The sequence below is a fragment of the Ignavibacteriales bacterium genome, from assembly GCA_015709675.1.
Classification (GTDB): Bacteria; Bacteroidota; Ignavibacteria; order Ignavibacteriales; family Ignavibacteriaceae; genus H2-BAC3.
Genome location: CP054182.1, coordinates 3,056,584 through 3,171,926 on the forward strand (window position 1 = coordinate 3,056,584; position 115,343 = coordinate 3,171,926).

105 protein-coding genes and 2 tRNA genes (2 of these 107 only partly in view) are annotated in these 115,343 nt (G+C 42.9%); 43 read left to right on the forward strand and 64 right to left on the reverse strand.

Translation table 11 applies throughout. The features are described from left to right. The 3 genes in view from deoC to HRU80_11820 are tightly spaced (at most 26 nt apart) and all read right to left on the reverse strand, a layout consistent with a single transcriptional unit that may run on beyond the window. Positions 1 to 46, reverse strand: partial view of a deoxyribose-phosphate aldolase gene (deoC, locus tag HRU80_11810; protein QOJ29521.1) — the 5' end (the start) only. It extends 824 nt beyond the left edge of the window; 46 of the gene's 870 nt are visible here — the first part of the coding sequence; it begins with the start codon at positions 44 to 46; its stop codon lies off the left edge, out of view. Further along, positions 43 to 924: a bifunctional methylenetetrahydrofolate dehydrogenase/methenyltetrahydrofolate cyclohydrolase FolD gene (gene folD, locus HRU80_11815; protein ID QOJ29522.1), complete on the reverse strand. Its 882-nt coding sequence runs from the start codon at positions 922 to 924 to the stop codon at positions 43 to 45. Before folD ends, deoC begins: the two co-directional genes overlap by 4 nt. A 26-nt stretch (positions 925 to 950) precedes the next feature. Further along, positions 951 to 1,757 (reverse strand): TIGR00282 family metallophosphoesterase, encoded by an 807-nt coding sequence (locus HRU80_11820; protein QOJ29523.1) that lies wholly within the window; start codon positions 1,755 to 1,757, stop codon positions 951 to 953. A 97-nt stretch (positions 1,758 to 1,854) separates the two neighbouring features. Between HRU80_11820 and HRU80_11825 the strand changes: the two genes are divergently transcribed. The 5 genes from HRU80_11825 to HRU80_11845 all read left to right on the forward strand — a co-directional run bounded on the left by HRU80_11825 (position 1,855) and on the right by HRU80_11845 (position 10,425). Beyond that, positions 1,855 to 3,552 (forward strand): GIY-YIG nuclease family protein, encoded by a 1,698-nt coding sequence (locus tag HRU80_11825; GenBank protein QOJ29524.1) that lies wholly within the window; start codon positions 1,855 to 1,857, stop codon positions 3,550 to 3,552. Positions 3,553 to 3,571: 19 nt separating this feature from the next. Further along, positions 3,572 to 6,124: a S9 family peptidase gene (locus HRU80_11830; GenBank protein QOJ29525.1), complete on the forward strand. Its 2,553-nt coding sequence runs from the start codon at positions 3,572 to 3,574 to the stop codon at positions 6,122 to 6,124. A gap of 141 nt (positions 6,125 to 6,265) precedes the next feature. Beyond that, positions 6,266 to 7,501, forward strand: a complete 1,236-nt coding sequence (locus tag HRU80_11835) for a GAF domain-containing protein (GenBank protein QOJ29526.1) — start codon at positions 6,266 to 6,268, stop codon at positions 7,499 to 7,501. Positions 7,502 to 7,626: 125 nt separating this feature from the next. Further along, positions 7,627 to 9,387 (forward strand): M48 family metalloprotease, encoded by a 1,761-nt coding sequence (locus HRU80_11840; protein QOJ29527.1) that lies wholly within the window; start codon positions 7,627 to 7,629, stop codon positions 9,385 to 9,387. A gap of 15 nt (positions 9,388 to 9,402) precedes the next feature. After that, positions 9,403 to 10,425 carry a hypothetical protein gene (locus HRU80_11845; protein QOJ29528.1) on the forward strand — a complete coding sequence of 341 codons (1,023 nt, stop codon included), beginning with the start codon at positions 9,403 to 9,405 and terminating at the stop codon, positions 10,423 to 10,425. Between the two features lie 395 nt (positions 10,426 to 10,820). On the opposite strand, the gene HRU80_11850 is transcribed toward HRU80_11845, so the two are convergent. Both HRU80_11850 and HRU80_11855 read right to left on the reverse strand, forming a co-directional pair. Continuing rightward, on the reverse strand, positions 10,821 to 11,336 hold the full coding sequence (locus HRU80_11850; protein ID QOJ29529.1) for a hypothetical protein: 516 nt from the start codon (positions 11,334 to 11,336) through the stop codon (positions 10,821 to 10,823). 110 nt (positions 11,337 to 11,446) lie between these two features. After that, on the reverse strand, positions 11,447 to 12,733 hold the full coding sequence (locus HRU80_11855; GenBank protein QOJ29530.1) for a hypothetical protein: 1,287 nt from the start codon (positions 12,731 to 12,733) through the stop codon (positions 11,447 to 11,449). A gap of 319 nt (positions 12,734 to 13,052) precedes the next feature. On the opposite strand from HRU80_11855, the gene HRU80_11860 reads away from it, so the two are divergent. The 3 genes from HRU80_11860 to HRU80_11870 are packed head-to-tail and all read left to right on the forward strand — an operon-like array spanning position 13,053 to position 16,473. Then, complete coding sequence (locus HRU80_11860; protein QOJ29531.1) at positions 13,053 to 14,939, forward strand: M1 family metallopeptidase; 1,887 nt, start codon at positions 13,053 to 13,055, stop codon at positions 14,937 to 14,939. Positions 14,940 to 14,960: 21 nt separating this feature from the next. After that, entirely contained in the window at positions 14,961 to 15,311 is a 351-nt protein-coding gene (locus HRU80_11865; protein ID QOJ29532.1) for an MmcQ/YjbR family DNA-binding protein, read from the forward strand. 10 nt (positions 15,312 to 15,321) lie between these two features. Continuing rightward, positions 15,322 to 16,473, forward strand: coding sequence for an aminotransferase class I/II-fold pyridoxal phosphate-dependent enzyme (locus HRU80_11870; protein ID QOJ29533.1), 1,152 nt, complete (start codon positions 15,322 to 15,324; stop codon positions 16,471 to 16,473). A 594-nt stretch (positions 16,474 to 17,067) separates the two neighbouring features. Here the strand turns inward: HRU80_11870 and HRU80_11875 are convergent. The 6 genes from HRU80_11875 to HRU80_11900 are packed head-to-tail and all read right to left on the reverse strand — an operon-like array spanning position 17,068 to position 21,875. Next, on the reverse strand, positions 17,068 to 17,481 hold the full coding sequence (locus HRU80_11875; GenBank protein QOJ29534.1) for a YjbQ family protein: 414 nt from the start codon (positions 17,479 to 17,481) through the stop codon (positions 17,068 to 17,070). Beyond that, a complete protein-coding gene (locus tag HRU80_11880) occupies positions 17,478 to 18,560 on the reverse strand; it encodes a peptide chain release factor 2 (protein ID QOJ30541.1) in 1,083 nt (360 codons plus the stop codon). The genes HRU80_11875 and HRU80_11880 overlap by 4 nt, the downstream gene beginning before the upstream one ends. 55 nt (positions 18,561 to 18,615) lie before the next feature. Next, positions 18,616 to 18,960, reverse strand: coding sequence for a hypothetical protein (locus tag HRU80_11885; protein QOJ29535.1), 345 nt, complete (start codon positions 18,958 to 18,960; stop codon positions 18,616 to 18,618). Further along, complete coding sequence (locus HRU80_11890) at positions 18,957 to 20,327, reverse strand: DUF1446 domain-containing protein (GenBank protein ID QOJ30542.1); 1,371 nt, start codon at positions 20,325 to 20,327, stop codon at positions 18,957 to 18,959. The genes HRU80_11885 and HRU80_11890 overlap by 4 nt, the downstream gene beginning before the upstream one ends. Next, entirely contained in the window at positions 20,317 to 21,252 is a 936-nt protein-coding gene (gene miaA, locus HRU80_11895) for a tRNA (adenosine(37)-N6)-dimethylallyltransferase MiaA (protein QOJ29536.1), read from the reverse strand. The genes HRU80_11890 and miaA overlap by 11 nt, the downstream gene beginning before the upstream one ends. Further along, on the reverse strand, positions 21,240 to 21,875 hold the full coding sequence (locus HRU80_11900; protein ID QOJ29537.1) for a protein-L-isoaspartate(D-aspartate) O-methyltransferase: 636 nt from the start codon (positions 21,873 to 21,875) through the stop codon (positions 21,240 to 21,242). The genes miaA and HRU80_11900 overlap by 13 nt, the downstream gene beginning before the upstream one ends. Before the next feature lie 128 nt (positions 21,876 to 22,003). Between HRU80_11900 and HRU80_11905 the strand changes: the two genes are divergently transcribed. The 4 genes from HRU80_11905 (at position 22,004) to HRU80_11920 (ending at position 25,649) form a co-directional block, all read left to right on the forward strand. After that, the gene (locus HRU80_11905; protein ID QOJ29538.1) at positions 22,004 to 22,528 is read left to right on the forward strand and encodes a DUF2179 domain-containing protein; all 525 of its coding nucleotides are present in this window, start codon (positions 22,004 to 22,006) and stop codon (positions 22,526 to 22,528) included. A gap of 81 nt (positions 22,529 to 22,609) precedes the next feature. After that, positions 22,610 to 25,375, forward strand: a complete 2,766-nt coding sequence (locus HRU80_11910; GenBank protein ID QOJ29539.1) for a cation-translocating P-type ATPase — start codon at positions 22,610 to 22,612, stop codon at positions 25,373 to 25,375. 77 nt (positions 25,376 to 25,452) lie between these two features. Next, positions 25,453 to 25,525, forward strand: a tRNA-Gly gene (locus tag HRU80_11915). 50 nt (positions 25,526 to 25,575) lie between these two features. Beyond that, a tRNA-Cys gene (locus tag HRU80_11920) sits at positions 25,576 to 25,649 on the forward strand. Between the two features lie 273 nt (positions 25,650 to 25,922). Here HRU80_11920 and HRU80_11925 read toward each other — a convergent pair. The 14 genes from HRU80_11925 to HRU80_11990 all read right to left on the reverse strand — a co-directional run bounded on the left by HRU80_11925 (position 25,923) and on the right by HRU80_11990 (position 39,197). Then, positions 25,923 to 26,582, reverse strand: a complete 660-nt coding sequence (locus HRU80_11925) for an energy transducer TonB (GenBank protein ID QOJ29540.1) — start codon at positions 26,580 to 26,582, stop codon at positions 25,923 to 25,925. Between the two features lie 110 nt (positions 26,583 to 26,692). Beyond that, the gene (vanZ, locus tag HRU80_11930) at positions 26,693 to 27,109 is read right to left on the reverse strand and encodes a VanZ family protein (protein QOJ29541.1); all 417 of its coding nucleotides are present in this window, start codon (positions 27,107 to 27,109) and stop codon (positions 26,693 to 26,695) included. Next, a complete protein-coding gene (locus HRU80_11935; GenBank protein ID QOJ29542.1) occupies positions 27,090 to 28,688 on the reverse strand; it encodes an NAD(P)H-hydrate dehydratase in 1,599 nt (532 codons plus the stop codon). The genes vanZ and HRU80_11935 overlap by 20 nt, the downstream gene beginning before the upstream one ends. 16 nt (positions 28,689 to 28,704) lie before the next feature. Continuing rightward, positions 28,705 to 30,135, reverse strand: a complete 1,431-nt coding sequence (locus HRU80_11940; GenBank protein QOJ29543.1) for an NADH-quinone oxidoreductase subunit N — start codon at positions 30,133 to 30,135, stop codon at positions 28,705 to 28,707. 2 nt (positions 30,136 to 30,137) lie between these two features. Further along, on the reverse strand, positions 30,138 to 30,503 hold the full coding sequence (locus tag HRU80_11945; GenBank protein ID QOJ29544.1) for a hypothetical protein: 366 nt from the start codon (positions 30,501 to 30,503) through the stop codon (positions 30,138 to 30,140). Positions 30,504 to 30,509: 6 nt separating this feature from the next. Beyond that, entirely contained in the window at positions 30,510 to 31,898 is a 1,389-nt protein-coding gene (locus tag HRU80_11950; GenBank protein ID QOJ29545.1) for a sodium:proton antiporter, read from the reverse strand. Positions 31,899 to 31,907: 9 nt separating this feature from the next. Beyond that, the gene (locus tag HRU80_11955; protein QOJ29546.1) at positions 31,908 to 33,422 is read right to left on the reverse strand and encodes an NADH-quinone oxidoreductase subunit M; all 1,515 of its coding nucleotides are present in this window, start codon (positions 33,420 to 33,422) and stop codon (positions 31,908 to 31,910) included. Position 33,423: 1 nt separating this feature from the next. Beyond that, entirely contained in the window at positions 33,424 to 35,364 is a 1,941-nt protein-coding gene (nuoL, locus tag HRU80_11960) for an NADH-quinone oxidoreductase subunit L (GenBank protein ID QOJ29547.1), read from the reverse strand. A 16-nt stretch (positions 35,365 to 35,380) separates the two neighbouring features. Next, positions 35,381 to 35,683: an NADH-quinone oxidoreductase subunit NuoK gene (gene nuoK / locus HRU80_11965; protein QOJ29548.1), complete on the reverse strand. Its 303-nt coding sequence runs from the start codon at positions 35,681 to 35,683 to the stop codon at positions 35,381 to 35,383. A gap of 8 nt (positions 35,684 to 35,691) precedes the next feature. After that, positions 35,692 to 36,207, reverse strand: a complete 516-nt coding sequence (locus HRU80_11970) for an NADH-quinone oxidoreductase subunit J (protein QOJ29549.1) — start codon at positions 36,205 to 36,207, stop codon at positions 35,692 to 35,694. A 7-nt stretch (positions 36,208 to 36,214) separates the two neighbouring features. Further along, positions 36,215 to 37,513, reverse strand: a complete 1,299-nt coding sequence (gene asnS, locus HRU80_11975) for an asparagine--tRNA ligase (protein QOJ29550.1) — start codon at positions 37,511 to 37,513, stop codon at positions 36,215 to 36,217. 66 nt (positions 37,514 to 37,579) lie between these two features. Then, entirely contained in the window at positions 37,580 to 38,416 is an 837-nt protein-coding gene (locus HRU80_11980) for a D-alanyl-D-alanine carboxypeptidase family protein (protein ID QOJ29551.1), read from the reverse strand. Next, on the reverse strand, positions 38,416 to 38,760 hold the full coding sequence (locus HRU80_11985) for an STAS domain-containing protein (protein ID QOJ29552.1): 345 nt from the start codon (positions 38,758 to 38,760) through the stop codon (positions 38,416 to 38,418). The genes HRU80_11980 and HRU80_11985 overlap by 1 nt, the downstream gene beginning before the upstream one ends. A gap of 14 nt (positions 38,761 to 38,774) precedes the next feature. Next, complete coding sequence (locus tag HRU80_11990) at positions 38,775 to 39,197, reverse strand: ATP-binding protein (protein QOJ29553.1); 423 nt, start codon at positions 39,195 to 39,197, stop codon at positions 38,775 to 38,777. 153 nt (positions 39,198 to 39,350) lie between these two features. Here HRU80_11990 and HRU80_11995 point away from each other — a divergent pair, with 153 nt between their 5' ends. The 6 genes from HRU80_11995 (at position 39,351) to HRU80_12020 (ending at position 44,287) form a co-directional block, all read left to right on the forward strand. Further along, entirely contained in the window at positions 39,351 to 40,133 is a 783-nt protein-coding gene (locus HRU80_11995) for an inositol monophosphatase (GenBank protein ID QOJ29554.1), read from the forward strand. Then, positions 40,117 to 40,860 (forward strand): tRNA pseudouridine(38-40) synthase TruA, encoded by a 744-nt coding sequence (gene truA, locus HRU80_12000; protein ID QOJ29555.1) that lies wholly within the window; start codon positions 40,117 to 40,119, stop codon positions 40,858 to 40,860. Before HRU80_11995 ends, truA begins: the two co-directional genes overlap by 17 nt. Next, positions 40,850 to 41,587, forward strand: coding sequence for an SDR family oxidoreductase (locus HRU80_12005; protein ID QOJ29556.1), 738 nt, complete (start codon positions 40,850 to 40,852; stop codon positions 41,585 to 41,587). The genes truA and HRU80_12005 overlap by 11 nt, the downstream gene beginning before the upstream one ends. Positions 41,588 to 41,611: 24 nt before the next feature. Continuing rightward, positions 41,612 to 42,139 carry a hypothetical protein gene (locus HRU80_12010; protein QOJ29557.1) on the forward strand — a complete coding sequence of 176 codons (528 nt, stop codon included), beginning with the start codon at positions 41,612 to 41,614 and terminating at the stop codon, positions 42,137 to 42,139. Next, positions 42,126 to 42,902, forward strand: a complete 777-nt coding sequence (locus HRU80_12015; protein QOJ29558.1) for a hypothetical protein — start codon at positions 42,126 to 42,128, stop codon at positions 42,900 to 42,902. Before HRU80_12010 ends, HRU80_12015 begins: the two co-directional genes overlap by 14 nt. Before the next feature lie 80 nt (positions 42,903 to 42,982). Further along, complete coding sequence (locus tag HRU80_12020; GenBank protein ID QOJ29559.1) at positions 42,983 to 44,287, forward strand: M20/M25/M40 family metallo-hydrolase; 1,305 nt, start codon at positions 42,983 to 42,985, stop codon at positions 44,285 to 44,287. Positions 44,288 to 44,335: 48 nt separating this feature from the next. Here HRU80_12020 and HRU80_12025 read toward each other — a convergent pair whose 3' ends face one another. Continuing rightward, positions 44,336 to 44,611 carry a hypothetical protein gene (locus HRU80_12025; GenBank protein ID QOJ29560.1) on the reverse strand — a complete coding sequence of 92 codons (276 nt, stop codon included), beginning with the start codon at positions 44,609 to 44,611 and terminating at the stop codon, positions 44,336 to 44,338. Between the two features lie 250 nt (positions 44,612 to 44,861). Here HRU80_12025 and HRU80_12030 point away from each other — a divergent pair, with 250 nt between their 5' ends. Beyond that, positions 44,862 to 45,272, forward strand: coding sequence for a hypothetical protein (locus tag HRU80_12030; protein ID QOJ29561.1), 411 nt, complete (start codon positions 44,862 to 44,864; stop codon positions 45,270 to 45,272). Positions 45,273 to 45,280: 8 nt separating this feature from the next. Here HRU80_12030 and HRU80_12035 read toward each other — a convergent pair whose 3' ends face one another. Next, positions 45,281 to 46,267, reverse strand: a complete 987-nt coding sequence (locus HRU80_12035) for an NAD-dependent epimerase/dehydratase family protein (GenBank protein ID QOJ29562.1) — start codon at positions 46,265 to 46,267, stop codon at positions 45,281 to 45,283. A gap of 105 nt (positions 46,268 to 46,372) precedes the next feature. Here HRU80_12035 and HRU80_12040 point away from each other — a divergent pair, with 105 nt between their 5' ends. From HRU80_12040 to HRU80_12050, 3 genes are all read left to right on the forward strand, one after another. After that, positions 46,373 to 47,566: an aminotransferase class I/II-fold pyridoxal phosphate-dependent enzyme gene (locus HRU80_12040; GenBank protein ID QOJ29563.1), complete on the forward strand. Its 1,194-nt coding sequence runs from the start codon at positions 46,373 to 46,375 to the stop codon at positions 47,564 to 47,566. Next, entirely contained in the window at positions 47,563 to 48,684 is a 1,122-nt protein-coding gene (locus HRU80_12045) for a hypothetical protein (GenBank protein ID QOJ29564.1), read from the forward strand. The genes HRU80_12040 and HRU80_12045 overlap by 4 nt, the downstream gene beginning before the upstream one ends. Before the next feature lie 1,529 nt (positions 48,685 to 50,213). Then, positions 50,214 to 50,651, forward strand: a complete 438-nt coding sequence (locus HRU80_12050) for a peptidylprolyl isomerase (GenBank protein ID QOJ30543.1) — start codon at positions 50,214 to 50,216, stop codon at positions 50,649 to 50,651. 2 nt (positions 50,652 to 50,653) lie between these two features. Here the strand turns inward: HRU80_12050 and HRU80_12055 are convergent, their stop codons facing one another. Next, positions 50,654 to 51,532, reverse strand: a complete 879-nt coding sequence (locus tag HRU80_12055) for a DUF4835 family protein (GenBank protein QOJ29565.1) — start codon at positions 51,530 to 51,532, stop codon at positions 50,654 to 50,656. 72 nt (positions 51,533 to 51,604) lie between these two features. On the opposite strand from HRU80_12055, the gene HRU80_12060 reads away from it, so the two are divergent. Together HRU80_12060 and HRU80_12065 are read left to right on the forward strand one after the other, a co-directional pair. Next, the gene (locus tag HRU80_12060; protein ID QOJ29566.1) at positions 51,605 to 52,435 is read left to right on the forward strand and encodes a hypothetical protein; all 831 of its coding nucleotides are present in this window, start codon (positions 51,605 to 51,607) and stop codon (positions 52,433 to 52,435) included. Next, positions 52,432 to 54,297, forward strand: a complete 1,866-nt coding sequence (locus HRU80_12065) for a helix-hairpin-helix domain-containing protein (GenBank protein QOJ29567.1) — start codon at positions 52,432 to 52,434, stop codon at positions 54,295 to 54,297. The genes HRU80_12060 and HRU80_12065 overlap by 4 nt, the downstream gene beginning before the upstream one ends. A 5-nt stretch (positions 54,298 to 54,302) precedes the next feature. Here HRU80_12065 and HRU80_12070 read toward each other — a convergent pair whose 3' ends face one another. Further along, entirely contained in the window at positions 54,303 to 55,544 is a 1,242-nt protein-coding gene (locus HRU80_12070) for an NAD(P)/FAD-dependent oxidoreductase (protein ID QOJ29568.1), read from the reverse strand. 279 nt (positions 55,545 to 55,823) lie between these two features. Here HRU80_12070 and HRU80_12075 point away from each other — a divergent pair, with 279 nt between their 5' ends. Genes HRU80_12075 through HRU80_12100 form a run of 6 tightly spaced genes read left to right on the forward strand, consistent with a single transcriptional unit; the run spans position 55,824 to position 62,135 of the window. Beyond that, on the forward strand, positions 55,824 to 56,279 hold the full coding sequence (locus tag HRU80_12075) for a transcriptional repressor (protein QOJ30544.1): 456 nt from the start codon (positions 55,824 to 55,826) through the stop codon (positions 56,277 to 56,279). After that, on the forward strand, positions 56,269 to 56,496 hold the full coding sequence (locus tag HRU80_12080) for a ferrous iron transport protein A (GenBank protein QOJ29569.1): 228 nt from the start codon (positions 56,269 to 56,271) through the stop codon (positions 56,494 to 56,496). The genes HRU80_12075 and HRU80_12080 overlap by 11 nt, the downstream gene beginning before the upstream one ends. 9 nt (positions 56,497 to 56,505) lie before the next feature. After that, positions 56,506 to 58,539 carry a ferrous iron transporter B gene (locus tag HRU80_12085; GenBank protein ID QOJ29570.1) on the forward strand — a complete coding sequence of 678 codons (2,034 nt, stop codon included), beginning with the start codon at positions 56,506 to 56,508 and terminating at the stop codon, positions 58,537 to 58,539. A gap of 9 nt (positions 58,540 to 58,548) precedes the next feature. Next, on the forward strand, positions 58,549 to 59,283 hold the full coding sequence (locus HRU80_12090) for a ribonuclease Z (protein ID QOJ29571.1): 735 nt from the start codon (positions 58,549 to 58,551) through the stop codon (positions 59,281 to 59,283). A gap of 34 nt (positions 59,284 to 59,317) precedes the next feature. Further along, positions 59,318 to 60,352: a PD40 domain-containing protein gene (locus HRU80_12095; protein ID QOJ29572.1), complete on the forward strand. Its 1,035-nt coding sequence runs from the start codon at positions 59,318 to 59,320 to the stop codon at positions 60,350 to 60,352. Further along, complete coding sequence (locus HRU80_12100) at positions 60,345 to 62,135, forward strand: M28 family peptidase (protein ID QOJ29573.1); 1,791 nt, start codon at positions 60,345 to 60,347, stop codon at positions 62,133 to 62,135. The genes HRU80_12095 and HRU80_12100 overlap by 8 nt, the downstream gene beginning before the upstream one ends. 67 nt (positions 62,136 to 62,202) lie before the next feature. Here the strand turns inward: HRU80_12100 and HRU80_12105 are convergent, their stop codons facing one another. From HRU80_12105 to HRU80_12150, 10 genes are all read right to left on the reverse strand, one after another. After that, positions 62,203 to 63,930 (reverse strand): T9SS type A sorting domain-containing protein, encoded by a 1,728-nt coding sequence (locus tag HRU80_12105; protein QOJ29574.1) that lies wholly within the window; start codon positions 63,928 to 63,930, stop codon positions 62,203 to 62,205. A gap of 77 nt (positions 63,931 to 64,007) precedes the next feature. Further along, complete coding sequence (locus tag HRU80_12110; GenBank protein ID QOJ29575.1) at positions 64,008 to 65,705, reverse strand: T9SS type A sorting domain-containing protein; 1,698 nt, start codon at positions 65,703 to 65,705, stop codon at positions 64,008 to 64,010. A 381-nt stretch (positions 65,706 to 66,086) separates the two neighbouring features. Beyond that, a complete protein-coding gene (locus HRU80_12115) occupies positions 66,087 to 66,884 on the reverse strand; it encodes an anti-sigma factor (GenBank protein ID QOJ29576.1) in 798 nt (265 codons plus the stop codon). Next, a complete protein-coding gene (locus tag HRU80_12120; protein QOJ29577.1) occupies positions 66,877 to 67,452 on the reverse strand; it encodes a sigma-70 family RNA polymerase sigma factor in 576 nt (191 codons plus the stop codon). Before HRU80_12120 ends, HRU80_12115 begins: the two co-directional genes overlap by 8 nt. Before the next feature lie 148 nt (positions 67,453 to 67,600). Continuing rightward, a complete protein-coding gene (gene nuoF / locus HRU80_12125; GenBank protein QOJ29578.1) occupies positions 67,601 to 68,923 on the reverse strand; it encodes an NADH-quinone oxidoreductase subunit NuoF in 1,323 nt (440 codons plus the stop codon). Between the two features lie 6 nt (positions 68,924 to 68,929). Further along, a complete protein-coding gene (gene nuoE / locus HRU80_12130) occupies positions 68,930 to 69,403 on the reverse strand; it encodes an NADH-quinone oxidoreductase subunit NuoE (GenBank protein QOJ29579.1) in 474 nt (157 codons plus the stop codon). Between the two features lie 15 nt (positions 69,404 to 69,418). Then, on the reverse strand, positions 69,419 to 70,672 hold the full coding sequence (gene nuoD, locus HRU80_12135; GenBank protein QOJ29580.1) for an NADH dehydrogenase (quinone) subunit D: 1,254 nt from the start codon (positions 70,670 to 70,672) through the stop codon (positions 69,419 to 69,421). Between the two features lie 9 nt (positions 70,673 to 70,681). Then, entirely contained in the window at positions 70,682 to 71,164 is a 483-nt protein-coding gene (locus HRU80_12140; protein ID QOJ29581.1) for an NADH-quinone oxidoreductase subunit C, read from the reverse strand. Positions 71,165 to 71,168: 4 nt separating this feature from the next. After that, the gene (gene nuoB, locus HRU80_12145; GenBank protein ID QOJ29582.1) at positions 71,169 to 71,681 is read right to left on the reverse strand and encodes an NADH-quinone oxidoreductase subunit NuoB; all 513 of its coding nucleotides are present in this window, start codon (positions 71,679 to 71,681) and stop codon (positions 71,169 to 71,171) included. Next, entirely contained in the window at positions 71,672 to 72,046 is a 375-nt protein-coding gene (locus HRU80_12150; protein ID QOJ29583.1) for an NADH-quinone oxidoreductase subunit A, read from the reverse strand. The genes nuoB and HRU80_12150 overlap by 10 nt, the downstream gene beginning before the upstream one ends. Before the next feature lie 251 nt (positions 72,047 to 72,297). Between HRU80_12150 and HRU80_12155 the strand changes: the two genes are divergently transcribed. The 5 genes from HRU80_12155 (at position 72,298) to mdh (ending at position 78,138) form a co-directional block, all read left to right on the forward strand. Beyond that, a complete protein-coding gene (locus tag HRU80_12155; protein QOJ29584.1) occupies positions 72,298 to 73,698 on the forward strand; it encodes an MBL fold metallo-hydrolase in 1,401 nt (466 codons plus the stop codon). Between the two features lie 6 nt (positions 73,699 to 73,704). Next, entirely contained in the window at positions 73,705 to 74,688 is a 984-nt protein-coding gene (locus HRU80_12160) for a hypothetical protein (protein ID QOJ29585.1), read from the forward strand. Further along, positions 74,688 to 76,589, forward strand: a complete 1,902-nt coding sequence (locus HRU80_12165) for a hypothetical protein (GenBank protein QOJ29586.1) — start codon at positions 74,688 to 74,690, stop codon at positions 76,587 to 76,589. Before HRU80_12160 ends, HRU80_12165 begins: the two co-directional genes overlap by 1 nt. 49 nt (positions 76,590 to 76,638) lie before the next feature. Next, positions 76,639 to 77,046, forward strand: coding sequence for an ATP-binding protein (locus HRU80_12170; GenBank protein ID QOJ29587.1), 408 nt, complete (start codon positions 76,639 to 76,641; stop codon positions 77,044 to 77,046). Positions 77,047 to 77,172: 126 nt separating this feature from the next. Then, positions 77,173 to 78,138, forward strand: coding sequence for a malate dehydrogenase (gene mdh / locus HRU80_12175; GenBank protein QOJ29588.1), 966 nt, complete (start codon positions 77,173 to 77,175; stop codon positions 78,136 to 78,138). A 74-nt stretch (positions 78,139 to 78,212) separates the two neighbouring features. Here mdh and rpmA read toward each other — a convergent pair whose 3' ends face one another. The 11 genes from rpmA to HRU80_12230 all read right to left on the reverse strand — a co-directional run bounded on the left by rpmA (position 78,213) and on the right by HRU80_12230 (position 89,205). Further along, positions 78,213 to 78,470, reverse strand: coding sequence for a 50S ribosomal protein L27 (gene rpmA / locus HRU80_12180; GenBank protein ID QOJ29589.1), 258 nt, complete (start codon positions 78,468 to 78,470; stop codon positions 78,213 to 78,215). Positions 78,471 to 78,480: 10 nt separating this feature from the next. Beyond that, positions 78,481 to 78,789, reverse strand: coding sequence for a 50S ribosomal protein L21 (gene rplU, locus HRU80_12185; protein QOJ29590.1), 309 nt, complete (start codon positions 78,787 to 78,789; stop codon positions 78,481 to 78,483). A 66-nt stretch (positions 78,790 to 78,855) separates the two neighbouring features. Next, positions 78,856 to 79,872: an ATP-binding protein gene (locus HRU80_12190; GenBank protein ID QOJ30545.1), complete on the reverse strand. Its 1,017-nt coding sequence runs from the start codon at positions 79,870 to 79,872 to the stop codon at positions 78,856 to 78,858. A gap of 1 nt (position 79,873) precedes the next feature. Then, positions 79,874 to 80,560: a response regulator transcription factor gene (locus tag HRU80_12195; GenBank protein ID QOJ29591.1), complete on the reverse strand. Its 687-nt coding sequence runs from the start codon at positions 80,558 to 80,560 to the stop codon at positions 79,874 to 79,876. Further along, positions 80,557 to 81,564: a Gfo/Idh/MocA family oxidoreductase gene (locus tag HRU80_12200; GenBank protein ID QOJ29592.1), complete on the reverse strand. Its 1,008-nt coding sequence runs from the start codon at positions 81,562 to 81,564 to the stop codon at positions 80,557 to 80,559. The genes HRU80_12195 and HRU80_12200 overlap by 4 nt, the downstream gene beginning before the upstream one ends. A 1-nt stretch (position 81,565) precedes the next feature. Continuing rightward, positions 81,566 to 83,473, reverse strand: a complete 1,908-nt coding sequence (locus HRU80_12205) for a 1-deoxy-D-xylulose-5-phosphate synthase (protein ID QOJ29593.1) — start codon at positions 83,471 to 83,473, stop codon at positions 81,566 to 81,568. A 14-nt stretch (positions 83,474 to 83,487) separates the two neighbouring features. Further along, on the reverse strand, positions 83,488 to 83,733 hold the full coding sequence (gene xseB, locus HRU80_12210; GenBank protein ID QOJ29594.1) for an exodeoxyribonuclease VII small subunit: 246 nt from the start codon (positions 83,731 to 83,733) through the stop codon (positions 83,488 to 83,490). Then, positions 83,726 to 84,916: an exodeoxyribonuclease VII large subunit gene (gene xseA / locus HRU80_12215; GenBank protein QOJ29595.1), complete on the reverse strand. Its 1,191-nt coding sequence runs from the start codon at positions 84,914 to 84,916 to the stop codon at positions 83,726 to 83,728. The genes xseB and xseA overlap by 8 nt, the downstream gene beginning before the upstream one ends. Next, entirely contained in the window at positions 84,916 to 87,486 is a 2,571-nt protein-coding gene (locus HRU80_12220) for a TonB-dependent receptor (GenBank protein QOJ29596.1), read from the reverse strand. The genes xseA and HRU80_12220 overlap by 1 nt, the downstream gene beginning before the upstream one ends. Next, positions 87,467 to 88,378, reverse strand: coding sequence for a GNAT family N-acetyltransferase (locus HRU80_12225; protein ID QOJ29597.1), 912 nt, complete (start codon positions 88,376 to 88,378; stop codon positions 87,467 to 87,469). Before HRU80_12225 ends, HRU80_12220 begins: the two co-directional genes overlap by 20 nt. Next, positions 88,375 to 89,205 (reverse strand): hypothetical protein, encoded by an 831-nt coding sequence (locus HRU80_12230; protein ID QOJ29598.1) that lies wholly within the window; start codon positions 89,203 to 89,205, stop codon positions 88,375 to 88,377. The genes HRU80_12225 and HRU80_12230 overlap by 4 nt, the downstream gene beginning before the upstream one ends. Before the next feature lie 166 nt (positions 89,206 to 89,371). On the opposite strand from HRU80_12230, the gene HRU80_12235 reads away from it, so the two are divergent. Then, the gene (locus HRU80_12235; GenBank protein ID QOJ29599.1) at positions 89,372 to 90,319 is read left to right on the forward strand and encodes an MBL fold metallo-hydrolase; all 948 of its coding nucleotides are present in this window, start codon (positions 89,372 to 89,374) and stop codon (positions 90,317 to 90,319) included. A gap of 14 nt (positions 90,320 to 90,333) precedes the next feature. On the opposite strand, the gene HRU80_12240 is transcribed toward HRU80_12235, so the two are convergent. The 11 genes from HRU80_12240 to HRU80_12290 form a co-directional block, all read right to left on the reverse strand. Next, positions 90,334 to 91,722, reverse strand: a complete 1,389-nt coding sequence (locus HRU80_12240) for a hypothetical protein (GenBank protein ID QOJ29600.1) — start codon at positions 91,720 to 91,722, stop codon at positions 90,334 to 90,336. Positions 91,723 to 91,724: 2 nt separating this feature from the next. Further along, positions 91,725 to 93,233 carry a hypothetical protein gene (locus HRU80_12245; GenBank protein QOJ29601.1) on the reverse strand — a complete coding sequence of 503 codons (1,509 nt, stop codon included), beginning with the start codon at positions 93,231 to 93,233 and terminating at the stop codon, positions 91,725 to 91,727. A 40-nt stretch (positions 93,234 to 93,273) separates the two neighbouring features. Then, positions 93,274 to 94,656 carry a hypothetical protein gene (locus tag HRU80_12250; protein ID QOJ29602.1) on the reverse strand — a complete coding sequence of 461 codons (1,383 nt, stop codon included), beginning with the start codon at positions 94,654 to 94,656 and terminating at the stop codon, positions 93,274 to 93,276. A 20-nt stretch (positions 94,657 to 94,676) separates the two neighbouring features. Beyond that, positions 94,677 to 96,194, reverse strand: coding sequence for a hypothetical protein (locus HRU80_12255; GenBank protein QOJ29603.1), 1,518 nt, complete (start codon positions 96,192 to 96,194; stop codon positions 94,677 to 94,679). Positions 96,195 to 96,233: 39 nt separating this feature from the next. After that, the gene (locus HRU80_12260) at positions 96,234 to 97,307 is read right to left on the reverse strand and encodes a hypothetical protein (GenBank protein QOJ29604.1); all 1,074 of its coding nucleotides are present in this window, start codon (positions 97,305 to 97,307) and stop codon (positions 96,234 to 96,236) included. An 85-nt stretch (positions 97,308 to 97,392) separates the two neighbouring features. Next, positions 97,393 to 98,010: a hypothetical protein gene (locus tag HRU80_12265; protein ID QOJ29605.1), complete on the reverse strand. Its 618-nt coding sequence runs from the start codon at positions 98,008 to 98,010 to the stop codon at positions 97,393 to 97,395. A gap of 35 nt (positions 98,011 to 98,045) precedes the next feature. Then, positions 98,046 to 98,483 carry a hypothetical protein gene (locus HRU80_12270; GenBank protein QOJ29606.1) on the reverse strand — a complete coding sequence of 146 codons (438 nt, stop codon included), beginning with the start codon at positions 98,481 to 98,483 and terminating at the stop codon, positions 98,046 to 98,048. 362 nt (positions 98,484 to 98,845) lie between these two features. After that, on the reverse strand, positions 98,846 to 100,447 hold the full coding sequence (locus HRU80_12275) for a DUF2254 domain-containing protein (protein QOJ29607.1): 1,602 nt from the start codon (positions 100,445 to 100,447) through the stop codon (positions 98,846 to 98,848). Positions 100,448 to 100,639: 192 nt separating this feature from the next. Next, positions 100,640 to 104,038 carry a S8 family serine peptidase gene (locus HRU80_12280; protein ID QOJ29608.1) on the reverse strand — a complete coding sequence of 1,133 codons (3,399 nt, stop codon included), beginning with the start codon at positions 104,036 to 104,038 and terminating at the stop codon, positions 100,640 to 100,642. Between the two features lie 271 nt (positions 104,039 to 104,309). Next, positions 104,310 to 105,026, reverse strand: coding sequence for an SH3-like domain-containing protein (locus tag HRU80_12285; protein QOJ29609.1), 717 nt, complete (start codon positions 105,024 to 105,026; stop codon positions 104,310 to 104,312). Between the two features lie 59 nt (positions 105,027 to 105,085). Next, on the reverse strand, positions 105,086 to 106,552 hold the full coding sequence (locus HRU80_12290; protein QOJ29610.1) for an ATP-dependent DNA helicase RecQ: 1,467 nt from the start codon (positions 106,550 to 106,552) through the stop codon (positions 105,086 to 105,088). Positions 106,553 to 106,662: 110 nt separating this feature from the next. On the opposite strand from HRU80_12290, the gene HRU80_12295 reads away from it, so the two are divergent. Next, complete coding sequence (locus HRU80_12295; protein QOJ29611.1) at positions 106,663 to 106,905, forward strand: hypothetical protein; 243 nt, start codon at positions 106,663 to 106,665, stop codon at positions 106,903 to 106,905. 374 nt (positions 106,906 to 107,279) lie between these two features. On the opposite strand, the gene HRU80_12300 is transcribed toward HRU80_12295, so the two are convergent. The 3 genes from HRU80_12300 to HRU80_12310 all read right to left on the reverse strand — a co-directional run bounded on the left by HRU80_12300 (position 107,280) and on the right by HRU80_12310 (position 108,372). Beyond that, positions 107,280 to 107,777: a type II toxin-antitoxin system VapC family toxin gene (locus HRU80_12300; GenBank protein QOJ29612.1), complete on the reverse strand. Its 498-nt coding sequence runs from the start codon at positions 107,775 to 107,777 to the stop codon at positions 107,280 to 107,282. Beyond that, positions 107,774 to 108,043, reverse strand: a complete 270-nt coding sequence (locus HRU80_12305) for a hypothetical protein (GenBank protein QOJ29613.1) — start codon at positions 108,041 to 108,043, stop codon at positions 107,774 to 107,776. The genes HRU80_12300 and HRU80_12305 overlap by 4 nt, the downstream gene beginning before the upstream one ends. 71 nt (positions 108,044 to 108,114) lie before the next feature. Further along, complete coding sequence (locus tag HRU80_12310; protein ID QOJ29614.1) at positions 108,115 to 108,372, reverse strand: hypothetical protein; 258 nt, start codon at positions 108,370 to 108,372, stop codon at positions 108,115 to 108,117. A gap of 296 nt (positions 108,373 to 108,668) precedes the next feature. Between HRU80_12310 and pyrR the strand changes: the two genes are divergently transcribed. From pyrR to HRU80_12340, 6 genes are all read left to right on the forward strand, one after another. Next, positions 108,669 to 109,226 carry a bifunctional pyr operon transcriptional regulator/uracil phosphoribosyltransferase PyrR gene (pyrR, locus tag HRU80_12315; GenBank protein QOJ29615.1) on the forward strand — a complete coding sequence of 186 codons (558 nt, stop codon included), beginning with the start codon at positions 108,669 to 108,671 and terminating at the stop codon, positions 109,224 to 109,226. 3 nt (positions 109,227 to 109,229) lie between these two features. Continuing rightward, positions 109,230 to 110,150: an aspartate carbamoyltransferase catalytic subunit gene (locus HRU80_12320; protein QOJ29616.1), complete on the forward strand. Its 921-nt coding sequence runs from the start codon at positions 109,230 to 109,232 to the stop codon at positions 110,148 to 110,150. 18 nt (positions 110,151 to 110,168) lie between these two features. Continuing rightward, positions 110,169 to 111,443, forward strand: a complete 1,275-nt coding sequence (locus tag HRU80_12325; protein ID QOJ29617.1) for a dihydroorotase — start codon at positions 110,169 to 110,171, stop codon at positions 111,441 to 111,443. 159 nt (positions 111,444 to 111,602) lie between these two features. Beyond that, the gene (locus HRU80_12330) at positions 111,603 to 112,403 is read left to right on the forward strand and encodes a hypothetical protein (GenBank protein ID QOJ29618.1); all 801 of its coding nucleotides are present in this window, start codon (positions 111,603 to 111,605) and stop codon (positions 112,401 to 112,403) included. Between the two features lie 10 nt (positions 112,404 to 112,413). After that, on the forward strand, positions 112,414 to 112,908 hold the full coding sequence (locus HRU80_12335; GenBank protein ID QOJ29619.1) for a DUF4783 domain-containing protein: 495 nt from the start codon (positions 112,414 to 112,416) through the stop codon (positions 112,906 to 112,908). Beyond that, positions 112,908 to 115,343: the 5' portion of a HAMP domain-containing protein gene (locus HRU80_12340; GenBank protein ID QOJ29620.1), read on the forward strand. 1,440 nt of this gene lie beyond the right edge of the window; only the first 2,436 of its 3,876 coding nucleotides appear in the window; the start codon lies at positions 112,908 to 112,910; the stop codon falls past the right edge of the window. Before HRU80_12335 ends, HRU80_12340 begins: the two co-directional genes overlap by 1 nt.

Below are 115,343 nucleotides of genomic sequence, written 5' to 3' on the forward strand. Positions count from 1 at the left end.
CAAGAAAAACCTGATTTATTACTCTTGATATATCTGATTCATTCATGATACTATCTCTTTCGAAAATGCTTTCCAGGTATTGCTTAGTAACATTGCTATCGTCATAGGACCAACTCCGCCGGGGACGGGGGTGATATACGAGGCCTTAGCTGAAACCTCATCATACTTTACATCACCGGTAACTTTATATCCTTTCGGCAGCGATGCATCCTCAACTCTGTTTATACCGACATCAATAACGCATGCGCCTTCTTTTACCATATCTCCTGTTATAAAATCCGCCTTCCCGATTGCCGCAATAAGGATATCGGCACTGCGGGTATAATCCGCTATATTTTTAACGGCAGAGTGAACAACCGTAACAGCACAGTTGGCTCCTTCTTTTTTCTGCATCAGGATGTTAGCAATCGGCTTGCCTACGATATTGCTTCTGCCAACCACTACCGCATGCTTGCCGGAGGTTGGTATCTTATATCTGAGCAGCAGTTCATGAATTCCCGCCGGTGTGCAGGGAACCAGTGTATCCTCACCATTTACCAGTTTGCCTGTATTTACGGGATGAAATCCGTCCACATCCTTATCCGGCGAAATGGCGCTGATAACATCCTGCTCATTCAGCCCCTTGGGCAATGGGAGCTGAACCAGAATGCCGTGTATGGTTTCATCATGATTATATTTTTCTATAAGAGCAAGCAATTCAGACTGTGAAAGGGATGCATCCCTTTTCTCAACCACGGATTTCATCCCGATCTCAAGGCATGCTTTTGCTTTGCTGTTAACGTAAATTTCGCTCGCCGCATCACTCCCCACAAGGATCACTGCAATACCGGGTACTTTTCCGCTCTGCTGTTTTTCCGCAGCGATTTTTCCGGCAAGTTCTTTACGAATCTGTTTTGCTGTTTCTTTTCCGTCTAATATTATCATTCTGGTATAGTCTTATGTATTCACTCTCAGAGCCGTGATTTTTCAAACTCCGGCAGAAGAATTCTCTCAATGAAAACCGACTTTCCGGTATCGGTATCCACTTTGCTGTATATACCGCAAAGATGCACATCATTCTGCGCTGTTTCATATTTCTGCGGTGTCTGATAAAGAAACCTGTTCACCGCCGCGACCGTTTTCATTCCGATTACCGATTCATAAGGGCCGGTCATGCCCACATCAGTTATAAACGCTGTCCCGTTTGGCAGGATTCTCTCGTCCCCGGTCTGCACATGGGTATGTGTTCCTACCACTACGGAAACCTTGCCGTCAAGAAAATGAGCGAGTGCTGTTTTTTCCGCTGTTGCCTCTGCATGGAAATCAACAAAGATGATATTGGTTTCCTGCTTCACTTTTGAGATAACCCATTCAGCTGCTCTGAACGGACAGTCGATAGCTGCCATAAAAGTTCTTCCCTGCAGATTCATAACGGCAACTTTTTTGCCGCTTTTAGTTTCAACTATACAGTGTCCCGTGCCGTGTGTGCCGCGGGGATAATTCTGCGGGCGGAGTACATTTGCTTTTGATTTAAGGTAATCCTGTGACTGAGGCCGGTCCCATGTATGATTTCCGCCGGTAATAACATGTGCCCCAAGTCCGAAAATTACTTCTCCTTCTTTATCCGTGCACCCTTTGCCGTCCGCGGCGTTTTCACCGTTAACAATTACCAGATCGGGTTTGTATTTATTGAGCAGAGGGGGCATCCAGGTTCTCAGCATATCGAGACCCGGTTTTCCGATGATATCCCCTATAAACAGGATTCCTAATGTGTTCATATCTTAAAAAATGTTAAAAATTAATATATTTATTTTAGGGGTAACTAAAAAGAATGAGGATTATCCATTTTTTCATATTTTCCGCCCCATGTTCAATTTGCATATAAAAGACGTGACTTTCTCGGTTGTGGACGTTGAGACCACCGGTTTACGCCCAACTTATGAAAGAATTATTGAAATAGGTATAGTACGTTACCGGAACGGGGAGATTATTGATTCATTTCAGTCATTTGTCAATCCCGGGCGTTCAATTTCCACCTTTATAACCAACTATACCGGCATCTCTGATGATATGGTCGAAGATGCTCCCTACTTTGAAGAGATACTGCCAAAACTTCAGGACTATTTTGATGGAACCGTTCTGGCAGGACATAATCTTCAGTTTGATATGGGTTTTATCCGGGCGGAGTTCCAAAGGGCCGGCAATCCCGGCTTCAGGCCCATTAAGGTCTGCACCCTTAAACTTGCCAGACGCATGTACCCATTCCTCAAAAGCAAAAGTCTGAGCAATGTGGCAGCGCACCTGAAAGTCCGATCAGCCGGCGCGCATAGGGCGATTTACGATGCGGAGACCACTGCCCGGGTGCTTGACCGGATGCTTAAAGCGAAAATTTCAGAAAACCCGGATTTCCGGCTGAATGATCTGATCGCGTTTGAGACAAGCGCAAAACCGACCCCGGCCCGCCTGCAGGTAAACCAGAATCTTGTGGAAACTATCAGCAGTGTTCCCGATGCTCCCGGAGTTTATTACTTTCTTGACCGCACAAATAAGCCGGTCTATATCGGTAAGGCAAAATCTCTGCGTGACAGGCTGAAATCCTATTTCTCCGGTACCGCTCCTTCGAAAAGTAAAAAACTCTTAAGAACAGCTAAAAAACTTAAAATAGAGCCGTGCAATACCGAGCTCACAGCATTTCTGACAGAAGCGGAAATGATAAAAGCACTTAAGCCGAAACATAACGTAATGCTTAGAGAATACGGCAATAAGTATTATCTTCGCATGAGAAGGGATATCCCCTTCCCCCGGCCGGAAATAGCAAGTTCCTTTGACTTTGACGGTAATGATTATTTCGGGCTGTTCGTCTCCCGTAAGAAGGCACAGCAGGTTCTCGAAATTATTGATAAAGCTTTTCAGCTGAGAGAGTGCAAAGAAAGTGAGCTAAAAAAAGGAAGAAGGTGTTATCTTGCGGAAATAGAACGGTGCACCGCCCCCTGTGAAAATAAGAATCAGGATCTCTACTCTGAAGAGATCCGGGCTGTTTATGATTTTCTTGAGGGTAAAAACAATGACCGTCTGTCACTTCTGATCAGCAAAATGAAGCGCCTTTCAGACGCTCTTCTGTTTGAGCAGGCTGGTGAACTGAAAGCCGTAATTGAACTGATGCTGGCTCAGATTCATAAATCATCACTGCTTTCAGAACCGGTGAACGCGGCAAATGTGCTGGTGCTGGTTGACGGGCAGACCGCGCAGGATTTTATACTTTTCCTCGAGGGGAAAGTATATATCAAGGACTATCTGCTGAGTGACAGCAGGGAGTTTTTTAACGCACTCGATGATTATTTTGCCGGGGTCATTCAGACATACAGCGTACCGGATGATGAAGACCTGGAAAAACTTAAAATCTGCATGAATTGGATGATAAAAAACAAAAACCAGATAAAAACCTATTATCTGAAAAATTACCGCTCAAAGGAAGAACTGTTCTCCTTAGTCAGCAAAATGAAAAAAACCGCCTCTCCCGAAGGTGAATATATATTTGATATTAAAGATGTAATAAATGAATTTGAACAGTAAACAGGAAAAAAGAAATCCCATGAAACCCGGCTTCATTTACTTTATTCTATGTATTTTATTTTTAAGCACAGCTGTCATCCCGCAGAATACCGGAGAACCGGAAAAAATTCTTCAGTCTGAGTATTTCGCGGTTCCTCAGCCGGTTGTTAAAAAACAGAACGGACTGAGCGAACAGATTGCCCTGCTGCTTAAGCAGACAGAAATTGATCTGGAGGCAATTGATCCGGTTACCGGCAGCCAGTCCAACCGGATATATACATCATGGAAAGAAACATCAGCATCAAGAAACGGAACATTTTCCCTGAAAAATACCACGGGCGCTCTGGCAGAGGTATGGCTGTGTCTCTTTATAGTTTCGGATGCATTTATGCCCGTTACGGTTGAAGCAGAATCAGATGCCAGTTTCACCCTGTTTCTGAATGAAAAAGCGCTCATCACATCCAAATCCGGCTTGCCTGATTCGCTTGTCAGAAATTCGGAGAAAACCCAGCTGACCAATGGCACCCACAGGGCAGTAATCCGCTGTATCCTACCCGCTGATAATAAAGAACGAAGCATATCACTCGCGGTGAATACGGAAGAGGCATTCGCAGAGGATTTCACTTTTGCTCTGAAACCGGTTAAACGTCTTACCACGCTGCAGCTCCTTGATGATGATAAAGTCTCCTCTGCAAGTATATCCAGAAGCGGTAAATATGCTGTTGTTTCAGTCAGCCGCTATAATACCGTGAACAAAAAGACCGATTATTCACTCCGCCTTTATGATGCGCAGAGCCAGAAACTGACGGCTGTTTTTCCTCAGTCATCAGTCATGAGCCGCCTCCGCTGGATGGCTTCACAGCCGGAAAGCTTTATATATACCGAATCAAACAGCTCAGAAACCAATATCCGCCAGTATTTTCCGGCAACGGGGAATAATCTGGTACTTTACAGAGGAATTTCAGATTTGGAATCCTATCAGATATCTGAAGACGGTAAACTGCTCTATATCCTAAAATCAGTCAGGACTAAGGAAGAAAGCAAATCATACAAGCGCTATCAAAATCCGAATGACCGCTGGCCCTGGGCTAACAGCAAAAACAAGCTTATTCTGCTTGATCTGAATTCAGGACAGGAGCACCTGCTTGCTGATTTTGATAATTCACTTCGCCTGCATGATATATCCCCTGACGGGAAAAGACTTCTCATCAGTTTCAGTGAAGATCATTTTGATAACAGGCCGTTTTCACGAACCTATTCAGCCGAACTGAATCCTGCCACCGGAGAAATAGATACCATCAGGGTATTTGACTGGTACCGCTCCGCGCAATATCTCTCTGATGACGAAATCATTTATTCGGGCGGACCTTCCATGTTCGGCAAAGAGGGGGTAAATGTGCCCGACTCTCTTATTCCAAACGAATATGATACTCAGATATATCTTTATAGCATTAAAAAAGGCAGTGTCAGTCCCATTACAAAGAATTTTAATCCGGCAATAAACAGCATCTATGCAAACCAGAAAAAGAGAATACTGCATCTAACGGTCACGGAAGGGAGTATGCAGTTTTATTACGAGTATGATATAAAAAGCGGCAGTTTTAAGAGAGTACCTCTTGCGATTGAAGTGGTGAATGATATTTCCGTTTCTGATGCAGGACAGGTTGTATATACCGGTTCCGGTGCTACCGTGCACGAAAAAGCCTATTATTATCATAACGGAGTCTCTAAAATACTTCATGATCCCGCGCCTCATCAGACTCAGTTTGGCAAAGGGAAAACCAAAGTGTTCAATTATACCACCCCTGCGGGTAAAAGCATTGACGGTCTTCTCTACTATCCTGTTGATTTTGATCCGGAGAAAAAATACCCCTGTATCGTAAATTATTATGGCGGCACTTCACCAGTCTCCCAGGATTTTGAAGGCCGTTACCCAAAAAATCTCTGGACCAGCAACGGTTATTTTGTTTATGTAGTTCAGCCCTCCGGCGCAACCGGGTACGGGCAGGAGTTCTCGGCAATTCACGTGAATGACTGGGGTAAAACCACATCCGATGAAATCATAGGCGCGGTGAATAATCTGACTGCCAGCCATGAATATATCGCAAAGGATAAAATCGGCTGTATCGGCGCCTCCTATGGAGGGTTTATGACCATGACCCTTCTCACCAGAACAGATATATTCGCGGCAGGTATCTCTCACGCAGGCATCAGTCTCCTCCCCTCCTATTGGGGTGAAGGCTACTGGGGATATCTCTATTCCGCGATTGCCACTGCTGAGAGTTACCCCTGGAACCGGAAGGATATTTATGTTGATCAGAGTCCCATTTTTCATGCTGATAAAGTAAATACACCGCTTCTGCTTCTGCATGGCAATTCAGATACAAACGTTCCTCCGGGTGAAAGTATGCAGTTTTACACGGCACTGAAAATACTGGGGAAAGAAGTTGAACTGGTTGAAATTGACAAACAGGATCACCATATTCTGGAGCATGACAAGCGCGATTTCTGGACCCGGCTGATTATTGCATGGTTTGACAAACAACTCAAACGGCAGCCTGGTTATTGGGAGCACTTATTTAAGCAAAAATAAGACTTCTCAGACGTTAGAATCGGTAAAAGCTATTGGTATAGTACAAGTGATTGCCGTAATTTAGTTGTTTGGGAATGTAATATTTTTTTCCGGGGGAGCAGTGTGTCAGTATTGTATGTTTAATTAATCAGAATTATCGTCATGGCAAATTTGAGTCTGATCGCAGTTTTCTCTGATAACCGGGAAACAGAGAGCATCTACCTTGGAGTAGCGAACTCAACCGGCGCGAAGGTTTTATTTAAAGAAAAAAACCGGACGGCGCTTGAGTCCATGCTCGGCCTCCATTTTGATGCCGTAATCGTTGAAATCACCCAGCCAGTGATGTCGGAGATTGATTTTGTTGATCAGCTCAGCGGCCTTTTGCCCGATACACCCCTTATTGTGATATCACAGTTTTTTTATGATACCAGGGATATTGTATTCGGTGAAAAGATATCTGACTTCATCCTTAAGCCCCTTACACTGGACAAGATGGAGGAATCCATCGGCAAAATTGCTCCCGGATTTATGCCTGCTGAAAAGGTTGCAGAAATTGTATCTGCACCTGCTGCTCCTGAACCCAGGGTTTCAAATGTCGCATATGAAGGTAAAAAGCTCTCGGTTCTGCTTGAAATGTCCCGTGACCTTAATTCAGTCAAGGATTTTGACGATCTCCTTCACCGGATAATTGTGCTGGCAACAGACGCCCTGAATGCTGAACGGGCTACACTTTTCATTGTAGATAAGAAAAAGAAAGAACTCTGGTCAAGAACCGGCATTGGTATTGAAAAACAGGAAATTCGCTTCCCGATGGACAGAGGCATTGCCGGAGAAGTTGCCCTTTCAGGTGAAGCACAGATTATAGATGACCCTTATTCCCATCCAAAGTTTAATAAAGAAATTGATATAAAAACCGGTTTCGTTACCCGGAATATCCTTACCCTCGCGATGAAGAATATCTCCGGAGATGTGATAGGAGTTTTCCAGATTCTGAACAAGAAAGATGGAAGCTTTACAAAGGAGGATCAGAGCTTTCTTTCAGCCATGGCAGTAAACACCGGAATCGCTCTGGAAAATGCCCTGCTCAGGGAAGAACTGAAAAAGCAGCTCGATGATGTAAAACGTGCTTATGACGAGCTTTACATTGCTCAGAATGCAATACTGAAGGAGACCAAAATTGTCACCTATTCAGAAATTGAATCCATCATCCGGGGTCTTTCACCGGGTGAGAGCAGCAGCGAGGGTGACACAGCTAAAATCACCAAAGAAATCCGCAGGATTTATCCCTTTGACCCTCAGCTTAAAAAATACCTTGACCAGATTGACTCTGCTAAAGGCGGAAACTCTCAGCTGATCATTGATATCCTTGAGGAAAAGAGAAAATCACTCCTGCAGTGATTTTATTCACATGGAAAGAAAATCTGAGGATTTTTTAAATAAATCCGCCGGATTTCTGGAACTAAACCTGCCCGGGTACGCTATAATCATCATAGAATTTATAAATAATCATTATGGAGAATAACATGCTGTTTTCATTCAGAGCAAAAGCACTTCTGCTTTTACTGATGCTCATTACCATTTCTGTTTACCCGCAGAAAAAAGATGAGTTTAACTGGAATGACCTGGATAAATATGTGGAACAGGAATTCGGCAAAATCATTAAAGGTACCGCCGAAGATAAAATGATTCAGGATATCGCTAAAAATATCAGTAAATATATTTATACGAACGAACACACCCTTACCATTAAGCTGATTGACAATGACGAACCCAATGCATTCGCGTTCGGCAACGGAAGTATGTATGTGCTCAAGGGTTTGTTCAAGACTACCGAGTCCGTTAATGAACTTGCGTTCGTTATCGCTCATGAGTTTTCACACGTGCTTCTTAAGCACTCAGACGAAGCTGAAGAATTTAAATCCAGATTTAATATATCCAGCCATGATGACCATAAAATGAAGGCTTTCACCCGTGAGCAGGAGTATGAAGCTGACAAATACGGCATTCTTTACGCACTCCGCGCCGGTTACTCCCCTCTCGGAAGCGTGAACTGGTTCAATAAAATGACCAACCTCGGCTACGAATATCCCCCGCTTTATGTTGATTACTCTGATCATCCTAACTTCACCCAGCGTGTGGTTCAGGCGTTTATCAATATCGGCGCTTATTATGAATACGCAAAGCATTTTGATTACGGACTTCTCTATATCTCCATGGGCAACTATCCGGAGGCTGCTGAGGCATTTGGCAAGTTCCTGGAAAAATATCCGAATTACAAAGAAGCGTACAATAACATTGCGGTTGCCCAGATGATAAATGTGGTGGCGGAAAAAGATGTGACGCTTGACCTCTGGATTTCGGCCTCGCTAAGTAAAGTCTCTCTTTTCGCCGATAATTTTGATAAACCGGTCAGAGGAAATTATACATTCCAAACAAGGGATTTTGCCGAGGCGATAGAGAATATCCAGGCCGCTACAAAACTTGACCCTAAGTATGCACAGCCCTATGTAAATCTTGCGCTAATTAATATATTCACCAAGGATTATGCAAAAGCGAAGTCAAACCTCGATTTAGCAATTAAATATAATGCTGATCTTTTTGAAGCACATATTGCAAAAGGATTTCTTCAGGTAGAGCAAAACAACTTGAAAGATGCAATCAAATCTTTTGATAACGCTATCCAGATTGATAATCAGAATCCGCAGGGCTATTACAACCTCGCGTGGGCTTATCAGTGGAACAAGCAGAATGACCTGGCTATTCAGGCATGGCAGCGGTTCCTCGTTCTGATGCCCGAAGGCAGTTATGCAGATATCGCCCGCCAGAATCTTGAAGCCCTCAAGACCGGCAATGCGCCAACCATAACCAAGAATGACAATAATCCGAAAGACAAAACTGTATATTCAACCAATAACCTTGGCCTGGCAGGTGTTGAACTTAACGATGACCAGACTGAGGTGAAGAATACGTTGCAGTCCCCTGACAATAAAACCGCTGACAAAAGCGGCGATGTCTGGGAATATCTGACTCCGAACATCACCGTTGGTTTTGATAAAGCCGGAAAAGTTGAATATGTGCTGGTTTTTGACAGAATTGAAAAAGGTCTTGAGTCTGTCGGGAACATAAATGTTGGTTCATCAGTAGAAGAAGTAATAAACAAATTCGGCAGACCGATACAGGTCCTCACCGAAGGCGGATACCTGGTTTACAATTATCAGAATCTCGGAATCGCATTCTGGATTCTTGACGGCAGAGTAAAAGGTATCGGAATTTACAGAATCTAAATAAAAGTCAGCAAAATGAAGAAGTTCAGATTTTATCTAATCGCAGGGGCAGCAGCGCTGCTCCTGAATTTTATGATGGTGCTTCAATCATCAACGGTGGCGCTTATAACCGGTGTTGAAGGAGATGTGACACTTTTCCGCTCCGGAAGCGAAACCAAAGAAACCGTAACACTGGGAACTGAGCTTGGCAAAGATGATCTGCTGATGGCAGGTAAAAACGGTAAAGCCACTATCTATTTTATGGATGGAGTTGTTGTCGTACTTAATGCTTCCGAGCAGATAACCATAGGCAGCAGTTCATCAGACAGCAAAAAGAATGACGGCTCAACAACCCGCTCCGTGACCGATACCGATGTTTCTCTTAAAACCAAAAACGGTTTTAATAACCTCAGAAAAAATGAAATCGCTTCACTCACTCCGGCTAACTTCAGAGGTGAAGGTGTGAATGCAGTATTCCCAATGGGTTTCATTAGCACAACCAATCCTTATTTCGGATGGGTTGACTCCTCAAACGCCGGTGCCGCACCTGAGGAAAGGGACTACGTGCTTATTATCCTCAATGCTGATGAAGAAGTTGTTCTTAGAAAAGAGCTGAAAGGAAGAAGTCTTATTCTGAATATGGTTCAGATACCTGAGCTTGCTCTCACTCTGAGTGACGAAATGCAGGAGTTCAACTGGGATATATATCCAAAAGAGAAAGCTCCGGCAAAACCGGATATCAGCCGTGTGAACAATCAGTTCACCTTGTTTGATGCGGGAAGAAGTGAAAAAATAAACACAACACTTGCTGAGTATGAGAACAGTCTTAAATCAGGCAAGATTGACAAAAGCACGTATCTGATCGTTACAGGTTACTACCTGAAAGACCAGAAGCTATTTTCTCAGGCAATTGCAGCATTTGAAGAATTAGCTTTGATGAAACAGGGAGTCAGCTTCACTTTTCAGGAACTTGCTCTTCTTTACAGCGCTCAGGGTAACCGTACCGGATTTATGGTTAACTATTATCTGAATAAAATAAAATCTCTTTCTGCCAAATAATTCTCCATAATTGCCGGTAAAATTCCGGCAGTACAAATTCTATACAAAACCCCGGCTAAGACCGGGGTTTTTATTTTTATTCCTGACTTCTCAGGTTGGCACAAGGGCATAAAATTGGTTAGTTTAAAAACTCTGCCTAACTAAGCTTACTTTGCGTTTAGTTTGCTGTGTAAGCCGCCTTCAAACTCACCCCCAAACCCCCTCTCTTTCCGTCAAACAATATTCTGGTATTACTACGGCTTTTTTGAATTATGATAGATTTTCTGTAATAGGAATTGGTTCGGAAAAAGAGGGGGCTTAAAAAGAATTGATTTAAACTCTGCGTAACTTCGCGCTAAACTTTGCTTACTTTGCGTTTAAAGGTCGCCCCCTGTGAACTCGCCACACACTCTTTCTCACTTCGCATTTGATATGGTAAACAATATCTCCCCGCCGTAAAAGCTCCTTATGCTATTCAGGTTACCATAAATGCTTATTCCGAAACCAAATTCATCTGCGAATCTGAATAACCCATAAACTTGCGTCTGAATACCAATAGTTCTGAAGGGTTCCGGCTCTTCCCCTCTTTTTATCTTCCCATTTATATAAGATATCCCTGCAAAATAACCTGACATAAACCATTCAGACATTTCTCTCCTGCCGATGGATATATCATACTCTTCAAATCTGAGTCCGTCCTTACCAACACCTTTGCCAAGCAGACCTCCCCGCCCTAATGCACCCACTTTATAAAAATAATCACCTATCGAAAAGTTATAACTAAATGAACTGCTGGCAAACGCTTTCGGATGCAAAAAAATACCTGACGCGAGCCAGTACTTGTAGTCATCAGTCAAACCTGAATCCGCACTCTCAGAATTTGTATTATTGTAACCTGAGTTCTGATGTGATAGAAAATAGGAATTTTGCATCTTTTCCGGTAACGATTGTGTTCTGCCGAGATAACAAGTAATGCAGAGAATCACAACGATGAAATTGAGTAGGTTAAAATCCCAGAATAAATATTTTCTTTTCATTTGTATTAATACATTTTTCCTAGTGCGATAAAACCGAGTGAATTCTTATAACCAGCAATAACAACCATTTTCTCAGTTACGTGTAATCCATAGAAAGCAGTACCACTTCCGAATATCCTGTAGTTTTTCCAACTGACCCCATTAAAATGTGCGACCAGTCCCAGATGACCAACAGCGAATATGTTGTTATGTCCCGTCCCTCTTATTCGTTCACTATATAAATAATCAATTTCAGGCAGTAATTTCCATCCATTTTTATAAACATGAACTCCCGACCCGGCTGCATACAAACGCATTTCTGAAGGACCCCATACCGATGTTACATCCAAACTTTCCGGCCATTCAAAATAATTTAATTGATTATCCGCCATAAGGCGAAATATCTTCTTCTCTCCGGTAGTTGAAAGACTATTAGTAGCTGCACCGTAAATAATATATCTATTATTTTTATCCCATATCCCGTAAATATCTTGTAAATCAGAATTTACACCACTATTTAGTTTTATCCATGTTCCGTTACGATATTGTGCAAGGTTACCATAGTCTCCGGCTATGTAAAAATTATCAGGAGATGTTCCCCATATTTTATTAATATGAGCTGGGAAATCAATGTTTAACGGAGGAATTGATTCAAAACGTTTTCCGTTCCATCTGGTTCCATTAGAGAAAAAAATATTATCATGAGTACTGGGATGTAATGATCGGATTTGAGCAAACGAGAATCCTTGCTGAGTTTGATATAATATTCTTTTTTCCTCCCACTTAACGCCGTTCCACTGTAATGCATTATGGGAATCGCCATTATAATAGTAATGTCCTGTTACCCAAATATTGTTTTCATCAAAGATAAATCCATCATAGAGTATTGCAGTCGGACCACCTGCACCAAATGTCCACGTCTGCCAGGTAAAATTGTGGGAGGTGGTATCCATAGTTCTCACCTGCACAGTATTGCTTATTTTATCATCCTTACCCTCATAGCGGATTATTGCGCGGAATGAGTAATTGGCGGAGGGTTCTAGGTCTTCAATAACTAAGAAGGTGTCACGGTTGAGTGAGAGCAGCCGGAGGTGATCTTTGCCATCCATCTGAATTGCCACATTTGCCGGCTGGGTAAGATTGCTGAACTTAAGCTCAAGCCATACCTCGGTACAGGAGGCATCAAGTGCGGTCAGGGTAATATCAGTCTGCCCATACGGGCTGGCTGGTTCTGAGCAGGAGTAAGCGGAGAGGGCAATAAGCGAGAGTGCTGCCCAAAGGTGCAGTTGAAGCATAAATTTTTTTTGAACCATGGCTCCTCCTTCCAATAGTCTTGGCAAATTATCCGGTCTTGATTGAAAAGTGTTCCCCTCTTTGGCTTTTAAGTTCGTTACCCGGGGGAGTTAACTCCGTTTCACTGACCAGTGGAAAAAACATTTCCGCGATGGGCAATATAAACAAACCTAACGATCCGATCTCAAACTGAATATTTAAGCGCAGATTGTTTGTCATGCCTCCTGTGCAGTCTCACCGGACAAGGAAATTGACCGGTGACTCAATAAAATTCCGGCCGGTTTATGATTCTCTCTCATTTTTCTTATTTTTAACTTTTACTTACAACTCATTATTGTTATGATGAAAAATATCGCAGCTTTTTTACTTCTTTTCACACTATGCTCTTCCGCACAGACACTTTATACACCATACGATGTGCAAAAGGCCTATAAAAATGGCACCCGCACTCCTGAGGGTAACCCCGGTTCCAAATACTGGCAGAATCATGCATCCTATACCATGTATGTATCACTTACACCACCGGACGCGCAGCTTCAGGGTCAGAGCCAGATAACTTATTTTAATAACAGCCCGGATACACTCAAGGAAATCGTGTTCCGGTTATATCCCAATTTGTATAAACTGGGTGCTGAGCGTGATTTCTCACTTTCGGCTGAGGATCTGCATCCGGGAGTTGATTTTACTTCATTTAAAGTCAGAGGTAAAGAGCAGCTAACTGATGAAAATACATCCTTCCGGCAGAGTGAAACTGTTCTTACCATTAAACTTGAGGAACATCTTCCCCCTGCTTCCTCTGTGAATTTTGAAATTGCATGGAATTATCCTCTCCCCTCAAAATCAAATGTGCGCATGGGCAGGTATGATTCAACATCATGGTTTGTGGCTTACTGGTATCCGCAGATTGCTGTGTATGATGATGTATTTGGCTGGGATAAAATTCCTTATACAGGTCAGAAGGAGTATTATAATAATTTCAATGATTATACTGTAACCATAGATCTGCCGGAATCATTCTGCGCCTGGGCTACCGGAGAGTTGCAAAATGCCGCCGATATTATGCCAGATGCACTATTGGAAAAGTTCACTGCAGCTCATACTTCAGAAAAGGTTATTAACCTTATCACAAAAGAAGAAGCGGAGAAAGGGTACAAAATGAAGGGACGCGAGGGGCGTGTGCAGTGGAATTTTACCGCGATGAATGTCCCCGACTTCGCCTTTGCCTTAAGCGATCATTATCTGTGGGATGCAGTAAGCGTTGTGGTTGACAGCACTACCATGAGAAGAGCTCTGGTTAATGCTGCTTATAAAAAAACTTCAAAAGACTATTACGAAGTTGCAGATTTCAGCCGGACTATAATGGCATACTTTTCACATGTTCTGCCCGGTGTTCCATACCCATATCCTGTGATGACGGTATATAACGGACAAGGGGGGATGGAATTCCCCATGATGTGCAACAATGGGTCTACAAGCAGAGGAGGAGCATTCAGTCTGGCTGCGCATGAAATAGCACACACATACTTCCCGTTTTATATGGGCATTAATGAAAAGCGCTACGCATGGATGGATGAGGGTTGGGCTGTGATGCTCCCGATGGATTTAGTCCTTGAGCATTTTCCCGATATAGACCTAAGAAACAGAAATGCTAAAGCATTTAATACCGTTGCAGGAACGGAATTCGAAATTCCCCTCTATATCCCCTCTCAGCAGACAAGCGGTTCTGCATACCGGATCCATGCTTATACCCGCCCGGGAATGGCCTACTATATACTCCGTGATGCACTCGGCAAGGATAATTTTGACAAGGCGCTTCGTGAATACATGAAACGCTGGAGAGGAAAACATCCCCTCCCGAACGACTTTTTCTATTCATTCAATAATTATCTGAAGGATGATATCTCCTGGTTCTGGAAACCGTGGTTCTTTGAATCAGGATATGCAGAGCTGTTTATTAAATCAGCAGTGCAGAAGAAAAATGACCTCACCATAATCGTAGAACGGGAAGGAAATCTCCCGGTTCCGGTTAAGCTGCTCATTACACTTGAAGACGGCACAACCATCAGCAAGTATGAAACAGCCGCGGTATGGAAAACAGGTCTGAAAGAGAAAAAATATACCTTTAAAGTATCCGGAAAAGTGGAATCGGTATTACTAGGAGATTTGATAATTCCGGATAAGGTCGCAGAAAATAATTTCGTAAAATTAAGCAGCACAAAAAAGTAATAACCTGCAAAAGAGATCATCGTGTTCCCTGACGAAATAAGGATATACTGCCTTAAAAAACCGGGCACCTCAGAGAGTTTTCCCTTTGATGAGGTTTCACCGGTATATAAGGTTGTAGATAAAATTTTCTGTATTGTATCCTTAGAACCGCCTCTCTCTGTCAATTTAAAATGTGACCCTGAGAGGGCTGTTGATCTGAGGGAACACTACTCTGCCATCACACCCGGCTGGCATATGAATAAAACCCACTGGAATACAGTATATCTTCAGCAGGGTATGCCTGATTCACTTGTCAGGGAACTCATTGACCACTCATACGATCTGATCGTTTCTAAACTGAAGAAATCAGACCGGGAGCGTCTTAAAAAATAAAAGAAAAAATATGAACAATAGACCGACAGACAAACTGCCCGCCTCAGGAGAAAGTATTTTTGCTACCATGTCCCGCATGGCTCTTGAGCATAATGCGATTAATCTCTCTCAGGGTTTCCCTGATTTTGAATGTCCTGAAAAACTGAAAGAACTGGTTGACTATTATATAAAAAAAGGATTTAACCAGTACGCTCCTATGCCGGGTGTCCCCCGTCTCCGTGAGGAAATCCGGGAAAAAACCCTGCGTATGTATGGCAGTCACTACAATGCAGATACGGAAATTACCGTCACGGCGGGAGCAACTCAGGCATTATATACAGCTATAACAGCTATCACCTCTCCGGGTGATGAGTGCATCGTATTTGAACCCGCGTATGACAGCTATATGCCTGCGATACAGCTTTCAGGGGGCAATATTAAACCGCTTAAACTGAAAAGCGGTGATTTTTCCCTGCCATGGGATGAAATCAGAAACACCGTCACGGAGAAAACCAGATTTCTGCTGCTGAACACTCCTCAGAATCCGGGGGGAAGCGTTATTACAGCGGACGACAGAAAACAGTTTGAAGAACTCGCGGTAAAATATCCCGGTCTCATATTTATCTGCGATGATGTTTATGAAAATATTCTGTTTGACGGCAGAGTACATTATTCTTTTACCCAATCTAACGTGCTTAAGCCAAGATCAATTGTTATTTCTTCATTCGGTAAATCCTATCACACTACCGGATGGAAGATGGGATACATATTGGCACCTGAATATTATACAAAGTTGATCAGGAAGATTCATCAGTTCCTTGTCTTTTCTGTAAATACTCCCATGCAGCATGCATTTGCAGACTTCCTGAAAGATGATGATCACACCCGCGAACTTTCACCATTTTATCAGAGAAAAAGAGATTTATTCAACTCACTGGTCAGCGGGTCGAAATTCAAACTGCGTCCGGCAGAAGGCACCTATTTCCAGTTATTAGATTACTCTGCCATATCCGGTGAAAATGACAGAAAATTTGCTGAACGGCTGACGAAGGAATACGGAGTGGCAGTTATTCCCCTCTCTCCATTTTACGGAGATGATCACCAGACAGGAATGATCAGGGTATGTTTTGCCAAAAGAGATGAAGTTTTAACCGCAGCAGCGGAAAAATTATGTAAGATCTGATTCTCGTTAACTTAAGACTTGTATAGACACGCCGCGGCGTGTCTCTACGAATGTATTGTTCTGAATCCGGAGGATTCACAGATTGGTAGAAACATATGTACCAACAAATCCAAAAATGAACCGCGCTAGCGGTGACCGACTAATAGAAAACAAATTTACCAACCCCACCCTTGAATCGCGTTAGCGGTGACCCATTAATAATATCTCTCAAAATAAAATCAATAAACCCGCAGCGCGGGTGACCCATTTCTCAATCCATTATTTGGATTTTACCTAACATTTACATTTGATGAGACACGCCGCGGCGTGTCTTTACGAACGCATTGGTAATGAATCCGACGGATTCACAGATTGGTAAAAAATATGTACCAACAAATCCAAAAATGAACCGCGCTAGCGGTGACCTATTAATAGAAAACAAATTTACCAATCCCACCCTTGAACCGCGTTAGCGGTGACCCATTAATAATATCTCTCAAAATAAAATCAATAAACTCGCAGTGCGGGTGACCCATTTTTCACTATATATTTGAGTATTACCTAATTTATAAATTTGTACAGACACGCCGCGGCGTGTCTCTACGAATGATTATCCTACTCCCCCATCACCTTCAGTAATACCCGCTTCTTTCTCATTCCGTCAAACTCAGCGTAATATATCTGCTGCCACGGACCAAGATCAAGCCGCCCGTCGGTAACAGGCACTATCACTTCATGATGAACCAGCAGACTCTTCAGATGCGCATCACCGTTATCCTCACCGGTGTGATGATGCCGGTAATCAGCCCTGAAAGGTGCCAGTTTTTCCGGCCATTCATCTATATCCTGAATCAGGCCATGTTCGGCATCATTCACATATACACCAGCTGTTATATGCATCGCTGAAACCAGAATCATCCCCTCCCGGATTCCGCTTTTCTTAAGTATGCTTTCCACCTCACTGGTGATGTTTATATATTCACGCCGTTTCTTAGTGTAAAACCAGAGATACTCCGTTAAGAACTTCATTTGTTCTCCCTGTGAAGATTTCCGGACATATACAGCAGAAATGCTTTTACGAACCGGTCAATTTCTCCATCCATCACTGCCTGTGTGTCAGATGTTTCTTCATCAGTGCGATGGTCTTTAACCAGGTTATACGGATGAAAAACATACGAGCGGATCTGTGAACCCCACTCGATTTTCATCTTACCTTTTTCCACTTCATCACGCTCCGCTTCAAGCTTTTCCATTTCAATTGCATAGAGCTTGGATTTGAGCATTTTCATGGCAGTTTCCTTGTTCTGCCCCTGTGAACGCTGGCTCTGGCAGGCAGCCACTACTCCGGTAGGAATATGAGTAATACGCACCGCGGTCTCAACTTTATTTACGTTCTGACCTCCTTTACCCCCTGAGCGATAGGTATCAATACGCAAATCAGCCGGATTGATTTCGATTTCAATCTCATCATCAATCTCCGGTATTGCAAAGACGGATGCAAATGATGTATGCCTCCGCTTGTTTGAATCAAACGGGGAGATTCTCACAAGGCGGTGCACGCCATTCTCTGCCTTCAGATAGCCATAAGCAAATTCGCCGCTGACAGAAAGAGTTGCATTCTTGATTCCTGCTCCGTCACCATCAAGGATTTCCTGAATTTCCACCTTAAATCCTTTTTTCTCACAGTAGCGCAAATACATTCTAAGAAGCATTTCAGACCAGTCCTGTGCTTCTGTGCCCCCCGCACCTGAGTTGATGGTCAGAATACAATTCTTAGTGTCATTTTTACCGCTGAGCATATTCCTGAACTCTAGAGACTCAACTCCCTCTTTCAGATTCGCAAGTTCACTTCGTATATCCTCTTTAAATGATTCATCTTTTTCTTCCTCAGCAAGATTTATAATCTCACTGATATTATTAGAAGAATCATAGATAGCACGCCAGGAGTCAACCCACTCCTGCATCTGCTTTATAGACTGAAGTATTCCCTGTGCTTTTTTCTGATCATTCCAGAAAGAGTCCTCACCTGATTTTGCCTGTAGTTCCTGTATCCTGTTTTCCTTGACATCCAAGTCAAAGAAAACCTCGTAGATTGGTGATACGGATATTCAGTTCTTTCAACTGACGCAATTCATCTTCGTACATATGGTACTCCTTTATTCTTTATTTTTTAAAAAATTCTTTGTACTGTTCACCGGTTATTTCAACCTCAAGCCGGAGCAGTGCTGCTGCAAGAGTTTTCCCCTGCGCATCAAGTTTCAGCGAAACGGTTCCGCCGCCGCCTAAAGTGTTGTTAAGCAGAAAGTTCAGAGCATAGATATTCGGCAGTTCATACCGTTTCACATCACCAAAGCATACTCCAGCAAAATAATCTTTCACAAACTTTTCAGTAAGCAGTCCGGATATATAATCATAACCAGCCTGATTATAGGCAATGATACCAACATTTGCCGCATCACCTTTATCACCGCTTCGGCCGTGGCAGAATTCAATTAGCTTAGTTTTCATGGCTTAACCTCCATTACAGTTACCTGAGGCGTAACCTGATCTTTTTCTATAAGTGCAGGCCAGTAAGCAACCACATCCTGCGGTTTAGGGCGTCCCCCTGCAAATCCGGTTACAGCAGGCGGACCGGTTAAAATTAACGGGGCAATTTCCATTCCGAAACGCTCTATTGCCTTTTTGTCTTTACCTCTCACGCCGATGCGCATGGTTATTTCATTAATTGAATCTTCATCAAGTTCTTTTGCAATTGGACCGTGACATGCATTATATCCGGCAAATTCCGTTCTCATTTCATCAAATTTCAGTCCCAGATTTTTTAATCTTCTTCTCAGGATTTCATCCGCTTTTTTGGCTTTGGTTAATGCCAGCGGCCATGAGTAGGTTAATTGACCGAATGCCGAGTATCCGTCAGCATACGCACAGGAGACTTTATAAAAAGGTGTGGCTGCTGAACCGGTTATTGAATGTACCTTTACGCGGTCTTTTCCTTCCTGCTCAAGTTTTATTGAGGTGAAATCTGCAACGCAGTCAGGGGTTATATACTGTTTCGGGTCGCCTATTTCATAAAGAAGCTGCTCTGATACCGTCGCAACACTGACTTTGCCTCCCAGACTTTCATGCTTGGTTATATAAAACGTACCATCCGGATATGCTTCGCAAATCGGGAATCCCGGCTTTTCAAAATTCTCAACAGACTGCCAGTCACCAAGGAAATTTCCACCTGTTGCCTGCATTCCGCATTCGAGGATATGCCCCGCAATTGTTCCGGCTGAAAGTTTATTATAATCATCCTTAGCCCAGCCAAATTCATATATCATAGGAGCCAGAGTAAGACCGGTATCGGTTGTTCTTCCTGTAATGACGATATCAGCACCTTTTTCAAGTCCTTCAACTATCGGAAATGCTCCAAAATAGGTATTGGCGGAAAGAATCTTATCTTTTACCACGGTTATCGGCTCACCGGTTTCCATATTCCTGAGTTCAGAACCAGAAGCAACCAGTTCATCAAGACTGCCGAGTATATCATCACCGGTAACCACGGCTATCTTAACAGTTATTCCGAGTTCTTTTGCAACTTCAAGAACTGCTTCGGCGCATCCAAGCGGATTTACACCTCCGCCATTGGTTATAATTTTAATATTCCGCTTTTTGCATTCAGGGAGAATTTTTTTCATCAGTCCCGGTATATCCTTAGCATAGCCCAGCTTCGGATCACGAAGCTGCTGCTTCTTAAGGATGGACATGGTCACCTCAGCAAGGTAGTCCATCACCAGATAATCTATCGGTCCGCTGAATACCTGGTAAACAGGCGCATCAATCAGGTCACCCCAGAAGCCCTGCCCTGACGCAATTCGGATGTTAGGTTTCATTCTGTTGTCTTTCATTAAAATCATCTGCAATATATTGTGCAATCAGTTCACTGTCATAACAGGCGCTCGTTTGTATATAGTGAACTTCCTCCATACTCCGGAACCAGGTATACTGCCTCTTTGCAAAATGCCTGGTATTTCTCTGAATCAGCCGGATCATCTCATCTTTGCTAATCTCACTCTTAAGATACGAGATGGTTTCTTTATATCCCACCGTATTCAGGGAGTTCACCCCTTCGGGATAAAGTGCGAGCAGTTTTTCAGTCTCGGCAATCAGACCCCTTTCAACCATTTCTGCCGCCCGCTTGTTGATTCTGCCGTATAAATATTCCCGCTCCGGCATCAGGCAATAAATAACAAAATTTAAATCATCATGCTTTTTTTGATTTTCCATCTGCCTCAAAATGGATTCACCGGTCACATGCATCACCTCAAGAGCGCGGGCTACTCTTTTATAGGTAGCTGACGGAATTCTTTCCGCGGCATCAGGATCGTTTTTTTTCAACTCATTGTGAAGTCCCTCTGCTCCGGATTTTTCGAAAATTTCCTTCAGATACTTCCGGTACTCCTGATCAGCCTCAACAGGAATTATTCCTTCCCGGAGGGCCTGTATATATAACCCCGTTCCGCCGCACACAATCGGCAATTTCCCCTCATTGAGCAGATCACGGCAGACTCTCCTCCCCTCCTGCTCAAACCTGCCGGCACTGAAAACCTCATCCGGCTCAAGATAATCAACGAAGTGATGTTTAACCTCCTGAAGAATGGGTTTTTCCGGTTTGGCCGTTCCTATATCCAGATACTTATAAACCTGCCGGCTGTCTGCAGAAATAATTTCCGTGCCCCATGCTCTGGCAAGAAGGACCGCTGCATCAGATTTACCTGAGGCAGTGGGTCCTGTAATTACAGGTATTAGTTGTCCCAACCTTCTTTCCCGATCAGAGGTACAAATTTGAATCCCGGAATTACGGTCTCTTTGAATTCCGTTTCATCAACTCTTTCAACAACAAAGAGTTTCTGGGAACTTCTGTCCCCGACAGGAACAACCAGTTTCCCACCCGGTTTTAATTGTTTTTTTAATGTGCCAGGCAACGAGGGTGCACCTGCAGTAACAATAATTCCGTCATAAGGCGCAAATTCATTCCAGCCAATGGTTCCGTCTCCGTATCTGGTAGCAACCGCATATCCGAGATGCTGAAGCAGCCGGTTCGTTTCCTTATAAAGGTCAAATTCCCGCTCAACGCTGTAAACCTTAATCCCCATCACACAGAGAATTGCCGCCTGATATCCGGAGCCTGTTCCGATTTCCAAAACTTTGCCCCCCTTTTTGACTCCAAGTTTTTCGGTCATAAAAGCCACAGTATAGGGCTGGCTGATGGTCTGCTGTGAACCAATAGGGAGCGGATTATCAGCATAGGCCAGATGCCAGAGAGTTTTGTTAATAAATTCGTGCCTGGGAACTGTGTTAATTGCCTGCAGCACCGCCTCGTCTCTGATCCCCTTACGTCTGAGTGATCCGGTTAATTCTGCCCTCTCTTTCTCAAACATTATTTATTATATCCGTTAAACAGGCTTAAAATGTTAAAAATTGAAGCAATTTTTCTTAAATTTAGAACTCAAAATAAGCACTTTTGACCATTCTGTTCACTAAATTCAAGGTAGTTTTCTGAAACCCTATGATATTTGATTCTCCTTATTTCGGTCCGGTGCTTATAGCCCTGATGCGTGTCTGTGACGTGAGTATTGGAACTGTCAGAACCATTCTTGTTGTTCAAGGTCGCAGATACTATGCTACATTTGCCGGTTTCTTTGAGGTGCTCATTTGGGTCTTTGCCATACGCTTCATTTTTCAGCACCTTGATAATACCGCTAATTTGTTCGGTTACGCAATAGGATTTGCCCTTGGCAATTTTTTCGGAATTACTATTGAACGGTGGATTGGTCTCGGACATGCAAATATCAACGTAATTTCCAAGTTCAATACTGATAAAATTGCAAGCGCACTCAGAATGGCCGGATATGGAGTGACCATAATTCCCGGCGAAGGAGGCAGTGGTGGTGTTTCAATAATTAACTGTATTCTTCCAAGAAAAAAGCTGCAAAACTTTATTAAGCTTGTCGAGTCTATTGATAAGGAAGCTTTTATTCATTTGCAGTCATCAATTCCCTACCGGGGTTTTATGCATGGCTCAAGGAAGTAGCAACAGCATTAGCGCACAGTGTGATCAAATTTAATAGGTTATTTTATAATTTTGTTTTTAAACGATTGAGAGCGGATCTATATGTCAGAATATAAACCTGGAGCTTTGACGAAGGAATTATCACAATGGTACCATTCCCAGGTTAAAGATGTATTTGTTGAACTACAAACCGGTAATAATGGCCTGACTTCAGAAGAAGCAGCTCAGCGCCTTGAGAATTACGGCCCCAATGCTCTGGATGCGGAAAAGAAGGATCCGGCCTGGCTTTTACTGGTTCGTCAGTTCACAAGCCTGCTTATTGTGATTCTGTTTGCGGCGGCAGTCATCGCGGCTTTTATGGGAGACGTAGTTGAAGCCGTAGCCATCATCGTAATTGTAGTTCTGGCTGGTGTGACTGGTTTTATTCAGGAATTTCAGGCAGGCAAGGCGATTGAATCCCTTAAAAAGATGGCGGCACCGCAAGCTCATGTAATAAGGGACGGCGTCGAAAAAGTTGTAAACTCAGAAGATCTGGTTCCTGGTGATGTTGTTGTCCTGAAAACCGGTGATAAAATTCCTGCAGATGCGCGCCTCATAGAAGCACAAAACCTGAGAGTCGAGGAAGCTTCTCTCACGGGAGAATCTCTGGCAGTTGAAAAACATACACATGAAATTTTAGAGCTTGATGTACCCCTCGGAGACCGTAAAAATATGGTTTATATGGGGACATCCATTTCCTACGGCCGCGGCAAGGCAATCGTAACTGATACCGGAATGAAAACTGAGTTTGGTAAGATTGCTTCCCTTCTGCAGAATACTGAAAACCGTAAAACCCCGCTCCAGCAGAATCTTGATGAACTCGGAAAGAAAATCGGTATTTTTTCAATTATCCTGGCGGGTGCAATGTCCGTTCTTGGAGTATTCCAGGGACATACGATTGTTGAAATGTTCGTCTGGGGTGTTGCTGTTGCAGTAGCTGTTATTCCAGAAGCATTGCCGGCAGTTGTGACCATTTCTCTGGCCCTTGGTGTCAGAAGAATGGTTAAAAGAAGAGCACTTATCCGCAAACTTCCCGCTGTTGAAACCCTTGGGGCAATTAATATCATCTGCTCAGATAAAACCGGTACGCTTACTCAGGATGAAATGACCATCCGTAAAATTTACAGCGGCGGAGAGGTTTTTGATCTGACCGGAGTTGGCTATAATCCTGCCGGTGAATTTCACATTAATGGTACAAAAACAGACGTAAGCGGTAAAACCGATCTGATGGCACTGCTGACCTATGGCTCTCTCTGTAACGATACAAAAATCGTGAAAGATGACGAGGGATGGGATGTGCTTGGCGATCCGACAGAAGGCGGAATCGTTGTTGCTGCAGAAAAAGCCGGTATCAAAGTTGAGGACATTCGCGGCAAACATGAACGAATTCATGAGATCCCATTCTCCTCAGAAACAAAGCGTATGTCAACCGTTCATAACGTTAACGGCACCAGAATGGTTTCAAGCAAGGGAGCAGTCGAGGTTATCCTTGATTCCTGCACCTACTACGCTGAGGGCGGTAAATCCGTTCCGCTGACTCCTGAAAAACGTTCACAGATCCTTGATGTCGCAACCGGGTTTGGCGAAAATGCACTCAGAGTGCTGGGAATATCCTATAAAGAAATGCCGAACACTGCGGATGATTACAGCGGCGGTGAAAATGCTGAGGCATTCAAAGATATTGAAAAGGATATGACCTTTGCCGGTTTAGTCGGCATGATTGATCCTCCAAGAATGGAAGTTAAAGATTCCATTAAAACCTGTTTCTCAGCCGGTATTAAACCAATCATGATTACCGGTGATCATAAAATCACCGCTGTGGCTGTAGCAAAAGAGCTTGGCATTCTCCGTAACGGACGTGCAATTTCAGGTACAGAACTTGAAAAAATGAGCGACAAAGAATTCGAAATGAGCGTTGATAACACAGAAGTGTATGCACGTATTTCTCCCGCTCACAAGCTGAAGATCGTTGAATCACTTATGAAAAAGGGCAATATCGTTGCGATGACCGGTGACGGAGTTAACGATGCCCCTTCTCTCAAAAAAGCTGATATCGGTGTCGCGATGGGCATCACCGGTACGGACGTGAGCAAGGAAGCAGCAGATATGATTCTGACTGATGATAACTTTGCTTCGATTGTTAATGCAGTAGAAGAAGGCAGAAGCATCTTTGAAAATATCCGCAAATATCTGGTATATCTTCTCAGCGGAAATATGGGTACTGTATTCGCGATGATCATTACTCTGCTTGCTACCCTTCCTCTGCCGCTTCATGCAGTGCAGATCTTATTCATCAACTTTATTATGGACGGGCTTATCGCCATCGCCCTGGGAGTAGAGCCGCCAGAACCCGGTATCATGACCAAGAGACCACGTAAAGTGAATGAAGGAATTCTTAATACAAAAGCTCTCTGGTTTATCGGTGCTGTCGGTTTATGGATATCCTTAGTAACCACGGCGGTATTTGTCTGGGGCCTTAATGATATGAGTTTATATCCTGAAGGTACTGACGCCAAGACTATTGAAACAACAGCAGTTACCATGTTCTTCATGACGCTGATTTTCGCAAGATTATTCAATGGTTATAACTGCCGCTCGCTCTATCAGTCATCTTTTGCCATGAAAGTTTTTTCCAACAAATCTCTTTTCCTGGCAACGGGAGTTGCACTATTGATGTCCCTTTCATCTGTCGGATTTGAGATTTTACATCCGATATTTAAGGTTACCTATCTGACTGGATTTGAGTGGGTAGTAATCATTGGTGCCGGAGCAAGCACATTAGTATTCGGAGAAATCTGGAAACTGATAACAAAGAATAAATTTAACTAAGTCTGTTTGACAAAAACCTAAAAATCATTATATTTGTATTCTGTTTCGGGCAATTTCCGGAACAGAATAACAGATAAGCGGGAATAGCTCAGTTGGTAGAGCGCAACCTTGCCAAGGTTGAAGTCGCGGGTTCAAGTCCCGTTTCCCGCTCAAAAGCAAAATCCACGCTTTGGTGTGGATTTTGTTTTTTATAGCGATATGGCGCTGTACCCAAGTGGCTTAAGGGGAAGGTCTGCAAAACCTTTATTCGTCGGTTCGAATCCGACCGGCGCCTCAGAGATTAAAAACCCGGAAATTTACTTCCGGGTTTTTTTATTCAGTGATTTTCCTGCCTCCCAGACCAGTCATCCTTGTAACCATTTCCCCTGCTGCCGGTAAGAACTATCAGTACTCTTTTTATCACTGCGTCCAGCAATCCAAGTCATTTCTTTTTTGTCTTTGTATATGACAAATGCTTATTGCTTCTGCGCGCTGATTGCATCACTTTTTTTTAAGCTGGTTTAAAAATAAAAAGCCCCTCAGGTGAGGGGCTTTTTTTCAAAGAAAATTATTGTAGTCTGAATACGACCGGAATAGCAACCTGAACTTTCACAGGCTTACCGCGCTGTTTACCAGGCTTAAATTTGGTCTGTTTTACGGCTTCCATTGCAGCTTCGTCGCATCCGGCGCCGATACCTTTAACAACTTCAACCTTGGTTACCTCGCCCCCTTCGTTAACGAATGCCTTGATAAATACCTTACCTTCAACACCGGCTCTCTTTGCAATTTCAGGATAAACAATCTTACTCTGAATTGCACCGATGCCTCCGATTGGTTCAGGCATTTCTTCAACCGCAACGAAATACTGAGGCTCTTCTTCAACAATGGTACGGGTCTCTTCTTTTGGAGGAGGAGGTGCTTCTACCACTGCCTGCTCGTCTATTTCTGTGTCGGCTATTTCGATATCGTCAAGAACATTATCAGATGGTGCTTCAATCGGGATAGGCGGTTTAGGCGGTGGAGGAGGGCGGTTCTCCTGCTTTGTCTGCTGGATATCCTCTACGCTAAACAGCTCCTGCGGAGCATCAAAATCAACTTCCTGCGCTTTCATATCAGGCCAGAACTTGAAGGCAACAATCATAAAAGCCAGTGCAATAATGACCGCAAGTTCAAAGGTCCTTTTGTATTTGCTGCGCATGTCAGCTATTGGGTTTTTCATTCGAAGCATTTTAGCCTCCTGTAATCCTGTTTATAAAACTCTTTTCAAACTTTATACTACCGAAAAATAGAAAAGTTCCAGCTATTTTTTTAGTGTTTTTTGAGGGAAAATTAAGGTTTTCAGGAAAAACTTTTATTTTCACCCGTTTTAACCGGCAGTCTCAAAAAACCGAGACAAAGATATGCACCCAGAATACTGCCCGCAAAATCAGCCAGCCAGTCCAGAAATTCGGCATTACGCCCCGGAATAAAACTCTGATGAAACTCATCCAGTGCACCGTAAAGAGTCGCCACAGTTATGGCTGCCAGAACTGCATAACCTCTGAGTTCCGGGTACTTTTTCTGAACCATAAATGCGAGCGTCAGCAGAAAACTAAGTCCGCCGTACGCAAGAAAGTGCATCGTCTTGTCACTGTATGAAATTTCAGGAAGACTTTTCGACGGAATTGATGTAGCAATAAGCAGTGTCAGCCAATAAACCACAAGCGGAAAATAGACAGCATACTTTTTATTTTTTTCAAGAAATTGTAGTATCAACGGACTCCCTCAAAAGTTTAATTGCATCAGGAATAATATCAATAATGTCAGACGCAGAATAACCATAAAATGTTTTATTCGCCGACAGAATATCAGCCGCAAGACCATGCAGATATACTCCTGATATAACCGCTTTTTCCCTGTCCTTATACTGTGCGTAGAATCCGGATATCATTCCGGCAAGCACATCCCCTGACCCGATTTTAGCAAGCCCCTGATTTCCAGTTGTGTTAATGAATGACTCACCGGAATCACCGAAAATTATGGTCCTGAAATCCTTATAGACCAGAATCACATTATTCTCCTCCGCGAATGACTTCCCTGCCGATAGCAGGTCTTTGCGCATCACATCAATGTTTTTTCCTGTAAGCCGCGAAAACTCGCCCGGATGTGGGGTGAGAATTACCTGATTCAAAGGAAATTCAGAAATACCAGAAGAGATGGCATTAAGACCGTCAGCGTCCAGAACTGCAGCAACTTCCCACTTCAGCAATTCCCTCAGTGCTGAAACTGTTTCTTCTGATCTGCCTAATCCGGGACCTATCAGAAGGGTATCACTTTCTTCTGTTTGTTTTTTAAGTTCAGGAAGCGCTTCGGGTATCAGATATCCTTTGCCGGCATCATCATACTGGACAATGATTAATTCAGGCTGATTAAGCTGGGAAACGATAGCTGTATATACTGATGAGGGTACGGCAAGTTTAACTGAGCCGCATCCTGTCTTGAGAGCCGCTTTTGCCGAGAGAACCGCTGCTCCGGGATAAGTCCTGCTCCCTGCAATAATCAGAAGTCTGCCCCCTGAGTATTTATGTATACCCCGCTCTTTGACGGGAAGAGAGTAAAAACAATCTTCAGGTTCCACCAAATAATCCTCAGCAGGCAGCAATTCAGGATCAAACCTGAATCCTATATCCGCAGGTATAACTTTTCCTGAATGGAGATAACCATCCCCGAAAAACAATCCCCGCTTGTACGCAGCAAGGGATATAGTATAATCAGCTTTGAACACCATTTCTTTTCCGTCATCTGAATAATCCCCTGTCAGACTGCCGGTATCAGCATCAATTCCTGCAGGTATATCAAGTGCAATCTTCCTTGCAGAAAGTAAATTCATCTTCTTAATGACCGGATGAAGTGATTCCTGCAGCGGGCCTTTTACTCCGCTGCCAAGAATTGCTTCAAAAAGCACTGTTACGTTAAGAAGTGGCGCTAAATCAATAAGTGATTTATAATTAACAAGTTCAAGCTGTGGATAGGTATTGCGGCTGTTAAGGAGGATCCTGTAGTTGGCTGCCGCATCAGGCGAGAGTTCTGATATATCAAAAAGCGAAACCAGAAGAACCTGGTAGCCGCCATTCAGGAAGTGGCGCGCAAGTGAGTAACCATCTCCTCCGTTATTCCCTTTCCCGCAGACGATTCCGATGACATCATTATCCGGATCTAATTTTAGTTCCGTTGTTGATATCTGATAGATATTTTTTGCGGCATTTTCCATCAAAACAATTGACGGAACCTGCGATCGTTCAATCACATCCCGGTCAAATTGCCTGACCTGTCCGGATGTGTAAAGAGGTATCACGTTATAGTACTGTTACTCAGAAAGAGTTAATTAGCCGGACGATTGAGCCCGGTGCGAGACCCATCATGATAACAAGGATCGCTGAGATTACGATACCAAGTAATGCTGTATGAGACTCTGTAATAATTTCATTTGCTTCAGGTTCACTCTTACGGAAATACATCACAACGATAATGCGCAGATAGAAATATGCGCTAATAGCTGAGCTTAATGCACCAAGTATTGCCAGCCATACATTGCCGGCTTCAAGCGAGGCAATAAACACATAGTATTTGCCAAAGAAACCCGCGAACGGAGGCAGTCCGGAAAGAGTAAACATGAAAAGCGCAAGCAGTCCTGCAAGCAGAGGGTTTCTGTCTGAAAGTCCGGCATAACTGTCAATTGAATCTTCAGTATCACCTTTTCTTTCAATAAGTGACACAATACCGAAGGCACCAAGATTCATGAAAGCGTATGCTGCCAGATAAAACATAATGCCCGATGTTCCGGTATCATTACCCGCCGCTAAGCCGATCAGCATATAACCGGCATGAGCAATGGAGGAATATGCCAGCATTCTCTTTATATCCGTCTGCGCGAGAGCAACAATGCTTCCAAAAATCATTGATGCGGCAGAAAGAACAGTAAAGAGAGGAGAAAATACCTGAGGATTTTTTGAACCGATAAACGGAATCATAATTAGCAGCAGCGCGCTGAATGCAGCAGCTTTGCCTATGGTTGACATCATTGCCGTAACTGAAGTGGGAGCCCCCTGATATACATCCGGTACCCACATATGGAATGGGAATGCTGCAATCTTAAAAGAAAAACCGATTACAAAGAGGAGAATACCAACATAAAAAAGAACCGGGGTTGTATCACCGCTCAGCATTGAGTAGAGTGACTGAATATTGAGTGATCCGGCTGAACCATAAATGAGAGCCATTCCATAGACGATAAATCCTGTGGCAAAGGACCCAAGAAGGAAGTATTTAAGCGATGCTTCGTTTGAACGGAGATTTTTTCTCTGGAATCCGGCAAGAACATAAAAGCAGATGGACATCAGCTCAAGTCCGATGAAAATCATTACCAGGTCGGTAGCTGATGCCATAAGCATCATGCCAAGTACGGAAGATTGCATTAAAATATAGTATTCACCAAAGTAAATATCCGCTTTCTTTAAATAATCCATCGAAAGCAGCGCGACGATTGCAGCGCCGAAATTAAAGATAAAGTAAAAGATATTTACTGTCCCGCCTGTGGCCATCATACCGCCAAAGACTGAAGAGACATTATTCACGGTATAGAGTGAATAATATGCAACAGCCAGATGCAGCAGAAAACTGAACCAGGCAAGGAAACCCTCACTCTTTTTACTGTACATTTCAACAGTAAGAGAAATCAGAATTCCCGCCCCAATCAGAAGGAGTGGAAGTATATTTAAATAGTCAGTACTTGTTAGATTCATAGTTACTCAAAAAATAAAATGTCTTTACCGGCTGATTCAATCAGCGTTTTATTCTTTTCTTTCAGATAAACAACAAATTTCAGGTGCTTCTTTTCGTCAAAGATATCCTCACCCTTTTCAACTGCAATAAACTTAATCGTTTCATACCTGGATACTTCCTCACTCAGGTTTTTGTAACCGAGAAAGTATATATCCATAAATCCTTCACCATATCCGAGGTCAATATCCTCTGAACTCTGTGAAAAATCAGTAATGATCTCATCTTCGATAATTATCTTGAGCAGCTCACAATGGAAAGGAAATATCAGTCTGTTTCCAAAGTGCATTCCAGTTGTTCCGGTGGCGATCGATTCTGTTATTGAAACCATAGCAGCTTACCTGAAGAAAAGCAGATAAATTATAAAAAATACCGGCAGCAGCACAGGGATAGAATATTTTACCATGTAGGTAAAAAAGCTTGGCATTTCTATACCAGCACGCTCACTGATTGACTTCACCATAAAATTCGGTCCATTACCGATATAGGTCATTGCACCAAAGAACACCGCTGCAACTGAGATTGCTCTCAGATAGACGTCATCATGGACAACAAACTCCATCACCTCGGATTTCACATTCACATCCAGCCCGTATTTACCCATTGCAGCACTTAAAAAGTTCAAATAGGTAGGAGCATTATCCAGGAATGAGGAGAGCGAACCGGTTGCCCAGTAAAAAGTACCCTGATTCAGGATATTACTGTATACTCTTGCCTCGTAAGCGATAAGCTGAAGCGCGGGAATCATTGTAATAAATATCCCGACAAAGAGATATGCTACCTCCTTAATAGGTTCAAAATCAAATTCATTCGCTTTAAGAACCTCCTGGTCCGCAGTACGGTAGGCTAGAACTACTACTGACATCATAATGATTTCCCGGATGCCAAACGGAAGCGGAGCCAGTGAAGGGACCCATGAAATCACTGCCGGATCAATAAAGACGCTAACAATGATTATAAACAGATAACCAATATTTTTCAGTCCTTTAAATTCTATTTTGCCACTAAAGGAAGCATCTGATTGAGCGGCCTCCCCTTTATTCATGCTGTCAATCACATAAAAGATTGCAAGAACAAAAAGAAGAGCAGGTACCCAGATATACCAGACATTCTGTATCACCCAGAAAAACGGAACACCGCGCAGAAATCCAAGAAATAATGGAGGATCACCTATGGGTGTCAGTGCACCGCCGATATTACTAACGGAAAATATAAAGAATATGATATGATATGGCTTAATCCTGTCCTTATTCATCCTGATAAAAGGACGGATGAGCAGCATTGATGCACCGGTAGTCCCGATGACATTTGCCAAAACAGAACCGGTCAGAAGGAACGCAACATTGAACAGAGGTGTTGATTTTCTGTCCACTTTGATAAGAATGCCGCCTGAAGCAACAAAGAGAGAAGCAAGAAGAGCAATAAATGAGATATACTCAGTTGCTGTGTGCAGAAGACTGGTAGTATCTCCCAGCACTCCGGCATAATAGACAGCAGTTATTATTCCGAGCAGAATGGAAATCTTCGGATAATGGTGCTCCCAGAAATGCTTGTAAAAGATTGGTCCGGTAGCTATCATCAAAAGTAACAGCACAAATGGTAAAACCATCCATGGACTTGGAAGAGCGTGCCCGGCCACATCATGCGGAGTTTCAACCAGTACATCAGCAGCATTCACTGCTGATGTAAACAAAAACGAGAAGAGAGTGAGAAGTAATTTTTTCATTGAATTAGTTTAATACTTAAATATCTCAGCAAGAAGACTCGCAGAGAATCCTTCAGTCATAATTAAAAACGTGGAGGGGTATACACCGATCCAGACAACAAAAATGAGAATAGGAATCATGATGGCTATCTCTCGGCCGGTCATATCAGTTAATTCCCTGACATGATTATTCTTTACCTCGCCAAAAACAACTCTCTGATACATCCAAAGCAAATAAACCGCAGCGAAAATAACTCCGGACGCTGCAAATACTGTGTACCACCAGCTGTTCAGAACCGGTGATTTGAAGGTTCCGATAAGGATTAGAAACTCACCGATAAATCCGTTTAATCCGGGCAGGCCGATAGATGAAAGCGAAGTAATCAGAAGCATTGTTGAATAAACGGGTAAAATCTTCGCGATTCCGCCATAATCAGCAATTTCTCTTGTATGCATTCTGTCATAAATAAAGCCCACCAAAAGGAAGAGTGCGCCTGTTGAAAGTCCGTGGTTGATCATCTGAATGATTGCCCCCTGCATTGCTTCCTGAGTGAAAGCGAAAATACCAAGAACTACAAAACCCAGATGCGCAACAGATGAATATGCAACCAGTTTCTTCATATCTTTCTGTACCATCGCCACAAAGGCACCGTAAAGAATACCTATGACCGAAAGTACGGCGAAGAGTGGTGCAAAATACACTGCTGACTGTGGGAACAAGGGAAGACAGAAGCGGATGAGTCCGTAGGTACCCATTTTCAGAAGCACTCCGGCAAGAATCACTGAGCCGGCTGTGGGCGCCTGAACGTGTGCATCCGGCAGCCAGGTGTGCAATGGAAAGAGGGGTACTTTAATAGCAAAACTCAGCGCGAATGCCAGGAACAGAATCTTCTGAATGTCAAAACCGACCTGCGGTCCGACTGAATAAAGCGCAATCAGATCCGTGGTAAATGTACCAAGCACATTAGAACCTTCGACCGCGAGCCAGATAATGGCAACAAGCATGAGCAGACTGCCTGCCATGGTGTAGATAAAGAACTTCACGGAAGCATAGATTCTTTGTTCCCCGCCCCATATACCGATGATAAAATACATCGGGATGAGCATTGCTTCCCAGAATATATAAAATAAGAAAAGATCAAGTGAGAGGAACACACCAAGCATACCCACTTCAAGCATTAGCATGAAAAAGGTAAACTCTTTAACCTTTACCTTTATATTATCCCAGGTTGCGAGCAGGGTAAGCGGGGTTAAAAAGGTTGTGAGCAGCACCAGAATAAGGGATAGACCGTCAATGCCAACCTTGTAGGAAATATTAAAATCAGAAATCCAGGGGAAGGTATGTACCATCTGGAATTCCTTAAATCCGTTTTTACCGTAATCAAAAAGATCAAGGATATATAACGAAACAATAAATGCCGCGATGGAGACTACAAGACCTGCTGTTCTGACGATACTATCCTTCCCTTTTGGGATAAACAGGATGGCCAGGGACCCCACCAGAGGAATCAGTATGAGAAGTGTTAAAATTGATTCGCTATTCATATTACAAACTTGTTATAATCCAAAATAGTGCGGTTAAAATTCCAAGCATCATCACGAGTGCATAAAACTGCGTGACGCCGGTCTGCATTCTTCTGATGACATCTGCTGATCTCAGGAAAAACGATGCTGTACCGTTCACAAGACCGTCAATCAGTTTTACATCTGCTACTTTCCAGAGCACTTTGTCCGAAAACTTTACCAAAGGATTGACTACGGTCGCGTCATACACTTCATCCACAAAATATTTGTTCAGGAGCAGGTTATACACTCCCTTAAAACGCGAGGCTGTCTGAGCCGCAATTTCCTGTCTTTTTGTATATATCGTGAGCGCCAGATAGATGGCTGAGCCTGCCAGAGCGACTGAAACTGCCATAAGGATCAGTTCCGTTGTATGAGAGTGGGTTCCGTGAGCTGAAAGCTTGGAAGCTGCCTGAGCAAAGACCGGTTCAAGCCAGCCATGAAACAAATTGCCATGAGCACCGGAAAAGACTTCCGGAATACCAATGAATCCGCCAATGATGCTCAGTACTGCAAGAATCATCAGAGGCACGGTCATAACAGCCGGTGATTCATGAGGATGAACATGATGATGATCAAAACGCTCTTTCCCGAAGAAAGTAAGGGATACCAGGCGGAACATATAGAAAGCGGTCATCAGAGCAGTAATAGCTCCGACCAGCCAGAATCCGAAACCGCCGTTGGCAAAAGAATACCAGAGAATCTCATCTTTTGAAAAGAAACCTGAAAAAGGAGGAATTCCCGCGATGGCAATCGCCGCAATCAGGAATGTGAGATATGTGCGGGGCATATATTTCTTCAGCCCTCCGTATTTCATAATATTCTGCTCTTCATGCATTCCATGGATCACAGAGCCGGCGCCAAGGAATAAAAGCGCCTTGAAGAACGCGTGGGTCATTACGTGAAAGATTCCAGCACTGAATGCACCGACACCAAGTGCAAGGAACATATATCCAAGCTGGCTCACTGTTGAATACGCCAGTACCTTTTTAATATCAGTCTGAACCAGGCCTATGGTGGCCGCAAAGAATGCAGTCAGAATTCCAATTACCGCAACTACATCCATCATTACGGCAGAAGAAGCAAAAATTACAGAAGTTCTTGCCACCATATATACACCGGCAGTCACCATCGTTGCAGCATGGATGAGTGCTGAAACCGGGGTTGGGCCGGCCATTGCATCAGGAAGCCAGACGTAAAGCGGAATCTGTGCTGATTTACCGGTTGCTCCTATAAAAAGGAAGAGCGCGATCATGGTGAACACAAACTCTGAAGTTCCACCCGCGGCTGCGGCCGGAAGCACTTCTGAAAATGTAAGGCTTCCGAACTCCATAAAGATCAAAAACATTCCGAGAAGGAATCCAAAGTCACCAATTCTGTTTACAACAAATGCTTTCTTGGCTGCATCCGCAACGGTACTTTTTTCAAATTTACGGTCATACCAGAATCCGATGAGGAGATACGAGCAGAGGCCCACACCTTCCCAGCCAAGGAAAAGAAGAAGGAAATTATCAGCGAGAATCAGATTCATCATCGCAAAGATGAAAAGGTTCAGATATGCAAAAAATCTCCAGAATCCTTTATCTCCGTGCATGTATCCGATGGAATAAATATGAATCAGGAAACCAACGCCCGTTACCACAAGAGCCATCACAATAGAAAGCTGATCTACCTGATATGCAGCAGAAATATCAAGTCCGCCGGTCTTTAGCCAGGTGAAAAGCGTGACTATGACGGTTCTCTGTTCAGCGGGAAGTGCAAGCAGTTCGAAAAACGCGCCTGCAGCAATAACGAACGGGATTCCGACCGCACTGCTTCCGATTATGCCTATTACTTTTTCATTTTTAATTTTTGATCCGAACAGTCCGTTTATCAGAAATCCGACGAACGGCAGGAGTACGGTTAAATATATTAATTGTATCATCTGTCAGATTTCCGGATTACCACTTTAGGATATTTATTTCATCAATATTGAGGGTAGCCTTGTTCCTGTATATAGCGATAAGGATAGCCAGACCTACTGCCGCTTCAGCTGCCGCGACAGCCATTACAAAAAAGACGAACAACTGACCTATTACATTACCCAGATAGGAAGAATAAGCCACAAAAGTCAGATTTGCGGAATTGAGCATCAGCTCAATGGACATGAAAACTACTATAGCGTTTCTTCTGGTAAGCACCCCAACAACACCCGTTACAAACATGAATCCGCTGAGAATAAGATAATGTTCTAATGTAATCATAGTACCTGTTATTCAAATTTCTTTTTGGATATTACCAGTGCCCCGATCGTTGCAGCCAGAAGCAGAAAAGCTATGGCTTCAAAAGGGAGCAGGTAGTTGGTTATCAGTTCCCTGCCGATAAACTCAACCTCACCGGTTCTGATTCTCTGTTCAGCAGCCACGCTCTTCCCTGATGATACCGTCCCTGCTATAATGATATATATCAGCTGAGCGAAAACCAGCACACCCACGCCAATGGAGAGTTTCTGCAGTGTCGGGTTGCCTGAGAAAATTGACTTCTCTTTTTCAGGACGGAGCAGCATAATCACGAATAAAAACAGCACCATGATGGCGCCGGCATACACAATTACCTGCACAACCGCAATAAACTGGGCGAAAAGCGTAACATAAATGCCCGCCAGAGCAGCAAAATTAAGCACTAAAAACAATGCTGATATGACAGGCTCACGCCTTGAAACAACCAGCACGGCTGTAACGGCGCATATCGTTGCGAAAAAGTAAAATAAAATAGTTTCCAAGCTCATCAGTTACCTAAGGAGTATTTCTGTAAATCATTCTTGCAAATGGAATTGTTTCCCTCACATGCTCCAGACCACAAATCCAGGCCACAGTCCGTTCAAGACCAAGGCCGAAACCTGAATGAGGGACTGAGCCGAATCTCCGCAGATCAAGGTACCACTCAAAAGCCTCCATCGGAAGATCATGTTCCTTAATTCTTTCCTGCAGCACATCCAGACTCTCTTCCCTCTGGCTTCCGCCAATGATCTCACCATAACCTTCAGGCGCAAGAACATCCACGGCAAGAGCTAAATTCGGATTTTCCGGGTCTCTTTTCATATAAAAAGCTTTAACCGCCGAAGGATAGCGGTGAACCATGACCGGCTTGTCAAATTTCGAGGAAATTACGGTCTCATCTGTCGCGCCAAGATCGTTTCCGTACTCAAACGGCAATCCTTCTTTATGCAAAATCTCAACTGCTTCATCGTATGAAATTCTTGGAAGAGGGCGGACAACACTCTGAAGTTTTGTAATGTCACGTTCAAGTATTTTCAGTTCTTCAGCCCTGTCATTAAGAACAGACTGAACAATATACTCCAGGAATTCTTCAGCCAGATCCATGTTGTCATTCAGATCATTAAATGCGACTTCAGGTTCAACCATCCAGAATTCAGTCAAATGTCTTCTGGTTTTGGATTTTTCTGCACGGAATGTGGGGCCGAAAGTGTAAACCTTACCAAGCGCTAACGCACCTGCTTCAGCGTACAACTGACCAGACTGGGTCAGATACGCTTTTCCTAGGTCAAAATACTCAGTTTCAAATAGTGTGGAGGTTCCTTCGCAGGCTGCGGGGGTAATTATCGGGGCGTCCATCAGGGTGAATCCCCTCTCGTCAAAAAAGTCCCTGATCGCCTTCACGATGCGGTGCCTGATCTTCATGATTGCCACCTGCCTGCTTGAACGCAGCCAGAGGTGCCTTTTATCCATGAGAAACTCAACCCCATGTTCTTTAGGGGTTATCGGGTAATCATGGGTTTCATGAAGAACGGTGACATCGGTAGCGTCCAGTTCATAACCGCCTGGTGAGCGGGGTTCTTCTTTAACTTTACCGGTGACGGTTATTGAGGATTCCTGACCGATTTTGTCTGTCAGTTCAAAAACTTCGGGGGTAACATTCCCCTTGAAATATACGCATTGAAGGTATCCGCTTCCGTCGCGTAAAATGAGAAAGCGTAGTTTACCTGATGACCTTTTATTGTATAGCCAACCGGAAACCTGGATTTCCTGACCGACATAGTTTTTAAGGTCTTTTATAGATATTTTTTTAGACATTAACTGAAATAAAAAAATTAAGCAGTCTGCAAATATATAAAATGTTTCCCTTTGCCCAACCCGGAATCAGGGATTTGGCTTAATTTGAGGGATATTTGAATTGGAGAAGATGCTCGTGTCCCCCTCCCAATGCCAGTGCCAGGGCTCGAAAGCAACACCAAGAGCGTTACCTCTTGGATAGGAAAGATAAAAATTGAACCTGGAAGCATTCTGCTGCAGCCAAGCATATTCTTCCAGTTTTTCGAAATCCTCTGCTCTCTGGGTACCGGAAAACCCGTTTATTCCATCTTCTGAAATAAAATCAATCGCGGTGAAAAGCGGGCTTCCATGTTCACTGAAGCCGGGCATGGCGATCCACCGGGCGTTTTCCTTGAGAGAAAAATTGCTGGTATTGACCAAATAATAAAAAAAGAGGTAAGACTGACGTCCCGGCGAGCGATAGCCGGAATCAATATAAAGCCGTCTGCCAAGATCTGCCTTCATGCTGTCCATCATCTCCTTATAGTCTCTGAAGGCATGCCTGGGGTAATACTGCACACCTGTTTCTGCGCTGTCAGGGCTATTTTGCAGAACAACATTGGGAATCTGAACCAGATCAGCGGGTTTATCCAATGAATAAAACTTCCCCTTAAACCCAAGCTCAGAGGGTGGTATCCTGAATATCCTTTTCACGAAAGCTGCTTCGTAAAAAGAAAGCATTCCCATAAGTGTATCAATGTCCAGAGTGGCTCTGAGTTCACGAGGAACATTTTTATCATGTTCCATCCACTTTTCCACAACAGAATTCGATACGTAACGATGAACCGGATTAAGACTATCGTAATCGGGCTGAATCAGGTACATGGTCACAGGCACCAGTGCCAGTGAGAGGAGTACCCCTGTTATAAGGAAGACTTTCTTCATCAGCTAAGGTAAAACAGAGACAGACCTTCTTCCCGGGTATCGGCAATTGTGAATAGTTTTTCATAACCGGTAATCTGAAACACCTTACGGTTGCTTTCGTTCATTCCGGTCAGAACCAGTTTACCAAGCTTGGCTTTCATTTTTTTCAGGGCAATCATAAAAACTCTCAGGCCCGCACTGCTAATGAATGTCAGATTTTCGCAGTCAATCAGCATTTTACTTTCATTCAGACCGTCAATGTACTCATTTATAGTGTTTTCGAAGCCCTCTGCATGCATAATATCCAGACGGCCTGAAAGCGCTATAATTCTTACCGAATTTTCCTGTTCTACATGAATTTCCATTTTTACTCCTGACATTAATTTATTTTTTTCTGAACTGTAAAAATATTGAATTCCCCTTCTCTTTTATAATCTAAATGTTCTGAAAAATCCCTGACCATATTGATGCCCCATCCGCCAATGTGCATTTCGAGGTTAAATTCATCACGCTCTGCTTCTGTTCTCAGTTTGGAAAGGGGGTTAAACGGGCGGCCATTATCACGGAAGATCATAGTCAGAAGATCTTCTTCAACCCTGAATATAAGCGTGATATCTTCTTTGGTATTTCCCTGATCTGTAAATCCATAGTTGATAATATTCAGAAGAATTTCTTCAAGTATGGTATAGAGCTCATCAAGGGTTTCCTGATCGCATTTTTTTGCAAAGGGGAGTTTTAGCATTTCCTGCTCTGCACGCTGCAGTTCCCTGGTGTCCTTTTCTATTTTGAGAACGGTATCCATCCAACCTGCTGATTATTGAAATTTCATCTGTTACATAATATCAGAATTTTCTGGCATTTGGAAATGATTTCTTTAAGCCGGCAAAAGTATTTACCGCATATTTTGGCTAAACCTGACCAAAATATTATCAATTATAATTTAATTTTAAGAATGATGTTTGAAAAATTACTTGAAATTACTGCCCAGGCCTCCTCATTTGTTAGAGAGAAGGCACTCACCCCCTTTACTGTTGAATTCAAAACCGGGGAAATGAACCTGGTGACCGATGCTGATAAAGGATCAGAAAAACTGATTATTGACTTCATCCATAAAAATTTTCCCGGGCACGGGATTCTGGCTGAGGAATCCGGAGGAGAGGATCAAAATGCTGAATATCTTTGGGTAATTGACCCCTTGGACGGAACCACAAACTTTGCCCACGGACTCCCTCTTTACGCGGTATCTATCGGTGTTATGAAAAACGGTGAGACAATCATGGGAGCGGTTGCAGATGTTTCGCGCGGAATTATTTATTCAGCTGAAAAAGGGGGAGGCGCTTACGCAAACAATAAAAGAATTACCGTCAGTTCAAGGAGCCGTCTTGAGGAATCCCTCTTGGTAACCGGCTTCCCTTATGATGTCCGTGAACATGCTGACCCGATTCTTAATGTTCTGGGTGGTTTTCTCAAAACTGCCCGTGGTATAAGACGGCTTGGCTCAGCCGCACTGGATTTTTGCTTTATCGCACAGGGAGTATTCGACGGATACTGGGAAATGCACCTGCAGTCCTGGGATATTTGCGCAGGGCAAATAATTGTTGAGGAAGCTGGCGGCAGAGTGACCGATTTTGCAGGTAATAGATTGAGCATCTTCTCAAAAGAAATCCTCTGTTCTAACGGACTGATTCACCCGCTCATGCACAAGATCATCGCAGAGTCACTTGGACGCAATTCGTAATTACGCAGTTACTATTGCCTATGACGGCACGAACTACAGCGGATGGCAGATTCAGGCAAATGCCGATTCGGTTCAGCAGAGAATTAAGGATGCTCTGCAGAAAATCTTGCGGCATGAGGTAACTCTCACCGGTGCCGGAAGGACGGACACCGGAGTTCATGCCCTGGGGCAGACTGCAAATTTCAAGACTGAAAAGGAACTTGATGCTTTTCAGTTCCTATATTCACTGAACTCAATGCTTCCGTATGATATTGCCGTACGGGATTTACGGGAGGTTCCCCTCTCCTTCGATGCACGGCACAGCGCCGTAAGGAGATCGTATATATATGTCATCAGCCGTTTGAAAGACCCCTTCCGGTATAAATACAGCCATTATCTGTATAATCCTCCGTCAGCATCAGAACTAAACGCATTAACGGACGTTCTGATCAGGAATAATGATTTTGCTTCGTTCACAAAAAATGCTGAAAAACAGCAGCATACGCTTTGCAACTTATACTCCGCCTCATGGCGCAGTCACAGAGACTTCCTTGTTTTTACTATTACCGGCAACAGGTTTCTTCATGGTATGGTGAGAACCATCGTCGGTACACTTCTCCGTACCGCGGAGGAAGGGGGAAATGAAAATGATATTCAAAACATCCTGGACAAACGGGACAGGACAGCAGCGGGTGAGGCAGTCCCCGCAAAAGGTCTTTTTTTAAGAAAGGTTCATTATGGAAAGTGATTTTAAGGATAAAGTTATTCTTATCACCGGCGGCTCAAGAGGAATTGGCGCGGCTTGTGTTAAAGCATTCATCAAATACGGGGCAAAAGTGTACTTTACGTACCTCAATAAAAAAAAGGACCACACCTGGCTTGAACCGGCAAAAGGATTCCGGGTAAATATGAATGATGAAGATGAAATTATTTCCTGCGTAAAAAAAATTATTAAAAAAGAAAAACGGATTGATGTGCTTGTTAACAACGCAGGCATCTGGACTGACGGGAATGCAGATGAAATGTCAACCAAAGTCTGGGAAGAGACCCAGCGCGTAAACATGACCTCTTCATTTATCTTTACAAGAGAAGTACTCCCCGTTATGAAGGAACAGCGGGAAGGTAAAATTATTTTTGTCTCATCCACAGCCGGTCAGCGCGGTGAGGCATTTCATTCACATTATGCCGCTTCAAAGGGGGCAATGATTTCTTTCACTAAGTCAGTCGCCGCAGAAGCCGGACCGTTTAATATTAATGTTAACTGCGTCGCTCCGGGCTGGGTATATACTGACATGAGCATGGATGCATATACCAATGAGGAATCACTCCGGAAAATTCTTGACGGTATTCCGCTCGGACGAATTGCCACGGCTGATGATATTGCCGGTCCCATTCTCTTTCTTGCAAGCAGCCTAAGCCGCCACGTACAGGGAGAAATCCTTAACGTCAATGGCGGAAGCGTGCTTTGCGGATAATTTAAAGAGAAGCTTTACAGATATATGACGGAGTTTCTTTCTTCACTGCATCCTAAAATGGTGCACTTTCCGGTTGCACTGCTCTTTACGGCAGGTCTGCTGGAACTATTGTTTTTAATCATAAGGAAGAGGTTTATTTCTGATGCCGCGCTTTTACTGTTATGCATCGGAGTGTTTACTTCAGTAGCTGCCCTGGTTACAGGCGAACAGGCAGCGCTACAGGCCAGAGAACTGATGCAAAGTACTTCACCCGGGTATCAGCACTATCTGCTCGAGATAGAAAGGCACGAGGACTCCGCAACGATTGTTGTCTGGGTCTTCACCCTGCTGCTTATTTTGCGCGGCTGGCTCTTTATTAAAATCCGGGTTCGAAAGCAAACGATTAGTTCTTTATCCTACCTGAAGGTTATCATTGTTCTTCTTACAATCGCGGGTATGTATTTCCTTTATCAGGCAGGCGACCTGGGCGGAAGGCTGGTATATAAATATGGCATCGGGACAGAGCTCTTTAAAAAAGGCGTGAATCCGCAGGATACTCTTGGAACCGAATAAAATTTCGCTACTGAACCGCCTTACGGTTTATCTGACAGTTGTGATCATAGCATGGGGATTTTATTTTGCGGAAATCTCTCCCCTGTTTTCCTTCATCGGGTTCAGGATATATATCCCTCTGCTCCCTCTTACTTATATTATTTATCTTCGCTTCCGTAACGGTGAACCATTCCTTTTCAGGCCGTTCCCCTGGAAAACCAGCTTAGCCATTATCGCGGGAAATCTGCTTATTGCTGCAGGAGGATGGTATTTTGCACTGCTCAAATTCCGTCTTCCTGAATTTCATTTCGAACTTGCGGCTTCATCACTGGCAGACTTTCCTGTTTATTTTATCTGGAATGTTCCGCTGTTCTTTCACATCTGGTCAGGATTACGTGGCGAAAAAGAATCAGCAGGCAGTATCCTCCTGGCTTCTCTGTTTCTTCTTCTCTTCTTTTCTCCGCAAATTTATCATGAGATTCTTTCCCTCAATAAACCGGAGGAGGCTGTTCCTCTTGCCGGTTTTATCGCAGCAGTCACAGTACTGTGGATATTCTCCAAATCGCCCCTTCATTTTGCACTGAATGTTTTTAGCACTGCCTGGATTATCCTTCTGATCTACGGTACTGACCACCGGCTGCTGCTGAACACATTCCTTGCTTTCCGTTATGATGTCTGGGAGGGATTCTTTAAGGCAAAAAGCGAAATTCTCAACTATTTCAGAGCAGGCGGTGTAATGTTTTCTATACTTGTGGCTCTGTTTGCTTATAAAAGAACCACTTAGTGCAGATTCTGGCTGCACCATAGCAATACATCGAAAAATTGTTTATTTTTAATTTTTCCATTTTAAACTGCTCACTCTCAATGAAAAGACCGGCGTTTGTATTCTTTTTGCTTCTGCTGAATTCCATGCTTCTGCCGCAGCAGCATCTTTTTGATACAATTCTCAGGATGAAAGACTCCGTCAATCTGGATAATATCGTTAATCATATCCGCAATCTCCAGTATGCAGGAGGATTTTACAGCAGAGTAAATTTTACCCCCGGTAATGATTCTGCCTTCGTTTATCTGCGTGAGCAGTTTCAGCAGCTTACCAAAAACGGCACCGTCACTGTTGATACCTTCTATATATCAAGCGCAACTCCGCCGCTGAATACTCAGCCGCTGTTTAATATCACCGCTACGATTAAAGGAACTGAAGACTCACTTAAATATTATCTAATAGGCGCTCATTATGATGCTTCTGCCAGCAGAATGGGCTCAACCATATGGAATCAGCAGTGGCGGACCATTAAAGCGCCGGGAGCTGATGATAATGCCTCAGGAGTAGCGGCATTACTGGAAATGATCAGGATTCTAAGCGATACAGCTAATGGTTACAAACCGGCATATACATTAAAACTCACAGCATTTGGTGCGGAAGAAACCGGACCGGCTTATTCGAGCAATCATCATGGAAGCAAGTATATGGCCGCGCGGGCAGCGGAAAACGGACAGCGTTTGCAGGGGATGATTTCGTTTGATATGGTCGGATATAATCCCGATTATCTGTTTACATCAATAGTCTCTAATAACAATTCGAGTTTTCTGGCAAATAATCTGAGAGAAGCAAATACCCTGTTTGATGTCGGACTTCTGATGGGCAGTCTTGTTTCATCAACGGCAACATACAGTGATCATCAGTCATTCTGGGATGCTGGTTATCAGGCTTTGCTTGTGATTGAAAATGCGCCCCCATGGAATAATGGTCCGTTCTATACAGCAAATCCATATTATCATACTTCCTCAGATACACTGGAAACTCTTAATCTGAATCTGATTAAATCAGTCACCCAGTTAAATCTTACCGCTTTTGCTGCCTTTGGTTCACATCTTTCAACGGATGTACATGATAAGGAGATGACACCTGAGAATTACAAAATTCTTGAGGTTTACCCCAACCCCTTTAACGGACAGGCAAAATTGAGGTTTAATTTAAAGCAGAGCGGAATACTGCGGCTGAGTGTTTATTCGGTTACCGGTCAGGAGCAGTTTTCTGAAATGATTGAGTGCGCGGGCGGGCTGAATGAGGTACCGCTGAACGGAAATAATCTGACAAGCGGAGTTTATTTTGTGAGTCTGACGGGTAGAGACGTAGGGCTTAACGGAAAGTTTATTTTGATAAAGTAAAAGGATTCCGCTCCGCCAACCCCTGGCGGAGCAGAACTTTTACCCTCATCAACGATATCTTAAATCAATAACTCTTGCTGGTCCGGGTACAACCTGATAACCTGCAGGTGCCTGGCTTCCAATGGTCATGCTGTAAACTTTTTCAGGTGATCTGAATTCTGCCGGCTGATAATAGTTCTTCTGAACTTTAATTCCGGGAACTGCGGTAACGGATGTTCTTTTAACACTTTTCATTTTGTACACCATATAAGCTGTTACTACTGAGAAGATACCTCCGCCAACTACCAGGAGGGCAACATCTGCGAATAATTCTGATAATTCCATTGGTAAACTTCTTCTTTTTATTAATTATACTGATCTATGTATTCCAAATAGCGTGCCAATCTTAACTTTACGCATTTATTGCGGTAAATGCTCATTTCGGACGGGGAAACTGTCTTGGAACGATATTTTGTATTAAAATGATACAAGAAAATCTTACTTGCGCAGCCAGGTTCTGCTCTGCTTGTGGGTTGAATACCAGGGGAAGAGAAAAATCATTGAAGAATTGGCAGAAAGAAAGTAACTTTACTTAATGAAAAAAATACTCCACACAGGACTTCTCGCAGTACTTTTTTCCGGGATTCTATTTTATTCCGGATGTGATGATACAACAAACACGGCAGAATTAGATAATATCGTTATTCCTGCTTCAAATGTCAGTTACAGGAGACACATCCAGCCGGTATTCGATCTTAAATGCAATAATGCGGGCTGCCACAATGACGCTGACCGGGCGGGGGGTCTGGCACTGACTTCCCATCAAAACACTACATCCAACTTCGATATCGTCTTCCCCGGAGAGCCAAATAACAGTCTCCTGATTCAATCTATCAGAGGGCTCTCGCTATACCCAATGCCCCCGCTTAATTATTATCCCCTGACCAAAAACCAGATCGAAGGGATTACTACCTGGGTGCGCGAGGGTGCTAAAGATAATCCCTGAGAAATATTTTATATCCATCCTTCTTTTTTATACCATGCACAGGTTTGGGCAATTCCCTGCTCTATTGAGATTTCCTGCCTGAACCCAAAATCCCTTTTTGCTTTTGCGCTGTCACAAATCCAATAACTCTGAGTTAGGTCTCTGGCCTTTTCAATATTAAGTGTTGCAGCCTTACTGCTGAACAGTGAGAAGAACTGGGCAACCGCGGCAATCACAAAAACCACTCCATGAGGAACCGGAATAGTCAGCGCTTTCTTTTTAAGTATATCAGCTGTAACTGCTCCAATCTCTTTCCATGTATAATATTTTTCAGAGGTGATAAAGTATATCTCCCCCTTCGATTTATCAGCTTCAGCGGCCATTACCATACCCCTGACCAGATCCTTCACATGAATGAGACTTACCTTCTTCTGGTCAAATCCAACTGAAGTTGTAATTCCCTTTGAGAATGTATTAAAATATATAAATATCTCTGTATCACGCTCGCCATAAACCGCAGGGGCACGGCAAATCGTGATGGGGAGCTTATCCATATATCTCATCGCCGTTTTTTCCTGTTCACGCTTGCTTCTGCCGTATGTGGTTATTGGCCGGCATTCCATATCTTCAGTTACCGCCTTTCCATCGGATGATGGTCCCGCAGCTGTCTGAGAACTGACTATGAGCACCCTCCTTAACGTAGGAGCAGCACGCAATGCGGCCTTGAGAAGGGTTTCAGTTGCTTCAACATTTCCATCATAGTACCCTTCCGGCTTCTTGGATTTAACCACCCCGGCCACGTGATATAAATAGTCAGCTCCTTCCAGAACTTTCTCAAGAGCCTCCTGACTCTCAAGCCCTACAGGCAGTATCTCAACCGGCTTACCGTTCAGCCATTTAAGATCACTTGACTTGCGGACAATACACCTGACCTGCAGCCCCTTCTCGAGCAAAAGATCTACCAAATGACTTCCGACGAACCCGTTTCCCCCCGTTACGACTGCTATTTTATTCATTTTCCTTTGAATTGGGTCTATATTGTTCAAAATTTTAAAATTGATTTACCAAAATAATCTTTATATTTGAAAGTTTTTCTATACGATATTACTTCGGAGGAGTATTTGGATCTCTTTAAAAAATGTTATGAATTTACGAGGGCCGATGAAATAAAGGCCATGGACTTATATCCCTATTTCCGTCCTATTCAGGAAAATGAAGGGCCTGTTGTTCAGATTGAAGGACGGAAGGTTGTGATGGCCGGCTCAAATAACTATCTGGGTCTGACCTCGCATCCTAAAGTAAAAGAAGCTGCCATTAAAGCAATTGAAAAATATGGAACCGGCTGTTCCGGCTCCCGCTACCTTACCGGTACGATTGATCTTCATAATGAGCTTGAATACCGTCTTGCAAAATTCTTTAATAAGCCCGCTGTTCTCTTATATTCTACCGGATACCAGACGGCTCAGGGTATTATCCCGACTCTGGTAAATCGCGGCGAATACGTGGTTTCCGACAAAGATAATCATGCCTGCATAGTTGCAGGGAACCTGATGGCAAGAGGTGCAACGGCTGAGATTGTCCGCTACAAGCACAATGACATGAATGACCTTGAAAGGGTCATGAAGAAACTACCTATTGATGCCGGTAAACTTTTAGTAAGTGACGGTGTCTTTTCAACGGGCGGAGAGATTGTTGACCTGAAAACACTTAATCAGATTGCCAAAAAATATAATGCCAAAATTCTGATTGATGATGCGCATGCAACAGGAGTAATCGGCAAGGGAGGAAGAGGAACAGCCAGCGAGTTTGATCTTGAAGATGAGATTGACCTTACCATGGGTACTTTTAGCAAGACTTTCGCATCACTCGGCGGATTTGTCGCCGGTGAAGAACGTGTTATCAATTTCCTGAAGCATGCATCCCCTGCACTTATCTTCAGTGCATCCCCTACTCCGGCTTCTGTTGCTGCAGCACTGGCAGCATTAGATATTCTGGAAGCTGAACCGGAACGGGTAACCAGACTTATCCGGAACGCAACCAAAGTAAGAACGGAATTAAAAGAAGCCGGCTTCAATGTTGTTGACGGAAGAACTGCAATTGTGCCGGTTATTGTGGGCAGTGACGAACTTGCATTCCAGATGTGGCGTCTGCTTTATGAAGCAGGTGTTTTTGTGAATGTATTTATTTCGCCGGGAGTACCGGCGGGCCGTCAGATGATGAGAACAAGCTATATGTCAACCCATGAGGATGAACATCTTGATTACATCATTGATACTTTTAAGAAAACCGGCAGACAGTTAGGTCTTATAGAATGAGTAAAGTGGAAATCGTCCCCGTTAAAGATAAAAGTCAGCTGATGACTTTTATCAAATTCCCATGGGAAATATATAAGGACGATCCGAATTGGGTTCCCCATCTCATAATGGACAGAAAAAAAGTCCTTAGCAAAGAAAAGAATCCGTTTTTTGAACATGGAGATGCTGATTATTTCCTTGCCTATAAAAATGGCAAACTAAGCGGAAGAATAGCAGCCATAAAAAATGATCTGCATAATCAGCACCATCATGATAAAACAGGATTTTTCGGATTCTTTGAATGTTATAATGATCAGGAAGTGGCAAATGCTTTGTTTGATTCAGCAAAAGACTGGCTGAAACAGCGCGGCTTTGATAATATGCGCGGGCCGGCTAATCCATCAAGCAATGATGAATACGGTATGCTCTTTGAAGGGTATGATGACCCTCCGCGTCTGCTTATGTCTTATAATCCCCCGTATTACAATGATCTCTGCGCTAACTACGGCTTTGCAAAAGCAAAAGATCTTTTCGCCTATTCCATCGAGAACAAAGATATGGTGCAGGAGAAAAAGATTGAACGTATTGCAGAACTGGCCAAACAGCGTGCCGGAATAACTATCCGTGAAATCAACATGAAAGATTTCAAGGCGGAACTCGAGAAAGTAAAATTCGTATATAATAAAGCATGGGCTCCTAACTGGGGCTTTGTGCCGATGACGGATAAAGAAATTGATGCTGTAGCAGCGGACCTTAAACCGATTGTTGAACCTTCCATTGTACTCTTTGGAGAAATTGATGGTCATGTAGCCGGTTTTGCGCTTTGTATGCTCGATTACAATGCAGTCTTCAAAAAAATGAATGGCAGGCTTTTCCCCTTTGGCTGGTATCACCTCCTTACCGGCAAGAAGTATATAACCTGGGCGCGAATTCTTATTCTTGGTGTGGTACCAGAATATCAGAAAAAAGGACTGGATGCCGTATTTTACTGGGAAGTCCTTAAACGTGCCGAGAAGATAGGTATCCTGCGCGGTGAAGCGTCATGGATTCTTGAAGACAATACCATGATGAACCGCGGTGCAGAAGCAATGCACGGTAAAGTATATAAAAAATACCGTATTTACGATAAACCAATCTGATGCGTAAATTGCTCCTCCTGCTGTTCCTGACGGCAGAATTGGTCTTTCCGCAGTTTTCATTACGTGACTCCTCCCTGCTGAGGAGTCTTTTTTTTCGTACTCCGGCTCAGGGTCTGGTAATTCAATATCTTCATGCTGATGATTCAGATTCTATAAAAGCAGGTCTGCTTGCCGCAGGAAATATGCCTGACTCCCTTTATATCAATGAAATTCTTAAACTTCCCTTTTCGTTGTACCCAAATGAGATTTCATTCGCACTGAGCAAACAAACTGCCGGACAGCAAATCAGTGATTATCTCTGGGCAGGGTTTGAAAAGCACAAACAGAAGGATTTGCGGAAAGTTATTGCAGAAACTCTTGGATTAACCGGTTCAAGTGAGGATTTCAAAAAGCTTTCGACCTTCTGGTTAAAAAAGAATAATCTTCCGGGAATCTCCGAAGCTATCTTTCATTTCAGGAACAGGCAGATAAAGCAGGATTCCCTGCAGAGGCTTATCCTGCTCACCGAGCTCAGTTCATCTGAAAAAGCAAGACAAATATCAGCACTCTTTTCACTAAACAGATTTGGGAAAGACGCCGAAATAAAAAAGGCAGCTGAAAAATATTTATTCCTGTTGGGAGGTGGCAGAAACCCTGATATATTTGCCGGGCTTTTACAGCTCCTCCGGCGCAACAGCGATACACTCTCCTCTTTTTCCATGGTGCGTCCTTACCTGAGGCATAAAAAGTTTATCGTCAAAACCGAAGCAATATCGGCACTAAAAAACTACAGATTTACAAAAACCAGAGAGTATAAGCTGCTCGGAGAACTGCTGCTTTCTGACAATCACGGCATTGCGTATCAGACTTCTCAGCAAATACGCCAGAATATGTTTTCTGATAAGGCAGCAGATTATTTGTCAAAAACCATCAGAAACTATTTAAACACAGCAGCCGCAGTAACACCGGTCAGTCAGGAGTATATTCTTACTTTGCTTTATCTCAATCCTGATCAGAGAAAAAGTATTTTCTCCGGATATGAGGGCAGGCTTAACCGCAGTTACTGGTATATAGCTCAGGAAATTATTGGCACTCCGGCCCCCGAACTTCTGGAATATGCCGTGAGTGAGTTTCCTGGACTTGACCAGCCCGCGCGTCTGCAGTCATTCACACAACTCTATAAACCGGATGTGCAGTCTCTTTTAGCGGCTAATCCCCTTTACAAACAGTATATATGGATGATATTGAAGTCCGGAGAATCCCCTCTCATTTCAACTTTTGCTGATCAGGCAACTGAGGCGGTAGTTCAGACCGGGAGTGATAATTATCAGAAACAACTTCTGAGTCTTTTCAAGGAAAGAATTGACGATGCTGACTTCAACGAAGCGCTTATTTCAATTTATAACTTTATAAAAAAATTTTTCCCTGAGTCTCTGCAGTATCTTAACGAATTAGCTTCCCGCTCAAAACTGAAATCAATCAATGGATTAAGCGGAAAACCTTCAATCGCGGGTGAAAACAGCATGAGGGAAAAACTGTTTTCTGAGCTGATGCAGAATGCATTTTCAACCAGCACAGCTGAAATTGAAACAAGCGAAGGGAAAATTACCGTAAAATTAAATTCCGGAATTGCTCCCTTTTCGGCAGGAAATTTTATCAAACTGGCAAAAGACGGATTTTTTAAGGGGGTAAACTTTCACAGAGTGGTTCCCGGCTTTGTCATCCAGGCAGGTGACCGCACGGGAACAGGATGGGGCGGCCCCGGTTATGAAATCATTTCTGAATACTCATGGGCTCCGTATATACCAGGCACCATGGGCATGGCAAGCGCGGGCAAGGATACAGAGGGTTCACAATGGTTTATTACGCAATGGTATTACCCTCACCTTCAAGGCAGATATACGGTCTTTGGCAGCGTTATTGAAGGATTTGACACTGTTACCCGCATACCGCAGGGTACGTATATCAGAACGATTACCGTCCGCTAAATCTACCTCAGCATCTCATCATATTTTGAAGCATGCGGAGGGTCTAACCTCTTCAGTTTCCTGAAAACTTCCTTATCAGCATAATCAGAGAGCAGATCAACTATCTCACCGTGCTTTGCATCAAAAAACGTTTTTGGATAGACACTTTTAAGATCTATCTGTGACTGAATTGATTCAAGAGCGTCCACAATCTTCACTACTCTTTCCTGAGCAGACTTTCTGTTCCTGACCGAAAGATCAACACCGAGATGATAATCAGCAAATGCTTCTCTGAACAGACGGTATTTTTCATTCAGCATATTTTCAACAAGGTCTTTTCTGTTGTATGATCCTGTTGCAGATTCCCAGCCCTTCGAATAACGTGAGGATGCGGCCAAATTAACGATGTCAGCAGCTCTCTTAAAATTTTCAGTCCCGGCCAGTTTCTCCCATGAATCTTCATCAAGTCCGATTATGACATACGCATAATAATCCAGCAGGCTGGTAACTGAATTGAACATCATAGGGTTAAAATAAAACTGCTGGTTTCTTTCATACATCAGATTCCAGTTTGAATCAAATACGCGAAGCATTGGGGAAAATTTATCAGATTTGTATATCTGCCTTTGGCTAACAACAACTAACTGCGCCTGATAATTTAGCTCATCTGTTGCTGAGATAAAAGAAATCTGAAACGAGCAGCGGATTTTCGCGTAGGGCCACTCACTTCCCGTAAACCTGGTATTATTTATGTAGTTTTCAAGATCGGCTGCAAAATTGACAAGAATCTCTTTATTCACGACAGGCAGATTCTGAAAATTTGCCGTCACCGTGGCAAGAAGTTCCTGGCCTGAGGCGGGACGGAACATCAGGATTATAAAGAAAACCAGATATTTTCTCATTTTGCTTTCCGTGATTTGTTTTTGCAATTTTGAACACAGCAATTTAGGAAAAAAATAACTGCTTTGAAATCCATGAATAATTTCGGGAGTTTCGGAATTCATTACCTGTCCTGGGCAGCCGCTTTACTGCTTTCAGCCCTGCAGTTTTCATACGGACAGTTCTATAACGGGGTCAGACAGACCGCGCTTAGTTTCTCCTCTGTCTCCTATTACCAGGATGTTTTCTCTGCTGTTCAGAATCCGGCGCTCTTCTCCCCTGGTGAACAGGTTGAGATAAAGTCCTTTTATTCCCCTTCACCTTTCGGACTAAACGAACTGGCACTTCTGGGTGCGGGAGCTTCATTTTCTTTGAGCGGAACAAGAGTAACAACATCAATAGCTTCTTACGGATACAGTCTCTACCGGGAAAATACGCTCATGATATCCGCGGCGGCCAATATGTTTGGATTCAACGCCGGATTATCCCTTCAGGCAGCGCATGTGAATATTAAAGGTTACGGCACATCTCTGGTTCCGGTCTTTTCGGCAGGAATCCGTTATCCGCTCTTTCCGTTTCTTTCAGTTGGTTCATCCTTCAGTAATCTTGCAAATGCAAGCTGGAGCAATACTAACGATCAGATAGGCCAGACCTCACTCTTTGGTATCAGATACGAAGAAGAGGATTTTCTCGCTCTTTCTTTTACCCTGAAAAATGAATCAGGGTATAAGGCCGAACAGCTCGCAGGTCTTGAAGTGAAACCTTCAGAATATCTGCTTTTAATGGCAGGAATGCAGTTTACCACGCGCCAGTATTCCACAGGCATTTCATTTATTTATATGGGAATCGTTGCAGACTACGCCACAGTTATTCACCCGATACTCGGACTTTCTCATCAGTTTGCATTGGGATATACCATTCGATGAGAGTGCCGGGGGTTATAGCATTCTTTCTGATTTTCAGCTTTGGGCTGCTCGCCCAGACTGACTCACTGGAAGGTGTTTCAGAACCGTTTAATTTTGTGAGCGAAGAGGAGTCAGGTTCTTTTTTTGAATATATAACCGATTTATTCACTACAGGAATTCATCTCAACCGCGCCAGTAAAGCGGATTTCCTGGAACTTGATGGCTTTGACGAAGAGACCGCTGAAAAAATCATTCATTACCGGCGTGAAAACGGTAAGTTTTATTCCACGGGAGAACTATATATTATTCCCGGAATTAATCAGGATATCATAAGAAAATACTTCTCTTTTTTCAGAGTTGACGAAGCATGGGCATCCGGCAGAATCATAAACGGTAATCTACTGTACAGGCAGGAAAAACAATTTAACAATGATCTGCCAGCATCATATCCCGGGAGCGAATTCAGGCAGATGTTAAAAGCAGATATCCGTTTTCCAAATGATATTCAGGCGAGATTTATAACCGAAAAAGATCCTGGTGAACTCAGTTTTGCCGATCATTACACCGGATTCATAAACTGGAAAAGCGCAACTATGATCCGGTCGCTTACCACCGGTTCCTTTATTCTCCGCTCACCCGCCGGATTGCTTTCCGGAGCAGCTTACTATATACCATTCGGCAGCCGTATATCCCGGTTCAGTCCGGATATTCAGGTAAGAGGTTTTAGCAGCAGTGAGGAAAACCGTTTCTTGCTTGGCGGTGCGGCTGAACTTGAACTTTCCGGTGTTACGCTCACTCCTTTTTACTCAAGTAACAGCTATGATGGCAGTTTCAGCAGTTATAATGAGTATTATTCCCTCATTGATGGCGGCTATCACAGGAGTATTACTGAACGCAGGTTAAGGGACGGGCTGAAGATTACGAGTTCTGGGATATCTGCTAATGTTACACATTCCTCAGGGGCCGGAGGAAGTTTTACATTTTATCATCAGGATATAAAAAGTGCGTTAAACCGGGGTGTGAATAATTTCGCGTCCGCTTCCCTGTCAGCAAGTTTTTACGAATTTTCCGCAATGAGTGAGTTGGTTTACAGCAGCAGCGGATTAAATGTTGTTATCCATGCAGGCAGAAAATCAACGGGAAAAACCCCTGCAGGAGTATATTTTAGACGGCTTAGGGAAAACAGTCTTCCTGTATACGCAAATCCATACCGTGAAAGCAGTTATCTTTATTCCGAGACCGGAGGCGGCTTATACTTTCGAATAAATCCATTTTCACTTCCGTTAGATATCGTCACAGATGTTTTTAGTTACCATAGGAAAACAGAACCGGTCACTTTGACAGGATTCAGATGCATGATAAAGAGTGAAAAACGATTGAATTCCTCAACAGTCATTAAGGCCGTTTATTCGGTCCGGTCAAAAGATAAAATAATCTCCGAACTCCTTTCACAAAAAAACAGCATGGGAGCCCGGCATTCGGTATCAATTATTGTGCAGAATTATTTTTCCGCGGAAGCCTCCGTCCGGAACCGGCTGATATATAATGTCTATGATAATACAGTAACAGTAAGCGAAGACGGATTTGCTTATATAACCGAATTCCGGTACCAAAAGGAGAAGTATGGTATTATCCTGGGCTACTCCGGATTTAGCGGAGAGATGATTGAGACTGCATCCTATTTCAGCGAACGGACTTTCCTCGATTACGGTCTCTTTAAATCACTCATCGGTACAGGAAACTACCTTTACACTTCCCTGTTTGCAAATCTTCCGTTTGGTTTCAGACTCTCTTTGAGAGCCGGACTGGAAAACAAAACCAGTTATGACGGCTTAGCTGTAAACAGTAGTAACGGCAGTGTTATCCTCCAGTACACGTGGTAAAAGGTTTATCCGTTTCGAGTGATAAGCCGTACCGAGTGCCTGAAACTGAGATAGTACCACACCCATTCAGCCATTACCTTAAAGCGGTTTCTGAACCCGATCAGATAAAGGACGTGAATAAATGACCAGAGCAGCCAGGCAATCACCCCAGAGAATTTAAGATTTCCGACTACGGCAATCGCTTTTGCCCTGCCAATCGTTGCCATACTTCCTTTGTTTCGATAAACAAAAGGTTTTCGATTCTGTTTTTTGTTATTGTCAATCAGTGAAACAACATGTCTCGCCTGCTGGATTGCAACCGTTGCAATTCCCGGAAGCACTCCTTCCTTCTCATCCTTAAAAAAAGCTGAGTCTCCGATTACGAAAATATCCGGTGAACCTGGAATAGAAAGATCCGGTTCGACGAATACTCTGCCAGCCCTGTCAAGAGGTACATCCAAAGATTGCAATAAGGGGGATGCCTGATTTCCCGCTGCCCAAATGATGGTTCCTGCATGTATTTTTTCATTATCCAGCATGACTGCCCCGTCATTCAAAGAAGTGACCTTTCTGCCGGATAAAACGGTTACCCCCATTTCGCTGAGGTCTTCCTTTGCTCTGAATGAAAGGTCATCGGGATAGGAACTCAGAATTCCCGGTGCTGCTTCAATAAGGAATATTCTGGTATCTGAAGTATTTATTCTTCTGAAATCATCCTTGAGGTCTTTTCTTGCCATCTCCGCAATAGCGCCTGCCATCTCCACCCCTGTAGGCCCGCCTCCGATAACCACAAATGTCATAAGAGTTTTTCTTTCCTCCGGGTCAGTGGTCAGTTCGGCACGTTCAAAAGCAAGGAGTATTTTCTCACGAATCTGAAGAGCATCCTCAACGGTTTTTAATCCCGGAGCGTTTTTTTCCCATTCAGGATTTCCAAAATATGAATGCCTGGCTCCCGGTGCTAAGATGAGATAGTCAAAATCCACTGAAGAACTGCTTAATTTAAGTTTTTTAGCTGTTTTATCTACTGACTTCACTTCATCCATCAAAACGGTGACGTTCTCCTGATCCTTAAAAACTGCCCTGATCGGGACGGCAATATCTGCAGGTGAAAGTGCTGCAGTTGCAACCTGATACAGAAGCGGCTGGAAGAGATGATGATTTGTGCGATCAATAACGAGGACATCAAAATCGGTGTTTTTAAATCTTTTAGCAGCCGTCAGTCCTCCAAAACCGCCGCCAACTATTACTACTTTCTCTTTTTTAGACATGGAACTCTCAGTTTACTTTACCTGGTTTAACTCAAAAAGATGCCAAATGTTCCGGCAAAATAGGAATTTCGTTACATCTTATCCCCCTTGTTTCGATGAACACATTAGATTAATGAGGACTGGTTTTTAAGGATGATGAAAACGCTGAAGAATGGCCTTAAAGAATCAGAAACAGCGCATAAATCTTCGAAAAATCGGGAAATATTCACCTTTTTAATTGTTTTTTCCGATAGAAAGTGCTATTTTTATGTAGATTAAATCTTAATAATAAGCAAAATGATCAAAAATAAGCAGGCAGCCGAAATCTTCAGAGAGTTTCTGAAAAACGGCAAAAACAGGATAACCCCTGAGAGATTTGAGGTCATGGATGCTGCGCTTGAAATAGACGGTCATTTTTCCGCGGATGAATTGTATATCATTATGAAAAACAACAAATCCCGTGTATCCCGCGCTACCGTCTATAAAACTCTTGAATTGCTCACCCAGTGCGACCTGCTGTCGCTTCGTAATTTTGGCGATAACATGAAGCGTTATGAGAGCAATTATAAGCGGCAGAATCATGATCATCTTATCTGCCTCGATTGCGGACGGATTGTTGAGTTTACCAACAACAAAATAAAAAAGATTCAGGAAGAGATTTGTGACGCGCTCGGTTATGAACCCTCTACCTATTCATTTAATCTTTTTGTACGCTGTAAAAATAAAAAGGAATGTCCCTACTATCATGGAAACTAGAACTTTAGATCAGGTAAAAAAAGGTAATTTTATCACTATAATGCATCTTCCTTCCGGAACCATAAAAGTGCAGTTAATCCGGATTGGTATTTCCGAAGGAGACAAAGTGCTCTGCCTCGAAAGGCTTCCCGGCGGAACCATTGTAATCCAGAAGAACCGTCAGGAAATCGCAATCGGGTATGATCTTGCCCGTCAGATAAAATTCACTGCACATTAACCGGTATATATGAAATCAGAGGGCATTACGGCAGCACCGTCACCAGGGAGTGTTATATCCCCGTCATCACCGGCGGGAGGTTCAGGTAAAAAATCAGTTGTTTTAGTAGGCAACCCAAATGTAGGGAAATCCCTTTTCTTTAACCACCTGAGCGGAATGTATGTTGACGTTTCGAACTTCCCGGGTACCACAGTTTCAATTTCAAAAGGTCATTACAAAAATTACGAAATTCTTGATACCCCTGGTGTTTACGGAGTTTCATCGTTCAATGATGAAGAAAAAGTAGCACGAGATGTAATTGTTGATTCTGATATTGTATTAAACGTCGTAAACTCGCTGCACCTGGAACGTGATATCTTCCTTACCATGCAGCTGATTGATATGGGGAAGAAAATTTCAGTGCTTCTTAATTTCTCTGATGAAGTCAGAAAACAAAAAATCAAAATTGATGCCTCAAAACTTTCCAATCTTCTTGGCGTTCCTGTATTCGAGACATCTGCCGTTGATAAGAAGGGCTTTGAATTTCTGGATGAAGCAATACAAAATGCACGCCAGGGACACACAACAAAAGAAATTGATAAACTCCTTTCCAGAGAACCATATACCTCGCTCCCCCGTGCTGATGCACTCCTGATACTTGAAGGAGATGAGCATTACGCAAAAAAACATGGTGCTGAAAACGGAACCGCGGACGACCGTGAGATGATTTATGTGGAGAGGAGGAACCGTGTAAATCAGATCTGCGCGGACGTTGAGTTTGAAGACAGTTCAAGAGGCAAGTTTTTTAATCTGCTTGGCCGGCTGAGTATTAATCCTCTTACCGGAATTCCTGTTCTGCTTGTGATGCTTTACCTTATGTACCTCTTTATCGGTGATGTGGTTTCGCAGCGCGTTGTCGGTTTCACTGAAGATTATATCGGTAAAACGATATTTGAGTACAATCTTAAGAAATATGTGGCGGAATTTACCCCCTCAGACATTACCGTACAGATTCTGAATGAGGATGAGGAAGTTCTTAACGAGAAGGAATTTTCTTTCTCGACTGATTTGAATGAAGATGCTCAGAAGAAAAATGAATTTCTGGAATTTTCTCAGCAGCCCGGAGCAGTCTCGGAATTTAATTTCCCCAATGCAATTCCTCGTTTATTCTTCGGAGAGTTTGGTGTGGTTTCGATGACGGTGACCTATCTCCTCTTCCTGCTGCTGCCTCTGGTAATTGGTTTCTACCTGGCAATGGCAGTGCTTGAAGACAGCGGTTATCTCCCCCGGCTTGCAACCATGATGGACCGGTCTCTCACCCGCATAGGTCTTAACGGCAGAGCTGTAATTCCTATTCTTCTTGGCTTTGGATGCGTGACGATGGCCACGATAACCACAAGAATTCTTGGTACGGACAGGGAAAAGACCATTGCGACCGCAATTCTGCAGTTTGTAATACCCTGCAGCGCACAGCTTGCCGTTATCGCCGTTCTTATTAGCGGTGCCGGATTAAGCTCTTTGCTGATCTATGTATTTGTAATTTTCACTGTTTTAATCCTGATATCAACTACCCTGAATAAATTTCTTCCAGGACAGTCCTCCCCTCTCTTAATTGATCTTCCGATCATGAGAATTCCAAGAGGCGGAAATGTTCTGAAGAAAACTTACTTCAGAACTCTTGGGTTTATGAAGGAGGCTTCAGTATGGTTTTTTGTAGGAGCGCTGTTTGTAGGATTACTGGAGGTAACCGGATGGTTATATGATTTCCAGGACCTGCTCGCTCCTATTACCACCAGCTGGCTGAAACTTCCGAAAGAGGCTGCTACTGCTTTTGTGATGGGTGTGGTGCGCAGAGATTTCGGCGCTGCAGGACTGTTTAGTCTTGAACTGACCGCCATGCAGGTTACCGTGGCAATTATAACCATAACACTCTTTGTCCCGTGTATTGCATCATTCATGGTAATGCTTAATGAAAGGGGATTAAAAGAGGGACTGATTATCTGGGCATCAACATGGATATTTGCTTTCCTGATCGGGGGAATTGTAGCGCAGATTATCGTCTAAGGAAATGTAATGACAAAAAAACAGCCAAAACAGGTTATCTCTAAATATCCCATTCGCTGGGCCAAAAAGAACTTCTCTATAAAGATATTCTGTTCAATTCCGAATATCGCCACGGGAATACTGCTGCAGGCTGGTAAAAATCATTTCCTTATTGATCCGGGTGACGGCATACTTCGCGATATTAATAAGGAGCTCAGCGCTGAAAAAGTCGCGGCAATTTCAGATATATTTATCACCCACGGCCACCATGACCACGTGGGAGGTGTCTGGTCATTCCTCACCTATTTACGTGTTGTGAGAAAGAGCGACCGCCTCAACATCTATTACCCGGACGGCTGTGTTGAGATAGAAAGCATTTATAGTGCTTTCAGCAAAGTTTATGCAAAAAGCACAACTTATCAAATAGCTCTTAAAAAGATTTCCAAACATTCCACTTTCAGGACAAAGGAAGTTGCTGTTAAGCCTTTCCCCGTAATCCACAAAGAAATTTCAATCGAAACCGGTAAAAGCCGTATCGTTCCAGCTTTAGGCTATAATTTCACCTACGGCGATACCCGCATCTGCTATGGCGGTGACACAGCATATTGCGAAGCGTTAGTACGCAATGCAAAGGATGCTGATTTAGCAATCCTTGAAGCCGGACATGATGATGAAACTCCTGATGATATGCATATGACCATGCGCGAAGCTGTTTCAATCGGAAAGAGCGCAAAGGAGTATTTCTTAGTACACGTTCCGGAATAATTAACCACTCTTTTCATTAACCTTACAACCTGCTATGAAACAACTTTACATTTTTCTGTTTATTCTCACTTCCCTCACCCTGGCACAATCAGACACCATGAGATTCGAGGGTGAAAAGCGTCTAAAAAATATCAAAATGCTCACCTTCCAGGGAGAAAATGCGGAAGCGTACCTTTCATTCTCGGGTGATAAATTAATTTTTCAGAAAACGGACGGTGATCTGGAATGTGACCAGATTTTCACCATGGGCACTGACGGCTCAAACCAAAAAATGGTTTCGAACGGAAAAGGAAGAACCACCTGTGCTTACTACCTTCCGGGGGACAAACAGATTATATACGCATCCACACATCATTTTGATGAAAAATGCCCACCTCCGCCTGACAGATCAAAAGGTTACGTCTGGAAGTTATATGAATCTTTTGATTTGTTTATCGCAGATGCCGACGGCAGCAATATCCGCCAGATAACCGATGCACCAGGTTATGATGCAGAAGCAACAGTTTCTCCTAAAGGTGATAAAATTATCTTCACCTCTCTCCGTGATGGTGACCCGGAATTATACGTTTGCGATATAGACGGTTCCAATCAGAAACGCCTCACTTTTGAAAAAGGTTATGATGGCGGTGCATTCTTCTCGCATGACGGAAGTAAAATCGTTTTCCGCGCAAGCAGACCAAAGACTGAAAAAGAACTTGAAGATTATAATGAACTGGTAACCAGCGGTTACGTACGTCCTACGGCTTTAGAAATTTTTGTGATGGCTGCAGACGGCAGCAATATGAAACAGATCACAAACTTTGGGAAAGCAAGTTTCGCTCCATATTTCCATCCAAACGGCAAGAAAATCATCTTCTCTTCCAATATAAACAGCAAGAGCGGAAGAAACTTTGATCTTTATACCATAAATCTTGACGGTACCGGTCTTGAACAGATTACTTATAATGAGTCTTTTGACGGCTTCCCTTTCTTTACTCCTGACGGTAAGAAGCTGATTTTTGCTTCCAACCGATATAACAAAAATCCCAATGATACCAATATTTTTATTGCGGAGTGGGTAAATGAATAACAGGTTTTATCAGTCTGCTTTGGCTGCATTGTTTACCTTAGGAATATTTTCTTCTGCTTATGCCCAGACTTCTCCTGAAATCAAAGAAAAAGATTTTAGGAAACATATATCTCATCTGGCTTCTGACGAACTCAAAGGCAGAATGACCGGCACTGAACAAGAAAAGGCAGCAGCCGAATATATCAGCAAGGAGTTTAAGCGCTTCGGGCTAAAGCCATACTTTAATGGAAGCTGGTTTCAGAATTTTCCTTTCATCTCAGGTGTTGAGTTAAAAGGAAATAACAGCTTTACTTTCTCATCAACCGACAAAAAATATGTAGTTGAAAAAGACTTCATCCCGCTTGGCTTCAGTTCTTCCCTGAGCGTTTCAGGTGAAGTTGTATTTGCCGGCTATGGGATATCTTCCAAAGACAACGGCTATGATGACTATGAAGGTCTGAACCTTGAAGGCAAGATTGTATTAGTTCTCCGTTACAATCCGGAGTATGATAATCCCCATTCAAAGCTTGAAGAGTTCGCATCATTCCGTTACAAAGCAAACATTGCAAAAGAAAAAGGCGCAAAAGCCATTCTCTTTGTGAACGGTCCGGCTCCTGTTGAAGAAGATAAACTGCAGAAACTCACTTATGACCGTGCCTCCTCTGTACCGGGAATTGCAGCCGTTCATATCTCCCGCTCTGCTGCAGATGCAATGCTTTCCAAAAGCGGATTTACCGTTAAATCACTTCAGGAGAAAATAAAAGCTGATGGTGAACCGCATTCCTTTTCAGTAGCTGGAGTAACCGTTCAACTGGAAACCGGTGTTGCCGAAGTTAAAAAAGAAGGAATTAATGTAGCTGGTATCATCCCCGGTTCTGATAAAAACCTGAAAGATGAATATATTGTCATCGGTGCACATTACGATCATCTTGGTATGGGAGGAGCTAACTCACTTTATCGCGGTGATGAACCGCAGATTCACAACGGAGCAGATGATAATGCTTCAGGCACAAGCGGTATTCTCGAGCTGGCAGAATATCTCAGTAAAAACAAAAAACAGTTAAAACGCAGTATTATCCTGGCAGGTTTCTCTGGTGAGGAACTTGGACTTCTTGGTTCCTCCCACATGGTGAATAATCCTGTTGTTGCTAATGAGAAGATTACAGCAATGATCAATCTTGATATGATTGGCCGGCTTACTGACAGTGCGCTCATTGTTTACGGTACAGGCACTTCTTCCGGCTGGAAAGAGATGCTCAATAAAAACAAGCCCGCGGATCTTAATCTTACCTTTAATGATGAAGGTTATGGTCCAAGTGACCACTCCTCATTCTATGGAAAAAATATCCCTGTGTTGTTTTTCTTTACTGGCACCCATTCTGATTACCATAGACCCGGTGACGATGCGGAAAAGATAAACTATACCGGGCTTGAAGCTGTGGTGAAGTATGTGGCTGCAATGGTCATGGATATATCTCAAATGAGCTCCAGACCAGAATATGTAAATGTACCAAGAAAAGACAATCAGAGAATGGGCGGCTGGAAAGTTTATGTAGGCACTATCCCCGATTATGCTTATTCAGGTCAGGGGCTTAAAATTACGGGTGTTAATGAAGGCAGCCCGGCTAAAAAAGCAGGTTTGCACGGAGGTGATATAATTACCAAATTTGGTGCAAAACAGATTAATAACATATACGATTATGTTTATGCTCTGCAGGAATTAGTCCCCGGTGATATTGTTGACCTTGATGTAACCCGTGGTGAAGAAAAAATTCAGCTTAAACTTGAGCTTGGGGCAAAATAGCTCAGTTAGTTCAATTAAAAAAGCTCCATCAGCCAAAAACTGTTGGAGCTATTTTTTGAAATATATCTTACTTCAACAAAACCGATTTTATCTGTTTTGTACCAATCTTAGTTTGCAGTCGCACAATATAAATACCGGATGATAGGTTCGTACCAGATTCATCCTTTCCGTTCCAGTTAAATCTTTCCCGATTTCCGGTACTGATTCCTTCTGCTAAAGTAATAATCTGCCTGCCCATTATGTCATAAATAACCACTTCAAACCCTTCATGATGTGGTACCGTTACCTCGTAGGTTTGAGTTGCATTGAATGGGTTAGGGTAAGCTGTAATTGAAAAATCATCAGGAGAGATTATTTCATCTTCTAAACTTGTACCAATTGTTGGTTTATAAATTTTCGAAAACTCTCTCACCTGGAATGAATTAAAATTATGTGTAATATAGTCCTGAGATATAATCACTTCCATATTTCCGTCACCGTCAATATCATACATGGTTCCGCCAAAGTATTCACTGCTGACGCCAGAGGGTACTTTATCTCTAAATTTAACATAATAGAGAGCATAATTGTGTTCATTTGGAAATCCGCGGAAGGTTAATATAAAAAACACATTGTCCAGACAGACAATAAGTTCTTCTACACCGTCACCGTTAATATCCTTTGCAAGCATATTATAGGCAGCAAACGAGAAGATCCCTGGTATTTCAATTCTTGCAACCTGCTGATACTGATTGTCTCCTGTTGCTTCAAATGCAGTGAAGCGCGTAATACCAACTCCGTTCCGGAAGGCATCTCCGCCGACCCAAAACTCCTTCCTTCCATTACCGTCTATATCATTACTTGCGGCATGCATATAGGGATTTGAATGTCCAACAGTACCCGTCCATGAATTCGTGTAGGTACCGAGTACTGGTGAATATTCAAGTATCTGGATTTTACCCTTCACATTACCCAATACTATATCAGCATATCCGTCACCATCAATGTCTTCTGCTGAAAATCCTGCGGAATATACATCCTCCTGTCTGAATTCATAAACACTGTCAAAACCATTTTGCTGAGAATTAACAGTCTTAATAAAGTTTCTACCGGGTGATGCAAGTGAATAATAAACCAAATCAGTATTATCATCAAGATTGAAATCCCCAAAAGTCGGATCATTCATTTGATACCCCATATCGTTTAGCATCATTTCATTAACGGGGAAGGATGTATCACTTGGCGCATTCATAACAAAACCATATTTACTGCCTGGAAAAGTCTGAATATATACCTCTAGGTCACCATCATTATCTATATCATACAATGCTTTGGCTCTCAGTAGTGTATCCTTATATATATGTCTGATGATATAATTGTCGAGTTGAGAATCATATTCAAATATTTTCACCGGAAAAGGACCATTGGGGGCATCTAAAAAATATAAATCGCTTCCATAAAATTCCGTTATCCCATTCTTGTTAACATCACCAATCAATACTGGGGCTACAAAACCGCCAGTAGCATTAACCTCCTTCCAAAATGTGTAGCGATCGTGGTATAAAAGTGTATCTACATTTAGAACATCTATTACAACTGTGTCTATTCCATCAACAGGAAGATTGCCTTGTTCAGGATAAATACCTTTTACAATGGATTTACCCCCAGGATATTTTATCAATAGCAAACTGTCCGAATTATTGTATAACTCACTTTCAATGTTTTGCTTTAACAACTCCTGCTTTATTTGCTTCAAATTCTGACCATGCAGAAATATAATCTGCAAAAACAAAAGGCATAATACAATGTTCTTCATAAGATTCTCCATTTATACAGAATGAAAGCTGGTCATCATCTGGTTTAGATGATGACCAGCAGGAACACTTTTACAGATTATTTTAATAAAGCTAATTTAATACTTCGAACAGTTTTGGCCGTTATCAACCGGCAAACATACATCCCGCTTGGTAAGTTTTGTCCATCAAGCACTTTTGTATGCATTCCTTTTGTAAGCGGCTGATTAATCAATATTGCCACCTCGCTACCATTCATGTCAAATATCCTCAAATCTACAAATTGTTCACTTTCTAAAGCAAAAGAAATCTTTGTGGTCGGGTTAAATGGATTTGGATAATTTGCAAATACTGAATAATCTAATTCTTCCATCTCTTCGTTGCCAGAGAATTCCTTACTAAGCTCACCCCCAACAACATAACAACTTGCCGTGCCTGAAAATTCAGATTCATTGTCGTTCAAATCTATTGCCTTTAATTTGTATTGAATCTGTGTACCAGCAGGATCCCCGGCTTGTCTCAAATTCAGCGTATTATCTACATAGTATAGATTTGTAGTAGTTGCTAAGTAAGCCCATGAAGCAGTACCATATTTTCTATATACTTTATAGCCGTTTATATCAGCTTCATTATTCCTGCTCCATTCCAGCCGCGGATGTCCTGTTTGGTTCACCTGTGCAAGGTTCTGTGGTGCTAAAGGAGCAGCATCATTTTGCTTAAATTTAAGGTAATTATCAATCCCATATTTCCATACACAATAAATGTCATTCGAGACAGATGTCATATCTGAAATACTTATCGAACTGCCTTGCTCGATCTCAGTTACACTGCTCCAGGAAATATTGTTATGTGTTCTAAATTCAAGATGATTGCCTACATACAGGATATGTGAGTACCCATTCGATGTTGTGACAAACGAAACTGGAGCCATTACATTGGTTGCTTGGAAAAGTTGTTCGGCTGATGACCAGGTTGTGCTGCCAACTGCCCGCATTTTTACATTGAGATTATTATAAAACAATCCCATCCCACCAACAAACTCATAGTAAAAATTAAATAAGTTTCCATTACCTACCCCAATTCTTTCTAACGAAGATGCAGGTGATGGTCCAAAAACTACCTGAGAATTTCCCCAGGTTGACTGATACTTATCTCTTACTCTTGCAGTTCCCTGATTACCAGGATTTTGATTATAACCGGTATTAAAAGAAACATGGACTCTGTCCTGAGAAACTGTTACGCTGGCATACCCGCCCACAACGCTATATTCATCTGTAACTTCTTTATAATCCAACCACTCATTACTTGGCGCTAGTCTGTAATAATAAGATTCATAGTTATATCCATTATTTTGAAGTGAATAGACAAGGTGAACTGAATTATTATCATAGACAGCATCCAAGCTATTGCAGGTATTTGTTGAAATGTCAATTTCACTAATGTTCGTCCAATTACTCCCTGCATTTGTTGAATATTTTCCCTTTATATAGCCACCATCACGATATATGATGTAAACCTTATCGTTTGAACCTGTTATTGAAGGGAAATTACCCGAAGAAGAAATTGTGGCTGATGAAACAACTGACCCGGAAGTATTAAGCCGGTAATACTTAATTGAGCCGTTTTGCCCCTCTCTAAGTGCTAAGTGAATCCCATCCCTATTGGCAAATTGGTCTAATTTGTCAAGGTAGGGCTCATTAATGGAAGTCGTAACTACAGACTGCCACTGTTGTGCCCAAACGAGGGGGGGGGGGGCGATTAAAAAGAAAGCGAGAAATAGGAAAAATTTGGTTTTCATACTAGGACCCTTAAATTGTTTTGAATACGCCACAAACCTAAAAACTCTTTTTTAAAAAGTCAAGTGAAAAATTCGGTAAAAATAAAATCAGTTTATTGAGAGCTCAATTCTTCCCAAGTGCAGTGCGCTGAATCTCTGAAAAGCCGTTGTATGATGAATCTTAGATAAGAAAAACCATAAAAAAATTTCATCAATTCATTAATGCCGGCAAAACTCAACATTTACTGAAATGTAATATAGATATGCAAATAACCCAGATTTAATACTGAATTATTTGCCGGATTGTTTTCCGGCAGTGCAAAACAAAATCACCAACCCGTTTAAGCAGCAAGGTTAAATCTTGCTTACCAGGTATAATTGCAGGCGGTAAAAATACCTACCTCAATACTCCTTCGGTGCCTGCACTCCTATTATTATCTGATCACCTGAGGGAGCATCTACCCCGCCTTTGGGCTCAACGGTGATAACAAGACCTTCAATTTGTTCAAGGTCAGCAATAGGCAGATTCATCAAAGGATGATATAATACTGAATCTTCATCTAAGATCTGGAGTACTCCCCCGTTAATCATCTTACTGTCTTTTACTAACCACAATTGATAATCTTTTTTCTTATTAGCAGGAAGTTTTGTTTCTGACTGAAACAACCCTGTAGAGTTATCCTTTGTGAGAAAAACTCTGGCTTTGGCGGGCAATCCGTCCGGCGAAGTATGAAGATTAAATAACATATATTTATCCGGATAGATAGTCTGAGCAAGTTCAGCATAAACCCGGTTTCTCTGCATGAGCGAGACAAGCTCCGCCTGCTTTTCGGTTACCTGATTAAATTGAATATATATAACCGATGCTGCCACAATAACAGCCGCTCCAAGAGCATAGGCAGCCGGGTGCCCCACAACAAAATTTATGATGGTAGAAAAAATCGAATCCTTCTCCTGAGCAAATAACTTTTTTCTTTTCGAAATTCTGCTTAAAATCACTCTTTTAATCCGGTTGGATGGCTCAGGGCTTTGTGCTGAAAGCGCCAGACTGTTATAGGCATCAGTGCTATGTTTTTCAAGAGCGTCCGCTAATTCCGGGTCCTGTTCCCGTAGCTCAAGTATTTCAATTCGTTCCTCATTGGTGAGAAGGTCAAACTTCTCAAGAAAAAGCAATTCTTTAAATCGTTTCGTTTTATTCATGTCCTTCATTGTACTGTTCCAGTAATCTGTGAAGTTTAATAAGCCCTTGCCGCATCCTTGTTTTAATCGTTCCAAGTGGCAGTTCAAGAGTGTCTGAAATTTCGGTATGGGTCATTCCTTCAAAAAATGACATTTCAATAACAAGTTTCTGTTCTGGCGGTATCTGCTTCAATGCTTTAATGATTCGCTCAGCGGTTTCATCTATAAGCATGGACTGAAGACCATTCCGGGTTACTGAGTTTTCATGTTCGGAAAAATCATCCGGAGTTTCGCTGAATTGCTGAGCTTCCTTAAATTCCTTCGACCTGATTTTATCAATAGCCAGGTTTCTGGTCATCGCGGTAATCCATGAGTAAACGCTCCCCTTTTGTTCAGAAAAAGACTCTGCATTTTCCCATATTTTTATGAATACATTCTGCAGCAATTCTTCTGAAAGCATTCTGTCCCGGGTAATCCGGTAAATGATTCTGTAACAGAGACTACCATAAAGGTCATACAACTCACCAAGCGCCCGCTCCTGTTTATGGACGATTTCTTTGATGATATTTACTTCTGCTGAACCGGACAAACCGGCAAATCCAGCCACATGACCTCACATTAATTATACGAATTTGCACATGAAACAGATGTAATAATAATCTGAATTCCGGACTTTAAAATAAAAAAGGCGGCGCAATCCCGATTTACGGGGTACACCGCCTTAAAATGTTTAGGAATCAGACTGTTATATCACTCAGCGGATTAACGGTCTGCCTCATGGAGTGTACCTTTTCTTTAACTTTAAGCTGATAATTCTCAGAAACCCGAGCTTCAAATTCATCTCTGAACCGGGTCACCATGAATTTAACCGGCCAGGCAGCAGCCTCGCCGAGCGCACAGATGGTATTACCCTCGATATTATTCGCGACAGTTACCAGCAAATCAACATCATGGGTTGAACCCTCGCCTCTGAGGATTCTTTTGAGAAGCTTTTCAAGCCAGCCCGTACCTTCGCGGCACGGGGTGCACTGTCCGCAGCTTTCATGATGGTAAAATTTCGCTATTCTGGCAAGAACTTTCACCAGATCGGTATCTTCATCCATAACCATGATACCGCCGGTACCAATTGCCGAGCCCGCTGCCCTGAGAGATTCTGCATCCATTTTGACCCCCTCCAGACTATCGCCTCTGAGCGGAGGCATCGAAGATCCGCCGGGAATAACGCATTTGATTTTTTTATCCCCCGGAACACCGCCGGCATATTTATAAATAATATCAGTAAGCAGTGTGCCTGACGGGAGTTCATATACCCCTGGCTTATTCACATGGCCGCTGACACCAAATAATATGGTTCCAGGGTGTTTTGGCTCCCCGATGGCTGAAAACCACTCCCAGCCCTTGGTTATAATCGGAGGAACATTGGTAATGGTCTCTACATTATTAATTGTGGTGGGGCAGCCCCAGAGACCGTTCTGTGCCGGGAATGGCGGCTTAACTCTCGGATATCCGCGCTTCCCTTCAATGGAGTTCATCAATGATGATTCTTCTCCGCAGATATATGCTCCGGCTCCCTTGTGAATATAAATATTGCAATGGAACTGCGTGCCGAATGTTTCTTTCATCTTCTCGCCAACCAGACCTGCTTCATAGGCATCGTCAAGGGCTTTCTGCATCAGCTTAATCCACTTATGATACTCGCCTCTTATATAAATGTAGCAGTTATTCGCCTGAATTGCATAACAGGTAATAAGGATGCCTTCTATCAGCTGATGAGGGTTATACTCAAAAATCTGTCTGTCCTTAAATGAGCCCGGTTCGCTCTCATCGCCGTTCACGCAAAGGTATTTCGGCTTGGAGGTTGTTTTGGGCATAAAGCTCCATTTCAGACCGGCGGAGAATGCTGCTCCCCCTCTGCCGCGGAGACCTGATTTCTTCACCTGATCTATAATATCATCGGGTGACTGGCCGTAGGCCTTTTTTACTGCCTGGTAGCCGCCGTTTGCTTTATATACATCAAGCTGATGGAGATTTGGTATATCGGGTAAAACTATTTTTTCCATACAATCTTATTTAAGTGAGTCCAGAATCTGAAGAGTTTTTTCGGTATCAATGTTCTCATGATAATCTTCATTGACCGCTATCATCGGGGCAGTGCCGCAGGAGCCCATGCATTCAACTTCTTCAAGGGAGAAGAGCATATCTTCAGATACGCCTCCGTTTTCCAGTTTCAGTTTATCGCGGACGGCATTGTAGATATCATATCCTCCGCGGAGCATGCAGGAAACATTTGTGCAAACCTGGATGTGGTATTTGCCAGCCGGTTTTTTGTGGTACATCGTATAAAATGTTACCACGCCAAGAACTTCTTCCTGAGTCATCTCAAGAATGCGGGCTACTTCGGTCATTGCTTCGCCGGAGATCCAGCCGTGCTGCTCCTGAACGATATATAACACCGGCATTACTGCCGCTTTTTTCTGCGGATATTTTGCAATTGCCGCTTCAACTTTCCGGAGATTTTCTTCTGTGAACTGAAATTTCATGTACCTTAAATCCTGTTATTTATCTGCTTCGCCCATCACCGGATCAATACTTCCGATAATCGCAATAACATCTGAAATCATGTGCCCTTTTACCAGATGAGGCAGGGACTGTAAATTAACAAAGGAGGGGGAACGGATTTTCAATTTCCATGGATGTCCTTCACCTTCACTCACGATATAAAATCCGAGTTCTCCTTTAGGATTCTCAACCGCATGATATATCTGACCCTTTGGCGGATTAGTGCCAAAGTTCACCAGCATGAAGTCGTGAATCAGCTCTTCCATTCTGGAGTATATCTCTGTTTTTTTCGGGAGCACCTTTTTGGGAGCATTGAGCATAATTTCACCTGCAGGCATTTTGTCAATCACCTGTCTGATAATCTTTACGCTCTCACGGATTTCATCTGCCCTTACAAAATAACGGGCAAGACTGTCCCCTTCATTGAAGGTGACAACCTTAAAATCCATCTCATTATAGAAAAGATATGGCGCTGCCCTTCTCAGGTCGTATGCCACTCCGCTTCCTCTGAGTGAAGGTCCGGTTAAGCCAAGACTTAATGCATCTTCACCTGAGATAACGCCAATACCTTCAAGACGCTCAAGGAAAATTCTGTTTCCGTTGAGCAGGCGTTCCATCTCATCAAGTTTTTCTTCGAGCTGCTCTATGAAATCCTTTACACCCCGCAGCGTGCCTGCGTCAATATCCTGCGCAACACCGCCGATACGGGTATAGCTTGTGGTGAATCGTGCTCCGCAGATTACATCATACAGATCAAGTATTTTTTCCCGCTCACGCAGACCCCACAGGAATACCGTAAGTGCTCCTACATCCATTGCCAGCGCGCCGATTGCCACCAGATGTGAAGCGATCCGTGAAAGCTCGCTCATCATCATTCGTATATACTGAGCGCGTTTAGGGGCTTCTATATCAAGCAGTTTCTCTACCGCAAGCGCGTAAGCAACATTGTTGGCCGGAGGAGAAAGATAGTCAAGACGGTCGGTGTGCGGTATATATTCAAGATAGCCCATGTTTTCAGCCATCTTTTCATAACCGCGGTGCAGGTACCCTAACTCGGGAACGCAGGCAACAACTGTTTCGCCGTCAAGACGGAGCAGCAGCCGGAGCACGCCGTGTGTAGCAGGGTGCTGCGGTCCCATGTTAAGTACCATTTCATTTTCTAACGCATCCTCAACGGTGATATCTGAGTCCATGGCAAGGAGTGCCTGAACTATTTTCGGATGCACATCATCTTTGGTTAATTTCTGCATAGAGTACTTCTACTTTTTCGGAAGGGGAAGTGATCCGGGAATTCCCATAAGCGGGAAATCTTTCCGGAGAGGATGATATTCAAATTCTTCGGGCATATACATTCTTCTCAGATCCGGATGGTTTTTGAAGTGTATGCCGTACATATCGTATGTTTCGCGCTCAGCCCAGTCTGCGGATTTCCAGATGGAATAGACAGAATCAATTTCGCATTCGCTCTCATCCACCGAAGTTAACAGACGGAGCCGGAATTTATTATTTATAGAAAACATCTGATAAACCACCTGAAAACGGTTGGTTCTTTTTGCCCAGTCAATCGCTGTAACGTCTTCAAGCTGAACAAAATCAAGCTGGGGCTCATTTTTCAGGAAATCGCACAGTTCTATAACGATATCCTTCGGAAAACTAATAGTCAGTTCTCCTCTGAATTCAGAAAAGTCAAACTGCACCCCTGGAAATTGCTCCGTCAGGAGCTTTTCTAATGTTTCGCGCATATGTTTAATTCTGGTTTATAAGAGATTTTGGAAGATCCTGGAAATCCCGCGCTCTTGTATTGCCGATTTTTTCCTGAATGTGCATCAGAGCGTTAAGAAGATTATCAGGTCTTGGCGGGCATCCTGCCACGTAGATATCAACCGGTAAAAACTGGTCAATTCCCTGCACCACTGAATATGAGCGGTACATTCCTCCGGTAGAGGTGCATGCTCCCATGGCAATTACCCATTTCGGGTCAGGCATCTGATCGTAGATTTTTTTCACCACTTTTGACATCTTGTAGGTAACCGTACCGGCTACCAGCATAACATCTGACTGGCGGGGTGTAAAACGCATAACCTCTGAGCCAAAACGAGCAATGTCATATTTCGGGTCTGCTGAGGCCATCATTTCGATAGCGCAGCATGAAATACCCATTGGCATTGGCCATACGGCACTTTTTCTTGCCCAGCCGGTAATTGCGTCAATGGTGGTGGTTACAAAACCTTCCTGCTGAATGATTGCTTCTAATCCCACTTAAAGCCTCCTTTTTTATATACGTAAAGAAAACCAATTTCAAACACTATCAAAAACAATAACATCGAATAAAAAGCCGTAGTTCCTACTGCCGGATCATTATACAGAGACTTAAACTGGACTGCCCACGGATAGACAAAAATTACCTCAAGATCAAAAATGATGAATAACATCGCGACCAGGTAATATTTTACGGATACCCTCTCAAAAGCGGTGCCGACGGGTTTCATCCCGCTTTCGTACGTGGAGAGTTTTTCCTCGTTCGGACGCTGGGGACCGAAGAGACCGGAGGACATAACCGTCCCAACGGCAAAAACTATTGCAAATCCGAAGACAAGGAATAATGGTATATAGGTTTCAATCATAAGGAAAATTAATTATTTTGAACTCCAATTTATTATAATTGGCTTTTATAATCAATTTACAATAAATTCTTTCTGATATTTAACGATTTTATGCACGGAAGCAGCCTTATTCTCACAAAAATCAGCTCCTGCGAACAGAGTTTTGGGGAGTTTTCTCCACTTTTGACTGCCCCTCTGAATTCAGCCGGGACTCCCCTTGGCTTCCTGCTTAATGTCCTCAAATTCCAACCTAAACCTTCTGAAGGAATCACATGAAAATCAAATTTATTGGCGCTGCACGCACCGTTACCGGATCACAACATCTCCTCGAAGTTAACGGAACGAAAATACTGCTTGATTCAGGCCTTTTTCAGGGAAAAAGAAAAGAATCCTTTGAATTAAACCGGAATTTCGACCAGTTTGACCCTGCTGAAATTGATTGTATCGTCCTCTCCCACGCACACGTGGATCATTGCGGAAATATCCCCTCCCTGGTCAGAAGGGGCTTCAAAGGGCCTATTTACTCGACTTTCGCAACCAGAGACCTTACCTCCCTCCTCCTAAAAGATAGCTGCCATATTCAGGAAAAAGACCTGGAATTCGTCAACAAAAAAAGGAAAAAGAACGGACAGCATCTTTTTGAGCCGCTGTATGAGATTGAGGATGTGGAAGAAACCATGAATCTTTTCATGTGCATCAATTACCACCGGACCCTGCAGATCGCCCCGGGCGTTAAAATCACCTTTTATGATGCCGGCCATATCCTCGGGAGTGCTGTTACTCACTTTGAACTGGAAGAACATGGCAAGAAAATAGACTTCGGATTCTCGGGTGATATTGGAAGGGTAAATATGCCCATACTCCGGGATCCGGAAATTTTACCCGATGTGGATTATTTTATTTGTGAATCCACCTATGGCGGCAGATTCCATGATGACTATGCGGAAACTGAGTCAAAACTTGCTGAACTGCTCAATAAAGCGCATCATCAAAAATCGAAGATTATTGTTCCGGCATTCAGCGTAGGCAGAACCCAGGAAATTCTTTATTCCCTCCACCTGGTTTTTGAGAACAAACTGGCTCCGAGAATTCCGATATATGTAGACAGTCCCCTCTCAGTAAATGCTACCGATGTTTACGGGCTGCACAGCGAATGCTTTGATGATGAGATGAAAAAGATTGTGCGGGAGAATCAGGATCCCTTCGGATTTGCAAAACTCTCATATATAACAGCCGTTGAGGACTCAAAAGAACTGAATGAAAAATCAGGGCCTATGATGATTATTTCTGCCTCGGGAATGGCGGAGGCCGGCCGTGTTCTTCACCACCTGGCGAATAACATTCAGAATCCGAATAACATCGTTCTGATGGTCGGATACTGCGCGGAAAATACTCTGGGCAGAAAAATCGTTGAGCGCGAACCGGAAGTCAATATCTTCGGAGAAATGTTCAGTCTTAAATCGGAAGTGGCAGTATTCAACTCACTTTCAGCACACGCTGATGCTGATGAGCTTCTGGAATATTGTAACGGACTGGATAAAAATAAGCTGAAAAAAGTATTCCTTGTTCATGGCGATTATGACCAGCAGGTAAAAATGTCCGAACGGCTTATTAAAAACGGTTTTCAGTCTGTTGAAATACCCGAAAGGGGCCAGGAATTTCTTCTCACCTGAGAACTGATGAAAACAGCTCTGTTTTATGTGAGTACCGCAATAATCCTCCTGCTTCAGGGGTGTGAACGGCTTCCGGTTACTTCACCAGGATCAGATACATTTCCGCCTGCAGTGCCATCCGGCCTGCAGGTTTCCTATGAAGCTGACGGTGAGGTTGAGCTGATCTGGGAAAGAAATTATGAACCGGATATCGAATCTTATACCATTTACCGGCGGCCGGACAGTTCCGGAAGTATATATACCATGGCGGGAAGGACCTTTGACAGCTATTTTTTTGATACAGAACTTGAGTACAACGTCCGGTATATCTACCGAATAACGGCTGAGGATAATGCAGGTAATATCAGCGCGTTTTCTGATTCAGTAATTGCAGCACCGGTAAATCTCTATGCTCCCCGGAGACCACGGAATCTTCTTGTCTATGGCCAGAATTTGCAGGGGAAACTCTCAGTTGAACTGAGCTGGGCAAAACCATTTGATACTGATATAGCGTATTTCCAGATACACAGAGGTACCGATGAAGCATTTGTGCCGGATGCTTTAAATCAGGCAGGCAACTCTCAAACAACCCGGTTCACTGATTCATCAGGACTGCAGACCGGCATACAATACTTTTATAAACTGATTGCTGTTGATAAAGGCGGTCTGAAAAGTATTGCAAGCAGTGTGAATTCAGATATTATTCTCCCCCTGCCTGAAATCATCTATCCACGGAACGGTGATATCATCCCCCGTTTTTATCATGTAAGGGTAAGCGGCATTCCATTCAGTGCATCCTACAGGCTTATTCTGCAAAGCAATGAAGTATCAGGAATGCTCTGGTCAACAGAACTGTGGCATAACGGCGGATCAGACGAAGTGAGCATACCCATTCAAACCTACTATCTGTCTGCAAACCGTGATTATTATATCAGGATTGAAACCTACCGTAAATCAGAGGTGTTCCCGAATGGAATTACTGCCGCTGTAAAATTTGCGATTACGAACTGATGAAATCAGCTGCCCTCTCAGTTTATATACTCCTTTTATTTCTGCAGGGTCCGGGGTTTTCAGCAGAGCCCGATTCTATTCCGGATCCTGACACAGCGCTGAAACCCTTTTATTATACACAATATGACAAACAACTGGTAACTCATCTTTTTACAAATAAGCTGTTGTATAAGGGAAGTTACAGCGGAGCAGAGTTCTTCGCAAAGAATATTTTCACGTCAACCATAACGGAAGTTTCATCAAAATTCATCAAAGATGAGGAGGAGACGGAAATAACCGGTGAATATTTTCTGAACCGTTCAGTCAGCACCGGTATATCAGCATCAAGAATTGCACAGAATGATAACCGCTCCGTTGAACTCAACTCCTCGGCACTTAACCGATACACCCTGCATCTGGGCATAAAACCGGCTGGAGAATTATATATACAATCCTTTGCCGGATACTCAGGGCATAAGCAGCTGAATGAAAACAACAGCGGGGTTTACTATGGTGCTTCAGCAATACTCCCGGAAACATTTTTTGAGAATACCAGGACTGAGGGATCTGTTCTTCTGAGTAATGAAGATATTATGCCCCGCAGAAACCTGAACAGGACAGTGCGCCTTAGTGTGGTTAATCTGTTTCCGGAGGCAGTCCTGATGGGTATCAGTGCTGATTACACAAACCAGAGAAGGGACTTCTATCTCAACGCAGACCCTGCGCTGCAGTCACTCCACAGTATAACAAGAAATATTCAAACCCGCAGCGAAATAAAATCAGAACTCAGCGGCTTTGTCCAGTCGGGTAATTTGTTTCCTCTCATCAGAGCCGAAGGAGAATTCCGGCTGCAATACCGAACGGTTGACAGAGATTACCGTTACAAACCCATCACTTTCACCAATGCAACCGGACTTGGCTCTGAATTAAGTGCTTTTCGTTTTGAGGGAAGCGGCAGTGCGGCTATCAACTTTTATCCGGTACTGATCCGGCTCAGGGGCACCATTATCCAGCAGGAAGAGAAAAACAGTCTTCGCAGTGAACCCTCCGTAGATGCTTTTCTTCTTCAGCAGTTTAATCAAAAAGAGCAGGAAAAGAACTTCCTGACAACCCGGATAAGTTTAGGCACATCAATCTCATGGTATCTTTCGGAAGATGAGTTTTTTGCACTCGATGCAACGCAGCAAAAACTCACGTATGATACGCCTGCCCTTCTGAATTATGATGACCGGGATGAACTGATGAGTGTTCTGAGAATTTCGTATGAAAATCGCACAAAACGTGAGTTTCAGTGGTCAGCTGGTCTGGAAGGTTATATTTCGCGGAACGCATACCTTTTTGCCCAAAGAAGCGCCAACAACTCCCATAACCGTTTTCTGAAGTATTTTGCCTCATCCCTGCTCCGGTTCCCAGGACTTACCTCACGGAACTATGCAGAGGTTTCCGCGCTTTATACTGTATACGATTTTGAGGATCTTCTCCCTAATTATAGGAGTCTCTCTTTCAGGCAGTTTTTTCTCTCCGACTCAACATCCGTTCCGCTTAGCGGAGGTTTGTCTTTTCAGGCGGATATCAGTCTGAAACTGGCGGAACAGGGTTTTCTCTACTGGGAAGAGTTCAGCACTTTGCCTGAAAGATATGTTAAAGAATTTCTGATTTCTCCTAAACTTGAATACCGTTTTTTTGATCTGGTCATATTTGCCGGTTACCGATTTCTGAACATATCCCTTTTCCGTTATGAAAAGACCGTAAAATCTCTCAGTGAGAATTATAGCTCCAGCGGGCCGGTGTTTTCATTGTATTATAGCCGGGGTGAAAAGTATTCTGCCTCTCTGAGTATTTATCAGGAGTATCAGAAAAGCAATACCACGTCCGGCAGGCAGAATTCAAATATAAACACCTCTGTGCAGTGGTTTTTTTAGTGATGAAATCTCACAGAATTCTTAACTTTCTCAATCAAATTTTGGATGCATGAGTAACTATTTTCTCGAAATACCAAGTGATGCCTCTCAGCTGATAACTGTTGAGGAGTTCGTAAACTATGCTGCAGCAGAACTGCAGCTGGGCGAGGATATGATTGCTGAAATGCTCCTGATAGTTACCGAGGCCACAACCAACGCAATAAGACACGCTAATAAAAACAATCCTGAAAAAACCGTGAGCATCCAGATTTACCGAAACGGAGAGTTCATTACAATCAGTATTAAAGATCAGGGGGCTGGTTTTGATCCTGACAATATTCCTGATCCAACCACTCCGGAAAATATCCTTAAAGACCATGGGCGCGGTCTGTTTCTTATGAGAACCTATGCGGAGGATGTACGCTTCAATATCACCCCTGAGGGCACTGAAACAATTCTCATGTTAAAAATAAAATAAGCTGTTATTTTTAACTCTTCCCCTCCCCTTAATTACTGCTCTCTTTGATCTGCGGTTTGTTTTATTCTCGGATAATTCTTAGGATATTTGAGAGTAAAATTTTCAATTATTTCCAAAGGATAGAAAATGAGCAGAAAAAAAATAGCTTTAATTGGAGGAGGCCAGATTGGCGGAGTCCTCGCTCAGCTTGCGGCAATGCGTCAGCTTGGCGATGTAATTCTTTTTGATATCGTAGAAGATCTTCCGCAGGGTAAAACTCTTGATATTGCTGAGGCCTCTGCAATTGATAAGTTTGATGTATCAGTAAAAGGCACAAACGATTACAAAGATATCGCCGGCTCTGATCTGGTAATTATTACCGCAGGACTGCCCCGCAAGCCTGGGATGAGCAGAGATGATTTGCTTTCTGTAAATGCAAAGATCATGAAAACAGTTGCTGAAGGTGTCCGTGAATATGCACCAAACTCAATTGTAATCATCATCTCAAATCCATTAGACGCAATGGTTACCCTTTTCAAGAAGGTATCAGGATTCCCTGCCAACAGGGTTATGGGACAGGCAGGAGTCCTCGACTCATCCAGATTTGCCTCATTTATCGCCTGGGAGCTTGGTGTATCGGTTAAGGATGTAAGCGCACCGGTTCTGGGCGGTCATGGTGACACAATGGTCCCTCTGGTGCGTTATGCCAGTGTGAACGGACTCCCGGTTATGGAATTACTGGAAAGAAAATATAATGATTCGGCAAAAGCTAAAGAAGTAATGACTGCCATGGTGGAAAGAACCAAACAGGCCGGCGGAGAGGTCGTAAAACTGCTTAAAACCGGTTCTGCCTTCTATTCTCCTGCATCAGCAGCTATTCAGATGGCTGAAGCCATTCTGAGGGACGAAAAACGCGTCCTGATGGTCTGTGCGCTTCTTGAGGGAGAATTTGGTGTTAACGGCTACTACGTTGGCGTACCGGCCATCCTGGGTGCTAATGGTGTTGAGAAAGTTGTTGAAGTATCACTCAACGCAGAAGAAAAGGCACTGATGGATAATTCAGTTAATGCTGTTACAACCTTAGTGGAGGATATGGAACGGCTCGGGTTTTAATCCCCTGATCGAAATAAGCATAAAAAAAACCCGCTCAATTTGAGCGGGTTTTTTATTAAACGGGGTTTAGATTCTTAGTTCGCGTTGTAAACAGAAACGAACTGTCTGTCGCCTCTGCCACGCTCAAACTTAACCTGACCGGTAATAAGGGCAAAAAGAGTGTCATCTCCGCCGATACCGACATTATTGCCAGGATGAAATTTGGTACCACGCTGGCGCACAAGAATTTCACCAGCATTGACAACCTGACCACCAAATCTCTTTACGCCGAGCCGCTGGGCATTACTGTCTCTTCCGTTTTTGGTAGAACCCTGACCTTTTTTATGAGCCATTGTGTTATCCTTATCCTATTTTTGTAATTTCTACACGGGTTAAATCGGTTCTGTGGCCGTAGCTCTTTTTGTAACCGGTTCTTCTTTTCTTTTTAAATACTAATATTTTATCGTCCTGAACATGCTCAAGCACTTTACCGGATACTTTTAATCCGTTTACATAGGGTGCACCCACTTTTGTACCTGAATCATCAGAAAGAAGCAGAACTTTATCAAAAGTTACTTCAGACTCAACTTCTGCATGCAGAAGGGGTACATAGTGTTTTTCTTTTTCAGAAACAATAAATTGTTTACCTGCAATCTCAACAACTGCGAACATTCAGACTCCGTTTAAAGATAGACCCCAAAAATAAGAAATATCAATAAAAAAATCAAAAATAAAATTCTACTTTTTCAACATGAAATAGAATTCAGAGCCCTGCCCGGGCACACTGTCCACCTGAATTACCGACCCATGGGCCTCTATAATATGCTTCACAATAGCCAGACCTAACCCCGTGCCTTCAATTTCCTTGGATCTGGCTTTATCTACCCTGTAAAAGCGCTCAAAAACGCGTGACAGATCCTCTTCGGCGATGCCGATACCTGTATCCCGGACTGAAATACGGGCTTTTTTCTGTTCACTGCTCACTTCCACCGTTATTTCCCCGGTTTCTGTGTATTTGATCGCATTCTGGATCAGATTATGCATCACCTGCTTAAGCCGGTTTTTGTCCCCGTAAACATCAAAATCCTTTTCCGGCAGGATAAACCTGAAACCAATCCCCTTCCGGGCTGCCTCATCAGCATAATCGGAAAAATTGGTTTTCAAATAATCACACACAGCAAAATAGCGGAAACTCATTTTCATCTCACCTGCTTCGATAAGGGAGATTTCCACCAGATCATTCAGCAGTGAGGCGAGGTTATTGCTGTGGAACATCGCCTTTTCAAGAAAATGGATATTCACTTTAGGGTCATGAATTGCTCCGTTCAGCAAAGTTTCAAGAAAACCCTGTATGGCAAAAAGCGGAGTCTTTAATTCATGAGAAACATTACTCAGAAACTCAGTCCTCACCCTCTCAAGCCGGCGGAGTGAGTTAATATCACGCTGAATCTGTCTGTAGGCCAGCTGAATTTCCGATTCGAGGTCTTGTAATCCGGAGTTGAGGGTTATACTCTCATGTGAGGGGAGTTCATTTTGCCTGATCTTTCTGATTACCGCGATCAGTTCTTTAATGTCTGCTCTTTTTCTTCGGTGGAAGAGAAAAGCAAACGATACTGTAAGTACTGAAAATAAAAGAAGGTATAAAATGGTTAATTCTTCGGGTACCGCTAAGAAAGAAATAAGAACTGAAACAGAGATATAAAAGATTATATATTCTTTATAGTAAAGAATCCTGCTTCTGAACTGAATCAAAATATCAGTAAAGGACTTTAATCCTGTAGCCAACGCCTTTTATTGTCTCAATAGCATCAGAATAGCGGCCAAGTTTTTCACGTATCTTTCTTACATGAACATCAATCGTTCTGTCCCCCACATAAACATCGGAGCCCCAGACTTCTTTCAGAAGCAATTCGCGGTTAAGAACTTTGCCGGGGAAACTCATAAGAAAAAAAAGAAGTTCAAATTCCTTTTTGGGGAAGATGACTTCTTCAGAATTTATATATACGAGATACTTTTCCCGGTTTATGGTTATAGGACCATTTTCAATCTGCACAACCGAATGCTCCTGTCCGGATGACTCCATATTTCTGAAAATGGTTTGTACCCGGGCAATCAGTTTTTGGGGTGAAATTGGCTTAACGATATAGTCATTAGCCCCCATGTTTAAGCCGTTAATTTCATCTGCTTCCGCTGCCTTAGCTGTGAGAAAAATTACCGGAAGTTTCTCCGTTTTTTTATCATCTCTAAGGCGTTTGCAGACTTCAAACCCGTTAAGTTTAGGCATCATTACATCAAGTATCACAAGATCAGGATTTTCCTGAACTTTACTTAATGCCTCCTCCCCGTCATAGGCAGTTATTACAAAATAATTCTCCTTCTCCAGGTTATACCTGACCATCTCAACAATATCTTTCTCATCGTCAACAAGGAGAATTTTTCTCATAACTTGAGTGCTATTTCCTTTTTATCAGAGTTTGACTGATACATCGCCTCAATAATCCGCATGCGTGAAAGTGATTCATTTCCGGGAGAAAGATTAGGATTCAGCCCTTTACATGCACCGATAAAGTGTTTAATTTCATTCTGGTAAGACTTCTTGAAGAGAGTAATCTCCGATTCAGACTTGAACGGAGTCATATCAACCATAGTGCCTCCGCTTCTTTTGTAAACCCGGAACGGATTAATACTGGCATTCCCCTTTGAACCATATACATCAAAATATAAATTATCCCTGTCTGAGCCGATTGACCAGCTTGATTCAAGGAAAATGAGGGAGTTGTTCGCACAACGAATTTTACTGATTGAAGAATCTTCTACGCTGCTGGTAAAATGTGAAAAATTATGTGTTGAAACTGACTTAATTGCCGGATAATTTAGCAGCCAGAGACTCAGATCAAGCAGCACGATTCCAAGATCAAAAATAACCCCGCCGCCACTTTTTTCCTTATCGGTAAACCATTTGCTGTCACTGCTCTGCTTTTTAAGCCAGCCGGCTTTAACATAGAAAAGTTCACCAATTTCACCGGAATTCGCAATACTCTTCAGCAGCATAATATCAGGCCGGTAACGCATATTCATTCCAACCATCATGGTTACTTTTGTCTTCTGAGCCAGTTCGACAATGTCCTTTGCCTCCTGATAGGTTCTGGCAATTGGTTTTTCGATAAGAAGATTAATCTTTCGGCTGATAATCTCCTTTGCGATTTCTGTATGGGTTGAGGTAGGTGTTGCCACTAAAACAGCATCAACCTGAACCTCATCAAGCATCTGGCGGTAATCAGTATATGCACCTGATATATTATACTTTTCAGAAACTGTTTTCAGCCGGTTTTTATTTAGTTCGGCCGCGGCTGGTACGGTAACGCCCGCCATTTTCTTAAGGATTGGTAAATGAACCAGCTGCGCTACACTCCCCAATCCTATTACTGCAATCCTGAAGTTTTCCATATCAGATCTCTATTTTATGATTTTCCATAAATTCGGCCACTCTTTCGGTTATGCCTCTTGGATCAATCTTAAGCAGCGCGTGAAGTTCTGCCTGAGTTCCATGGTCCACAAAATAATCAGGAAGCCCTATACGCAGAAGATCATTCTTCAGGCCTTTGTCAATCATATATTCTGCTACAGCACTGCCGAAGCCGCCGACAATACTATTTTCTTCCAAAGTGACTATCTTTGAGTAATTCGCTGCTGCTTCATCAATAATATCGGTATCAAGCGGTTTAACATATCTCATGTTATAAAGGCCAGCGTTGATTCCCTGTTCCTTCAGAAGAGGCAGAGCCTTTTCAGCATAATCAACCATTGAACCGACTGCAAGAATTGCCACATCCTCCCCTTTATTGAGCAGTTCACCCTTGCCTATCGGATACATCTCAAACTCTTCTTTCATCTCAACTCCGAGAGCTGATCCTCTTGGGTAGCGGACTGCTACAGGTCCTTTTTTGTAATAAACCGCCGTATATACCATATTGCGGAGTTCAGCCTCATCCTTAGGGGCCATTATAACCATTCCGGGAATCATTCTTAGATAACTGAGATCAAAGGTACCATGATGTGTTGGACCATCCGCACCGACAAGTCCCGCACGATCAAGAATAAATACTGCATGTAATTTCTGCAGTGCAACATCATGAATAATCTGATCAAAAGCTCTCTGCATGAATGTAGAGTATATAGCAACCACTGGAGTGATTCCCTGAGTAGCAAGCCCCGCAGCAAAAGTCACAGCGTGTTCTTCTGCTATACCAACATCAATATAATTTGCGGGATGACGCTCCTGAAGGATATTAAGTCCGGTTCCGTCCGGCATTGCAGCAGTGATTCCGACAACTTTCTTATCCTTTTCTACAATATCGCTCAGTGCATTACCGAAGATGGTTGTATATGCCGGAGGAGCGCCTGATTTTTTGAAGGCCTTTCCGGTAAGTTTGTCAAACGGTGTTGAGGCATGCAAACGCTGCTCATGAGATTCAGCGGGTGCATAACCCTTTCCTTTCTGTGTAATGGTATGAATAAGGATGGGACCGTTTAACTCTCTGACCTGTTCAAATAATTTGATCAGCTGATGTAAATTGTGTCCGTTTACCGGCCCAAAATAACGGAATCCCAAAGCTTCAAAAAGCATACCCGGAGTAACAACGGATTTAATTCCGCTCTCCAGGCGTCCTGCAATTTTTCTGAGGCGGTCGCCAAAAGTATCAAGTTTGCCGGTCATATCCCATACATATCCCTTAAACTTATTGTAATCCGGGTGAGCAATCATCTGAGTAAAATAATTTGATAACTGCCACACATTCGGTGCTATTGACATATTATTGTCGTTGAGCACCACAACCAGATCTGAGCGCAGTACACCGGAGTTATTCATCGCTTCATATGCCATGCCGCCGGTCATTGCGCCATCACCAATAACTGCAACTACTTTATTGCGGGTATTGTTATACTTCTGAGCAACAGCCATTCCAAGTGCTGCAGAGATGGACGTTGATGCGTGTCCGGCTCCGAAAGTATCGTATTCGCTCTCTGTGCGTTTTAAAAATCCGGAAATACCATTCAGCTGCCTGATAGTGGGGAGAAGTTCTTTTCTGCCGGTGATAATTTTATGCGGGTATGCCTGATGCCCTGTATCCCACACAATAAGATCATCCGGGGTCTTAAATGCCGTGTGAAGCGCAACGGTAAGTTCCACAGTACCGAGTCCGCCTCCAAAGTGACCACCAATCTCCGAAATCACATCAACCATGTAATTCCGGATATCCTGGCATAGCTCCCGCAGGGTTTTGATATCCATATCCCTCATGCGGGATGGATTATCAATCTGTTTAAGGACTTTATAATTGTTCATGTCAACCATGGAAAGACTCTCCGTTATATTTCTTCTTCTTTTTCATCGTTCCCAGTATCAAGCTGGGAAATTTTTGATTTTAGTGTAGTTATTTTTAATTCAGCTTCGTTAAGCACCTTGAGGCATTCACCAACCAGAATAATACCTTCCTCGTATAATGCGATGCTTTCATTGATATCAATTTCTTCACTCTCAAGAGCTTCTGATATATATTCAAGCCGTTTCAGTTTGCTGCTGAAAGAGGCACTGTCCTGTTGTTTTTTACTCATTTGGTATTTTTACTTCACCATCATGGAATTTAAGCAGAAAAGGCTCACCCGTTAATAAACGATTTGCGCTCGTTACAAATTTATTGCCCTGCGAAACCAAAACAAAACCTTTTTTTTGGATTTTTGCAGCGTCAAAAGCACCTATCCGGGCTTCCAATTGCTTCACCCTGTGTTTAATCCGGTCAAATTTCCTGTCCGCCGCAAAAAATACCTTTTGAGCAGCAGAATCCACTTTCTGATTCAAAAAGCGCAACCTTCCCTCAATAGATCTGAAACCGTGTGAATGGACAAAATGGTGAAGTTTCTGGCGGTTATTGTAAATAATATCCTCAAGATAGCCGTCAAACATCGTCCCCACAGACAGCAGGTTCTTTATAATTTTTGTCCTGTCCGGTGTAACGAGTTCCATTGCTGCTGAGGGAGTGGGAGCCCGCAAATCCGCGGCATAATCGGCAATGGTATAGTCCACTTCATGCCCCACCGCTGAGACAACGGGAAACGGCATGGAAGCAATCTGGCGGGCAACAATTTCTTCATTAAATGCCCACAGGTCTTCAATTGAACCGCCTCCCCGCCCTATAATGGCTACATCAATACTTTTTTCCATAGCCAGAAGTTTCATGGCCATTACTATACTTTGTGCAGCGCCTTCACCCTGAACTTTGCATGGAGATAGTAAAAGTTCTGCAAGAGGGAATCTCCGCCTGGCTATGGTGACCATATCACTTATTGCAGCTCCGTCAGGAGCCGTTACAATGCCAATTCTGAGGGGGAGTTCCGGCAAGGGCCTTTTTTTATCCGCATCAAAAAGTCCCTCATCCTCAAGTTTCTGTTTAAGACGGTCAAATGCCAGCTGAAGCTCACCAACACCTGCCGGCAGCATTTTTCTAACATCTATTGCGTAAGTGCCGCGCGGAGCATACACAGAAATTCTGCCCTGAACCACAACCTTCATCCCGTCAACGGGGCGAAAAAAAACGCCTGCATTCAGACTCTTCCACATTGTGCCGTTAATCTGAGCGGATGAATCCTTCAGAGTAAAATACCAATGACCCGATACGTGATCTTTGAAATTTGATATTTCCCCTTCCAGTAAAACATCCTGGAATCCTTCTTCAAGAAATCGCTTGATTGAATAGGTTAATTCGGAAACGGTCAGTTTACGGTCAGCGAAAATTCCCATCAGAACCTGAAATTGAATCCAAAGGTTGGCAGAATCGGAAACATATTATTCGCCTCTTTACCTAGGGTAAGATCTTCCTCAACAAAATAATCGTAACCGACCACATTCTTCCGGTTGTAGGCATTAACCACATCTATATAAAACTGCCATTTAAGATTCCACAAAACTGTAGAATAGGTCGCCCTGATATCAAGACGGTGATAATCCGGTTTCCGGCTGTTAAAACGCTCACGGTTGCCGTAGTCAATATCATAAACCACCTCGGTTACCTCAGGATTTGAGAAGGAAGTTCTTGTGGCAATCTTCGGAGTTTCGGCTTTACCGTCCCCGTCTGCATCCACTAAGAGAACTCTTGGTTTAATGCCTGAAGGTTCAGTAAACGGAAAACCAGAGCCAAACTGCCAGCGGACACCAAGATCCCAGGCTTCTCCGAGTTTATAGTTAAGAACAATATTCACCGTATGACGCTGATCAAAACGGAATGGAATCTTTATTCCTTTTTCAAAACGGTCAGCATAAGCAAGCGAATAACTAATCCAGCCGTTCAGGCGGGCAGCGGCATCTATATTCTTTTTGCTAAGCAGTACTTCAAAACCATAGGATTCTCCCTGGCTGTTATTCACAGGAATCTGGGTTAAGGAATCCGTAAACTGCGGTACCGGTCTTGTCCATGCGTCTGGATAGCGTATATCCCTGCCTGGTATTGGTTCAGTAACAAAACGATACCCTGAGAATTGCTGCTGTACAATCAGGTCTACAAAATTCTTATAATACATTTCCGTACGCAGATTCCATTCAGGAGTAAGCCAGCGCTCAACACCCAGAACGTAATGAATTGCTTTTTCAGCATTGAGCCGCTGTGTATATACAGGGCTTAAATCAAACAGTGCCTGGCGGTCAACAGCTTTCTCGTAACCTGGAGACTGATAATAGATACCCCATCCGGCTCTGAGGGTAGTCAGGTTATCAGGTGAATATGAAAGTCCGAGCCGGGGAGCAAAGAATCCCTTCTTCAGAATTTCATAATTATCGTATCTCACACCCGCCTGAAAATAGAATCTTTCGGAAAGCTGAAAGTTATTCTGTATATATCCGCGAAATCTGTTGTAGGTCTGGATTTCCTGTAAATCATCAAGAACCGCGCGAAAATTGGGATTAGAACCAAAGAATGCTCTGAGCCCCGGGTCAATCTCAAAATCAAAATCTATAATAGAGCGGATAAAATCATACCCGGCTCCGGCTTCAAGGATATTTGAGCCCCACTGATACGTGAGTTTGTCTTCTATCGTAGCTTTTTCAGCAAGAAAACTTGATGTCGCTTTGAATCCGAGCAGATAGGGACTAACTGTGTCAGGAAGAATTTCTTCAAAGTTCTGGCGGTTCAATGAAGGATCAAGAATTTTGGAATCAAAATCGGCATCTCCTCCGTTTGTGTAATAGGAGAAAATCAGCTTGTTAATAAATTTCTTTCTGTCAGCATATTGCCAGGAAAGACTTGCTACATTATTTGTTATATCATTGCTGACTGAAATGCTGTCAGGCTGTCTGCGGTTTTTTCCTGAAACAACATTAACGCCATCCTGCGAAAATATTCCAAGCATATTTATCTTATGACCTTTAAGAGGTCTGAAAGAGAGTTTTGCCTGTATATCATAAAAATTCGGGAAACTTACATTTTCTTCAACAAGCCCGGCATTCTTTACGAAAGGCTCAACCACAAGATCATAATATGTCCTTCTTGAACTTAATAGCCAGCTTCCATCAAGCCAGCGGGGGAATTTACCTTCGAATACCAGGTTTGCATCAACAATGGAGGCGTTTACACTGCCGTTGAGATGTGAAGTATAATTTCCTTCCTTATTGGTCACATCAAGTACCGCAGAAAGCCGGTCACCATACATTGCGGGGAATGCACCGGTTACCAGGTTTACATCTGAAACTGTCTGCGGATTAAACATACTGATTGCACCATAGAGGCGGTAGGGATTAAATATTTCAACATCATCAATAACGATCAGATTCTGATCAGGACCGCTGCCTCTTACAACAAGCTGTGATGAAAAGTCATTCGGGGCCAGAACTCCCGGCATGGCCTGAAGAGTACGAAGAACATCCTCAGCTGCACCTGCAAGTACTTTTGCTTCTTTAGGGCTTAAATCAATAAACGAAGGACGGGTATCGCTTTTATCCTGAATCCTGCCCCCTATTACTCTGACTTCACCTACTGAAATTATCTGTGCTGAAAGGGTAACATTCAGTTCAAGAACTCTTCCCGGTATTATTTCAACTTCGTAAAACTCTGTTTCATAACCCACAGAACTGAATCTGATTTCATACTCACCTGCAGGTATATTCTTAATTTCATAGTTTCCATTGATATCCGTAACCCCGCCGATATTGGTATCGGTAAGCAGAATATTCACCCCCGGCATAACTTCAAGACTATCTGTTACCTTACCCTTCACACTGCCTGACTGAGCGAACAGAGTGATCCCAGGAAGCAGAACAAAAAGAATCAGAAATTGGATTATATTCAGACCGAAAATCGGGTTAATTAAGTATTTTTTCATATCTCCAGAAATGTTTATCAATCCGGGCACCTGCAGACTGTTCGTAGAATTTGACAGGACCAACCCAGGGTATTACTGCCTTGGTAAATCCGTCTTTCTGCAAACTATTCAGACAAAGTCTGAGCAGGACTCTCCCAATTGATAACCCCCTGAAGGCTATATCAGTTCCCATTGGACCAAACCATCCGGTGCCCCTGTTATTTGCCTCATAGCCGGCAAAACCAATTACTGTATCATTATGCAGTGCAATAAACAGCGTTATAGGATCGTTTCGGAATGCCTCAGCTACTTCCCCTTTCCATTCAGGAAAATTTACGGCAAGCCAGTACATGATTTTACTCCTGTCACCAGGCTGAGCTTTGCGGATGCTAATCCCCTTTAATGAAAGTCTCTGAATATCATCCTCAACAGCAAAACCCCCGGCAGGAAGAAACACTTCCAGATTAGAAGTCTCATTGAATTTTTTATATCCCGCTGATTCAAAAAAAGAAACTGCTCCTGCAAAAGCAGGATCAACTCCGGGCATAAAATAATTCGGATAGGATTCAAATAACCGGAGTGAGCGCAATCCCCTTCGCTTCATTTCGTTTTCCTGTTCTGCCAGTAGTCGTGAGCCAATTCCCCTCCTTTCATAACCTGGTCTCACGCCAATCAATTTCACGTAACCAGCAGGTCCGGAGTCTCTTTTTCTGACAACCCCCATAATAAACCCGGTAAGAATATCCTCCTCAAATGAGGTGAAAACCAATCCGGGATGGAAGTCAGGATCCCCTGTTAACTTTTCCCTGAACAGGAAATCCGGGAAAGGATAACCCGGCATGGATTGCCGCAGCAGTTTTGCAGTTTCCGTAAAAAGTCCGTCATCCCAAGGACTGATAATAATACTGCTCATCGCTGAAAAGAGAAGAATGCTGAAAAGAGCCCCAGAGAGAGCTGAGTCATGTTTTTGTCTCTGTCTCCCGGAAAAACATAATGACTTCCCCGCACATACAGCGTAAAGACATTCATAATTCTGAACAGCCCCAGACTTGCCTCAGGCAGAACTGCATTCCCGCCTCTGAAATCAGTGGAGAACGAAAATCCGAGGGAGACATAATTGATGTATGGCATTTCTATAATTTGTTTATACCCAAAATTATACCGGCTTTTTATATCATTTAAATCGGTGTAAGTATATTCAAAAGCAATATATCCATTAGGATAATTATACCCCCCGCTGAAGAAAGAAACCAGGGGAAACTCCTTTCCAAAGCCGAGACCAGAACTGTCACGGTGAAAATTGTAATAAACCGCGGGAATTGCATAAACAGCTGAACCGATCAGACAGCCAGTCAGATCAGCTCCTCCTGAAATCGTCGTATTTCCTTCAGCTACAATATCAAACTGCTCACTCAGATTGATCTGGCCTGACTCCCCTTGTACTCTGATATAAAATACGATCATCCCCTCAGTAACTGGAATATCACTGATTTCCAATGTTGTGGAATAACTCTCGTTAAATTCCGTGCCGAGAGGGACTGTTTTGTTCGAAAAAATGACTTCTGCTTTAACAGGTTCACTGGTAAAAAAGGTCAGCACCATTTTGCCGGGGCTTTCTTTGGGCGAATAGGCCTCAATGAGGATAACCTCTATTGAGTCCCCTTCCTCACTTCTGAAACTGAGGCCAAAGGTGGTAGAAGAAACGAGCAAGAGAAACAGAAAAACACTGATGGGTTTCAAAGGGCGGAATCCGAATTTTTTTAATACTTAATATAATCATAAGGAGTCATTTGAGATGGATCACTTTTTTATACGATATTGACTTATGTTAAATAAATCAATTTGTAATTGGCTATTTTTTATTATTTTGAATGCGTAATAAAAATTTCACAGTTTACAGGATACAATGGTAGTAAGGTTTTGGGGGGTCAGAGGGTCCATACCTTCACCGCCAAAAAGCAGTGAATTACAAGAGAAAATACTCAGAATTCTGGAATTTTCGCAGGGTGCTGATTTATCAACATCCGAAAAAAGAAAGAAATTCCTGGATTCCATTGAGGAGCAATACACTACTTTTTTAGGAGGAAATACCCCTTGCGTCGAACTTCAGTCAGGAAGCACCCGGCTGATTTTTGATATGGGCTCAGGTCTGCGGGATCTGGGTCGTGAAATCATGCATACCATGGGCGGCCGTGATATTGAACTGCATATGTTCGTCGGCCACACTCACTGGGATCATATTCAGGGGTTCCCTTTCTTTATTCCCGCTTATAGTCCAAAAACTACCATCAACTTCTACCATCGCCACCCTGACCTCAAAGGACGTCTTGAAGGACAGCAGCAATTTCAGTACTTCCCTGTTTCGCTGGATATTATGTTATCCAAAAGGATTTATAATGAACTTACTGAAGGACAAATCCTTAAGATTAACGACCTGACCGTCAGAAATATTGAGTTAAATCATCCTGGGAAAGCTTTCGGATACCGGGTCGAAAAAGATGGAAAATCATTTGTTTATGCCAGTGACAGTGAATACAGCAATCTCCCCTCAGAGCGCATTAAAAAATATATAGAGTTTTATCAGGGCACTGATGTCCTGATTTTTGATGCTCCGTATTCTTTCAGTGAAGAGATCGAGAAGATTAACTGGGGACATTCATCAGCGATTATTGGAACAGATTTGGCTGTGGAAGCTAAAGTGAAGAAACTGGTACTGTTTCATCATGCTCCAGAAAATGACGATGAAGAGGTATACAGGCTGTTGAATACGGCACTCACCTACAAAAGCAGGAATTATCCGGATTCAGATTTAAGTATTGTTTTAGCAAGAGAAGGATCAGATATTAATATCTGATCCTTACGTAAAAATTAGTAGTTGATACGAATAACCGGGGAGAATACGAAGTAGCTGTCGTTCCTGTAATCAGGGAGAGAACCAGAAAATTGCAGAGGGGAAAATACCTTGAAATCAAATCCAATAGAATTAGTCACCATCACAAAAAACTTCAGCCCCAAAAATCCATTTGAGTCATTAAAGTTGTAATGAAACAGGGTTGAAATTTTATGCGAAATAATTGCTCCGTCCCCTTCAAGATGGGCTTCAGCACCAAGCATCCAGCGGTAATTACCGGATATATTGGTGGGAAGAGCAGTCAAAAGCGGCGCTCCGGGAACTGACAGAAAACGCTTCACATCGTACAGTCCGAAACCGCCTCCTGCTTTCAGTTTTCCTGCAGCACCAAAATCCAGGAGTTCAGGATAGAGCGCAGTCAGAGAGAAATAATTTCTGTTACTGAAAAAATAGAGACTATCGGTGTTCTTAAAGTCTGATGGAGTATCCTCTGTTATTGCAAAAGCGCCTTCAATATCCAGTTCAATATCCTCGAGTTCAGGAGTAATCATTCCGAGGGGTGAACCGATAAAATGCATATAGATATTTGTACCAGAATGGTTCAGGCGTCTTGCATTAAGAGGATTTGCATCTCCCATTGAAAACTCCTTTGCCGGAATTCCAAAACCAAGTTCAACAAGGTACGTTGTTTTTGGAACTGTATTCACTATATATTCGGAATATTTCAGTCTGACTCCGGAAAAATAGTCGGGATAATACCATCCGGGCATTGCAGGACGGTCCATTCCCCATTTACCGAACAAAGATACCAAATACTTATTACGCGCATTTGTTGTAAGATTCCATATCATCATCTCCGGTTCCAGAAGATGCAGATAAATATCAAAATTATACTGATAATTGAAATCATAGAGGGTTTTTGTAATATCATTCAAAGCATAAAACTGCTTTTTCAGATCTTCATATAGCTCAAGGCCAAGAATTTCCCTGATGTAGACGAAGTCATATACCTCATCAAAGAAATAGTCAGAAGTATCAGACTCTCTGTTCGGGCTTTCAGTAAAGAATCTTAAAAGTTCGATTTCACCATCATAGTACCGTTTGCGGACATCTATAAAAACATCCCCTTCGTAGATATCATTGGACTTCTGACGAAGTTCCGCCAATGTTGGTTTCTTACCCCGTATCTTCAGTCCGTTTTTCACCACAAACTTATTATATATCTCACGGACATATACCGGATCGGTAACAATCCATGTTTTTTTCAGATCGTTAAACGCAGTGGTGTTATACTCTAAGTTATCGTAAATCTTCTGAACTCTGATTATTTTTTGCTCAGTCTGAAAATCCTGAGCTGAAACTAAAGATGCAAGAACCAGTAAAACAAATAAAACTTTAAATTTCATAGTTAAAACCCGTACCTGTATCTGATCTGAACCATTGAATTACTTCCTTCAGTCTCCCATGGGTAGAGCGAACGGAACATCGGCGCACTCATAAAGTTTGTTTCAAGCCGGAAAGCACCAACCCCCTGTATATCGATGATTTTCATCCAGAAGAAAAGGTTCATGACTCCATCGTAGAACCTGACTCTGGCACTGAGGAATTCACTGTTGAGAGGAGCAAATGTTGTCTGCAGAGAGATAACGGGCTGTGTTTTGTTAAAAATCATTGACTTTGATGTAACAGGAGTATAGTCAACCTTATAAATATCATAATTTGCAGCACCAATGTCCATCTTGAAACGGACGGTCCTTTCCTCACTGCTGTTCCAGAAATAGGAGAATGTTGCTTCCCACTGATTAAAGGAGAAATAAGCAGAAGGAGTTGCAGCAGGACCAAAGGTCACATAAGGACTTAAAGAAGTACCTGAACTGGTCGAAAGATAAAAATTAAAGAACGGGAAGCCGTAGAGTCTTGAAGTTGAAAGATCAACAACAAATCCTGGTCCTACGTTTATACTTGGCCGCTGACCAAAGATAAACGGAAGTGATGAAATAAGATCGGATGTATTAATTCTTGCTCTGCCAAGAAGTTTGGCATCAATCACGAAATCATTTCTCAGATTGTTCAGATTGCCTTTAAGACTGAAAAGCGTTCTCATTCCGAAAGACATTCCCATCGTCTGATAAGGAAGCATATTAAGAACTTTTGAACCCATGTCAATCTCAGCGCTAATAGTACCAAAACCAAGATTCAGTGTGTTATGGTAAAACGTAAGATGTGAGAAACTTGCATCAATCTGCATATCGCTGGCAGAAGTGGTTTCACCTGATCTTCTGCTCCTTCTCTGTGTTTGCTGATCTTCAGGATCGGCCGGATACCGGTGAGTGCTGTTAAGCCGCATATGGCTTAAAAAATCACGGTTATCTATAAAGGAAATTCCTTTTGATTTGTTTCTGCCGTCATCAATTACCAGATTCAGCAGTGCAGAAGGGTCTTCAATTTTAACTGAATTCTTTACAATTGTATAAAGATATTCGTAGGTAGAGGGATTATAATCAAACAGATCCTGTATATCACCAAAAGTAAGAACGGTAGTGGTATCTATCTGAGGCCCCTGAGATGCATCGCCGAAGAAAGACTCCCCTGATGACTGTTTATCTTCAATCTCTCTCACATAAAGCAGAGTAATTGAATCAAGCTCAATGGTTTCTTTCTTAAAGATGATCTGATATGTAACGCCGTCCTTCTTTCTGAAAGAGAAAGAAGGGCGGTCGTTTCTTCTGGGAATGTTTGAAAGCGGCTGAAGCTGTGCTTCTTCAGGAGTAAAGTTTACAGCAAACAGATCAAGATAGTTTTTGTCCTGAGACAGTTTTTTCTCAACCTTCAGATAAAGGTCATTAATCGGCTGAGAAAAAACTGTGAGACTCAGAATTCCAAACAACAATAAGGTTTTATATCTGATAATAATCATCCTGCCCGTTCACTGTTGAAAAAAGATTCTTATTTAGAAATTAATAGTTGATTCTCAGGATCGGTGAGAATACTATATAAGCATCTTTTCTCCAGGTGGGGAAAGAACCTTTATCATAACCAAGTGCACTCATGACACGGATATCAAAACCAAAGTTTCCGCTCAGCATGGTCTGTGACTTTATTCCTACAACAGCATAACCGCCTGTAGAATAACCGAGGGTTAAATGAAAACGATGCTGAATGAGACCGCCGGTTCTGGCAATACCGCCATCAACAAATAGCATGTGGTCAAGTTTTTCGATGATGCTTTTGTTTGACTCGAGGTCAGTGGTTTTGCTTGATCCAGGGGTACTTCTGAATTTATTTATATCCATGCTGGAAAGACCAACTGCAGCTTCAACATCTCCGAAGTCACCAAGATTATAGAGATTCTTGAGGCGTCCTTCAAGAATGAAATAGGCTCTGTTGGTAAAGAAGTCTATCTGTCTGGTATTACCCAGATCTTTTGGGCTGAAGCTTGTCGCGGTATATTTTACCTCGTAGTTTACGGTAAAGTCTCCGATATCTTCGCCAAAGAGTTTGAGAGGATCACCTGAGATCTTGAAGTAAACTGCCTGACCTGAGACCATAAGCGGAGTAACCGGAAGTTCACTGACAAAAGGAATTGTTGACGGGAAAGAAACACCAACGTTAACTCTGTAGGAGTATTTGTCAGGATTACTGGCGATAGCTTTATAATAAGTCAGTTCTGAACCGACGATGTACTCCATTGAAGTCCATCCCGGCAGGAATACCTGATCGGCACCCCACTTACCAAAGAATCCGAGTGTATATTTATTACGGAAACTTGAGGTAGTAGTCCAGTACATTACTCTTGGTTCAAGAACGTTCATATAAAGATCAAAGTAGTAACCGTTTTTGGTATCGTACTCTTCTTTAGTGAGGTTACTGAAGAAGTAGCTCTGGTCTTTCATTTTCAGGTATACTTTTTCACCAAGGATGTCTCTGAGCAGGAACGGATCTCTTACCGGATCAAAAAGATATTTTGGATTCTCTTTATCGATCTCCTCTTCAGGAACGAATGCAAAATACTCGATCTCATCATCATAGTATCTTTTACGCATATCAACAAGGATTTTACCGTCGTAAATTTCCTGTGATCTCTGCTTAATGATATCAAGTGATACTCTCTGGTCATTGATTCTTAGTTCGTCGCGAACTACAAATCTGTTATAGATTTCTCTGACGAAGAAAGGATCTGTGAGTACCCATTTTTTCTTCAGGTCATCAAAGGCGAGAGTATTATACTCTAAGCTCTCGTAGATTGTCTTAAGCTGCCCTGCAACTGAAGTATCAGCATTCTGAGCAAAAGATTTACCCGCGAGTAAAATCAGTAATACAAATAAAAATTTCTTATTCATGGTTTTTGCTCTCTTCTAAATTATAAACCGAATCTGTAACGTAACTGCATAGATCCGCCGCCTGCTGTTTCATAGGGACGTTTCTTTCTTGTGACAGGAGCAGTGACCAACTGTGTTTCAAGTCTGAACTGATGACCGCCGTCAAGCTCAAACAAAGCAAGCCATGCAGTGAATTTGATGACACCATCATACAGCTTTGTTTTTGATGCAAAAAGTTCAGTTCCTTCAGGTGCGAAGTTCAGATGGAACTGGATCATCGGAGCAATATTTGCGTAAATTTCTTTTGACGAGATCTTGGTGTTTGATCTCTTGGCATATTCAGCTTCCTGAACATCATGATAACCAACACCCACATCCATGCGGAATCTGGTAGTATAGTTATCTGATTCGTTCCAGTAGAATGACATTGACCACTCCATTGAATTTCCGCCGAAGTATGCAACGTCACGGGTAGCAGATTTTGAGAATCTGAGAGCTGGTCCCTGATAATCAATTACGCCGGCCATAATATAAAGATTCCAGAACGGAAGCCCGAATGGACGAGTGAGTGAAAGGTCAAGTCCTGCACCATTAGACATGTTAAGCCTAGGGCTGGCTGCCTGATTCCAGACAAGATAATCAGTAAATCCTGTAAGATCAACCGCAGCACGTGCAAGAAGTCTTGCGTCAACCATTACTGCTTTTTCTATTTCTTCTTTCTTTTCTGAAAGACTGATCAGCGTTCTGAATCCGCCTGTAACAGACTGACCTCTGAAAGGAAGCACATTGAAGACTTTATCTTCAAATCCGAGTTCTACTGAAGCGCCGCCCAGTGAAAAGTCCATTACTTCGTGTGAAAATGTTATAAAAGACGGTGTTGCATCAATTTTGAAAGGTGAAGCAACTTCAACTACTTCCGGACCTCTTCTGCTGGTCTTCTGAACAACTTTTGGTTTCGGATACCAGTGAGGATGATTTGCTCTCATATAATTGAGAAAGTCAGTATTGTCACGGGAAGAAAGACCTAAACTGGTCTGAATCTCCTGATCAGGATTTATTCTGAGGAGTGATGGAGGATCTGAATCAGGATTCTCCTTAATAAACTTATCTACAACCTTGTAAAACTTGAAGTAGATATTGCTATAATTATTTTTCAGATTGAACATATCACCAAAAGTGAGGACTCTGGTCGTGTCAAAGGACGGGCCAGAAGCATCACCGAAGAAACTAGAGTCTCCTCCGGCGAGATTGGTAATCTGATCAACGTAGAGAACAATCATTGAATCCACTCCGATTGCATCCTTGAGGAATACAATCCTGTAAATAATGTTGTCCTTTGCCTGAAGAGAGACAGGCTCTCTTTCATTGATTCGGGGCAGATTGGTGAAATCAGGATCTATCCTGCCATCAGAGGGATACTCAACGTAATGAAGGTTGAGATATCTCTTATCCCGGCGGAGTTTAAGATCAATCTTCTTTATGATTTCATCAAGGTCCTGTGCAACCATGACCATAGAAATCATGAAGAAGAATAAGGTTAAAAATAATTTTCTAAACATAAAAACATTCCATCTGTAAAGAAATAAGTAATTAAAAACCTATTTAATAACTGTAGCGTAAAAGGTCTCTTTAACCTGATCACCAAACTGCGTTCTGAACTGAACGGTTATTTTAATATCTGCATCGCTTCCGGTTGACATAGCATTCATGAAGTCCTGGTTGACATTCAGATCAATATACACAAACACACCCTGCTTACGCTGGGTTGCTCCAGTAATAAACTGTTCTGGTTCAGAGGTAACTCTGAGGTTTCTCACTTCAGGCGTAACCGCAACTATTCCTCCCGGTTTCATACCCATATAGGTAAAGAGGAATGATTTACTGAACTGATTGTCTATACTGATATACCATGGATCTTCCCCTGCCTTCGGTTCGGCACTTGACCATCCGTTAAACTTCTGGACAGCCGGCTTGTCAATAGAAAAAGTCCACTCAGAATTTTCAACCGCATCCTTAAAGGGATTTTTATAAGTGAACTGTTTACCCTGATAAAAGCCCTTAATGGTGAGTGATTTACCAACCGAATTGATGTCGCTTAAAATCTTATCAAGTCTTACTACTGAACCGCGGCCGCTGTCAACGATTGCGCTGCCGTCCAAAACCTGATAAGAATACAAGTTAAAATCGGTGTATTCGGATGTGGCAAAACTCATCACATCATTTTCGGAAAAGAAATAGTTGGGTCTGAGAGTAATCGGAGCCGCAAGAGTCGGTTCTGAAACATTCACAGCATAGTACCGGTCCGCTTTAAATGCTCCTGTTTCACCCTTTCCGCTCACGGTGATTTTTACTAAATAGTTACCCGGCTGATCAATAAAATCATGCAGAACAAGCCAGACAGTTGTTCCTCTTCCGCCGGCAACATATTTTGAAAAATCTTCTTTCCTTGGACGCTGCGTAAAGTTATTAATATCCCTAACTTTCTGACCATCAGCAGTCAGCAGTTCAGCGGTAAAATCAAAACTCAGAAGGTTAGCAGCTACAATAGCGCCAACTTGCGGGACATTAAAATTCTGCAGTTTAACAACATTTATCGTGTCACTGATAGTCTGGGGAAACAGATTGATACTAAGCAGCATTACTGCCACAAAGCTTAACCTTTTTAAAAACATCGTATCCTCGGTTTAGATTATTTCAAAAATAATAAAAATCAGGCAGGTGCGATGTGACCTGCCTGATATTTTGTAGAACTATTTGCTAGTCAACAAGCGCGCCCGCAGCCTGCTTTACACCACCCTGCCGTTTGGCGCGGATAGTGAATTCTTCCTGATTTGATACTCCTTCTTTCAGATCGCCAATCAGCTCCATGAGCTGACCTTTCAATCTTTCAGTAAGATAGTCAGGAACACTGCGCTGGACGCGGCACTGGGCAACAAATTTGAAGTCACCTTCGTTGGTGATTTTTGCAATAAATTTGCCAGTACCACTTTCATTCAGAACGTAGTATGCTTTATTGGTATCTGCGTTAGCTGAGGAAAGTTCTCCCGGCCAGCCTGAGGGAACGGGTGAACCCTTAACCTTAACGGTGAATTCCACATTTTTCTTCTCATCTTCTGAGACGAGCCCGATAGCGGAGAGAACTACAGTAGCTTCCTTGCTGTCGGCGCTTCCAACGTTGAAATCAAGACTCTTGGGAACTGCTGCCAGAATAAGCGGAGCCTTATAGGACTCGGCAATACTTACAAGCATTTTGTCCCTGATCTTGTGTTCTTCCTCTTCTAATTCGTCTCTTTCGGTGCTGATAATCAACAACTCTACTATAAGTACCACATAGAGTACGAAGTAGAGCATTTTTCCGCTGCCACCTTTTGCCATTTTAAACTCCTTTTTTAAAGATATTTATTTAATTATTAACCCTTAAATACCTGTCTCAATTCGGAGATGGACTTATAGAATTCGTTTTTCTGGGCAGTCAGTTTTTTGTTGATATTTTCGAGATTAGCGAGCTGGTCGTTAATAACTTTCATTTCAGCATCAACCACGCCGCGAAGATCACTGATGGTCTGCTTAGCTTTTGCAACTTCAGCATCCGGTACAAGAGCTGCCGCAGCAGGCTTCTTATCGTCCGCATGATGAGCATCTCCGAAAGAATCTTCAGGGGTAAAGAAAGTTACCACTGCCAGGATCATCAGGAGTGTAAATTCGAGAAAGAGAGCGATCATCACCCAGGTTGAAGAAACCTTCTGAGTCGCATGATCAAGAAGGAACGGTGGAACAATGGGAATTTTGTAGGCAGCTGTTCCTAATCCTTTCAGACCGACGATGATAATGAGTAACGCTGCACCCATGTACACCAAACCCTGAATGTTGTTGGCATAGTTAGGAATGAAGGTATACACCATGTAACGACCGAAAGCTGTTTTAGGACCGCTAGCAGGTTTCTGATTCTGAGTTGCCACAGTAGATTCTCCTATATATTGGATTTAAGTTAATTGAATATCGTTTAGAGCTAAAATTTCGTTAAAAAAAAAACTAATTCCAATTGAAAACTAAATCAATGGGAAAAAATAAAACACACACACAACATAGCTCACACATTTTGGAGTCATTCAGCTATCCTCATCGGTGAGCGCAAAGTTGAGGATAATGTTCGGAATTAATTAAATAATAGTCTGAAAGATAAACTAAAAAAGCAATTCCTGAAATATCTTCACGATTCCTTAACCTCTTTTTCTTCAAACCAGCCAAAAAAAGCTTTCAGCGCGTGACGGCGCTCATCTGATACGTAATTAAAATTAACCCCGCGGGGGGTTATCTCCCAAAATTCTTCCTCTTTGGTGTTCTCAATCAACTCCTGGATTTTCATGATTCTGCCGTAGGGCTCAAGTTTCATATCCTCAAATATGACCCGCGCCAGGTCTTCTTCCCCGTTAAGCAGGTAAAAACCGGCAAGTTTTGCCTGAGCCACGCGGACCCCTATCAAGGAAGCTTCCTTGGAAGAACCCTTTTCTTTTGATTCTTCTATGGGCTCATCAACTGTAAGGAACAATTTTAACAGAGCAGCCTGATTTGGCACCTGCTTTTCGTAGGCCAGTTCCATCAGAACACACAAATCATGAGCAGCAGTCTCAAGAATAAATAACACCTGAAACTTGTTCGCTTCCTGACCATAGTATTTAAAGTAAAAGAAAATGGTTTCCACCATTTTGGGGTTCACATCCATCAGTTCTTCAGCCAGCACACGGTAATGCTCCAGTGTGTTAAATGCCGAGCGCGGATCCCTCTCCCTAATGGCAATACGCAGGTAGGAGTTAAAATACTGAAATGTGCAGTGAAGTGCCCCGTTATCGCTGGCTTTCATCGCTCCCGAGCCGATCAGTTCGGAGTTCAGCAGGACTCCGGAGGCCACATCTCTCAGAGTTACCCTTGAATTGGAGTAAAGCATTTCAAACAGCCGGAATACTTTTCTTTCCAGGAATATTTTTTTCCGTTCGATAACAGATAGCACGAACCTGGAATAGCTCGAAAAATCAGGATCATAATACGCCAGACCGCTGAACTTGAACCAGCTGTTTGGAAGGGACTGCTTTAGGGGAAGATAATCAACCGTGAGAGACTTTAACGTCGCAACGCAAAGCAGCACTGTAGCCCTGTCCCCCTGTATTACGGAATTAAGGGCGATATCACCGATAAAATTAATATTCTCAGCAATAGAGTCTTTTTTCTCTGAGACTAAAGAAGAAGGAGGATTTCCTCCGGCGGCCTCTGACTTTTTTATAATGTCCTGCAAATCTTTATCAATCTTGTCCTGCACATAGGTAATAAAGTAATTCGGACGGAGGAAATTTGAAACATAATTAAAATGAGGTATAACAATCATCAGACAGCTTAATATCATCAGGAGGCTGAAGGTGATTGAGAAGTACGGAACATTTTCACCTGTTATCGTATTGCTTACCGTAACAGTATAGATTGCCGTTATAACATACAGCATGATAACTATAATGTTAATCTTATTCTGAATAAACAGTTCCATTATCTTTGAGGAGTATTTATTCGCGGCCAGCTGTACGATAATGGCAAGTACGGTAATTTCAATACCCATGATGGCTGAAACCAGTTCACCGAGCCCCCCTATGGTATTGGTGAGATTTCCGGCGTCCTGGGTGTAAAGTACCGCAAATACATTCGCGTTATAATGGTACAGCAGCATATCAACTACCCTTGTAATGACAAGAAGAAGTACACTCACTGAGACTATAGCCGATGAGGGTATAACCCAGGGCTTTAGCTTTTCATAATCGACGCGCAAAAATTTTCCGGAATGATTTATTAGAATTATGCAAATATAGAGCAATTCCCCTTATTTGATGCTTAATTTTTGCTGTCAGAGACTGTTTTTCTTTCCACCCCCCAGCAGCAGAACAGGGATACTACCCCTATAGGTAAAAAAAAAGGAGACCCCTGAATGAGGCCTCCTTTTCATAAAAACTGTGAGTGTAGTTTACTTAACCAAAATCATTTTTTTGGTGTCGGTAAACGATGACTCACCAGCTGAAACGCGGATGGTGTATATATATGTTCCGCTGGTTAACTGGCTTGCATCAAAACTGACCTGATGATATCCAGCTTCTTTAACTTCATTAACCAGAGTGGCAACTCTTTCACCAAGGGCTGAGTAAATATCAAGCACGACATTTCCTCTGACCGGCAGAGAGTAACTGATGCTGGTTGCAGGGTTAAACGGATTAGGATAATTCTGATTCAGTGAGAATACATCAGGACGGCTGATTTCCACTCTGATTTCATCATAAGTTTTGCTGGTTCCGTTGTAGTCTTCCTGTATCAGGCGATAAAAATAAACACCTGTTTCCAGTCCTGATTCGGTAAATTCATAACGGCTGATTTCGGTAGTGTTGCCTCTGCCGTCAATGTAACCGGCCTGTTTCCAGGCTGAGTTTTCATTTCTTCTTTCAACGCGGAAACCTTTGTTGTTTACTTCTGTTGCAGTCACCCATTGCAGTAGTGCAGTGTTGCCATTAACAGAACCGGTAAATGAGGTTAATTCAACCGGTACTTCACCGTCAATATAAAGACTGACCGGTATAGTATGAGTCGGCTTTAACGGATCATTGGTAGAGAAAACAACATCCATGGTATACATACCGGCAGGATAGTCTTCCGATCTGAACTCCATAACAACCGATGCTGATGCACCATTATTCAGGGTACCTCCGGTATGCTGGGTGGTCATCCATTCAGGATCTGCAGCAAATTTGATCGCATGGCTATTCTTTGCATAGGCAGCATTATAAGCAGTCTGCAATCCAACTGAACCATTGCCATTTTCGATACCGATGGTGGCCGAGTTCATGGTGGATGAGGTCATTGTCTTATAGTAAATCATTATTCTGCCGTTAGAATAAAGCACAACCTGGAAAGTTAATGATGAACCGGTTGTGGAATATCTTGGCCAATTATTGTACTGGATGGTGAATTTACCGCCATCTGCCTTATAATATACTTCACCTCCGTTTGTGCCGTCAAGATCGTCCCAGAACGGGGCAATATATTCGTTCGGTGCTGCAGCATTAGGAATAGCAGCATTGGTAAATATGTTAGAAGTAGGAGCGTTAAACAGAATTACGCCATTCGAAGAAGCGTAAACGGTGTTCTTTACGTTTCCATAGAATTTGAATGGGAACGGAAGAGTAATTGGACCTGAATGTCCCTCATCTTTAGCACCAAAAGTACCAGTCGGAGTCCAGGTAGTAACATTTGTTCCTGTGGCTGCGATATCATTCCACTCATATGCAGGACCATTCGGTTCATCACTGTCAATCCACTTATATCCGAAAGCATCTGGTCCGCCCTGTCCTTCAATTGAAAGTCCAGGTGTGTACTGAGAGAGTTCATCACCTTTCACAGGATATTTTCCTTCAAGCACCTGAGTCTGATGAGGTACTAATGTCAGTTTAACGTTACCCGGGAATGTGCTGTTCTGCAAAGATACCTGGTAGTTCAGTGTTGAAGCATGCGCGGAGGTATTTGACACAACGAGACTGTCAACATATACCATATTTGCGCTTAACTGCTTGTGCATTGAGTCAGGAGTAACGGAAAGTGCAGGAGCGCCAAGGGTTGTGCCTGAAGCGCTGTTTGAAAGCAAGGACCAGTTACCCCAAAGATCACGTGCACGGATAGCAAAATGATAAGTTGTAGCAGGCTGAAGATTGCCAACCATAACCATATCAGTTGATCCTGAAGCGCCAGGCGCTCCGTTGAAGGGAACATCCTGAGCATTATTAAAAGCAACAGTATCTGTTATAGGTGCATTGGACATCTTAATTGCATATCCTACTACACCGCCATTTGAAGTATCATCCGGAACCGTCCAGGTGAGTTTCAGGCTGTTTGACTGCGGCTCAGCTGAGGCAAGATTAGTAATCTGCGTTGGTGCAACGGTATCAGGGGTTCCTAATGTAAGGAATGCAGCATAGAGATCAATCAGACCCATTCCGTAGGTGTTATCTTCACCTGCTGTACCTAGATCCTTTGCGGTATTATAAAGAGCCATTTTAATCTGGGCACCGGTAAGTGTTGGAGCATACTGCTTTAAGAGCGCAATAGCACCCACCACATGGGGAGCTGCCATGGAGGTACCGCTGAGTGTTGAGTATCCGCCGCCCGGATAGGATGAACGGACATTATTTCCGGGAGCTGAGACTTCCGGCTTTATCAGAAATGAGCCTGTTCCACCGCAAACTGAAGGTCCGCGGCTCGAAAAACTGGCGATCGGATTATTGTTACCGCCGAGATACTGAACGCCGTCAATTGCTCCGATTGCGAAAACATTCACCTCAGTAGTACTGATATTCTTTGGTTTGGTGATGGTGGAAGCACTTGGTCCGCTGTTACCTGCTGAGAAAACTACCGCGATACCTGAAGCCTCAACTGCATCAAGTGTGGTTTTATATATACCGGTACATTCGTTTGAAACATTGGGATCATACCAGCTGTTGCCGATTGCATCCGGCATATCAGTAATAGTAGAAGGGTTGCCGTCAGGGTTCATTGCCCACTGGAAAGCGGCAACAGAATTTGAGGTGTGGGGTGAGGAACAGATTGTTTTAGCGGCAATCCACTGAGCATCAATAGCAACACCAACGGTGTCAGCAGTGGTTGTGGAGCGGCCTGCCATGGTTCCGATGGTATGGGTTCCGTGACCGTCACAATCGTTAGGGGTGGTTGAGCCTCCGCCCGGATCAAACCATGCCTGGCTGGCAGGAACAGTATTGCCTCTCCACTTGTGATTGATAGCCGGATGTGTAGGATCCACACCGGTATCTATACCCATGACTAAACGGCCCTGACCGGTAATACCCATTGCCCAAAGTTTATCTGCATTGATAATCTTTACGCCGGGTTCGACGGATTCGGTTGATTCAACATTGTGTTCAACTACAGTCGGTTTGTCAAGTTTCAGTTCTGCATCCAGATCCATCTGGGCAACTTCCATACTGTTCATCAGTTCATAGAAGACACTGGATTTGGCTTCAATTAAGATCATATTGGCAATCCAGAAGGACTTGTAACCAAACACTTCCCTCTGAGCATAACGCTCTTCAAAATAGTTGATGAGGTTTTGCTGAGAACTCTGAGCTTTATTCTGAAGTGTGGTGATTACCGTGAATGCTCTGTGTTCAAGAGTAGCATTTTCAGCATACAATTGCTGATCAAGCGCTTCGATATCCACCTGATCACGGAGGTACACGAATCCTTTTATATAATCTGTCGGGGATGAATTTTGTAAAGCCCGCATCAGACGGGTGCTTACTTCAACCTGTGCAAACAGTGACGAGGTCAGAAGAAAGACAAAAAAAAGTAGGAAGTTTTTTTTCAACTTTTTCTCCTAAGTTTTTATTAAATGATGACTGATTTTGGCCGGAGTGCAGATGGTTGGAAGAAATCGAACGCCGGATAGGTCAAGTTAGTGAAATCAGTTGAAATAAAAAACAGTATTTGAAGCATGAATCATGAATTATGAAGGATGAATTTTTAGGAGTTTGCATCCCTTTGTGTCTTAGAGTCTTTGGGTGGGTTATTCGGGGAATAAAAAAACCCCGCAAAAAGCGAGTTTCTGCGGGGTTATTGCAGCTTTTTTACTGAAAATTCTACATTTTCTTCGAAAGCACTTTTGCTTCTTCCAGAATCATTTTGTAGGTATAGCCATATCCAAAATCCTTATCAACAGCTACTTTTCCCTGGAAGGTGATAATATCCCCTTCATTCACGGTTTCTGTTGAGGTCACGGTCAGATCAAAATCTTCACCTGAACTTGTGCCATCCTGGACGTGGAACCAGTTACGGTCCATAATGCCAAGATTCACTTTGGTCACTTTACCTCTTATTTTAACTGACTGACCTGAATACTTTGCCGGATTTGCATAAAGTTCACCAATGGTAATCCCCCCTTCAGCCTTTTCAACAGAGACATCGGTCTTTGTAATAGTCGGCTTCTGCGGTTCAGAAACTTTATTAAGTGCTTCAGTTACTTCCTGCTGGTTTTTTGCATTTTCAACAAATAAAAGTTTATCGAAGGTTTTATTAAGGTCTTCACTTTTAAAATTGGTCATTTCCATGGCATTCATAAAGTAAACCCATTCGCCCACTTTAAATTGTGCCTTGGTAATAGCCATCCAGTATTCATTTTCTTTTTCTTTAACGCGGAGGTAGGTATATGCAGCTACTTCCTGAACTTCCAACACCTGAGCTACACGGGTTCCGGGAGGAAGTTCATTCTCCGCGATGGGAGATTTTTCGGCTTCTTTCTCACATGCTGAAAAAATAAACAATGAGAGAATTGCAAAAACAAATAATTTAACGCGCATTCAATAGTCCTTCTAAATATGATATCGTTTTCTTGTATAATTTATCAATAATCGTGCCGTTAGTGAGGTGCCTCATTTTCAGCATTTTCGGTGCAAATATCGCAATTTCCGCAATTTTTTTTCGTCCCAAATCCGAAATACTCCGAAACTGAAGTGCGGCGGCATTTGTTATGCTTAAAATAATTAACCACTGAGAGCAGTTTTGTATTATCCCTCAGCAGTTTCTGCTTCAGATATTCCTCATCATCGAGTTCAGGCGGCAGTTCTGAAACCACTTCCAGATTCCTTTCTTCAAGTGAGCCTGATGTTACACCATAACGGTCAAACATCCCTAGCACAGTATCAACCCTGAAATCAAAACGGTTTTTGTGGCTCATTTGTTCCATAACAAATTCGTACCCGAGAGAATTTACCTCACCAGGTTTTGCCAGAAGAAGTTCATACATCCGGTGATAAAACTCAGCATCGGGATTTGCCCACTGGACGAACTGCATCTGGGTATATAGATCTTCACTATTATAAAGAAGCAGGCAAAGAGACGGCTTACCATCACGGCCCGCCCGGCCGATTTCCTGATAATATGATTCCAGCGAAGAGGGCACTTCTGCATGAATCACGAACCGTATATCGGGTTTATCAATCCCCATACCGAATGCATTAGTGGCAAGTATCACCTGCTGATTGCCGGAGAGAAATTCCCTCTGAACACGCTTCCGCTGCTGAGGTTCAAGTTTACCGTGATATACCGAATGAGAGAATCCGGCATCCCTGAGTTTTTCAGAATACTCTTCAAGCTTTTTAATAAGCGCAAAATAGATAATGCCTGATCCCCGGTAATCGGTAAGCACCCGTTTAATTTCACGAAGTGTTTCTTTTTCGTCAAAAACATCAAGCGCTTCCAGCCGCAGATTGGGGCGCTCAATCCCCTCCTCATATATACGAACTTCATCAGGAGTAAGACCAAGTTTTTTTATAATATCAATTTTAACATCAGGAGTTGCTGTTGCAGTAAGAGCAACTGTGAGCGGATTTCCCAGCATTTCACGAAACTCTGCGATGCGGCTGTAGTCGGGACGGAAATCATGCCCCCATTCTGATATACAGTGTGCCTCATCCACAGCAAGAAGAGATATATCAGCTTTTTTTATCTCCTGTGTAAACTCTGCCTTTCTGAACCGCTCCGGTGTTACATATAAAAGTTTCAGTTCACCTCTTACGAACTGCGCGAGACGTTTTTCCCTGTCGGCAGCGCTTACAGTGGAATTAATAAACGCAGCCCTGATATTTCTTTTCCTGAGTGCATCAACCTGATCCTGCATCAGCGCAATCAGAGGAGAAATTACAATGGTTCCCCCCTCAAACATCAGAGCCGGAATCTGATAACAGAGTGATTTCCCTCCTCCGGTAGGCATAAGTACCAGCGCATGCTGCTTCTGCTCAGTAAGGCGGCTGATTATCTCCTCCTGCTTGCCGCGGAAGGAGTCATAACCAAAATATGTTTTAAGAGTTTGTAATGAGGACTGCATAAATTCTGAAAATGAAAGTTTAAAAATAGGGAAAAGCAGTGAGGGTTTTGAGGCACTTTTTAAATCTCAGGAACATTTATTATATTTTCAAATAAATTATCGGAGCATTTATGAACGTAGCAGAACTTATCGAGAAACTGAAAACACTTCCTCAGGATCTGACCGTTGTGGCCGACAGTTATGAAGACGGATATGACATCGTAAGGGAAATTAAAGCCTCCGAGGTTGCTTATCAGACCGAACAGAAATGGTACTATGGACGTTTTACCTCAACCAATGAACAAACCGGAATAAAAGTAGTCAGGATAATTTCTGAGGCACGGGATGATAAGAAGTGGGAACGGGAAGAGTGATAGAAGTGATCAGAGAATTCTTTTCCCTGTCCTTAAAATCTCTCTCTCGCAAACGGATTCTCCAAAGCAAAGTCTCCAGTTTAAATGGACGAATTTCTAAATCAATGGAAGTCTGGAGGATATATTTATTTAGTTTTTCTCATCAAAAAAGTTGCTCCCTTAATACTGATCAGAAACAGCGGCAAGTTCTATATCACTTTACTCTCCGGCAATGCATTCAGCGTATGGAACCAATAAGTAAATTGAATGTAATGGAACTTCAGGACAAATAAATTCTATAAATTTATTTATTTTTTAAGTACTTCTGCATACTGGTAATTCATATTGTATATATTAACTAATATATATTATGAAAAATATCATCCACAATTTCCCTACAAATCCCCCGGCTCGTAAAGGTCAATGGAGGGGATGTTTCTGAATGCTTTATCGGCGGAGGCTATTGCTTTGATTTCCAGACGGTGTGCAACTGCTAAAAATATTGAATCATTTGTCATGAGTCCATGCAGTCGTTGTAATCTAAGTGCAGAATGAAGGTCTTCACCATTGACAGGTACTATAGTGATTCCGGCATCTAATATATTCCTCATAATTGCATTATACTCCCACATGGATTTTATCATTCCGGGTTTTTCACTGAGTTGTTTTGCCGGATTACTTCCTGAAACAATGCCTGATTTTCTTGCTTCAGCGAGCATGATTACATGCATCACTTCGGACATGATATGACTTGGTACAAATCCGGAATATAAGTTCTCAGCACACCTGTCCAAAAATTCAAAACAATCAACAGAAGACCTCATGTGGGTGTATAGAAAGATGTTCGCATCAATGAGAACTCTTTCCTCTTTTGGAATTTCATGTAATTTCATTGATCGTAAAAATCCAGTGCCATTAATTCTTCGAGTTCTTGCCTTGTTAAATTAAATGGATTAGAAGAAAATCGTCTTAGCGCCTTCTTCCTAGCTTCAATATCAATCACCGGCTTGGCGTTGTATGCTACTATCGCCTCCTGTATGACATCGCTGATGGTGCGTCCTTCTTTAACAGCACGTTCTTTTAGCTGCTGATAGATTTGCTCATCAAGGACGGTGCCTACTTTGAGTTTTTTGCCAGAGGTATTCTTTTTCCCGGGCATGATTACTTTCTTTTGCTATTTTTTGTAAAATGTAATTTGATAAACATCAATGTTGCAGAAATTCTTTTGTATTACTGATCATAAAAATCTAATTCCATAATTTCTTCCAGTTCCTCTCTGGTAAGTTTGAATGGGGTCGAGCAGAACCTCCTTACTGCCTCTCTTCTTGCCTTAAAATCAATCACCGGAGTTGTGTAGTATGCCAATAAAGCAGCACTCACGACTGCGCTTATGGTACGTCCTTCTTTTACGGCGCGCTCTTTTAGCTGCTGATAGATTTGCTCATCAAGGACGGTGCCTACTTTAAGCTTCTTGCCGGAGCTTTTCATTTTTCCGGGCATGGCTCTTTTCCTTTTTTTCTTTTATACTGGGTTTTTTCCTGACCAAAAGTAATCAGATTTCTGCAATTTGTCAAGACACTTTCAAGAAATCTTGATACCTTCTTGACAGTGTAATTTACGGCAGAAATTTTGCCAATTTCCGTAACAGAGTCCTGTTTTTCCCTATATTTGTCAAACCAATTTTTCCTTTAATTCTATTCGAGAAGTAGAGAAGGTACCCATGAAAATTTCCCTCCCCTATACCTCCATGAAGCATTGCCTTCAGAAAGTTGAGGATTACCCCCATGCAGATTAAAGCAACCATTCTTGATGAGACCGCAATTCAGCGTATCATCACCCGGCTATCACACGAGATTCTTGAACACAATAACGGTTCAGAAAACATTATTCTGATGGGAATGCGAACCCGGGGTGAATTCGTCGCAAAGAGAATTGCGGCAAAAATACGTGAGATTGAAAAAAAGGATGTTCCTCTTGCCATACTGGATGTTACCCTCTACCGGGATGATTTTCGCACAAACCTCAAGCAGCCCACCGTATCAGTTTCAAATATAACCGCTGACATAACCGGCAAGGATGTCATCCTCATTGATGATGTGCTTTATACCGGAAGAACGGTGCGCTCCGCCCTCTGCGCTATTATGGAGTTTGGCAGACCCGCGACCATTCAGCTCTGCTGTCTGGTGGACCGCGGCCACCGCGAGCTGCCGATCCGTGCCGATTATGTCGGCAAAAACACCCCGACCTCAGTGGATGAGGAAATAAAACTGAAAATGAAAGAAATTGATAATGAGGATGCAGTCTATCTGGTGGACAGCAGCAGTCTGAAAGGAGAAGCATAAGCCATGGCTCTGAGTATTAAACATCTCCTGGGATTAGACGGCGTTTCACGTGAGGATATACAGGAAATTCTTGATACCGCGGTTACCTTTAGAGAAGTGATTGAACGCCCGATTAAAAAAGTACCCACTCTTCAGGGGAAAACCGTGGTAAATCTTTTTTATGAAAACTCTACCCGTACCAGAATTTCATTTGAGCTGGCTGAACGGCGGCTCTCGGCGGACAGTCTGAATTTTTCTGTTTCAACCAGCAGTGTGACCAAAGGTGAGTCTTTTAAGGATACCGTTAGGAATATTGAAGCAATGAAAGTGGATATGATAGTCGTCCGGCATGCTTCAGCGGGCGTTCCGCAGTATCTTACGCGGATCTCGGGGTCAAAAATTATAAATGCCGGAGACGGCACCCACGAGCATCCCACTCAGGGGCTTCTGGATATGTATTCTATCCGTGAAAAACTCGGACGGCTTGAAGGGGTTAAAGTCTGCATCGTCGGGGATATTTCTCACAGCCGCGTCGCGCTGTCTAATATATACGGCCTCACAACCATGGGAGCTAAAGTTTCTGTCTGCGGTCCGGCAACCATGATTCCGCCGTATATCAAAGATCTGGGGGTGGATGTACATTACAATATAGATGAGGCCATTCAGGCAAATGATGTGCTCAATGTTCTGCGGATTCAGCTTGAACGAAAAGCAAGGGAGTATTTTCCGTCAATACGGGAATATCAGAAATTCTACGGAATTGACTCACACCGGCTTGAGAAGAATAAAAAAGATGTACTGATACTTCATCCCGGGCCTATTAACCGTGGTGTTGAACTTTCAGCAGAAGTGGCTGACGGCGAGCATCAGGTGATACTTGACCAGGTAACCAACGGAGTGGCAGTAAGAATGGCTGTGCTCTTTTTATTAGGCACACAAAATTAATTCAGGAAAGAGGAAACAATGGATATATATATAAAAAATGCTCATCTGCTGGACCCGGTTTCCGGAGTAGATACGAAAGACGGCCTGCTTATAAAAAACGGCATCATTACCGCAATAGGCCCCCTCCCCGCAAATGAGAGTGGCATTAAAGTATGGGATGTTAACGGCGCTTTGGTTGTTCCCGGTCTGATGGACATGCACATTCATCTGCGTGAACCGGGGCGTGAAGATGAAGAAACCATTACCACCGGCTCAGACGCAGCGGCAGCCGGCGGGTTCACTGCAGTTGCCTGCATGCCCAATACCGAACCGGCGATTGATTCAGCCGAAGTGGTTGAATATATACGTAAACGCGCCGAGGGGCACATAGTGGATGTCTATGCAATAGGGGCTGCAACAAGTGAGCGGAAAGGTGAACTTATTGCTCCCATCGGTGAATTAGTTGAAGCAGGCGCTGTTGCTTTTTCTGATGATGGTGTTGCCATTAAAACCGCAAAAATTCTCCGCCGGGTTATGGAATACGCAAAGATGTACGACAAACCGGTGATCGAACACTGTGAGGATGAGACATTAGCCGGCGGGGCAATGCATGAAGGTGTCACTTCAACAAAACTGGGACTACCGGGAATTCCCGCCATCGCTGAAGAACTGACCGTTGCCCGTGACATCATGATGGCAGAACTGACCGGTGCCAGGGTTCATATTGCCCACATCAGCACCGCAAAAGCAGTTCAGCTGGTACGGGAAGGAAAAGCAAAAGGAATTAAAGTGACAGCAGAGGTAGCACCTCATCATTTTACTCTGACCGATGAAGCGGTTATGACCTATGATACAAACGCAAAGATGAACCCTCCGCTCCGCACAAATGAGGATGTTCTTGCGATGATATCCGGTCTTAAAGATGGTACTATTGACGTTATAGCCACCGACCATGCACCCCACTCCCCTGAAGAGAAGGAGATGGAATTTGAGTATGCCCCCAATGGAATCCTCGGACTGGAAACTGCCATCGGGTTAACTTTTTCCGAACTGGTACACAAAGGGCATCTTACTTCAGCTGACGTGGTAATGAAAATGGCTGTGAACCCCAGAAGAATCCTCAACCTGGAAGTTCCTGCAATTAAAGCAGGAGTTCAGGCAAATTTGACGGTAATCAACCCTGAACTTGAGTGGAAAGTAGATGTTAAAAAGTTTAAGTCGAAGAGCCGGAATACGCCCTATGATGGTTTTACATTAAAAGGAAAATCTCTGGGTGTGATAAATAAAAATCAGGTTCACAGAAGCGAAAGTTGATTCCGGAACATTAAGTCCGGTAGTAAATAGTGCACAAAATGTGACTATTTTTTTAGACAACCGGAATGGTAAACCTGAGAAATCCGGCTAAATCCGGCTGTTTTCTCTGGCATCCAAATTGCATCTCCCGGAGAAAGAACATCAGGAAAGGATGCAAAAATGAAACGGAACATAATTTTTTCGATAATACTGCTGGCAGGCGGTTTACTCCTGACCGGTTGTGAAGAATACGGATACGATGCTGATTACACTCCCCCATCGGCTCCAAGAAACCTGCTCATTATGAATGGTGACGGACTTGTTGAACTTTTCTGGGATGAGAGCCGCGAGTCGGATGTCTCAGGTTATAATGTGTACGTAAGCACATCATATAACGGCCGGTATGAACTTATTGGTTCAACCCGCAGGAATTATTTCCTTGATGACGAAGTAATCAACGGAAATACGTATTTTTACGCTGTTGCAGCATTCGATTATTCCGGCAATGAAAGCAGTCTCAGTTCTGATTATGCTTATGTTATTCCAAGACCGGAGGGGTATAATCAGTCAATTTTTGACTACCGCAGATTCCCGAATAATTCCGGCTACAACCTGACAACTGAGAGAGTTGTTGCTTTTGACGACAATCTTTCTGACTTCTTCTTTGAAAACTATAACGGACAGTTTTATCTGAACGTTTGGGACGATACCGATATCAAGGATATGGGCCCGACCGTTGACCTTTATGAGATAACCCGTGCGCCTGAAAGCGGTTGGGCTTCCACAAAGGATGCAGTTGCAAAAGTCGGCCATACGTATATCATCTGGACCTGGAACAACCATTTCGCGAAGATCCGGATTACCAGCATCACCAGAGACAGAGTAGTTTTCGACTGGGCATTTCAGGAAGTTGAAGGAAGCAGGATGCTTAAGCCAGTATCACAGGAAAGAAATACATTAACCAGAAGTTTTACACGGTAACTAATCCGTAATGAATGATAATTATAAAATAAATAAGAGTCTGAAGAACACCGGAGAGAGACCCTCTCCGGTTTCTCTATTTAAACATCTGCAGCTCAGGATGATGATCCTTGCTCTGCTGCTGATGTTTTCTGCCCTTTCAGCTCCGGCCCGCGCAGCCGAATCAGAAGATGTAAGAAGTATTTTCACTTCAATAAGCAGAGGACTCGCAACAGGTAATGTATCAGCATTCTCAAAATATATTACAGGGCAGACTTATCTGAGTCTCGCTTCAACAGCCTCAGGTTATTACAGCCCTAATCAGGCGTTTTATATACTTCAGGACTTCCTTAAATCCATGAACCCTACCAGTTTCCGTTTCAGCATCCTTGAGCCCGAAGGAAGTCCTTATGCAACCGGCGTGCTTCATTTTGAATCTAAAAACAGGAAATCTTCGGCTCAGGTTTATATCGCTCTAAACAAAGCAGGGAACAACTGGTATATCTCTCAACTTACCCTTAAATAGTGATTGAAAAACTCCTTACCCGGTTCAGCGGCACAAGAAAGTATTTTCTTGTAACTTTTCTTCTTACGATGGGGATTATTCTTCTAGGAATACTTACCCCCTATCTTATACAAAATCAGATTGCATCATTCCCTGAAGAACGCGAAAAACTTTCGCGGGATTTAATCAGTAATACAACCGGGATATTCACGAGTGCAGCAGAGCAGCTCAATAACGACTTTATCCATCTCAGACAGGAAGTTTCAGATATTCTGCTAAGTGAAAAAGTGGAATATGACTCCCTCTTTCTCCTGCTCAATAGTCAACCGCAAAACAACTATATCATTGAAATATATGACAGGAAAGGCAGCCTTCTCAGCTTCAATAACAGCTATCCGCTTTCAGTAAAATCCGGTCAGGGAATACCGGAGAACCCGGGAAAAACTTTCTTTTTAAAGGGAGCTATTTTCACCTCACTAGTGCAGTATGATACCATCCGCACGGGACCACAGATATTTTTTATCTATATGGGGCTTCCGGTTCTCTCGGAAAGCGGCCTTTATCCGGAACCAGACAGATTATTATTCGCCAGTTTACAGAATAAGGCAGGGCAGGATTTCCGCTTAGTGACTGAAAATAGCCTGGAAGATTCCGCAGGTTCAGATACTCTCAGGGTCCCTCTCAGTGACTCACAAGGTAACCAATTGGGGTATATACTTTACAAGCTGCCATCCGGTCCTGAATCGCAGGATGCATTTGTTGACTGGATCAGCTTTATTCAGTCACTTTTGCTGATTAGTATTCTGATCAGCATACTGCTTGGAATCAGGAAAGACTATCAGCGGATACCTTATGTAAGCTTACGGCTCATACTGCTGATTTTTTTTCTGATAATCTTCAGATGGATAGTGTATGTATTAGATATTGTTGCCATTATACTACCCGCTGAACTCACTGACCCTGCATACTTTTCATCAGCATTTGGCGGAGGAATTGTAAAGTCACCTGCGGAGTTTCTGGTAACGGCACTCTTCTTCTTTATCATTGCCGCCTTTAGTGCTTCTTACGCGATCAGAACGGAAAAAACAAAAAGTATTCCATCAAACGTAAGCCGCTTAATATATTTCTTCTTCCTCGTTTTCTACGGAGCACTTACCGCTTTGCTTCTCAGGGGTTATGCTGCCTCAATGCGAAGCGTAATCTTTGATTCATCTCTGAGTTACTTCAAGGATCCATCCCTGATTCCCTCTTTTCCGGCTCTGACCATGAATCTAGGAGTATTTCTTTCGGGAGGTGGCGTCTTTCTTTTTATTTTAAGCTGGACAGCTCTTTTAATAAAAAATTATTCTCATTCGGGACTACCCTCCGGAACGTATTCCTACTTCATACTCTTTGCCTCCCCCGTATTATTTACGGTGGTTTTACTTTTTTTTACTTCAAATCCGCTTGTTACCCCGCCGCTCGCATTAGTATTCTTCCTGCTGACGGGAATACTTACGGCATACTTTGCTTATTATGAGAAACCTGGAGCGGCAATACAAATTCCAGCGCTGCTGCTTGCCTCCGTCTTATCCGTTTCCTTTATGAACCATTTTAATTCTGAACTGACAAAGGAAGAATTAAAAACAGCATCATTTGAATTTAACAGAAAGAATCCGGGGCTTTATCAGTTCCTTATGACCGATGCGCTTGAGGCAGTGCCCGAAATACTCCGCAGCCGCGACGCAGGCAGGAGCGGAATTCTTCATACTGCAACAGAAGCATATTCAGTATGGGCTTCACTCACCTTTTCAAAGGAATTATATGGTTCCGGTATCTATTTCCTTGACAAAAATAAAAAAATCACAGGAGGATTCGGATATAATCTTGATGGAATTGACATTGTCCCCTCTCTTCTGTCTTTTCTAAAGATAAACTCCCCTGCAGTCTTTAGTTTTACACCATTCAGCGGTGACAAAAATCATATTCAACTTGTCGGTATTGCGCCATTTAGCTTACCGGAAGGTGATATCTCCTACATTGCAATCTGTTTTCTGTATAATACGGTCAGGATTCATGAAAAATCCGACTTCCCGCTCATTCAGGCAGCAGATACACGCTGGAGAAGCACGCTTGAAAATGAAAATCTGACCATTCTCAACTTTCAGAACCGCGAGCTGATATATACTGAGGGAGAATTCTACCCGGACAAAAAGCTAATGTCACTTCTGCTGGATTCAGCTTTTACAGAATCAGCTGAGAAATGGATTACATACAATCCCGGAGCTGAAGAATATCTCTTTTACGCTTCGCTGAATGAAATAACAGGCAGCAGATCAATAACAGCAACAGGTATTAAGATAAGGACATTCACCTGGAATCTGTTTAATTTCTTCAAATTGTTTATTATCCATTCACTATTTTCACTGATCTGGTACGGCATTGCTTTCCTGATAAATCTGAAAAAGGGGGCGTTC

Coding starts and splice junctions, on each gene's coding strand:
- folD (QOJ29522.1), bottom strand. CDS start 924: ATGATAATATTAGACGGAAAAGAAACAGCAAAACAGATTCGTAAAGAA.
- HRU80_11820 (QOJ29523.1), bottom strand. CDS start 1,757: ATGAACACATTAGGAATCCTGTTTATAGGGGATATCATCGGAAAACCG.
- HRU80_11830 (QOJ29525.1), top strand. CDS start 3,572: ATGAAACCCGGCTTCATTTACTTTATTCTATGTATTTTATTTTTAAGC.
- HRU80_11835 (QOJ29526.1), top strand. CDS start 6,266: ATGGCAAATTTGAGTCTGATCGCAGTTTTCTCTGATAACCGGGAAACA.
- HRU80_11840 (QOJ29527.1), top strand. CDS start 7,627: ATGCTGTTTTCATTCAGAGCAAAAGCACTTCTGCTTTTACTGATGCTC.
- HRU80_11845 (QOJ29528.1), top strand. CDS start 9,403: ATGAAGAAGTTCAGATTTTATCTAATCGCAGGGGCAGCAGCGCTGCTC.
- HRU80_11850 (QOJ29529.1), bottom strand. CDS start 11,336: ATGCAAAATTCCTATTTTCTATCACATCAGAACTCAGGTTACAATAAT.
- HRU80_11855 (QOJ29530.1), bottom strand. CDS start 12,733: ATGGTTCAAAAAAAATTTATGCTTCAACTGCACCTTTGGGCAGCACTC.
- HRU80_11860 (QOJ29531.1), top strand. CDS start 13,053: ATGATGAAAAATATCGCAGCTTTTTTACTTCTTTTCACACTATGCTCT.
- HRU80_11870 (QOJ29533.1), top strand. CDS start 15,322: ATGAACAATAGACCGACAGACAAACTGCCCGCCTCAGGAGAAAGTATT.
- HRU80_11875 (QOJ29534.1), bottom strand. CDS start 17,481: ATGAAGTTCTTAACGGAGTATCTCTGGTTTTACACTAAGAAACGGCGT.
- HRU80_11885 (QOJ29535.1), bottom strand. CDS start 18,960: ATGAAAACTAAGCTAATTGAATTCTGCCACGGCCGAAGCGGTGATAAA.
- HRU80_11890 (QOJ30542.1), bottom strand. CDS start 20,327: ATGAAACCTAACATCCGAATTGCGTCAGGGCAGGGCTTCTGGGGTGAC.
- HRU80_11900 (QOJ29537.1), bottom strand. CDS start 21,875: ATGTTTGAGAAAGAGAGGGCAGAATTAACCGGATCACTCAGACGTAAG.
- HRU80_11905 (QOJ29538.1), top strand. CDS start 22,004: ATGATATTTGATTCTCCTTATTTCGGTCCGGTGCTTATAGCCCTGATG.
- HRU80_11910 (QOJ29539.1), top strand. CDS start 22,610: ATGTCAGAATATAAACCTGGAGCTTTGACGAAGGAATTATCACAATGG.
- HRU80_11925 (QOJ29540.1), bottom strand. CDS start 26,582: ATGCTTCGAATGAAAAACCCAATAGCTGACATGCGCAGCAAATACAAA.
- HRU80_11940 (QOJ29543.1), bottom strand. CDS start 30,135: ATGAATCTAACAAGTACTGACTATTTAAATATACTTCCACTCCTTCTG.
- HRU80_11945 (QOJ29544.1), bottom strand. CDS start 30,503: ATGGTTTCAATAACAGAATCGATCGCCACCGGAACAACTGGAATGCAC.
- HRU80_11950 (QOJ29545.1), bottom strand. CDS start 31,898: ATGAAAAAATTACTTCTCACTCTCTTCTCGTTTTTGTTTACATCAGCA.
- HRU80_11955 (QOJ29546.1), bottom strand. CDS start 33,422: ATGAATAGCGAATCAATTTTAACACTTCTCATACTGATTCCTCTGGTG.
- nuoL (QOJ29547.1), bottom strand. CDS start 35,364: ATGATACAATTAATATATTTAACCGTACTCCTGCCGTTCGTCGGATTT.
- nuoK (QOJ29548.1), bottom strand. CDS start 35,683: ATGATTACATTAGAACATTATCTTATTCTCAGCGGATTCATGTTTGTA.
- HRU80_11970 (QOJ29549.1), bottom strand. CDS start 36,207: ATGAGCTTGGAAACTATTTTATTTTACTTTTTCGCAACGATATGCGCC.
- asnS (QOJ29550.1), bottom strand. CDS start 37,513: ATGTCTAAAAAAATATCTATAAAAGACCTTAAAAACTATGTCGGTCAG.
- HRU80_11980 (QOJ29551.1), bottom strand. CDS start 38,416: ATGAAGAAAGTCTTCCTTATAACAGGGGTACTCCTCTCACTGGCACTG.
- HRU80_11985 (QOJ29552.1), bottom strand. CDS start 38,760: ATGGAAATTCATGTAGAACAGGAAAATTCGGTAAGAATTATAGCGCTT.
- HRU80_11990 (QOJ29553.1), bottom strand. CDS start 39,197: ATGGATACCGTTCTCAAAATAGAAAAGGACACCAGGGAACTGCAGCGT.
- HRU80_11995 (QOJ29554.1), top strand. CDS start 39,351: ATGTTTGAAAAATTACTTGAAATTACTGCCCAGGCCTCCTCATTTGTT.
- HRU80_12005 (QOJ29556.1), top strand. CDS start 40,850: ATGGAAAGTGATTTTAAGGATAAAGTTATTCTTATCACCGGCGGCTCA.
- HRU80_12010 (QOJ29557.1), top strand. CDS start 41,612: ATGACGGAGTTTCTTTCTTCACTGCATCCTAAAATGGTGCACTTTCCG.
- HRU80_12020 (QOJ29559.1), top strand. CDS start 42,983: ATGAAAAGACCGGCGTTTGTATTCTTTTTGCTTCTGCTGAATTCCATG.
- HRU80_12025 (QOJ29560.1), bottom strand. CDS start 44,611: ATGGAATTATCAGAATTATTCGCAGATGTTGCCCTCCTGGTAGTTGGC.
- HRU80_12030 (QOJ29561.1), top strand. CDS start 44,862: ATGAAAAAAATACTCCACACAGGACTTCTCGCAGTACTTTTTTCCGGG.
- HRU80_12035 (QOJ29562.1), bottom strand. CDS start 46,267: ATGAATAAAATAGCAGTCGTAACGGGGGGAAACGGGTTCGTCGGAAGT.
- HRU80_12045 (QOJ29564.1), top strand. CDS start 47,563: ATGAGTAAAGTGGAAATCGTCCCCGTTAAAGATAAAAGTCAGCTGATG.
- HRU80_12050 (QOJ30543.1), top strand. CDS start 50,214: ATGCAGAATGCATTTTCAACCAGCACAGCTGAAATTGAAACAAGCGAA.
- HRU80_12055 (QOJ29565.1), bottom strand. CDS start 51,532: ATGAGAAAATATCTGGTTTTCTTTATAATCCTGATGTTCCGTCCCGCC.
- HRU80_12060 (QOJ29566.1), top strand. CDS start 51,605: ATGAATAATTTCGGGAGTTTCGGAATTCATTACCTGTCCTGGGCAGCC.
- HRU80_12065 (QOJ29567.1), top strand. CDS start 52,432: ATGAGAGTGCCGGGGGTTATAGCATTCTTTCTGATTTTCAGCTTTGGG.
- HRU80_12070 (QOJ29568.1), bottom strand. CDS start 55,544: ATGTCTAAAAAAGAGAAAGTAGTAATAGTTGGCGGCGGTTTTGGAGGA.
- HRU80_12080 (QOJ29569.1), top strand. CDS start 56,269: ATGGAAACTAGAACTTTAGATCAGGTAAAAAAAGGTAATTTTATCACT.
- HRU80_12085 (QOJ29570.1), top strand. CDS start 56,506: ATGAAATCAGAGGGCATTACGGCAGCACCGTCACCAGGGAGTGTTATA.
- HRU80_12090 (QOJ29571.1), top strand. CDS start 58,549: ATGACAAAAAAACAGCCAAAACAGGTTATCTCTAAATATCCCATTCGC.
- HRU80_12095 (QOJ29572.1), top strand. CDS start 59,318: ATGAAACAACTTTACATTTTTCTGTTTATTCTCACTTCCCTCACCCTG.
- HRU80_12100 (QOJ29573.1), top strand. CDS start 60,345: ATGAATAACAGGTTTTATCAGTCTGCTTTGGCTGCATTGTTTACCTTA.
- HRU80_12105 (QOJ29574.1), bottom strand. CDS start 63,930: ATGAAGAACATTGTATTATGCCTTTTGTTTTTGCAGATTATATTTCTG.
- HRU80_12110 (QOJ29575.1), bottom strand. CDS start 65,705: ATGAAAACCAAATTTTTCCTATTTCTCGCTTTCTTTTTAATCGCCCCC.
- HRU80_12115 (QOJ29576.1), bottom strand. CDS start 66,884: ATGAATAAAACGAAACGATTTAAAGAATTGCTTTTTCTTGAGAAGTTT.
- nuoF (QOJ29578.1), bottom strand. CDS start 68,923: ATGGAAAAAATAGTTTTACCCGATATACCAAATCTCCATCAGCTTGAT.
- nuoE (QOJ29579.1), bottom strand. CDS start 69,403: ATGAAATTTCAGTTCACAGAAGAAAATCTCCGGAAAGTTGAAGCGGCA.
- nuoD (QOJ29580.1), bottom strand. CDS start 70,672: ATGCAGAAATTAACCAAAGATGATGTGCATCCGAAAATAGTTCAGGCA.
- HRU80_12140 (QOJ29581.1), bottom strand. CDS start 71,164: ATGCGCGAAACATTAGAAAAGCTCCTGACGGAGCAATTTCCAGGGGTG.
- HRU80_12150 (QOJ29583.1), bottom strand. CDS start 72,046: ATGATTGAAACCTATATACCATTATTCCTTGTCTTCGGATTTGCAATA.
- HRU80_12155 (QOJ29584.1), top strand. CDS start 72,298: ATGAAAATCAAATTTATTGGCGCTGCACGCACCGTTACCGGATCACAA.
- HRU80_12160 (QOJ29585.1), top strand. CDS start 73,705: ATGAAAACAGCTCTGTTTTATGTGAGTACCGCAATAATCCTCCTGCTT.
- HRU80_12165 (QOJ29586.1), top strand. CDS start 74,688: ATGAAATCAGCTGCCCTCTCAGTTTATATACTCCTTTTATTTCTGCAG.
- HRU80_12170 (QOJ29587.1), top strand. CDS start 76,639: ATGAGTAACTATTTTCTCGAAATACCAAGTGATGCCTCTCAGCTGATA.
- mdh (QOJ29588.1), top strand. CDS start 77,173: ATGAGCAGAAAAAAAATAGCTTTAATTGGAGGAGGCCAGATTGGCGGA.
- rpmA (QOJ29589.1), bottom strand. CDS start 78,470: ATGGCTCATAAAAAAGGTCAGGGTTCTACCAAAAACGGAAGAGACAGT.
- rplU (QOJ29590.1), bottom strand. CDS start 78,789: ATGTTCGCAGTTGTTGAGATTGCAGGTAAACAATTTATTGTTTCTGAA.
- HRU80_12195 (QOJ29591.1), bottom strand. CDS start 80,560: ATGAGAAAAATTCTCCTTGTTGACGATGAGAAAGATATTGTTGAGATG.
- HRU80_12200 (QOJ29592.1), bottom strand. CDS start 81,564: ATGGAAAACTTCAGGATTGCAGTAATAGGATTGGGGAGTGTAGCGCAG.
- HRU80_12205 (QOJ29593.1), bottom strand. CDS start 83,473: ATGGTTGACATGAACAATTATAAAGTCCTTAAACAGATTGATAATCCA.
- xseB (QOJ29594.1), bottom strand. CDS start 83,733: ATGAGTAAAAAACAACAGGACAGTGCCTCTTTCAGCAGCAAACTGAAA.
- xseA (QOJ29595.1), bottom strand. CDS start 84,916: ATGGGAATTTTCGCTGACCGTAAACTGACCGTTTCCGAATTAACCTAT.
- HRU80_12220 (QOJ29596.1), bottom strand. CDS start 87,486: ATGAAAAAATACTTAATTAACCCGATTTTCGGTCTGAATATAATCCAA.
- HRU80_12225 (QOJ29597.1), bottom strand. CDS start 88,378: ATGAGCAGTATTATTATCAGTCCTTGGGATGACGGACTTTTTACGGAA.
- HRU80_12235 (QOJ29599.1), top strand. CDS start 89,372: ATGGTAGTAAGGTTTTGGGGGGTCAGAGGGTCCATACCTTCACCGCCA.
- HRU80_12240 (QOJ29600.1), bottom strand. CDS start 91,722: ATGAAATTTAAAGTTTTATTTGTTTTACTGGTTCTTGCATCTTTAGTT.
- HRU80_12245 (QOJ29601.1), bottom strand. CDS start 93,233: ATGATTATTATCAGATATAAAACCTTATTGTTGTTTGGAATTCTGAGT.
- HRU80_12250 (QOJ29602.1), bottom strand. CDS start 94,656: ATGAATAAGAAATTTTTATTTGTATTACTGATTTTACTCGCGGGTAAA.
- HRU80_12255 (QOJ29603.1), bottom strand. CDS start 96,194: ATGTTTAGAAAATTATTTTTAACCTTATTCTTCTTCATGATTTCTATG.
- HRU80_12260 (QOJ29604.1), bottom strand. CDS start 97,307: ATGTTTTTAAAAAGGTTAAGCTTTGTGGCAGTAATGCTGCTTAGTATC.
- HRU80_12265 (QOJ29605.1), bottom strand. CDS start 98,010: ATGGCAAAAGGTGGCAGCGGAAAAATGCTCTACTTCGTACTCTATGTG.
- HRU80_12270 (QOJ29606.1), bottom strand. CDS start 98,483: ATGGGTGCAGCGTTACTCATTATCATCGTCGGTCTGAAAGGATTAGGA.
- HRU80_12285 (QOJ29609.1), bottom strand. CDS start 105,026: ATGCGCGTTAAATTATTTGTTTTTGCAATTCTCTCATTGTTTATTTTT.
- HRU80_12290 (QOJ29610.1), bottom strand. CDS start 106,552: ATGCAGTCCTCATTACAAACTCTTAAAACATATTTTGGTTATGACTCC.
- HRU80_12295 (QOJ29611.1), top strand. CDS start 106,663: ATGAACGTAGCAGAACTTATCGAGAAACTGAAAACACTTCCTCAGGAT.
- HRU80_12300 (QOJ29612.1), bottom strand. CDS start 107,777: ATGAAATTACATGAAATTCCAAAAGAGGAAAGAGTTCTCATTGATGCG.
- HRU80_12305 (QOJ29613.1), bottom strand. CDS start 108,043: ATGCCCGGGAAAAAGAATACCTCTGGCAAAAAACTCAAAGTAGGCACC.
- HRU80_12310 (QOJ29614.1), bottom strand. CDS start 108,372: ATGAAAAGCTCCGGCAAGAAGCTTAAAGTAGGCACCGTCCTTGATGAG.
- pyrR (QOJ29615.1), top strand. CDS start 108,669: ATGCAGATTAAAGCAACCATTCTTGATGAGACCGCAATTCAGCGTATC.
- HRU80_12320 (QOJ29616.1), top strand. CDS start 109,230: ATGGCTCTGAGTATTAAACATCTCCTGGGATTAGACGGCGTTTCACGT.
- HRU80_12325 (QOJ29617.1), top strand. CDS start 110,169: ATGGATATATATATAAAAAATGCTCATCTGCTGGACCCGGTTTCCGGA.
- HRU80_12330 (QOJ29618.1), top strand. CDS start 111,603: ATGAAACGGAACATAATTTTTTCGATAATACTGCTGGCAGGCGGTTTA.
- HRU80_12335 (QOJ29619.1), top strand. CDS start 112,414: ATGAATGATAATTATAAAATAAATAAGAGTCTGAAGAACACCGGAGAG.